At 63.8% G+C, this 115,343-nt stretch carries 98 protein-coding genes, 2 tRNA genes and 1 pseudogene (2 of these 101 only partly in view); 51 read left to right on the top strand and 50 right to left on the bottom strand.

The features are described from left to right. From OF829_RS13115 to terL, 4 genes are all read left to right on the top strand, one after another. A protein-coding gene (locus OF829_RS13115; RefSeq protein WP_264940514.1) for an acetoacetate--CoA ligase crosses the window boundary here: on the top strand, nt 1-1,728 show its 3' portion. It extends 333 nt beyond the left edge of the window; the window shows 1,728 of its 2,061 coding nt (coding positions 334-2,061); its start codon lies beyond the left edge, outside the window; its stop codon occupies nt 1,726-1,728. 14 nt (nt 1,729-1,742) lie between these two features. After that, complete coding sequence (locus OF829_RS13110; RefSeq protein WP_264940513.1) at nt 1,743-3,068, top strand: spinster family MFS transporter; 1,326 nt, start codon at nt 1,743-1,745, stop codon at nt 3,066-3,068. An 85-nt stretch (nt 3,069-3,153) separates the two neighbouring features. After that, a complete protein-coding gene (locus tag OF829_RS13105) occupies nt 3,154-4,791 on the top strand; it encodes a tannase/feruloyl esterase family alpha/beta hydrolase (RefSeq protein WP_264940512.1) in 1,638 nt (545 codons plus the stop codon). A 27-nt stretch (nt 4,792-4,818) separates the two neighbouring features. Continuing rightward, entirely contained in the window at nt 4,819-5,391 is a 573-nt protein-coding gene (gene terL, locus OF829_RS20615; RefSeq protein WP_406701430.1) for a phage terminase large subunit, read from the top strand. A gap of 127 nt (nt 5,392-5,518) precedes the next feature. On the opposite strand, the gene OF829_RS13100 is transcribed toward terL, so the two are convergent. The 10 genes from OF829_RS13100 to OF829_RS13055 form a co-directional block, all read right to left on the bottom strand. Next, a complete protein-coding gene (locus tag OF829_RS13100; protein WP_264940511.1) occupies nt 5,519-6,616 on the bottom strand; it encodes a site-specific integrase in 1,098 nt (365 codons plus the stop codon). Between the two features lie 12 nt (nt 6,617-6,628). Continuing rightward, a complete protein-coding gene (locus OF829_RS13095) occupies nt 6,629-7,099 on the bottom strand; it encodes a helix-turn-helix domain-containing protein (RefSeq protein WP_264940510.1) in 471 nt (156 codons plus the stop codon). A gap of 5 nt (nt 7,100-7,104) precedes the next feature. Next, nucleotides 7,105-7,272 carry a helix-turn-helix domain-containing protein gene (locus OF829_RS13090; RefSeq protein WP_264940509.1) on the bottom strand — a complete coding sequence of 56 codons (168 nt, stop codon included), beginning with the start codon at nt 7,270-7,272 and terminating at the stop codon, nt 7,105-7,107. 105 nt (nt 7,273-7,377) lie between these two features. Then, the gene (locus OF829_RS13085) at nt 7,378-8,598 is read right to left on the bottom strand and encodes a hypothetical protein (RefSeq protein ID WP_264940508.1); all 1,221 of its coding nucleotides are present in this window, start codon (nt 8,596-8,598) and stop codon (nt 7,378-7,380) included. A gap of 255 nt (nt 8,599-8,853) precedes the next feature. Beyond that, on the bottom strand, nt 8,854-9,090 hold the full coding sequence (locus OF829_RS13080) for a hypothetical protein (RefSeq protein WP_264940507.1): 237 nt from the start codon (nt 9,088-9,090) through the stop codon (nt 8,854-8,856). Between the two features lie 38 nt (nt 9,091-9,128). Further along, nucleotides 9,129-11,645, bottom strand: coding sequence for an RHS repeat-associated core domain-containing protein (locus tag OF829_RS13075; RefSeq protein WP_264940506.1), 2,517 nt, complete (start codon nt 11,643-11,645; stop codon nt 9,129-9,131). A 26-nt stretch (nt 11,646-11,671) separates the two neighbouring features. Then, nucleotides 11,672-13,474 carry a hypothetical protein gene (locus OF829_RS13070; RefSeq protein ID WP_264940505.1) on the bottom strand — a complete coding sequence of 601 codons (1,803 nt, stop codon included), beginning with the start codon at nt 13,472-13,474 and terminating at the stop codon, nt 11,672-11,674. 411 nt (nt 13,475-13,885) lie between these two features. Continuing rightward, nucleotides 13,886-14,275: a TrbC/VirB2 family protein gene (locus tag OF829_RS13065; RefSeq protein WP_319951555.1), complete on the bottom strand. Its 390-nt coding sequence runs from the start codon at nt 14,273-14,275 to the stop codon at nt 13,886-13,888. A 306-nt stretch (nt 14,276-14,581) separates the two neighbouring features. Further along, nucleotides 14,582-15,835, bottom strand: a complete 1,254-nt coding sequence (locus tag OF829_RS13060) for a tyrosine-type recombinase/integrase (RefSeq protein WP_264940504.1) — start codon at nt 15,833-15,835, stop codon at nt 14,582-14,584. 197 nt (nt 15,836-16,032) lie between these two features. Further along, nucleotides 16,033-16,108: transfer RNA gene (locus OF829_RS13055), tRNA-Thr, on the bottom strand. Nucleotides 16,109-16,305: 197 nt separating this feature from the next. Here OF829_RS13055 and OF829_RS13050 point away from each other — a divergent pair. The 3 genes from OF829_RS13050 to OF829_RS13040 all read left to right on the top strand — a co-directional run bounded on the left by OF829_RS13050 (nt 16,306) and on the right by OF829_RS13040 (nt 23,013). Next, on the top strand, nt 16,306-17,580 hold the full coding sequence (locus tag OF829_RS13050; protein WP_264940503.1) for a PAS domain-containing protein: 1,275 nt from the start codon (nt 16,306-16,308) through the stop codon (nt 17,578-17,580). A 108-nt stretch (nt 17,581-17,688) separates the two neighbouring features. Continuing rightward, nucleotides 17,689-22,293 (top strand): NAD-glutamate dehydrogenase, encoded by a 4,605-nt coding sequence (locus OF829_RS13045; protein WP_264940502.1) that lies wholly within the window; start codon nt 17,689-17,691, stop codon nt 22,291-22,293. A gap of 171 nt (nt 22,294-22,464) precedes the next feature. Beyond that, nucleotides 22,465-23,013: an FABP family protein gene (locus tag OF829_RS13040; protein WP_264940501.1), complete on the top strand. Its 549-nt coding sequence runs from the start codon at nt 22,465-22,467 to the stop codon at nt 23,011-23,013. 9 nt (nt 23,014-23,022) lie between these two features. Here the strand turns inward: OF829_RS13040 and OF829_RS13035 are convergent, their stop codons facing one another. The 9 genes from OF829_RS13035 to cobS form a co-directional block, all read right to left on the bottom strand. After that, nucleotides 23,023-23,517, bottom strand: a complete 495-nt coding sequence (locus OF829_RS13035; protein WP_264940500.1) for a hypothetical protein — start codon at nt 23,515-23,517, stop codon at nt 23,023-23,025. Between the two features lie 82 nt (nt 23,518-23,599). After that, nucleotides 23,600-24,727: a PepSY-associated TM helix domain-containing protein gene (locus OF829_RS13030; RefSeq protein ID WP_264940499.1), complete on the bottom strand. Its 1,128-nt coding sequence runs from the start codon at nt 24,725-24,727 to the stop codon at nt 23,600-23,602. A 62-nt stretch (nt 24,728-24,789) separates the two neighbouring features. After that, nucleotides 24,790-25,473, bottom strand: coding sequence for a Fe2+-dependent dioxygenase (locus OF829_RS13025; protein ID WP_264940498.1), 684 nt, complete (start codon nt 25,471-25,473; stop codon nt 24,790-24,792). Further along, on the bottom strand, nt 25,473-26,180 hold the full coding sequence (locus tag OF829_RS13020) for a tetratricopeptide repeat protein (protein ID WP_264940497.1): 708 nt from the start codon (nt 26,178-26,180) through the stop codon (nt 25,473-25,475). The genes OF829_RS13025 and OF829_RS13020 overlap by 1 nt, the downstream gene beginning before the upstream one ends. Before the next feature lie 10 nt (nt 26,181-26,190). Then, nucleotides 26,191-28,740, bottom strand: a complete 2,550-nt coding sequence (locus tag OF829_RS13015) for a TonB-dependent receptor (protein ID WP_264940496.1) — start codon at nt 28,738-28,740, stop codon at nt 26,191-26,193. A 186-nt stretch (nt 28,741-28,926) separates the two neighbouring features. Next, nucleotides 28,927-29,235, bottom strand: a complete 309-nt coding sequence (locus OF829_RS13010; protein ID WP_264940495.1) for a ribbon-helix-helix domain-containing protein — start codon at nt 29,233-29,235, stop codon at nt 28,927-28,929. After that, nucleotides 29,228-31,060 (bottom strand): cobaltochelatase subunit CobT, encoded by a 1,833-nt coding sequence (gene cobT, locus OF829_RS13005; RefSeq protein WP_264940494.1) that lies wholly within the window; start codon nt 31,058-31,060, stop codon nt 29,228-29,230. The genes OF829_RS13010 and cobT overlap by 8 nt, the downstream gene beginning before the upstream one ends. A 107-nt stretch (nt 31,061-31,167) precedes the next feature. Further along, nucleotides 31,168-32,055, bottom strand: coding sequence for a hypothetical protein (locus OF829_RS13000; protein WP_264940493.1), 888 nt, complete (start codon nt 32,053-32,055; stop codon nt 31,168-31,170). Between the two features lie 89 nt (nt 32,056-32,144). Then, the gene (gene cobS, locus OF829_RS12995; protein WP_264940492.1) at nt 32,145-33,149 is read right to left on the bottom strand and encodes a cobaltochelatase subunit CobS; all 1,005 of its coding nucleotides are present in this window, start codon (nt 33,147-33,149) and stop codon (nt 32,145-32,147) included. Nucleotides 33,150-33,285: 136 nt separating this feature from the next. Between cobS and OF829_RS12990 the strand changes: the two genes are divergently transcribed. Beyond that, nucleotides 33,286-33,966, top strand: coding sequence for a lysozyme inhibitor LprI family protein (locus OF829_RS12990; protein WP_264940491.1), 681 nt, complete (start codon nt 33,286-33,288; stop codon nt 33,964-33,966). A gap of 22 nt (nt 33,967-33,988) precedes the next feature. Here the strand turns inward: OF829_RS12990 and OF829_RS12985 are convergent, their stop codons facing one another. Then, nucleotides 33,989-34,690, bottom strand: coding sequence for a winged helix-turn-helix transcriptional regulator (locus OF829_RS12985; protein WP_264940490.1), 702 nt, complete (start codon nt 34,688-34,690; stop codon nt 33,989-33,991). Nucleotides 34,691-34,769: 79 nt separating this feature from the next. Here OF829_RS12985 and OF829_RS12980 point away from each other — a divergent pair, with 79 nt between their 5' ends. From OF829_RS12980 to OF829_RS12945, 7 genes are all read left to right on the top strand, one after another. After that, nucleotides 34,770-35,462: a DUF899 family protein gene (locus tag OF829_RS12980; RefSeq protein WP_264940489.1), complete on the top strand. Its 693-nt coding sequence runs from the start codon at nt 34,770-34,772 to the stop codon at nt 35,460-35,462. A 25-nt stretch (nt 35,463-35,487) separates the two neighbouring features. Next, nucleotides 35,488-35,901, top strand: a complete 414-nt coding sequence (locus OF829_RS12975) for a VOC family protein (RefSeq protein ID WP_264940488.1) — start codon at nt 35,488-35,490, stop codon at nt 35,899-35,901. Between the two features lie 129 nt (nt 35,902-36,030). Continuing rightward, a complete protein-coding gene (locus tag OF829_RS12970) occupies nt 36,031-36,471 on the top strand; it encodes a VOC family protein (protein WP_264940487.1) in 441 nt (146 codons plus the stop codon). A 23-nt stretch (nt 36,472-36,494) separates the two neighbouring features. After that, on the top strand, nt 36,495-36,989 hold the full coding sequence (locus tag OF829_RS12965; RefSeq protein WP_264940486.1) for a VOC family protein: 495 nt from the start codon (nt 36,495-36,497) through the stop codon (nt 36,987-36,989). Nucleotides 36,990-37,005: 16 nt separating this feature from the next. Beyond that, nucleotides 37,006-37,731 carry a DUF1428 domain-containing protein gene (locus OF829_RS20600; protein ID WP_319951554.1) on the top strand — a complete coding sequence of 242 codons (726 nt, stop codon included), beginning with the start codon at nt 37,006-37,008 and terminating at the stop codon, nt 37,729-37,731. 166 nt (nt 37,732-37,897) lie between these two features. Next, nucleotides 37,898-38,686, top strand: coding sequence for a VOC family protein (locus tag OF829_RS12950; protein WP_264940485.1), 789 nt, complete (start codon nt 37,898-37,900; stop codon nt 38,684-38,686). A 12-nt stretch (nt 38,687-38,698) separates the two neighbouring features. Then, a complete protein-coding gene (locus tag OF829_RS12945; RefSeq protein WP_264940484.1) occupies nt 38,699-39,361 on the top strand; it encodes a dihydrofolate reductase family protein in 663 nt (220 codons plus the stop codon). Between the two features lie 132 nt (nt 39,362-39,493). Here the strand turns inward: OF829_RS12945 and OF829_RS12940 are convergent, their stop codons facing one another. Then, on the bottom strand, nt 39,494-40,051 hold the full coding sequence (locus tag OF829_RS12940; RefSeq protein WP_264940483.1) for a J domain-containing protein: 558 nt from the start codon (nt 40,049-40,051) through the stop codon (nt 39,494-39,496). Nucleotides 40,052-40,156: 105 nt separating this feature from the next. On the opposite strand from OF829_RS12940, the gene OF829_RS12935 reads away from it, so the two are divergent. The 3 genes and pseudogenes from OF829_RS12935 to OF829_RS12925 all read left to right on the top strand — a co-directional run bounded on the left by OF829_RS12935 (nt 40,157) and on the right by OF829_RS12925 (nt 41,852). Continuing rightward, entirely contained in the window at nt 40,157-40,444 is a 288-nt protein-coding gene (locus tag OF829_RS12935) for a BolA family protein (protein ID WP_264940482.1), read from the top strand. Beyond that, nucleotides 40,441-40,886: pseudogene (locus tag OF829_RS12930) on the top strand (NUDIX hydrolase). The gene OF829_RS12935 and the pseudogene OF829_RS12930 overlap by 4 nt, the downstream one beginning before the upstream one ends. A gap of 66 nt (nt 40,887-40,952) precedes the next feature. Next, nucleotides 40,953-41,852 carry a pirin family protein gene (locus tag OF829_RS12925; RefSeq protein ID WP_264940481.1) on the top strand — a complete coding sequence of 300 codons (900 nt, stop codon included), beginning with the start codon at nt 40,953-40,955 and terminating at the stop codon, nt 41,850-41,852. A 6-nt stretch (nt 41,853-41,858) separates the two neighbouring features. On the opposite strand, the gene OF829_RS12920 is transcribed toward OF829_RS12925, so the two are convergent. Then, on the bottom strand, nt 41,859-42,716 hold the full coding sequence (locus OF829_RS12920) for an aldo/keto reductase (protein ID WP_264940480.1): 858 nt from the start codon (nt 42,714-42,716) through the stop codon (nt 41,859-41,861). Between the two features lie 199 nt (nt 42,717-42,915). Between OF829_RS12920 and OF829_RS12915 the strand changes: the two genes are divergently transcribed. Further along, entirely contained in the window at nt 42,916-43,809 is an 894-nt protein-coding gene (locus tag OF829_RS12915) for an alpha/beta fold hydrolase (protein ID WP_264940479.1), read from the top strand. 34 nt (nt 43,810-43,843) lie between these two features. On the opposite strand, the gene OF829_RS12910 is transcribed toward OF829_RS12915, so the two are convergent. Next, nucleotides 43,844-44,929, bottom strand: coding sequence for a DUF2332 domain-containing protein (locus OF829_RS12910; RefSeq protein WP_264940478.1), 1,086 nt, complete (start codon nt 44,927-44,929; stop codon nt 43,844-43,846). 64 nt (nt 44,930-44,993) lie between these two features. Here OF829_RS12910 and hisG point away from each other — a divergent pair, with 64 nt between their 5' ends. The 10 genes from hisG to OF829_RS12860 all read left to right on the top strand — a co-directional run bounded on the left by hisG (nt 44,994) and on the right by OF829_RS12860 (nt 54,754). Next, complete coding sequence (gene hisG, locus OF829_RS12905; protein ID WP_264940477.1) at nt 44,994-45,644, top strand: ATP phosphoribosyltransferase; 651 nt, start codon at nt 44,994-44,996, stop codon at nt 45,642-45,644. After that, a complete protein-coding gene (gene hisD, locus OF829_RS12900; RefSeq protein WP_264940476.1) occupies nt 45,641-46,930 on the top strand; it encodes a histidinol dehydrogenase in 1,290 nt (429 codons plus the stop codon). The genes hisG and hisD overlap by 4 nt, the downstream gene beginning before the upstream one ends. Before the next feature lie 171 nt (nt 46,931-47,101). After that, entirely contained in the window at nt 47,102-47,563 is a 462-nt protein-coding gene (gene nusB, locus OF829_RS12895; protein WP_264940475.1) for a transcription antitermination factor NusB, read from the top strand. Nucleotides 47,564-47,579: 16 nt separating this feature from the next. Then, nucleotides 47,580-47,774, top strand: coding sequence for a hypothetical protein (locus OF829_RS12890; protein ID WP_264940474.1), 195 nt, complete (start codon nt 47,580-47,582; stop codon nt 47,772-47,774). 458 nt (nt 47,775-48,232) lie between these two features. Then, nucleotides 48,233-49,120 carry a thiamine-phosphate kinase gene (thiL, locus tag OF829_RS12885; RefSeq protein WP_264940473.1) on the top strand — a complete coding sequence of 296 codons (888 nt, stop codon included), beginning with the start codon at nt 48,233-48,235 and terminating at the stop codon, nt 49,118-49,120. Nucleotides 49,121-49,240: 120 nt separating this feature from the next. Next, complete coding sequence (locus OF829_RS12880) at nt 49,241-51,433, top strand: sodium-translocating pyrophosphatase (protein WP_264940472.1); 2,193 nt, start codon at nt 49,241-49,243, stop codon at nt 51,431-51,433. A gap of 368 nt (nt 51,434-51,801) precedes the next feature. Next, nucleotides 51,802-52,557, top strand: a complete 756-nt coding sequence (locus OF829_RS12875) for a LuxR family transcriptional regulator (RefSeq protein WP_264940471.1) — start codon at nt 51,802-51,804, stop codon at nt 52,555-52,557. Between the two features lie 175 nt (nt 52,558-52,732). Then, complete coding sequence (locus OF829_RS12870; RefSeq protein WP_264940470.1) at nt 52,733-53,350, top strand: acyl-homoserine-lactone synthase; 618 nt, start codon at nt 52,733-52,735, stop codon at nt 53,348-53,350. Between the two features lie 26 nt (nt 53,351-53,376). Then, nucleotides 53,377-54,276: a phytanoyl-CoA dioxygenase family protein gene (locus tag OF829_RS12865; RefSeq protein ID WP_264940469.1), complete on the top strand. Its 900-nt coding sequence runs from the start codon at nt 53,377-53,379 to the stop codon at nt 54,274-54,276. Further along, a complete protein-coding gene (locus OF829_RS12860) occupies nt 54,254-54,754 on the top strand; it encodes a helix-turn-helix domain-containing protein (RefSeq protein WP_264940468.1) in 501 nt (166 codons plus the stop codon). The genes OF829_RS12865 and OF829_RS12860 overlap by 23 nt, the downstream gene beginning before the upstream one ends. On the opposite strand, the gene OF829_RS12855 is transcribed toward OF829_RS12860, so the two are convergent. Next, complete coding sequence (locus OF829_RS12855; protein ID WP_264940467.1) at nt 54,705-54,890, bottom strand: hypothetical protein; 186 nt, start codon at nt 54,888-54,890, stop codon at nt 54,705-54,707. The genes OF829_RS12860 and OF829_RS12855 overlap by 50 nt on opposite strands. 229 nt (nt 54,891-55,119) lie before the next feature. Here OF829_RS12855 and infA point away from each other — a divergent pair, with 229 nt between their 5' ends. The 5 genes from infA (at nt 55,120) to OF829_RS12830 (ending at nt 57,150) form a co-directional block, all read left to right on the top strand. Next, entirely contained in the window at nt 55,120-55,338 is a 219-nt protein-coding gene (gene infA / locus OF829_RS12850; RefSeq protein ID WP_003049127.1) for a translation initiation factor IF-1, read from the top strand. A 10-nt stretch (nt 55,339-55,348) separates the two neighbouring features. Further along, entirely contained in the window at nt 55,349-55,918 is a 570-nt protein-coding gene (locus OF829_RS12845; RefSeq protein WP_264940534.1) for a Maf family protein, read from the top strand. Continuing rightward, the gene (locus OF829_RS12840) at nt 55,911-56,840 is read left to right on the top strand and encodes a ribonuclease E/G (protein WP_264940461.1); all 930 of its coding nucleotides are present in this window, start codon (nt 55,911-55,913) and stop codon (nt 56,838-56,840) included. The genes OF829_RS12845 and OF829_RS12840 overlap by 8 nt, the downstream gene beginning before the upstream one ends. Next, complete coding sequence (locus OF829_RS12835; protein WP_264940460.1) at nt 56,837-57,022, top strand: DNA gyrase inhibitor YacG; 186 nt, start codon at nt 56,837-56,839, stop codon at nt 57,020-57,022. The genes OF829_RS12840 and OF829_RS12835 overlap by 4 nt, the downstream gene beginning before the upstream one ends. Nucleotides 57,023-57,074: 52 nt before the next feature. Beyond that, nucleotides 57,075-57,150 (top strand) — tRNA-Phe (locus OF829_RS12830). Between the two features lie 102 nt (nt 57,151-57,252). On the opposite strand, the gene OF829_RS12825 is transcribed toward OF829_RS12830, so the two are convergent. Together OF829_RS12825 and OF829_RS12820 are read right to left on the bottom strand one after the other, a co-directional pair. Continuing rightward, nucleotides 57,253-57,591 carry a hypothetical protein gene (locus OF829_RS12825; RefSeq protein WP_264940459.1) on the bottom strand — a complete coding sequence of 113 codons (339 nt, stop codon included), beginning with the start codon at nt 57,589-57,591 and terminating at the stop codon, nt 57,253-57,255. Then, nucleotides 57,591-57,851: a hypothetical protein gene (locus OF829_RS12820; protein WP_319951553.1), complete on the bottom strand. Its 261-nt coding sequence runs from the start codon at nt 57,849-57,851 to the stop codon at nt 57,591-57,593. Before OF829_RS12820 ends, OF829_RS12825 begins: the two co-directional genes overlap by 1 nt. A gap of 92 nt (nt 57,852-57,943) precedes the next feature. Here OF829_RS12820 and OF829_RS12815 point away from each other — a divergent pair, with 92 nt between their 5' ends. Continuing rightward, nucleotides 57,944-58,570: an SOS response-associated peptidase family protein gene (locus OF829_RS12815; RefSeq protein ID WP_264940458.1), complete on the top strand. Its 627-nt coding sequence runs from the start codon at nt 57,944-57,946 to the stop codon at nt 58,568-58,570. A 611-nt stretch (nt 58,571-59,181) separates the two neighbouring features. Here OF829_RS12815 and OF829_RS12810 read toward each other — a convergent pair. Both OF829_RS12810 and plsY read right to left on the bottom strand, forming a co-directional pair. Beyond that, nucleotides 59,182-59,583 (bottom strand): hypothetical protein, encoded by a 402-nt coding sequence (locus OF829_RS12810; protein WP_264940457.1) that lies wholly within the window; start codon nt 59,581-59,583, stop codon nt 59,182-59,184. 343 nt (nt 59,584-59,926) lie between these two features. Continuing rightward, nucleotides 59,927-60,589 carry a glycerol-3-phosphate 1-O-acyltransferase PlsY gene (gene plsY / locus OF829_RS12805; protein WP_264940456.1) on the bottom strand — a complete coding sequence of 221 codons (663 nt, stop codon included), beginning with the start codon at nt 60,587-60,589 and terminating at the stop codon, nt 59,927-59,929. 167 nt (nt 60,590-60,756) lie between these two features. Between plsY and OF829_RS12800 the strand changes: the two genes are divergently transcribed. Then, entirely contained in the window at nt 60,757-61,401 is a 645-nt protein-coding gene (locus OF829_RS12800) for an SOS response-associated peptidase (RefSeq protein ID WP_264940455.1), read from the top strand. 21 nt (nt 61,402-61,422) lie between these two features. Here OF829_RS12800 and OF829_RS12795 read toward each other — a convergent pair whose 3' ends face one another. Next, complete coding sequence (locus OF829_RS12795) at nt 61,423-62,571, bottom strand: tyrosine-type recombinase/integrase (RefSeq protein WP_264940454.1); 1,149 nt, start codon at nt 62,569-62,571, stop codon at nt 61,423-61,425. 10 nt (nt 62,572-62,581) lie between these two features. Beyond that, nucleotides 62,582-63,172 carry a hypothetical protein gene (locus OF829_RS12790; RefSeq protein WP_264940453.1) on the bottom strand — a complete coding sequence of 197 codons (591 nt, stop codon included), beginning with the start codon at nt 63,170-63,172 and terminating at the stop codon, nt 62,582-62,584. Between the two features lie 153 nt (nt 63,173-63,325). Between OF829_RS12790 and OF829_RS12785 the strand changes: the two genes are divergently transcribed. The 7 genes from OF829_RS12785 (at nt 63,326) to OF829_RS12755 (ending at nt 71,729) form a co-directional block, all read left to right on the top strand. Then, a complete protein-coding gene (locus tag OF829_RS12785; protein ID WP_264940452.1) occupies nt 63,326-63,523 on the top strand; it encodes a helix-turn-helix transcriptional regulator in 198 nt (65 codons plus the stop codon). Between the two features lie 4 nt (nt 63,524-63,527). Continuing rightward, nucleotides 63,528-64,007, top strand: coding sequence for a helix-turn-helix domain-containing protein (locus OF829_RS12780; protein WP_264940450.1), 480 nt, complete (start codon nt 63,528-63,530; stop codon nt 64,005-64,007). A 2-nt stretch (nt 64,008-64,009) separates the two neighbouring features. Then, a complete protein-coding gene (locus OF829_RS12775) occupies nt 64,010-65,119 on the top strand; it encodes a tyrosine-type recombinase/integrase (RefSeq protein WP_264940449.1) in 1,110 nt (369 codons plus the stop codon). A gap of 116 nt (nt 65,120-65,235) precedes the next feature. Further along, the gene (locus OF829_RS12770) at nt 65,236-66,735 is read left to right on the top strand and encodes a type I restriction-modification system subunit M (RefSeq protein ID WP_264940448.1); all 1,500 of its coding nucleotides are present in this window, start codon (nt 65,236-65,238) and stop codon (nt 66,733-66,735) included. Further along, a complete protein-coding gene (locus OF829_RS12765; protein WP_264940447.1) occupies nt 66,725-67,930 on the top strand; it encodes a restriction endonuclease subunit S in 1,206 nt (401 codons plus the stop codon). Before OF829_RS12770 ends, OF829_RS12765 begins: the two co-directional genes overlap by 11 nt. Then, complete coding sequence (locus OF829_RS12760) at nt 67,927-70,971, top strand: type I restriction endonuclease subunit R (protein ID WP_264940446.1); 3,045 nt, start codon at nt 67,927-67,929, stop codon at nt 70,969-70,971. The genes OF829_RS12765 and OF829_RS12760 overlap by 4 nt, the downstream gene beginning before the upstream one ends. Next, the gene (locus OF829_RS12755; RefSeq protein WP_264940444.1) at nt 70,968-71,729 is read left to right on the top strand and encodes a M48 family metallopeptidase; all 762 of its coding nucleotides are present in this window, start codon (nt 70,968-70,970) and stop codon (nt 71,727-71,729) included. The genes OF829_RS12760 and OF829_RS12755 overlap by 4 nt, the downstream gene beginning before the upstream one ends. Nucleotides 71,730-72,209: 480 nt before the next feature. On the opposite strand, the gene OF829_RS12750 is transcribed toward OF829_RS12755, so the two are convergent. The 9 genes from OF829_RS12750 to OF829_RS12710 form a co-directional block, all read right to left on the bottom strand. Beyond that, nucleotides 72,210-74,078 (bottom strand): UvrD-helicase domain-containing protein, encoded by a 1,869-nt coding sequence (locus OF829_RS12750; protein ID WP_264940443.1) that lies wholly within the window; start codon nt 74,076-74,078, stop codon nt 72,210-72,212. Then, nucleotides 74,075-76,447, bottom strand: a complete 2,373-nt coding sequence (locus OF829_RS12745) for an ATP-dependent nuclease (protein ID WP_264940442.1) — start codon at nt 76,445-76,447, stop codon at nt 74,075-74,077. The genes OF829_RS12750 and OF829_RS12745 overlap by 4 nt, the downstream gene beginning before the upstream one ends. Before the next feature lie 348 nt (nt 76,448-76,795). Next, nucleotides 76,796-77,392, bottom strand: coding sequence for a hypothetical protein (locus OF829_RS12740; protein WP_264940441.1), 597 nt, complete (start codon nt 77,390-77,392; stop codon nt 76,796-76,798). A gap of 159 nt (nt 77,393-77,551) precedes the next feature. Continuing rightward, complete coding sequence (locus OF829_RS12735; RefSeq protein ID WP_264940440.1) at nt 77,552-77,761, bottom strand: hypothetical protein; 210 nt, start codon at nt 77,759-77,761, stop codon at nt 77,552-77,554. A gap of 87 nt (nt 77,762-77,848) precedes the next feature. Beyond that, entirely contained in the window at nt 77,849-79,510 is a 1,662-nt protein-coding gene (locus tag OF829_RS12730; RefSeq protein WP_264940439.1) for a recombinase family protein, read from the bottom strand. Continuing rightward, nucleotides 79,503-79,946, bottom strand: a complete 444-nt coding sequence (locus OF829_RS12725; RefSeq protein ID WP_264940438.1) for a DUF2924 domain-containing protein — start codon at nt 79,944-79,946, stop codon at nt 79,503-79,505. The genes OF829_RS12730 and OF829_RS12725 overlap by 8 nt, the downstream gene beginning before the upstream one ends. Then, nucleotides 79,946-80,449, bottom strand: coding sequence for a DUF3489 domain-containing protein (locus tag OF829_RS12720; protein WP_264940437.1), 504 nt, complete (start codon nt 80,447-80,449; stop codon nt 79,946-79,948). The genes OF829_RS12725 and OF829_RS12720 overlap by 1 nt, the downstream gene beginning before the upstream one ends. Nucleotides 80,450-80,788: 339 nt before the next feature. Continuing rightward, nucleotides 80,789-81,904: a GIY-YIG nuclease family protein gene (locus OF829_RS12715; RefSeq protein WP_264940436.1), complete on the bottom strand. Its 1,116-nt coding sequence runs from the start codon at nt 81,902-81,904 to the stop codon at nt 80,789-80,791. Between the two features lie 92 nt (nt 81,905-81,996). Further along, nucleotides 81,997-82,971, bottom strand: coding sequence for a DUF3800 domain-containing protein (locus OF829_RS12710; RefSeq protein ID WP_264940435.1), 975 nt, complete (start codon nt 82,969-82,971; stop codon nt 81,997-81,999). A gap of 102 nt (nt 82,972-83,073) precedes the next feature. Between OF829_RS12710 and OF829_RS12705 the strand changes: the two genes are divergently transcribed. The 3 genes from OF829_RS12705 to OF829_RS12695 all read left to right on the top strand — a co-directional run bounded on the left by OF829_RS12705 (nt 83,074) and on the right by OF829_RS12695 (nt 86,942). Beyond that, nucleotides 83,074-84,483, top strand: a complete 1,410-nt coding sequence (locus OF829_RS12705; protein ID WP_264940434.1) for a DUF6035 family protein — start codon at nt 83,074-83,076, stop codon at nt 84,481-84,483. 42 nt (nt 84,484-84,525) lie between these two features. Then, nucleotides 84,526-85,020 carry a hypothetical protein gene (locus tag OF829_RS12700; RefSeq protein ID WP_264940433.1) on the top strand — a complete coding sequence of 165 codons (495 nt, stop codon included), beginning with the start codon at nt 84,526-84,528 and terminating at the stop codon, nt 85,018-85,020. A gap of 344 nt (nt 85,021-85,364) precedes the next feature. Then, nucleotides 85,365-86,942, top strand: a complete 1,578-nt coding sequence (locus OF829_RS12695; protein ID WP_264940432.1) for a hypothetical protein — start codon at nt 85,365-85,367, stop codon at nt 86,940-86,942. Nucleotides 86,943-87,152: 210 nt separating this feature from the next. Here OF829_RS12695 and OF829_RS12690 read toward each other — a convergent pair whose 3' ends face one another. Both OF829_RS12690 and OF829_RS12685 read right to left on the bottom strand, forming a co-directional pair. After that, nucleotides 87,153-90,596 (bottom strand): ATP-binding protein, encoded by a 3,444-nt coding sequence (locus OF829_RS12690; RefSeq protein WP_264940431.1) that lies wholly within the window; start codon nt 90,594-90,596, stop codon nt 87,153-87,155. After that, nucleotides 90,596-91,855: a metallophosphoesterase family protein gene (locus OF829_RS12685; protein ID WP_264940430.1), complete on the bottom strand. Its 1,260-nt coding sequence runs from the start codon at nt 91,853-91,855 to the stop codon at nt 90,596-90,598. The genes OF829_RS12690 and OF829_RS12685 overlap by 1 nt, the downstream gene beginning before the upstream one ends. 59 nt (nt 91,856-91,914) lie before the next feature. Between OF829_RS12685 and OF829_RS12680 the strand changes: the two genes are divergently transcribed. The 3 genes from OF829_RS12680 to OF829_RS12670 all read left to right on the top strand — a co-directional run bounded on the left by OF829_RS12680 (nt 91,915) and on the right by OF829_RS12670 (nt 101,739). After that, entirely contained in the window at nt 91,915-97,797 is a 5,883-nt protein-coding gene (locus OF829_RS12680) for a DUF3320 domain-containing protein (RefSeq protein ID WP_264940429.1), read from the top strand. A gap of 498 nt (nt 97,798-98,295) precedes the next feature. Beyond that, the gene (locus tag OF829_RS12675) at nt 98,296-100,557 is read left to right on the top strand and encodes a pentapeptide repeat-containing protein (protein WP_264940428.1); all 2,262 of its coding nucleotides are present in this window, start codon (nt 98,296-98,298) and stop codon (nt 100,555-100,557) included. 261 nt (nt 100,558-100,818) lie between these two features. After that, on the top strand, nt 100,819-101,739 hold the full coding sequence (locus OF829_RS12670; RefSeq protein ID WP_264940427.1) for a hypothetical protein: 921 nt from the start codon (nt 100,819-100,821) through the stop codon (nt 101,737-101,739). Here OF829_RS12670 and OF829_RS12665 read toward each other — a convergent pair. Further along, nucleotides 101,693-102,436, bottom strand: a complete 744-nt coding sequence (locus OF829_RS12665) for a class I SAM-dependent methyltransferase (protein ID WP_264940426.1) — start codon at nt 102,434-102,436, stop codon at nt 101,693-101,695. The two genes, OF829_RS12670 and OF829_RS12665, sit on opposite strands and share 47 nt — an antisense overlap. Nucleotides 102,437-102,569: 133 nt before the next feature. On the opposite strand from OF829_RS12665, the gene OF829_RS12660 reads away from it, so the two are divergent. Further along, on the top strand, nt 102,570-103,472 hold the full coding sequence (locus OF829_RS12660; RefSeq protein ID WP_264940425.1) for a tyrosine-type recombinase/integrase: 903 nt from the start codon (nt 102,570-102,572) through the stop codon (nt 103,470-103,472). Nucleotides 103,473-103,716: 244 nt separating this feature from the next. Here the strand turns inward: OF829_RS12660 and OF829_RS12655 are convergent, their stop codons facing one another. The 4 genes from OF829_RS12655 to OF829_RS12640 all read right to left on the bottom strand — a co-directional run bounded on the left by OF829_RS12655 (nt 103,717) and on the right by OF829_RS12640 (nt 109,931). Beyond that, nucleotides 103,717-104,826 (bottom strand): glycosyltransferase family 4 protein, encoded by a 1,110-nt coding sequence (locus OF829_RS12655; RefSeq protein WP_406701429.1) that lies wholly within the window; start codon nt 104,824-104,826, stop codon nt 103,717-103,719. A gap of 2,252 nt (nt 104,827-107,078) precedes the next feature. After that, on the bottom strand, nt 107,079-108,155 hold the full coding sequence (locus OF829_RS12650; RefSeq protein ID WP_264940424.1) for an AAA family ATPase: 1,077 nt from the start codon (nt 108,153-108,155) through the stop codon (nt 107,079-107,081). Beyond that, nucleotides 108,139-109,605: a S1 family peptidase gene (locus OF829_RS12645; protein WP_264940423.1), complete on the bottom strand. Its 1,467-nt coding sequence runs from the start codon at nt 109,603-109,605 to the stop codon at nt 108,139-108,141. The genes OF829_RS12650 and OF829_RS12645 overlap by 17 nt, the downstream gene beginning before the upstream one ends. Next, a complete protein-coding gene (locus tag OF829_RS12640; RefSeq protein ID WP_264940422.1) occupies nt 109,602-109,931 on the bottom strand; it encodes a trypco2 family protein in 330 nt (109 codons plus the stop codon). The genes OF829_RS12645 and OF829_RS12640 overlap by 4 nt, the downstream gene beginning before the upstream one ends. Before the next feature lie 536 nt (nt 109,932-110,467). Here OF829_RS12640 and OF829_RS12635 point away from each other — a divergent pair. Continuing rightward, entirely contained in the window at nt 110,468-111,043 is a 576-nt protein-coding gene (locus tag OF829_RS12635) for a CDP-alcohol phosphatidyltransferase family protein (RefSeq protein ID WP_264940421.1), read from the top strand. Here OF829_RS12635 and OF829_RS12630 read toward each other — a convergent pair. From OF829_RS12630 to OF829_RS12615, 4 genes are all read right to left on the bottom strand, one after another. Continuing rightward, nucleotides 111,015-112,007: a hypothetical protein gene (locus tag OF829_RS12630; RefSeq protein WP_264940420.1), complete on the bottom strand. Its 993-nt coding sequence runs from the start codon at nt 112,005-112,007 to the stop codon at nt 111,015-111,017. The two genes, OF829_RS12635 and OF829_RS12630, sit on opposite strands and share 29 nt — an antisense overlap. 225 nt (nt 112,008-112,232) lie before the next feature. After that, a complete protein-coding gene (locus tag OF829_RS12625) occupies nt 112,233-113,129 on the bottom strand; it encodes a plasmid partitioning protein RepB C-terminal domain-containing protein (protein WP_264940419.1) in 897 nt (298 codons plus the stop codon). Continuing rightward, nucleotides 113,129-114,010 (bottom strand): plasmid partitioning protein RepB C-terminal domain-containing protein, encoded by an 882-nt coding sequence (locus OF829_RS12620; protein ID WP_264940418.1) that lies wholly within the window; start codon nt 114,008-114,010, stop codon nt 113,129-113,131. Before OF829_RS12620 ends, OF829_RS12625 begins: the two co-directional genes overlap by 1 nt. Further along, nucleotides 114,007-115,343: the 3' portion of a recombinase family protein gene (locus tag OF829_RS12615; protein WP_264940417.1), read on the bottom strand. 235 nt of this gene lie beyond the right edge of the window; the window shows 1,337 of its 1,572 coding nt (coding positions 236-1,572); its start codon lies beyond the right edge, outside the window — the gene reads right to left on this strand; its stop codon occupies nt 114,007-114,009. The genes OF829_RS12620 and OF829_RS12615 overlap by 4 nt, the downstream gene beginning before the upstream one ends.

Below are 115,343 nucleotides of genomic sequence, written 5' to 3'. Positions count from 1 at the left end.
CGCGGCAGCAGCGTGACGCTCAGCTGGGCGGAGCTGAGGCGTCAGGCCGCGTCGCTGGCGCTTACGCTACGCGCGAAGGGAATCGAACCGGGCGACCGCGTCGCCGCCTATCTTCCGAATATCCCGGCGGCGGTGGTCGGCCTGCTCGCCTGCGCCAGCCTGGGGGCGATCTGGACGCTATGCTCGCCCGACATGGGCATCACCGCGGTACTCGACCGCTGGCGGCAGACCGAGCCCAAGGCGCTGATCGCCGTCGATGGCGTGTTCTACGCCGGCAAGGCGATGGACCGGAGCGCGGCCGTCGCCGAGCTTCGCGAGAAGCTGCCCTCCGTCGAAGCCCTGTTCCTCATCGCCAGCGGTTGCGGCGCGGGGCAGGTGCCCGGCGCGATCGATTTCGCGGCGTCCGTCGCCCGCGATGACGAGGGGGTCGCGGCGTTCGAGCCCGAATGGCTTCCCTTCGATCATCCGCTGTGGATCCTCTATTCCAGCGGCACGACCGGCCTGCCCAAGGCGATCGTGCATGGCCATGGCGGCGTCATCCTGGCGACCGCCGCGGGCCGCATGCATTTCGATCTGGGGCCGAGCTACGCCCTGAACACCCTCGGCGACCGCTTCCACTGGTACAGCGCCAGCGGCTGGGTGATGTGGAACATTCAGGTCGGCGGGCTGCTCAGCGGCACGACCATCTGCCTGTTCGACGGATCTCCAAGCGGAACCAGGGCCGATCCCGACTGGTCGCGCCTGTGGGATTTCGCGGCACGCGCCGGCGTCACCTGGTTCGGCGCGGGCGCGGCTTTTTTCGCCAGTTGCCGCAAGTCGGGAATCGACATCAAGACGACCCCCGGGGCCGAGCGCATCCGCGCGGTCGGCAGCACCGGATCGCCGCTGCCGCCGGACGTCCAGCGCTGGGGCACGGCGCAATTCGCCGGAATCGGCCGGCCCGATATCTGGTGGTGCAACGTCAGCGGCGGGACGGAGATTGCCGCCGCTTTCATGGCTGGCAACCCCGAACTGCCCGACACGCCCGGCCGGCTGCAGTGCCGCCATCTGGGCGCCGCGATCGAGGCGTGGGACGAACGCGGCCAGCCGGTGATCGGCGAAGTCGGAGAGCTGGTCTGCACCCGGCCCTTCCCCAGCATGCCGCTCTCTTTCTGGGGCGATGCGGACGGCGCCCGTTATCGGGAATCCTATTTCGGCCATTGGCCCGGCGTGTGGCGGCACGGCGACTGGCTGACCATCGGCGAGGACGGCAGTTGCACGATCTCCGGCCGCAGCGACGCGACGATCAACCGGCACGGCGTGCGCATGGGCACCGCCGAAATTTACGCGGCGGTCGAACAGCTGCCCCGGATTGTCGATACGATGATGATCGATGTCGAGACCGAGGATGGCGGCAGCAAGCTGATCATGTTCGTCGTTCTCACCGACGGTGATCGCGTCGATGCGGCTCTTGAAGCGGAGGTCGCGTCCGCGATCCGTACCAACCTGTCGCCGCGCTTCGTACCTGACCGGCTGATCGCCGCGCCGGCCATTCCCCTCACGCTCTCCGGAAAGAAGCAGGAATTGCCGATAAAGCGGCTGTTCGCGGGCTGGCCTGTCGCCAAGGTCGTCAGCGCGGGCGCCACCGCGACGCCCGAGGTTTTGCCCTGGTACATCGATCAGTCCCAGCGCTGGCGGAGCGAAACGGAAACGGCCGCGGGCCGGATCGAAACAGAGCAAACCGGATAGGAAGGGATCGGACGATGGCGATCAACGAAGCGCCGCGCGCCGAAGGGCATGCGGCGATCCACCCGACGGGCAAGCGCGGTTTCGTGCTTGGCATGCTCTGCTTCGTCTACGTCCTGAACTTTCTCGATCGCCAGCTGGTCTCGATTCTCGGCAAGCCAATCCAGGACGGCCTGCGGATCACCGACAGCCAGCTTGGCTACGTCACCGGCTTCTATTTCGCGCTGTTCTATTGCTTCATCGCGATCCCGATCGGCTGGCTGGCGGACCGGACCAACCGCGTGAGGATCCTGTCGCTGGCCTGTGGGCTGTGGAGCGGGGCGACCGTCGCTTGCGGCATGGCGGGAGGCTACGGACAGCTTGTGGCGGCGCGCATGGCCGTGGGCGTGGGCGAGGCCGGGGGCGTGCCGCCTTCCTACGCGATCATCTCCGACACGTTCCCACGCGAGCAGCGCGGCACCGCCATGGGCATCTTCAATCTTGGCCCACCGTTCGGCTCCGCGCTCGGGGTAGCCTTCGGCGCATCGTTGGCCGCCGCGTATGACTGGCGGGTGCCCTTCTATGCCGTCGGCGCGATCGGGGTAGTGACGGCCGTGCTCGTCTATTTGCTGGTGCCCGAGCCGGTGCGGGGCTCCTTCGACCCTGAGCCCGCCTTTGGCGCCACGCCCGCGCCGGTGCAAAGCTTCGCGCAGGCGATCATCGGTTTCTTCGGCAACAAGGTGCTGGCGCTGACGGCGATCGCGAGCGGCGCCGCCAATTTCATCACCTATGGGCTCAGCAATTTCGCCACGCTGTTCCTGATGCGCGAAAAGGGGATGACGCTGGACGAGGTCGCGATCTGGTATGCGCTGGCCGTCGGCGTCGGGATGGGCACCGGCATTTTCGTGTCGGGCAAGCTGATCGATCACTTCGCGGTTCGCAACAAGGCCGCCTATGCCAGCATCCCGGCATTCTCGCTGGTGCTGGCCCTGCCATTCTTCCTGGGCTTCGCGGCGGCGGACCGCTGGGAAGTCGCGCTCGCGCTGCTGTTCGTGCCGCTCTTCCTCAATTCCTTCTTCCTGCCCGCGACGGTCACCTTTGTTCAGAGCGAGGTGGCCCCAGCTGCCCGGGTAATCTCCGGCGCGCTCCTCTTGCTCGTCATGAACCTGGTCGGGCTCGGCCTGGGTCCCACCTTCATCGGCATGGCCAGCGACTATTTCCGCCCGGACTATGGCCAGCATTCGCTGCGGATGGCCTTTTACGCTCTGGCTCCGATGTATCTGATCGCGGCATTGTTGTTCCTGTGGCTGGCCAGAATGATCAAGGCATCGCCGGCAGCGGCAAGCGCCGCCCCGCAGCGGTAGGAGGGCTGGGCATGACCGGCATCGTCTTGCCATCGCGCCAGCGGCCCCAGGCCGTGGCGACCTCGGCACAAGGTTGGAGAGGATAATGAAGCGTAGCTACCGGGCCGCCCTTCTCGCGGCGGCGACGATTGCCCTGACGGCGCCGGGCGCGGCGCTGGCGCAAGGTCCCAAGCCGGCGCCGGACGCCGCCGCGCGCTGCTCGGCCTTGGCCGGCTTGAAGCTTCCCGACACGACCGTCACCAGCGCCACGCTGGTGCCGGGCAAGCAGGCGGAGTCGACGATCGCGGGCGACAGCCCCGGCTATCCCAGCTTCTGCCGCGTCGTCGCCCGTGTCCGGTCGGAACCCGGTTCCGATGTCGGGCTGGAGTTGTGGCTGCCCGTCGAGGGGTGGACCGGCGTCTTCCACGGCAATGGCAGTGGCGGCTTCGCCGGAATCTTCGCGCTCGGCTATCCCGCCATGGCCGAAGGCTTGCGCCGGGGCTTTGCCACCGCGGTGACCGATGCCGGAACCGCCCCCGCCTCGCCGCTCGAAGGCGATGCCCTGATCGGCCAGCCGCGCAAATGGCGTGACTGGGGCCGCCTCTCGACCCATGTGATGACGGTCACCGGCAAGGCGATCACCAAGGCATTCTACGGCCAGCGCGCCCGAAAATCCTTTTATACCGGCTGTTCGACCGGCGGTCAGATGGGTCTGGTCGAGGCGCTCTATTATCCGGCCGATTATGACGGCATCCTGGTCGGCGCCCCGGTCATCAACCGCACCTGGGGGCATGCCGCCGTGCTGTGGGATTATCGCGCGGCGAACCGTACGCCCGGCAGCATGCTGTCGGACGCTAAGCTGAAGCTGCTCAACAATGCCGCCATCGCGACCTGCTGGCGGCAGGGGCACGCGTTGGCGGGCGACCGGTTCATCTCGGAGCCGATGCAGTGCTCGTTCGACCCCAAGGTCCTCCAGTGCACGGGCGCGGCCTCGGATTCGTGCCTGACCGAGAGCGAGGTCACGACCGCGCGCGCTTTCTATTCGGGGCCCACCGACCGGAACGGCAAGCCGACCTATTATGGCTGGCTGCCGGGCAGCGAGATGCCCGACACCTTCGGCTGGTCGTTCCTGCAAAAGCCGGTCGGGGGCCAGCCGGCATTCGGCTCCCTGTTTAAATGGGTGTTCGGGGCCGGCTGGAACTGGAACGGGTTCGATTTCGATCGCGACATGCCCATCGTCAATGCGCAGCTGGATGCCATCGTCAATGATGCGACCCGCGGCAGCCTGGCGGCCTTTGCGGCACGCGGCGGCAAGCTGATCGTCTTTCATGGGCTTGCCGATACCCTTGTCGCACCAGGGCAGTCGGTCGCCTTCTTCGATCGCCAGGCTGCCGGGATGGGCGGCTCCGGCAACCTGGGGGACAGCGCGCGCCTCTTCCTCGCTCCCGGCATGATGCATTGCGGCGGCGGCACCGGCCCGGACGCGTTCAACACAACGCTGGGGATTCCGCCCCGGCCACCATCCGACGATGCGCAGCACGATCTGTTCTCGGCACTGATCGCCTGGTCCGACAAGGGGACGGCGCCCGACCGCATCGTCGCGACCCGATTCTCGAGCGAGGACGCGGGCAGGATCGACATGCAGCGCCCGCTCTGCCCCTATCCGCAGCGGGCCGTGTATCGCGGGTTCGGATCGACGCGCGCGGCAAGCAATTTCCGTTGTGAGGCGCCGTCCAATCGTTGACCTCGTAGTGCTAAACATACTGGATGTATTCCGCCGCTAGCTGGGTTTCCCGGATCTCAAGCGGAACGCGTTGCGGTTGGCGCGATAGCGGCGTCTGGCTTTCAGCTGATTCAAACGTTTCGCGCAGAGCAGCCGCAAGGAGTCCCGCTTCCAATTCCGCGCAAGCCGGAAGGCGACAAGCAATCACGGATGCCAGGCGTCAGCGCTCAGATCGAAGCGGGGCATTTGATGCTGCCAACCGACGCGGCCTGGCTCGCTGAATTCAAAGCCGAGAATCTCGGCTTCCCCAATGCGCGGCACGATGATCAGGCCGACGCGCTGACTCAGCTCATGAGCTCACGCCCGTCGGCGCGCCATTCACACGTCCAAATCGTCTCCGTTTGCACAGTCCGAAACTCGAGAGCCCCAAGCCACCGAAATTGCGCGCAGAAATTGCGGCATAACTGGGCTTCCGGGATAACCGCGCAATCGGGAGAAGAATGGTGCGCCTACAGGACTCGAATGTGTCTATTAACTCGCAGTGAAATAAGAATAAATATCCTATCGATCGCAGAACGACCCCCAATTGAACCCCCAGCGCTTAAAATTAGTTGCCACTAGCGGTCGAAATTTTCGGCCGCTCGCGGTCCATTCGCTGAACAGGACAACCGCCGCCTGATGGTCGATAGGCTTACCCCCTGTCCCTCGGGCGGGCACCTAACAGCAATAGTCCGCCAGCCGACAGGCGCTAAATCCCCGCTTGATACTTTCGCACAGTTTCCGCGACCATCGCCGCCAGCCGTTCAGCGCCTTCAGCGGGTGAGCGCTTCCCCATTCCCCGAATCAATTCGGCCTGCCGCTGGGGAGACATCCGCCCATAGCTGGTGAAGGTGGTCAAGACCCCCTCGTGCCCGAGATTCAGTGACCACGCCCTGAAATCCTCGGGCGTCGTGCAAATGCGCTGGCCAAGGTGAACCAGCGTGTCGCGGAAGCTGTGGGGGTTGAAATAGGGGAGTTCAGCCGCCGTGAAAGCATCCTTGAAGATCGCGCGGATCGGACCCGCATCGCGCCACCCCTCCCGGCTCAGCCCGATGGCGGCAAAGCCACCGGACTCACCCAATCCAACCTGCGCCTTTGGAAACAGGGGATCTTCTTCGCCCCAGAGCAACTCCGTTCGCAAAAACTGGCACCAGTCCGTCACGATATGCAGCGCTTCGCCACCAACGGGGAAAAACCAGGTGGTGAAGCTCTTCGAGGCCTTCGTGCGGACGTCCCGCGCGTCCTGAAACACCTCGTCTTCGGCCAGATTGACATGGCGCAGTTTGAACGAGGCCAGCGCACCATCGCGCGCGCCCGTCAAGATTGCGAACGCGATCAGCGCCCGGTTGCGCCGCTCGATATCGGTCGCGGCGGGCATGGTGGCCAGCACATGGTGGATTTGCTCCAGCGTCGGCACGGGCTTGGGGCGGCTGGCGCGGGCGACTCGAACATCCTTTTCCGACAAATTGAAAAACTCGGCATCCCAATATGTCAGTCGCGATTTGTAACCCGGCTGGCCGGCTAGCCAGTGGAAGAAGGCGCGCAAGTTCGACAGAGTTGAGTGCACGGTAGCGCGCGACAGGGGTTTGCCTGTGCGCAGATTGGTTTCAACCTCGAACTTGCGTTTGAATGCCTTCGCCTGTTCGCGGTGGAAATGTTTGAAGTCCTTCCAGCCGGTTGCTGCCTCGAACCTCGCCAGTGCCTTGGCTACCGCGTCGATCGAGGCCTCGTCGCGCCGGTTCGCCTCTTTCAAATAGTCGAAATATATCCGCTTGATCCGGGTGTTCGCCGCGTTGTGCCTAGCCATGATTCAACCTGCCTATGGATTGTTAGTGTTTAGGGAGGGGCCCGCTCGCCCAGTTAGGCGTGGCGGTGCCTGTCTGCGCTGGACCTCCAATCCCGGCATGATCGTGCCGATCGAGCCCAGCCGGGCGCGCCGGTGCATCAACGTGCCGCAGGTCTCGCAAAGAGCCTTCAGGTTGCCCGTCGCGCCGTTCGGCGTGGCATATTCCACCATACCAAGCGCGGGCGCCCTGGGTGCACGGCATTTGAGGCAATAGAGTTGGCCCGGTTGCAGCGGGCGCTTTGCCTGCCGGCGCCGCGTGGCCCACCAGTCCTGAAACTCGCTGCCGTGGATCAGTACGGGGCGCGTATGGTCCACCGTGGGGAGGCCTGCCTTGATCCAGCCGCGCACGGTATGTTTGTGCACGCCCAGCAAGGTCGCCAGCTCTGGGACGCTATAGGCGCGGTGCAGCTTGGCGAGTCGCGGATTGATGCGGCGGGCGGGCACGGCGGCTACGCCCGCTCCGCGACCAACCGCTTGATCGATTCGGCGCGGATCAGCGTGCGCCGCCCCACCTTGAAGGCCTCAAGCCGCCCGTCGGCGATCATGGCATAAATTGACGTGCGCCCCATGCTCAGGGCGCGGGCGGTTTCGTTGATCGAGTAAGCGAGGCGATCCATTGGCGTTGCTCCGTGGCGCTGGCGGGTGTCAGCGGACGGGGCAAAGATCAGCGGCTCAAAATCGATCGAATAGGGGATGCGAAAACATCGCGAATCGATTCGCGGTCACGATTTCTTCTTAGCACCCGCGCCGTCGCGCCCATGCTCACGAGCTAGGTCTGGCCAAACCCTCAAATTGAAGCCCCTTTCGCTCACCCGCCCGTGAAAAGCTGCCATCGCCGCACGACGAAAATCCCCTTTCGATCGCCGTTTCTCGGGGTCCGAAGCAAACTGCTCTGCAAGCCATTCCCGGCAACCGCTCTCGCCAGCCGCTGTCGATTGTTCGATCGAGGGCGCTGGGCCCTGTTCAGCAGGCCGGGCGGGCCAGCGGTCCAAAATATCCCGGCGGAGAAATCGAATTTCGTCTGCGCCGTCAGGCCAAGTCATGGACAACCAACCTTCTTGGAGGCCGAACACCAGTTCCGGAGTATCAGGCGACAGGCCTCCCCTGAAGCGAACTAGATCCTCCCATGCGATGGAAATGCACGTACAGTGCTTGAAAGCCTCCCAGCCAAATTCCCGCAGAGCACCACAGTTGCAGTGGCAATATGTTATCGCTGTATGTAGCCAACCCAGCGCCTGAGTATTGTATTTACAGACGCCATCCGTTGCGACGGCTTCTTCGTCGCCTTCTTCTTCCGGTCGCCGAAAATATCCCGTCCTAGCCAGAGCCAGGTAATCGCGAGTCGCGATCCATGCCATCGCCTTTGGAAAAGACCATATGGGCTCTTGCTTGGCTTCGGGCAGGGACATGTCTCGCCAATGCCATTCAAGCGTGACCGCGTTGTAGAGTACATCGGACATGCGAATCCGCAGTCCATCATATGGGCCTAGCCAGTCGTAAAGTTCGCTGACGAAATCATCCCAGCCTTCAAACCGCTCATCACTGCGGAGCTTCAGTAGGGAATAAAGCGCGCGGAACCATTGGTTAGAACCAAGATCAAATTCTTCTAAGAGATCATGATTTGGCGGGAGCTGGGCCATGACATAGTTCAAGCCGGACTCTTCGCGGTCGTACTGGTCGGATATGGTCTGACATATGCGCGCTATTGGCGGAGCCCATTCATACGGCTCAAGTTGCAGCCGATATATCTCAAACGCGTTCCAGCCGCCTATCCATTCGGGTTGAGAAAGCCAATAGGGTTCATTCGGATCGGGAGTGAAAAGCGGGACCGGCCAAGGTGCAACGCCATTCTTAGTCCAGTAATCCCGCAGTTCACGTAACGATGCTTGCAGCTTCGCCCGATTTGCGGATGAGGTATTTGACTGCCCAACTAAATTGCCCATTCCGCCTCCCGAGCGGCTTCCCTTGATACGATGGGGAAGCACGTGGGAAGCGCGCTTGTCGGCTGGCCAGCCTATCCCCTCAACTATCTTGGGAACAGATCATGAATCTTCAAGAGGCCAGCGACCATTCGGATGAAGGCTCCTGCGGCAGACGCGACGGCTCGCGAGTTCGTTGAGAAGGACGAAGAGAGGCTCGTCCGCGTCAAGCACACTTAAAATTCGTGGCATCGACAGCTAGGACCCGGTATGCTGGCGCTATAAGAAAATTTCTTCATCCCATCTTCTCACCCAATCTTCGTTTCCTTGATTGACGAGACCAATGAGTCCAGATCTTGCGATATTATATCTTTTGTAGACAGCAATAAGCTCGTGGAAGTCCTCATCAGATGCTCCATTGTTCTCAAATACCAGCACTATGCTGTCGGACTCGCCGTATACATCTTTGATAGATACTATCTTTTTTAGCCATTCAAACAGAGCGTCTTCGTCCATCGGCGAATAAAAGAATACACGTGATGCCCGAACTTCAATCATCGCCGGTGGCCCCCGGGATACACATTTACGTGCCCCCTGCCTTTCCTATCCTGAACGTCCCAGTGAGGCCCCCCATGGGCGCGTCCTCCGGAGCCCGTGGGCACCCAAATATTGCCGTCAGCGTCCACCCAACCTGACTTCCCTCTCGAGGGACCTTCTTCCACCGTTCCCCAGTCTGCCCCATTTGGCGGGTCGCTGAAACCCTCGTCTTCACCGGGCTTTCCCGGGGCCTTAGCTCCGTTCGGATCGCTCGCATCTGCCGGAGCCTTGTTGCAGAACACACCAGTCCAAGTGCAAATGTTCCGCCGCCCGTTTTCTAGTGTGGGCCAAGTGAAGGGGAGCGTTGGTAGTTCTTGTGGGACCGGCATCGGCATTGCGCCGGGGGGGACAAAAACGAGCTCTCCTTTCGAATTGTAACACAGCGGCGGGCAATCATGTCCTTTGTCACCCGTAACTACAATTTCTTCCTCATCGAATTCGCGTTCTCCGCTGGGATCGCGACCGTTAACAGGGTCATTTCCCACATATCCATACAGATTGGCCTGATCCTGATACCCAATCGGATCGGTCTGCATGAATCTACCGAGTGTCGGCGAATACATCCGCGCCTTGTAGTAATACATCCCGATCTGACCGATGTAGAGCTGTCCTGTATACTGAAATCGACCGAAGTTGGTTGCGCCTGGGATGCCATACTCATCGTAAGTGTTGATGACCGTTGGGCTCCCGCTCGCGTCGGCCTGCGATACGATCGACCCTTGATAGTCGGCTTGCAGACTGCGCCGATCGCTTAGACTCGTCCCGTTGTACCAAATTAAAGGATCATCAGCGTTACTTCCGTGGATGTAGCGGGCCGTCGTCGCGCCGTTATACTCAAGCACCACCGCGTCGCCATCGTGGACAAACTCGATTGTCTTGCTTGCGAGTACGATGCGCCACAGGCGTCCCCGCGGATCATATTGGAGCGTAGCGTTGGTGCCAGCCCCTGTCTTTGTGACAAGCCTGTTTTCGACATCGTAAGTGTAAACGGCCGAACCATCGCCTGTGAGGTTCCCGTTCGCGTCGTAGGTGAAAGAGGCGGGGCCCGCAGCGCTGTATTGGTTGAGGCCGTTGGTCGTGTAGTTTCGACTCACATTGACGTAACCGCTGAAGGCATAGCCATCGTTAGTCCGCATCCGACTGGTGACCTGGTTTGCGGGATTATATCCAAAGCTCGTCGTAACATCATAGGTGGAACCACTGAAATCGTCGCTCAGGCCGGTAAGTCGCGAGAGACCGTCATAGGTGTACGTGGTCGTCACAGCGCCGCGAGTTTCGCTAACACGGCGACCCAGGACATCGTAGGTTATGGCCACAATCGTTGTGCTGCCATTTTCCTTCATAGTCGTCGGTCGGTTGAGGCCGTCGTAGTCAGTCGTGAAATAGACGCCATCGGGGTAGGTGATCCGAGTGCGGTTGCCATTCGCATCCCATTGATAGCCGAGCGTTCTAGCCGTCCCGCTCATGTCATTGGTGGTGCTAGTGAGGCGCCCAAAGCCGTCATAGCCATTGATGATGCCAAGCCCCGACGTTGACGCGAACCGCTCGTAGAGCTGAAGCCCGCGCAGGTCGTAGCCGAAATAGACATCCGCCGAGGTGCCGCCGGGGATGTCCTTCACCGTCATCCGGTTAAGCGCGTCATAGGTGTAGTTTATGACGCTCCCATCGCGCTTTCTGAGCGATGTACGATTCCCATTCGCGTCGTAGGTATAGTCCTCATGATCCCCCGTATTGACCGTCCCGGGTGTGGTCGATGACGGAAAATTCCATCGGATGCGGCGGGTATACGCATCGTAAGCAAAGCTAGCTTTGTTGCCATTGGCATCGAAGACGCTCGTCTGACTGCCGTTGGCATCATAGGTATAAGTGACGTAATCCTGCTGGAGCGTTGTCGGAAAGCCATTGGCGGTAGTGACGCCGTACGCCCTCTGGACCTTCAGGAGCTGTCCGGCTGGATCGTAGACATTCTTGGTGATCCGGTCTGGGCCATAGTTTCCCGTGGTGCCGAGCACGCAAGGATCGGGTTGCTGGCTGCTATAGGTGGCCGGATTCATCCGTTGCGCGGTGCAGACAACGCGGTCGTGGGAATCATAGCTGTATTGCGTGATTGACTGGATGCCGCCGCTATAAGCCTGCTCGGCATATTTGCGGCCGATCGGATCAAAGCCTCGCAGCACGGCCTGCGACACGCTGAAGCCTGTCCAGTTCGCCGGCGCGACCGCTTCGGACTGCCAGCTGGTCAATTCACCTGTATCGACTTGGATCAGGTTCCCCGCATCGTCATAGGTATAGCGGACTGCGGGATAATGAAGCGGCCCCGCGCCGTCGGGGTCGGGAGAAATCACGCCGGCCACACGACCCTGGAGGTCGTAGCGAAAGCCGGTCGTGAAATCCGACGGAGAGGATTGTGCCGCTGCCGAACCGCTGAGGATCGCTCCGATGAGCAGTCCTGCGGCTCCGATTGCGGCGCGCATCGTCTTTGCCCTCATGCGCTCCCCCTTCAATAGCAACTGGTAAGACCGGCGCGGGCCGCGGTCTCCCAGATCTTGTTGCCGTTGACGTCATAGCCGTAGCAGGTCCGGAGCGTCTGGCCGTCCGCGGTTACCGCCACCCCGCGCAGGAGGAGATTGTTAGGTCCCGAATCGGGCCCATAATCATAAGCGGTTACAACCTCGTCTGAAGTGCCGCCGCCGCAGGCGCCGCTAACGGTGGCGGTGGTCCGGCAGAACCGCATCTCGCTCACAACCCAGATCGGTGTGGCCTCCTGCACATAGGCGCCCGCGGAATTCTTCACCCAGGCATAACGCTGGATATAGCTATAGCGCTTCACTGGTTGGATGCCGCCTACCGCCGGGCCGGTCTCGGTAAGTACGCCACCATGCACGGAATTGTAGGTGAATGAAGTGGTGTTATTATTGCGGTCGGTTATCGTGAGCGGCCGGTTACAGATACGGGGATTCAGACACTCGCTGGCGTATGTCGTCTGCGTCTCAAGCACGGGCTGGCCGCTGCCGCTTGCCGGCTTGATCTTCCGCTTAGTAATGTTGCCGCGGGCATCGACTTCATAATCGAGGCCGGAGCCGTCGGGCCGGGTTTCCGCCACCAGTTCGCCGCGCGCCCATCCGTAGCCGAACGAATTGTAGTTCTCATCCATCTCGCCGCGGATGGAGTCGTCGATGAAGCTGCCTGACATCACGATCTGGTGTCCGTCGGGATCCTCCCGGACTCCGTGAGAGCCGGTTGGCCCTACGCCACCGCCCTGATCTGGATCCAGCGTCGTAAGGTAATTCCAAGTTCCGTGAATATCGGTGACTTGCGTCACGACCTGCACCTGGCCGGTGTCGCTGTCATACCCGTAGCTATAATGCTTCTCCGAGCCGGTCGAACCGACCCTCCCAGTAGTCACGATGCCCGCGGCGCCAAAAACGATCCGGTATCCTTGGGTATCTCCCGGCCGATTGATCGTCAGCGCTCTGTTGGTATCGTCGTACGTGAAGGTAACAGCGGTTGGCAAAGCCGTCACGCTAGCGCAATCGACAAGTGCAGCTTCGTTGCAATAGACACTGGAGCGATTGTAAAATGTGATCCGCGTCGGCGCGTACAAGGAGCCAAAATTGGGATCGGTTGAGCCGCCACTTACGGCTGTATTTCTTACGTAGCTATACTGCAGGCCATACCCGCGATTAGAGACAATGAATTTCAGTCGGGCAAATTGATCATAGTATAGCTTCCACACTTCCCCATCAGGAAATTCAAAGCGATCAAAGGTATTACTTCCGCTGGAAAAGACACCCCGAGTGCCGTCCATAGTATAGACCCCATCCCGGCTTGGGTCGCTAAAATTCATATAAGTTGCCGGATTTTGTCCAAAGTACGTCATGTAATATGAACCATCGGACTGATAATTCCTGCCACCGGCTATTGCCTTATATTCTCCATTACCACCAGGCATTTGAACGCGATACACCGTGCCGTGAACGGTATACAGATTGACAGCGAAGTAATTGGTGCTCAAACCTTCCTTAAAGGCAAAGCCGAGCACACTTGCCATAGGCCAATCGAGCGGAGCCGAGGTCGACCCGTTCGGACTGGCAAGGCTGAGACTGACCCCAAGCGGGCGGGCGGAGGAGCCGTATGAAATAAGCGGGATCTGCAACCGTACGCCGCCATCAAAGACTTCAACACCATTGGCATCAACCACCGCCAGCGGCGGCCTGGGATCAGCGTCGCCACCCTGGGCCATCGAAGCCTGCGGAGCGAGCAGCGCAGTGGCCAGCAATGCCGATGCGGCAATTTTCTTCATGGATTACCCTCTTGGAGGCGGCGGCAAGAGATTGGGTGATTGCGGAGCGCTCTTGCCCGTCAGGGCGTTGGAGTCGGCGTGGGGCAAATCGAGGGCGCCGATGTCGCGACGTCGTAGCGCGCCCGATTACCCGCTCGGTCGAAGCAGGTGCCCGTCGTCCGGGTGTTATTTGGCCCACCGGTCGTCGTGCTTCCGGTCAGGCGACCCAGCGCATCATAGCTGTAGTTGACGGTTTCATTGCCGAGCCCCGCGTCTGAACTAGATGCAGCGGATACCCCAATCGCCGCCGCACCAACGGCGACAACAAACACCAACCTCTTCATGGTCCCCCCGACTCATGCGTTGAAATGTCAATAAGAAGGTTGATGTCCAACATTGCAAGCGCTTTGCGCTACGCCGTCGCAACCAATCTTACCGACGCCGCCTTGGCGCGGCTCCTGCATAGGGGTCCTCGGTAGACGGCGTCGCGATCACGACCGGCGGTGAAGCCTCGACCAGAATTGGCGGGGGCAGTTCCATCGCTCCACTTCCAAGCGTGGTGGCCTTGATGCCGCCCACGATCCTTGGCGCCCCGAAGAGCACAAAACAGCCGGCAACAACGGTCAAGCCGTATCGGACATTCACCCTCCCCGTCAGCATCATGAGGCCCACCCAGGCCACAGCCAGAACTGTCAGAGTGAGCGCGATCGTGCCTAGGAGGGTACCCTGCAGCCATTCAACGGCGACAACGAGGGGACTCGACCCGACGGGATCGGGGAGCGAAAGCGATATGAACGCGCATGGAAACGGTAATTGCAACACGACCGGTATCTCGAATCTGCCGCGGCATATTCACATGATTAATGCGCGTGGTCCATTTGCCAGGCGCGCTCTTCTGGACGCCCGACGCAGGGTGGACCTCTACGGACATGGAACCGAGGGCGGTTCACCCAAATATTTGCGGCGGCAATCACGGATATGGGCGGGTCTACGTTTTTTCGCCGTGGCAGCGATTGGAGGTGACAAATAGTTGGGTGCTGCCCGTTAGGCCCTGCTTTGATGCGCATGCAGCTCGCTTTCGACGCAGCCGGTCGCTTTTGGGCCGCCGTTTCCCGACCATCCTTTAGGTCAGGCGCTGACGACCGCCGAATCGATTTGGATGATGTCAGCGCCCCTCCGCAAAACGTCTAAGTGATCGCTCCACCATTGCGCCATCGCGACCCGCTCAGCCCAGTGCGCGCCCCGATGATACGCCGCGCGCACTTGATCGCGATCCTTGTGCGCCAACGCACGTTCGATCGCATCCGGCTGCCATTTGCCACTTTCGTTCAACAGCGTGCTGGCCATTGCGCGAAAGCCATGCGCGGTCATTTCATCGCCGGTGAAACCCAGCCGACGCAGCGCGCCATTGACGGTGTTTTCCGACATTGGCCGTTGCGCGGTTCTGATGGACGGAAAAACATATGTGCCATCGCCGGTCAGCTCGCGCGCCGATTGTAGCAGAGCAAGTGCTTGCCGCGACAGCGGAACCGAATGTTCCTGCCGCCCCTTCATCTTCGAAGCATCGATCCGCCAGACCGCCGCGTCGAAATCAATTTCTCGCAATTCTGCCTTGCGCAGTTCTCCAGGGCGCACAAACACCAAAGGCGACAGCTTCAACGCAATCTGCGTCAGCGGCTGGCCTTCATACCCGTCGATTGCGCGCAACAATTCGCCGACGCGCTTCGGCTCAAGGATAGCGGCCAGATGCCTGGGTTTCCGACTGGCCAGCGCGCCGCGCAAATCACGGGTCGGGTCGGCTGGCGCAAGTTGATTGGCAACGGCGAAGCGAAACACCGCGCCGACAAATTCCAGCGCGCGCCGCGCCTTCTCGTGGTTCTTCGCCGCTTCGAATGGGCGCACCGCGTTCAGGATCGCGATCGGTTCAATCTCAGCAATCGGGCGAGTCCCGATGGCGCGTTCAACCAGTCCAAGGCTCCACTGCCGCTTGCGAATGGTCGTTTCCGCCAGTCCTTCACGGCGGCACTTCTCAATGAAGGCCGTGGCGACGGCGTGAAAGGTATTCGCCGCGCCGATCTTCCCCGCCGCCTTGTCACGCTGCTTCTTCTCCGCCGGATCGATACCCGTGGAGTGCTGCTCACGCGCAGTGTCCCGACGCTCGCGTGCCAGCTTCAAGCTGACGTCGGGATAGGTGCCAAGAGCAAGAAGTTTCTCGATCCGCTTGGGCTCACCATCCTGTCCCACGCCATTGACCCGATATTTCCACCGCCAGAGCATCCCGCCCGATGGAGAAACGATCACGAACAGGCCCTTCTCATCGGCCAATTTGTAGGGTTTCGCCTTGGGTTTGGCGTTCTTGAGTGCGGTTGCCGTCAGCGCCATTGGGGGTATCTCCCAAACGATCGCCAGCCCGATTTGGGGGTATATTGAAGAGCCTTCCGGCAAATACCCCCACACGTACCCCCAAAAAGGGGCGGTTACTGGCGAACAACCGGGAACAGCCCCGGCCAATTCGGCTTAGTTTTTGGCAGATTTCCGTGGTTTTTGCAATCAATCGCAGACGCTGGCACTCAGGGAAATGGTGCCGCCTACAGGACTCGAACCTGTGACCCCCGCATTACGAATGCGATGCTCTACCAGCTGAGCTAAGGCGGCCCGCCGAAACGCCATGCGCCCGGAGGAGGCGCGCGCTTACCAGCATGGCACCTAGCTGACAAGCGTTGCGATATTCTTGTGGGCCCGCGCGAAAAGTTGCGCCAGCCCCGCGCAACTTTACGCCCCGTTTACCACGGACGGTGCACAAGCCTCGTCACGGGTTAACGGGGGCCAGGGGCCCGAGTGGAGCATCATTCATGGACATGTCGCGGGGCATCAACGATCCGGTTCAGGCGCAGATCGACCAGGATCAGAACCTCGATCAGGACGAAGCCGTTTCCGATCGTCCGCTCGATATCGGCACGGACGAGCGGCGGATGCATGTCCGCGCCTATAATCACTGGGTCACATTGCTCCAGGGCCGCGCCTATCCCTCGATCGAGGATCTGGACCCCGAGAATATCGCCGATTTCGGCCCGCATTCGGTGCTGCTCGACTTCAGCGAGGGCGTGGACAATCCCGCGATCCGCTATCTCGGCCGCGCGCTGCGCGAGGAAACAGATGTCGATCCGGTGATCACCCATGTCGCCGAAGTGCCCAGCCGCTCGCTGCTGTCGCGCCTGACCGACCATTATCTCCAGATCATCGCCAACCGCGCGCCGATCGGCTTCGAAGCCGAGTTCGTCAGCACGCGCGGGCACAACACGCTCTATCGCGGCATATTGATGCCCTTCTCCTCGGACGAGGACACGATCGACTTCATCTATGGCGTGATCAACTGGAAGGAGCTGGTCGATGCCGAGACGCAGGCCCAGCTCAATGCCGAGATCGAGGAATCGCGCCGCGCGGTGCCGAGCTCGCCGCTGAGCGCCGCGATATGGGCCGATGGCCCCAGCGCGGGCCTCGAAGCGCATGAGGAGACCGTGGAGGTCCCCGCCGATTCCTCGCTGGGCGACCGGCTGATGCTTGCGCGCGAATCGGCCGCCGCCGCGCGCGCCTCGGATACGCGCAGCCGTTCGGCGCTGTATCGCGCACTGGCGCGGGCCTATGATTTCGCGCTCGCCGCGGAGGAGGAGCCCGAGACCTATTCGGCGCTGCTCGATCAGGCCGGCCTCACCGTCCAGGCGCGCGCGCCGATGACCCCCGCCGCCAAGCTCGTCTTCGGCGTCGATTACGACAAGACGAGGCTGACCGAATTCGCCGCGGTGATGACGCATGCGCGCCGGTGCGACGTGCCCCAGGGCGGGCTCGACGCGTTCCTCGAGGTGGCCGAGGGCGGCATCAAGGGCGTGGTCAAGGCCGAGCGCGAATATCGCAGGCCCTTGGGCCGCCCCGACCCCAAGCTCGATGTCTATGCCCGCGCCGCCGAGGCGCTCCGCAACCGCCCCGTGCTCGCGCATGTCGATCTGCAGGCGACCGGCGAGTTCGTCGTCCTGCTCGCCCGCGCGAGCGACACTGGGCTCGACATCGTCGCCACGGTCGAGGACGATGCCGCGCTCACCGAACGCGCGGTGCGCAAAGCCGCCGCGTAACGACCCAAAATTAGCGCCCGGCCGGGGTGCGCGCATGATAGTATCAATTGCTACTTTGCTGCGCCCCGAGACTTGAGAAGGTCATTCGGCAGGCGCATAGGGGCGCGCATGCCGAAGATGACAAAGACGCTGCAACAAGCGTTCGAGGCGAAGCTGCTCGAAGGGGCGCTTCCGGGAGAGCTCGAGGGATTCGAGGAGAGCGAGCGGCGGGAGGCGGCCGAGTTCGTCGCCCAGGCCGCGGCGACGCGCCCGCCCGCGACGCCGAAGATCGCGCTCGAAACCTATGCCGACGAGGCACAGCGGCGGATGCGGCTCGCGGTCATCAACGACGACATGCCCTTTCTGCTCGATTCGATCGCGGGCGCGGTCGCCGCGCACGATGTCGCGATCCACCGCATCCTCCACCCCATCATCGCCGCCCGGCGCGACGCCAAGGGCGACCTCGAAGCGATCGGTGAGGGCCGGCCGGAATCGATGGTCTATATCGAGATGGACCGCGGAGATGCCAGGACGCGGCGCGCGCTGATCGCCGAGCTGGAACGCACGCTCGAGCAGGTCCGCGCGGCGGTCGAGGACTGGCGCGCGCTGCAATCGGCGATGGCGGTCGATGCGGTCCATCTGCCGACGCCCGAGGGCACCGAGCTGCTGCGCTGGTTCCTGGGCGGCGCGATGACGTTGCTCGGCCACGAGCAGTGGCGCATCGACGGGACGGTCAGCGGCCAGCTCGGCATCGCGCGCTATTCGCAGGAGGCGCCGATCCTGGCCGAACCGTCGCGCCAGGCGGCGGTCGAATGGTTCCAGCAGGGCGGCGAGGGTCCGCTGCTGCTCAAGTCGAACTGCATCGCGACCGTCCACCGCCGCGTGCCGCTCGACATCGTCGTGGTGCCGATCCTGACCGGCGCCGAAGTGACCGGCCTGTCGATCCATGCGGGCCTGTGGACCAGCGCCGCTTTGTTCGCCTCGCCCGACGAAGTGCCTTTACTGCGCGCGCGGCTGAAGGGTCTCGAAGAGAAGTTCGGCTTCAATCCCAAGGGCCATACCGGCAAGGCGATGGCACATGCGCTGACCGCGCTGCCGCACGACCTGACCACCGCGTTCGACGCCGCGTCGCTCGAAGCGCTCGTCCTCACCTCGATGTCGGTCGCGGACCGGCCGCGGCCCAAGCTGGTGCTGGTGCGCTCGGCGCTGGGGCGGCATCTGTTCGCGTTCGTCTGGCTGCCGCGCGACGAGGTTTCGACCGGCCGCCGCGTCGCGATCGGCGAGATGCTCGCCGAAGCCTCGAGCGCGAAACTCATCAACTGGTCGATCGCGCTCGAAGACGGCGTGGTTGCGCTGCTGCGCTACACGCTCGATCTGCGCGGCGGCGGCACGTTGCCCGACGCGGCGGCGCTCGACGAGCGGCTCGAGCGGATGATGCGCGGCTGGATGCCCGCGGTCGAAGCGGCGCTTGGCGAAGAGGCCGGGCATGGCGCGACGCGGCTGGCGCTGCGCTTCGCCAACGCCTTCCCGATCGCCTATCGCAGCACCGAGACCCCCGAAGAGGCGGCGCGCGATATCCTGCGCATCGCGACGCTCAAGTCCGACGACGACCGTTCGGTGCGCATCTGCCCCGGCAAGCCCGGCGAGTATCGCATCAAGCTCTACCGGATGGGCGGCGCGCTCGCGCTGTCGGACGCGGTGCCGGTGTTCGAGAATTTCGGCTTCCGCGTGATCGACGAGGTGCCGACCACGCTGACCAACGGCAGCGTGATCCATGATTTCGAGGTCGTCCCCGCGGGCGGCAATTCGCGCACGCTGACCGAGGCGCCCGGGCTGGTCGAGGACGCGATCGCCGCGGTGCTCGAAGGCAATGCCGAGAATGACGCGTTCAACCGGCTCATCGTCGAGGCGGCGATGAAGCCCGAATCGGTCGTCCTGTTTCGCGCATGGTTCCGCTATCTGCGCCAGACCGGCATGAACTATGGGCTGGTCACCGTGGTCGATGCGCTGCGCCGCGCGCCCGCGGTCGCGACCGCTTTGATCGAGCGCTTCGCCGCCGCGCACGATCCCGCGCGCGCCGATGCCAAGGCGGCCGAGGCCGCGGCCAAGGCGATCGATGCCGGGCTCGACCAGGTCTCGGCGATCGACGACGACACCATCCTGCGGCGCATCCGCGGCGTCGTGCTCGCGACGCTGCGCACCAACGCCTTCGCGCCCGCCGCGAAGGAAGCGCTGGCGTTCAAGCTCGACAGCGCCAAGGTCCCCGGCCTGCCCGCTCCGCTCCCCTGGCGCGAGATCTGGGTGTACAGCCCGCGCGTCGAGGGTATCCATCTGCGCGCCGGCCCGGTCGCGCGCGGGGGCTTGCGCTGGTCCGACCGGCGCGACGATTTCCGCAGCGAAATCCTCGACCTGATGAAGGCGCAGCGCGTCAAGAACGCCGTCATCGTGCCCACCGGCGCCAAGGGCGGCTTCTATCCCAAGCTGCTCCCCTCGCCCGCCACCGACCGCGACGCCTGGCTCGCCGAGGGCACCGAGAGCTATCGCGTCTTCATCCGCACCCTGCTGTCGGTCACCGACAATATCGTCGCGGGCAAGGTCGTGCACCCGGAGGGCGTCGCGATCCTCGACGGCGACGATCCCTATTTCGTCGTCGCCGCCGACAAGGGGACCGCGACCTTCTCAGACGTCGCCAATGCGATCGCGATCGACAAGGGCTTCTGGCTGGGCGACGCCTTCGCCTCGGGCGGCTCGCATGGTTACGACCACAAGGCGATGGGGATCACCGCCAAGGGCGGCTGGGTCTCGGTCCAGCGCCACTTCCTCGAAATGGGGGTCGACGTTCAGACCCAGCCGGTGCGCGTCGCCGGCTGCGGCGACATGTCGGGCGACGTGTTCGGCAACGGCATGCTGCTCAGCAAGGCGATCAAGCTGGTCGCGGCGTTCGACCATCGCCACATCTTCCTCGATCCCGATCCCGATCCCGCAAAGAGCTGGGTCGAACGCGACCGCATGTTCGCGCTGCCGCGGTCGAGCTGGGCCGATTACAACCCGGCGCTGATCTCGAAGGGCGGCGGCGTGTTCGCGCGGACCGAGAAATCGATCCCGCTCAGCCCCGAGGTCCAGGCGATGCTCGGCACCGACGCGGCCGAGTTCGATCCCACCTCGCTGATCAACCTGATCCTCAAGTCGCAGGTCGACCTGATCTGGTTCGGCGGCATCGGCACCTATGTGAAGGCCGCCGCGCAGAGCCATCTCGACGCGCGCGATCCGGCAAACGACCGCCTGCGCGTCAACGCCGAGGAGATCCGCGCCAAGGCGATCGGCGAAGGCGCGAACCTCGGTGTCACCCAGGCCGCGCGCATCGCCTTCGCGTCGCACGGGGGCCGGATCAACACCGACTTCATCGACAATTCGGCGGGCGTCGATTGCTCGGATAACGAGGTCAACATCAAGATCGCGCTCAACCGCGAGATGATCGAGGGCCGGCTCAAGTTCGAGGACCGCAACACGCTGCTCGCGGCGATGACCGACGATGTGTCGCATCTGGTGCTCGAGGATAACCGCCTCCAGACGCTCGCGCTCTCCTTCCTCGAGAATGACGGCGCGGTGGCGCTTCCCTCTTATGTCCGCGTGATCGAGATCCTCGAGGCGGCGGGCCGGCTCGACCGCAAGGTCGAAGGGCTGGCGGGCAATGAGGAACTGCTCCGCCGGGCGCAGGAGGGCCGCGGGCTCACCCGGCCCGAACTCGCGGTGCTGCTCGCGACCGCCAAGCTCGCGCTGCAGGACGCGATCGAGAATGGCGGGCTCGGTCACGATCCCGAGCTCAAGTCCGACCTGCTCGCCGCCTTCCCGGCCGCGATGCAGAAGAAGTTCGCCAAGGCGATCGAGGAGCATCGCCTGCGCAACGAGATCGTCGCGACCAAGCTCGCCAACCGCGTGATCAACCGGCTGGGCGTGCTCCACCCGTTCGAGCTGGGCGAGGAGGAAGGCGCGTCGATGCGCGACATCGCGGCGATGTTCGTCGTGGTCGAGCGGCTGCTGGGCCTGCCCGAGATCTGGGAGGCGATCGAGACCGGCGACATGAGCGAGGGCGCGCGCATCGCGCTGCTCGACGAGGTCGCGATCGCGGTGCGCGGGCAGATCGCCGACCTGCTGCGCGTCTGCCGCCCCGGCGCGAGCCCGGCGGAGGTGATCCAGCGGCTCAAGCCCGGGATCGACAATCTCGACAAGCAGACCAAGGCGCTGCTGCTCGACGAGGTCAAGACGCAGAGCGGGCGCATCTCCGCCAAGCTCGAGGCCGAGGGGGCGCCCAAGGCGTTGGTCGCCAAGGTCGTCCGCCTGTTCGAACTCGACGGCGCGGTCGGCCTTGCCGATCTGGGCGAGAAGCGGGGGATCGACGAAGCGGTGCTGACGCGCGCCTTCACCCATCTGGGGCAGGCGCTGGGACTCGACTGGGCGCAATCGACCGCCGCGCGGATCACCACCGGCGATCCCTGGGAACGGCTGCTGATCGCGGGCCTGGCGCGCGACTTCCAGCAGCTCCGGCTCGAGTTCCTCGCACGCACCAAGGACAAGGACCCGCAAGCCGGGGTCGAGGCCTGGCTGGCGGCGAACCAGGCCCGGGTCGCGCAGTTCGCGGGGCTGGTCCAGCGCGCGCGGCAATCGGCGGTGCCCAATGCCGCGATGCTGGCGCAGATCGCAGGTCAGGCGCGGGTGCTGCTCGGGCGCGAATAGCGGGAATAATCCTCCCCGGGGGGGAGGTGGCAGCATAGCTGACGGAGGGGTAATCTCCACGAGCAGCGCCGCTTGTGGAGACTACCCCTCCACCGCCTTCGGCGGTCCCCCTCCCCCTCCGGGGGAGGATTTGATAGGATCGGTCGTCGGCATCTTCCCTGGAGACTCGCCATGCTGCTGCGCCGCCGGACCCTGCTCTCCACCGGTGTATCGGTGCCGTTGCTCGCCTTCGCCGGATCGGCCCGCGCCGCCGACCTCCAGCCAGCGCTCGGCGGGCTCGAGCGCTTCATCGGCAAATGGCGCGGTGAGGGCGATGGGCAACCGGGGCATTCGACCGTCGAGCGAAGCTACGAGCCCGATCTGGGCGGCCTGTTCCTCGTCGGGCGCAACCGATCGACCTATGCCCCGCAGGAGAAGAACCCCAAGGGCGAGGTCCATCGCGACCTGGGCTATTATGGCTGGGACAAGGCCCGCAAGTGCGCGGTGCTCCGCCAGTTCCACAGCGAGGGGTTCGTGGTGCAATATGTCTGCTCGACCCCCGAGCTGGGCGCGACCGAGCTGGTGTTCGACAGCGAGAGCATCGAGAATATCCCCGCCGGCTTCCGCTCGCGCGAAACCTGTCGCTTCACCGGCTGGGACGCGTTCGAGGAGCTGTTCGAGATCGCCGAGCCGGGCAAGGACTTCGAACTCTATTCGCACAACCGGCTGGAGCGGGTCTGACCCGCTCCCTCACTCCCCGGTCAGGATGACGACGTCACCGCCTTCGGCGCGATAGGTCGTTCCGGGTTCGCTCGCCTCGCCCGCGCAGTCCCCCACCATATCCCAGTCGACCACCCGGGTTTCCTCGTCGGTCCACCTGGCCACGCAGCCGCGGATCCTCGCGCGGACCCTGCGATTGGGCGCGGCCTCGAGGAACATGTCATAGTCGCGTTTCCCGTCCGCTACGGCGATCGCGCAAAAGGCCGTCATGCCCCAGTCGATCTTGCCGTTGCTCGTCCATTCGGTCACGCAGGCCCGAAAGGCTGGCGCCAACAGCGTGCCGCCGCGCGCCGCGAGCAGGACGAAGCGCCGATAATCGACGTGATGATCATCGACGCACGCTTCGATCGAATCATAGACGTCCTTATACTCGCCTTCGACCTTCACCCGGCAGATCTCGCGGGTATCGTCGGCGTTGAAGGCCGGATAGCCCTCCGCCAGCAGCGCCATCGCCAACAGCATCATCGTCGCTCTCCCCGCCCCCAGGGAGCGCCAGCATAGGGCAAGCGGCGACGCTCCGCCACTTTTCCCCGCCCTTTGGTCGAGACTAGCCGGCCGCGCGCGCCGCCGCCGCCCGCTTCCGCTCGGCCAGAGCGCCGCGCCACGTGCGCGCGCGCCACCACATGATGATGCCGGTGACCGCGAGGATCGCGGGGAGCAGCCCGCCGAGGAACAGGATCAGCTGCCAGACGAAGGGCAGGTCGCTGCCGTCATGGATCTGGCGCATCGTCCGCGCGAGCGTTTGCCGCGGGGGCCCGGCCGGAGCCGGGGCGACCTTGGCGGTGCCATCCTTGTCGGCCACGGTCACGCTCGCCGGCCGGCCCTTTTCGGGCGCGACCGAGACTGTCCATTCGGGGTTGAGGTCGGTAGGCCAGCCGATCAAGACGGGTTTGCCGGGCGCGGCCGCAACGGCACGCGCCACCGCCACCTCCAGCGAAATCGCGGGCGTCGCGAGCGGCTGGGCGCGCATCAGCGCGGCCCGGTCTGGTCCCGGCCCACGCGGCGGCTGAGGTCCGTCGAAACCAGCAAAGACCGGAGGGAAGGAAATCCAGACCCCTGTCAGCGACAGCACGAACAGCGGCACCGAAATCCAGAAGCCGAGCTGATGGTGGAGATTGGTGTCGAAATTGGGATGCCGCTTCCAGCGAAAGCCCCGCCGCACGCTGCTCGTCACCGGCCACCACAGCCACAGGCCGGTGAGCGACGAGAGCAACATCGCCACGCCCACCCAGCCGACGATCAGGCGCCCCGCGCCCGGCCACATCAGCGAGCCATGGAGGACATGTATCACCGGGAACAATCCCTCGCCGCCGTTCACCTTCTCGATGACATGCGCGTCCGAAGGATCGAGATAGAGCGACAGCCGCACCGGGCGGCCCCTGCCTGGCCGGTTCGCGGTGGCGATCACGGGTTCGCCGGGCTTGGCGGGGATGTCGAGCCTCGAAAGCCGCTCGCCCCCGGCCAGCGCGCCGCGCGCCGCATCGGCATAGGCGGCGGGCGCCAGCACCGCCGGCCCATGGCCGCCATGCCGCGCCGGATGCATCCATTCGTCGATCTGGTCGTGCCAGATGAGCGCCGAGCCGGTGACCGAGATCGGGATGATCAGCACCGCGAGGATCAGCCCGATCCATTTGTGAACCTGGAACCACGCGTTCCTCAGGCCGATCCTGGTCATGCGGCGAGCTCCCTTTCGGGAGTCCGGATTGCAGTAACGCTATTGCAAGTCAATTGCAGAAATCAGGCATCGGCCCATTTCCGCAGCAGGTTGTGGTACACGCCCGTGAGCTCGATCACCGAGCGGTCGTCATTGCCGAGCTGCCCCACCAGCCGCTGCACCGCGCCGTCCATCTCGAACAGGATGCGCCGCGCGCCATCGTCGCGGACCATCGACTGGATCCAGAAGAAGCTCGCGACGCGCCTGCCCCGCGTCACCGGCTCGACCCGGTGGAGGCTCGACGAGGGATAGAGGATCGCATCACCCGCTGGCAGCTTGACGGTCTGCGCGCCGAACTGGCCCTCGATGGTCAGCTCGCCGCCGTCATAAGCGGCAGGATCCTCCAGAAAGACCGTCATCGACAGGTCGGAGCGTATGCGGAAATCGCTGCCGCGCTGGATGCGAACCGCATTGTCGACATGCGTGCCGAATTGCTGCCCGCCGGCATAGCGGTTGAACAAGGGCGGGAAGACCTTGAGCGGCAATGCCGCCGCCACGAACAAGGGCGAGCGCGAGAGCGCGTCGAGGATCGCCGCCCCGGCCTCGCGGTGCGCGGGGGTGCCCTCCGGCAATTGCTCGTTCTTCTTCGCCAGCGCCGATTGCGCGCCCGAGGTGACGTTGCCGTCCACCCATTCGGCGCCGTCGATCAGCGCGCGGACCCGCGCCACCTCGTCGCCGCTCAGCAGGTCCGGGATCGCGATCAGCATCAGATGGCCTTGCTAAGTTCGGGGGCAAGTTCGGGCCAGCGCGAGGCGGCGAGCCAGGCGCGGGCCTTTTCGACGAATGCCGGGGTGCCGGTTTCGGCGGCCTCGCGCAACCAGCGCCGCGCCTCGCCGGTCCGCCCGGCATCGAGCAGCATCCGCGCATGGTTGAAGGCGCCGCGGAAATCGCCGCCCGCCGCCGCGCGCGCATAATATTCCGCCGCCTTGGCCATGTCGCGCGCGACCACCCAGCCATCCTCATGGAAGCTGCCCAGATGGTTGATCGCCTTGGCATTGCCCAGCGCCGCCGCCTTGCCGAACCAGGCAAAGGCGGCGGGCTTGTCCTCGGTCACGCCGTCGCCCAGCGCGAGCGCGGTCGCGTAATTGTACATCGCCCACTCGAGCCCGCGCTCGGCGGCGATGCGGAAGCATTCGCCCGCGCGGCGCTTGTCCACCGCGACGCCCCAGCCGAGATCGTAGCAGCGCCCGACCATGTTGAGCGCCATCAGATGCCCCTGCGCCGCCGCCTTGTTGAACCAGGCAAAGCCCACCGCGGCATCGCCGCGATCGAGCAGCATCTGGCCATAGACCGCCTGCGCCTCGGCCACGCCGGCTTCGGCGCCCTCGCGAATCAACCCCGCCCGCGCCTCCGGCGATCCGGAGAGGCGGGCGGCGATGGCTTCGCGGGAGAGGGAGTCGAGCGGTTCGGTCATCCCCTGAGGCTTAGAACTTCACCGCGACCGTGGCGAACGCCGAGCGGCCCGGCGCGATCGCCGCATAGTGCGAGGTATAGGCCTGGGTGAAATAGGCCTTGTCGGTGACGTTCTGGACGTTGACGCTGATCTCGACAGTGTCGGTGAGCTTGTAGCCCGCGCGCAGATCGAAGCGCCAATAGCCGGGAATGGTGCGCAAGAGCACCTTGGTCGCGGGGACCACGGTGATCACGCCTGCGCTGGTCTGGCTCGCCGAGCGGTTGTCGGCATAGCCGCCGAAGATACGGCTCGTGTAGAAGGCGCCGCCACCGAAGCTCAGCCGGCTGGTCGGGCGGAAATCGGTCCACAAGGTGAAGCTGTGCTTCGCGGTCTGGGTCGCCTGGCGGCCATTGTTGACCGAAGGTACCTGCACCGTCGTCGCCGCGGCCGGGCCGTTCGCCGCCACCGCCAGCGCGGTATAGCCGCCATCGACGATCACCGGATCGAGCCAGGTATAGCCGCCGAACACGCTCCACCATTGGGTGACATTGCCGTTGAAGCTCAGCTCGAGCCCGCGGATGCGGCGTTTGCCGATGAACTCGACGGTGTTGTTCGGGCCCGTCGCGCGGGCATTGTCGGTGTCGGTCTGAAAGGCGGCGAAGGTCAGCGCGAGCTGGCCGTCGAACAGGTTCGCCTTGGCGCCGACCTCGTAGGACCGCGTCTGCTCGACCTTGAGCGAGTCGAGCAACGCTAGCGCGGCGGGCGTGTTGGTCGTGCCGAGGCTGTTCGGCTCCTGCCCCTCGCCGAGCAGGCTGTTCGGCGGGGTCGCCGCGGTGGCATAGCTTGCATAGAGGGTGGTGTTGCGCGTCGGCTTGAACACCAGGCCGGCCTGCCAGTTGAACAGATTGTCCGAGCGGCCGAGGCTGAAGCTCTGCGTCGCGTTTGCGGCTTGGCCCGGGGTCACCTTCGATGTGAAGCGGTCGTAGCGCATGCCGAGGTTGAGGATCAGCGAAGGCGTGAGGCTGATCGAATCGAAGCCGTAGAGCGAGACGGTGTTGGCCTGGTTCTGGGTCTCCTCGATCGGCAGCATGTGCACGATCGGCGAGCGCACCGTCGAGGTGTCGCTCGCGTAGTTGACCCAATTGTCGTTCGGGTTCGGATTGAACAGGCTGGTGCAATAGAAGCGCGCGATCGTCGCGCTGTTGCAGCGCGGGGTGACGGTCGAGCCGGTCGAGAGGATCTCGACGCCGCTGGAATTGGTGAAGCCGCGCGTCACGAGCGCGCCGCGCCGGGCCTTTTCCCAGCTCAGTTCGGCGCCGACCGCGAAGCTGTGCTTCACGCTGCCGGTGTCGAACGTCCCGTAGAGATCGGTCTGGTTGGTCAGCCCCTCGGTATAGCCGTAGCGCGTATTGGCGCGGCGCCACACGAGCCCGCCGGTCAGCTGGTCGCCGCGTGCGCCCGCGGCGCCGGTGGTCGGGTTGGCCGCGGCGGTGCCATAGACATTGCCGGTCGAATCGTCGGGCAGCAGGAAGCTGTATTCCTGGTCGTTGTGCGTGAAGCGCGAGGTGTTGCGGATCGTTACCCCGCCGAAATCATGCTCGACACGCATCGTCGCCTGGTGCGTGGTCGCATCGCGGAAGTCGCGGCTGACGAGACCGTAGAAATTGGTGCGCTTGACCGTGCCGGTGACGCCGCCTGCGGTTGTGACGGTACCGAGCGCGGGCTCGGTCCAGATCTCGCCGGTGCCGGGCGCGTTGCCGATCGTGTAGAGATAGGGGATGCCGCTGTCGGGGAGTTCGTGGCTTTCGAGATAATAATAGGATGCGGTCAGCCGCGTGCCGGTGCCCAGCCCGATCGTGATCGAAGGCGCCACGCCCCAGCGCCGCGCCCAGATCGCGTCGCGGCCGGCGACCTCCTGGTCGTGCCACATTGCCGCGAGGCGCACGCCGATCGTGCTGCCGAGGCCGGTGTTGGCGTCGAGCGTCGCGCGCTTGTAGTCGGCGGTGCCGAGGCTGCCGGTCAGGCGGACGAAATCGCCCTGGACCGGCAGCTTCGAGATGATGTTGATCGATCCGCCCGCGCTGCCGCGGCCGCCGAGCGTCGAGTCCGAACCGCGGACGATCTGGACCTGATCGGTCGCGAACACTTCGCGGGTCTGCGCGGCGGAATCGCGGACGCCGTCGACAAAGGTCGAGCCCTGCCCGTCAAAGCCGCGGATGAAGGGACGGTCGCCGATCGGGTTGCCGCCTTCCGCGGCGCCGAAGGTGATGCCGGGAACGGTGCGCAGCGCGTCGGCGAGGCTGGCCGAGCCGCTCTCCTCGATCACCTGCGCGGGAAGCACCACCACCGAGCGCGGGGTGTTGACGAGCGTCGCGGTCGCCTTGGGCCCGGCCTGCTCGGTGCGGCTGCCGGTGACGGTGATCTCCTGCCGGTCCTGTTCGTCGCCATTGTCGGCATTGTCGGCCGGGACGGGATCGGGATCGGTGGCATGCGCCGCCGGCGCGCTCGCGATGAACCCGACACAGGCGAGCGCCAGAAAGGCGGGCGTGGCGGCGCGGGCGGCGGCGGAAGACTGACTCACTGGGAACCCCTTTTAGGTATTGTTCCGGAGTCGCTATTGCGAATCGTTCTCACAGTCAATGCTAATGCGAGTGGTTCGCAAATTTGGGAATGGCATAATTCCTCCCCGACACGGGGAGGGGGACCGCGCCCGAAGGGCGTGGTGGAGGGGCCGCCGCGAAGACGGCGGATAGCCTGCGGGGAGCAGTCACCGCGCCTTCGGCGCGGCCCCTCCACCATCCTTCGGATAGTCCCCCTCCCCGAGCGAGCTCGGGGAGGAATTATTGGCCATCAACCAGGTCCGGATCGCGCTCGCGAGGTTCGGCGGATCGCTGGCCCCGATGCGCGCATGATCGATCGCCGCCGCCAGTGCGCTCAGCGGCAGTCCCCGCGCCACCGCGGCTTCCTCCAGCGCCGCCCAGAACACCGGCTCGAGACTGATCGAAGTCTGGTGCCCCGCGATCGTGATCGAGCGCTTGACCGGCCCGGTGAAACCGCCGGGGGGCGGATCAATCATCGCTATCGAAGAGGGACGCGAGCTGCTCGATCATCGTCCCCGCGAGCTGCTCGACATCCATGATCGTCACCGCACGCTGGTAATAGCGCGTCACGTCGTGCCCGATCCCGATCGCGACCAGCTCGACCGGCGAGCGCGCTTCGATCCAGCCGATCACCTGGCGCAGATGCCGCTCCAGATAAGAACCCGAATTCACCGACAAAGTGGAATCGTCGACCGGCGCGCCGTCGGAGATCACCATGAGGATCTTGCGGTCCTCGGGCCGCGCGATCAGCCGGCCATGCGCCCAGAGCAAAGCCTCGCCGTCGATATTCTCCTTGAGCAGCCCCTCACGCATCATCAGCCCGAGCGACTTCTTCGCGCGGCGCCAGGGCTCGTCGGCCTGCTTGTAGAGGATGTGGCGGATATCGTTGAGCCGTCCCGGCTGCGGCGGACGCCCGTCGGCGAGCCATTTCTCTCGCGACTGCCCGCCCTTCCAGGCGCGCGTGGTGAAGCCCAGGATCTCGGTCTTGACCCCGACCCTTTCCAAAGTCCGCGCCAGGATGTCCGCGCTGATCGCCGCGATCGAGATCGGCCGCCCGCGCATCGATCCCGAATTGTCGATCAGGATGGTGACGATCGTGTCCTTGAACTCGGTGTCGCGCTCGACCTTGTAGCTCAGGGACAGCATCGGATTGACCACCACCCGCGCCAGCCGCGCCGCGTCGAGGATACCCTCCTCCTGGTCGAAGTCCCAGCTGCGGTTCTGCTGCGCCATCAGCCGGCGCTGGAGCCGGTTGGCGAGCTTGGTCACCACACCCTGGAGATGGACGAGCTGCTGGTCGAGATAGGAGCGCAGCCGGTCGAGCTCCTCGGGGTCGCACAGCTCGGTCGCCGCGATCTCCTCGTCATATTGGCGCGTGAAGGGCTTGTATTCGAATTGCGGCGGCAGGTCGGACCAGGGGCGGTTGGGGCGGACGGGCAGGATGCCATCCTCGCCCTGATCGCCTTCCTGGCCCTCGCCATCGTCCATCGCGTCGGACTGCTGCTCCTCGCCCTGCTGGTCGCTGTCCTCGCCGTCGCGCTGTTCGCCGCGCGCCTCGACATCGCCTTCGCCCGACTGGGCCTCGCTCTCGCCCTGCTCGTCGCCGGCATCCTCGCGGTCGTCGGTGCCCTCGTCGTCGCCCCCGCCCTCGTCGCTGTCGTCGGGGAGCATGTCGCCTTCGGTCAGCTCGAGATCGTGAAGCAGCTTGCTCGTCAGCGTCGCGAAGGCGGCCTGATCGTCGATCGCGAGGCTGAGCGCATCGAGATCGCCGCCCGCCTTCTCCTCGATCCAGTCGCGCACCAGCGCCATGCCCAGCGCCGCGGTGGCGGGGGCCTCGCGGCCCGTCAGCCGCTCGCGCACCATCAGCGCGATCGCGGTCGAGAGCGGCACCTCGTCCTTGTTGCGCGCCCGGCTGATCGGGTCGGAGCGCAATTTCATTTCGAGGCTGTGCGCCAGATTCTCGGCGATCCCGGCATAGCCGCGCGATCCGAGCGCCTCGATCCGCGCGGTCTCGACCGCGTCGAACACCGCGCGCGCCACCGGCTCGCGCGGCGCGCTTTTGTTGTGGAGGCCCGTATCGTGGAGCCGCATCCGCAGCGCGAAGCCGTCCGCGAACCCGCGCGCCTCGGCCACCTGCTCGGGCGGCAAGGTGCGGCTGGGCATCGGCACCTTGATGCTCTTGCCCGATTGCGCGGGCGCCTCGGCGGTGAAGGCGAGTTCGACCTCGGCTTCATTGGCGAGCGCACGCGCGGTGCCGCCCAGCACGTTGCGCAGTCGTTCGAGAGGAGAGTCGGCGGGCATTTCCCGAGCCCCTTAGCGGCTAAGCCGCGCGCGCCGCAATCGCCTCGGCGGGAACCGGCGGCCAAACCGGGATTTGTCCGGCCATCCCGGCCCGCCGCTCCGGCCGCCTAGATATAGATGTAGACGTAGTTCACCTGGATCGAGATCGGCCGGAACAGGGTCCTGCGGAAGTTGCGGTTGATCGCGAAGGTCGCGGTGCCGTCCGGCGTCACGTCCTTGACCGCGATCGCGGCGCCCAGCACGTCGCTGAACACCACCGGATAGGGGAGCTTCGCCGGATTGGTGGTCAGCCGCGGCACTTCGCGCGCCAACGATTCCGTCCCCGGCTTCGACCAGAGGATATAGTCGAACGGCGCCTTGCGCCCGTCGCGCATCACCTCGAGCTCGAGCTCGACCTTGCGGTTCTTCGGGTTGAACTTGCGGTAGCGGATCTGGACCAGGTCGCCGGGGTGGAGCTGGTCGAGCCAGGTCGAGTGATAGCGGATCGGCACCGGGATCGCGATCGGCGCCTGCATCGCCTTGTCCTTGGCGCCGGCGAGGAAATAGCGCTCGAATTTGCGGTCGCCATCGGCGTCGATGAAGCAGAAACGTACGATCGCCTCGAACTTGGCGCCGATCCCGCCGAGCAGCAGCGAGCGCAACGCCGAACGGCCGCGCTGGTTCTCGCCGCAATAATATTTGCCGTTGCCGCCCATCACCGCGTCGGTGCTCTCGGGCGCGATCACCGGGGTCAGCTCTCCGCCCACGGGAATCGAATCGGTGAAGCGATCGGCCTTCACCTCGGCGGGATCGTCGAGAAAGGCGCGCTCGGTCGCGGTGATCCTGGCGCGCATCAATATGTCGCCGGGCCGGGCGGTGAAGGCCTCGCGCAGCTTGACGTCCTGGTTGGGCACCAAAGTCTCGGGCATCGGATAGATGCTGATCCGCGGCGCGGCGGATGCGACCAGCAGCGGCAGGGCAAGCAGGCCCAGCCAGCGGAACGCTTTGAAACGCATGGAAACTCCCCCAACGCGCGCGCCGCCCCTCACGGCACGATCCCCTTGAGGAGCCTATAGGTTCGAACCTGAACGGGAGACAACAGCCTTCAGGCTTTGCTCATCACGCTCTCGGGCAGGTCCTTGCCGAACACGCGCTGATAATATTCCGCCACCTGCGCGCGCTCGGCCTCGTCGCACTTGTTGAGGAAGCTCAGCCGGAACGCGAAGCCGACATCCTTGAAGATCAGCGCGTTCTGGGCCCAGGTGATCACGGTGCGGGGGCTCATCACGGTCGAGATGTCGCCGTTGATGAAGCCCTTGCGGGTCAGGTCCGCCACGCGGACCATGTTCTCGACCGTCTCCTTGCCGCCCGGGCTGTCATACTCGCCCGACTTGGCGAGCACGATCTGCGCCTCGACCGCGGCGGGGAGATAGTTGAGCGTCACCACCACGTTCCAGCGGTCCATCTGGCCCTGGTTGATCTGCTGGGTGCCGTGATAGAGACCGCTGGTATCGCCCAGGCCGACGGTATTGGCAGTCGAGAAGAGCCGGAACCAGGGGTTGGGACGGATCACGCGGTTCTGGTCGAGCAGGGTCAGCTTGCCCTCGGTCTCGAGCACGCGCTGGATCACGAACATCACGTCGGGGCGGCCCGCGTCATATTCGTCGAAGACGAGCGCGGTCGGGGTCTGGAGCGCCCAGGGGAGCAGCCCCTCGCGGAATTCGGTGACCTGCTGGCCGTCGCGCAGCACGATCGCATCGCGGCCGATCAGGTCGATGCGCGAGATGTGCGCGTCGAGATTGATGCGGATGCACGGCCAGTTGAGCCGCGCCGCGACCTGTTCGATATGGGTCGACTTGCCGGTGCCGTGATAGCCCTGGATCATCACCCGGCGATTGAACGCGAAGCCCGCGAGGATCGCGAGCGTGGTGTCGCCGTCGAAGACATAGGCCGGATCGAGATCGGGCACGCGCTCGTCGGCCTCGCTGAAGGCGGGGCATTCCATGTCGGTATCGATCCCGAACAGCTCGCGGACCGAGATGGTCTTGTCGGGCGCCTCGAGGATCGTCGTGTCCCGGCTGTCGGGCTGCGTGTTGGGAATGTCGGCCATGAGTCCAGTCCTGCTTGCGAGGGTGCGACTAGAGGCTCGCGCAGTGCGCCGCAACATCCGAGTGCCCGTTAACACTTTCCCTGCGTAACGATTCGTGAAAAGGTGACGTCAAGACGCCGCACCACGGGAGGTAACCATGCGCAGGGCAATTCTGGCAGTGGGGATGTTCGTGATGCTGGGGGGCTGCCCGTCGGGGCCGGCGACCAACAACACCGTGCAGCCGACTCCCACACCCACTTCGACGCCGCAGCCGACGCCGTGGCTGACCGCCGATCCGGTCTGCTCGGGCCAGATCACCCGCGCCGAATGGCTGGTGTGCGACAACAAGCAGCTCAACGATCTCCACCGCAAGCTCGCCTGGCAGTGGCAGACCGAGCGCCAGAACGCGACGCCCGAGCGGATGCAGGTGCTCGAGGACCAGCTCTATGCGCTGCTGAGCGAGCGCGACAATTGCCAGGACGCGGCCTGTATCGCGACGGCCTATCGCCGCTATCTGGCCGGCCCCGCGCCGCTGCCCAATCCGCGGCCGACCACCAAGCCGAAGCCCAAGCCGCGGCCCAAGCCCAAGCCGCATCGCGGCCCGCACCAGCCGCGCGGCGACAATGACGATGGCGATTGGGGTCCGAGCGCGGGCGAGCGGAGCTGCACCGCCGAGATCGGGCCGGCGGCGGCCGCGCGGCTGTCGCAGCAATGCGACATCGTCACGCAGGGCAATGACCGGCTGTGCAGCACGCGGCGCAGCTGCGACGCGATCCGCGAACAGACCGAGCATGGCTGCCGCGAGACGTACCGCAAACCGGGGTTCTGTCGGCTGTAAGTCGGGCCGAAAGTTACGAAGGTTAGGGGGTCGGCGCGGTCTTCGGCGGCAGGACAAACAGCCGCACGAAGCGCTCCGCAAGCGCCCGGTCGCCCTCGACCTTCATCGATCCGTCGGACTCGGGATCGGCGATCGGGCGGCCGCCATAGACGACCGAACCAAGCGTCATCGGATCGGTGGTGAACACCACATCGGCGCCCGAAGGATCGTCGCGGCGGATGGGAATCTGGCTGCCGGTCACATGGGCGACGAAGGTCTCGGCCCCCATGCGGAAGCCGATCGTCGCATCGAGCCCGGCCGAGAGTTCGGCCGAGAGCATCGTCCGGAACGAGAGCATGATCGACGCGGCCGATAGCGGCAGCGTGGTGTCATGGTCGGGCGAGCGCGCCGCCCAGCGGCCCAGTTCCTTGATCGCGGTCTCGCTCTCATAGCCCCAGGGGGTCAGCTCGTAGATCTGGACCGAGGCAGGCGGGGGCAGCTTGCGCCGCACCAGGATGCCGGTCTCCTCCATCCCCTCGAGCCGCTGGGTAAGGATATTGGCGCTGATCCCGGGCAGGCTGGCCTTCAGTTCGCTGAAGCGGCGCCCGCCGAACATCAGCTCGCGCACGATCAGCAGCGACCAGCGTTCGCCCACCAGTTCGAGCGCGAGCGCGGTGCCGCAGGCATCGTCATACCAGCGCATTTTCGAGGATTTCGCTTCCTGAGTCACTTTTTTTAACTTCATGGTTGCTTTTTGTAACTCACGCCGGCATCAAGGTCAAGGAAAGCGATTCGAGTCGCTCACCAAGCAGAGGTTTCAAGCCATGACACTGGTACCCGCCGCCGAACTGGCCGCCCGCGAGACCGCGCGCTGGCCGAACGAGAGTGCCGACTATCGCGACGCGCGCACCGCGCTGCTGGCCGCGGAGATCGACCTGCGCCGCCAGATCGAGGCGGTCGCCGAACAGCGCCGCGCGCTGCCCCCGGGCCCCGAGGTGCGCGGCGACTATCAATTCGTCGGCGAGCATGGCCCGGTCACCCTCGCCGGGCTGTTCGGCGACAAGGATACGCTCATCCTCTACACGTGGATGTTCGGCCCCCAGCGCGAGCGCCCCTGCCCGATGTGCAGCGCGCTGCTGGCGGCATGGGATGGCGAGGCGCTCGACATCCAGCAGCGTGTCGCGCTCGCGATCACCGCACGCTCGCCGATCGAGAAGATGCTCGCCTTCAAGGCCGAACGCGGCTGGCAACATCTGCCGCTCTATTCGGACCCGTCGCAGGATTTCAGCCGCGACTATCACGCGATCGCGCCCGATGGCGGCGACATCCCGCAGTTCATGGCGCTCACCCGCCGCGACGGCACGATCCGCCTCTTCTGGGCGGGCGAGATGGGCGAGGCGAGCAAGGATCCCGGCCAGGATCCGCGCGGCGCGCCCGATCTGATGCCGCTCTGGACCATCCTCGATTCGACCCCCGAGGGCCGCGGGACCGATTGGTACCCCAAGCTCAATTACTGATCCGATCTCGAAGGGAGATTTCGCCATGACCAAGAAGCTCTTCATCAGCCTGCCCGTCTCCAACGTCGCCGCATCGGTGGCGTTCTACGAAGCGATCGGCATGACCCGGGACCCGGCCTTTCCGAGCGGCGAGAATGGCGCTGCGATGAACTGGTCGGACTCGGTCTGCTTCATGCTGTCCAGCCACGCCGCGTTCGGCGCGCTGACCAGCAAGCCGATCGCCGACACCCATGCGACCGTCGCCAACCTGTTCGCGCTGTCGATGGACAGCCGCGAGGCGGTCGACGCCGTCTTCAAGGCCGCGCTCGCCGCCGGCGGGCGGGAGGTTCACGGCGTGGAGGATGAGGGCTTCATGTACAGCGTCGGGTTCGAAGACCCCGACGGCTATGGCTTCGGCCCCTTCCATATGGACATGGAGGCCGTCCCCGCGGAGGCCTGACCGGCGCCGCATGCCGCGCGTCCGATCTCATGCCCCTTTGGACGCTTCTCGACTCGACTCATCCCGGCCGCGGGGCCGATGACGTCCCCCGGCTCGACTAGTGAAACCGAACGCATAGGAGAGACCCAGATGACCCAGATGATCTTCGTCAACCTGCCCGTGACAGACGTTGCCAGGTCCACCGCCTTTTACGAGGCAATCGGCTGCACCAAGGACGCGCGCTTCAGCAACGAAGCCGCTTCGGCGATGCAGCTCAGCGACACGATCGTGTTCATGCTGCTCGGCCACGACTTCTTCCAGACCTTCACCGGCAAGGCGATCGCCGACTCGCACGCCACCACCGAGGTGCTGCTCTGCATCTCGCGCGACAGCCGCGATGCGGTCGACGCGATCGTCGAGGCCGCGGGCGCGGCGGGCGGCAAGGCCGATATCCGCGAGAAGCAGGATATGGGCTTCATGTACGGCCGCAGCTTCGAGGACCCCGACGGGCATATCTTCGAGCCGATGTTCATGGACGTGGAAGCCATGATCGCCGCCTTCCCCGAAGGCCCGGCGCACGAGCCGGCCTGAGTAGAGCGTAAAGGAGAGACACGATGACCCAGAAAATCACGCCGGTGCTGTGGTTCAACCATGTCGCCGAGGAAGCCGCCGCTTTCTACACCAGCCTGCTGCCCGACAGCCGGATCGACCGCGTCGTCGCCTCGCCCGCCGACAGTCCGGGCGGCAAGGCCGGCTATCCGGTGGTGGTCGAGTTCACCCTTGCCGGGCAGAGCTATGTGGGCCTCAACGGCGGCCCGCTGTTCACCCCGAACGAGAGCGTCTCGTTCCAGATCGTCACCGAGGATCAGGAAGAGACCGATCGCCTCTGGAACGCCATCGTCAACAATGGCGGCGAGGAGAGCGCGTGCGGCTGGTGCAAGGACAAATATGGCTTCAGCTGGCAGATCACGCCGCGCATGCTGCTCGATCTGATGACCGACGCCGATGCCGGACGCGCCAAGCGCGGCTTCGAGGCGATGCTCAAGATGCGCAAGATCGACATCGCCACGATCGAGGCCGCCGCCGACGGCGCGCTGGCCGACGCCTGAACCCGGGAGAGATATCATGACCTATGTCGAAGGATTCCTCGTGCCGGTCCCCACCGCCAACCGCGAGGCCTATGAAAAGCATGCGGAATCGTGCCAGCCCTATTTCCAGAAGCACGGCGTCAAGCGCGTCGTCGAGGCCTGGGGCGACGATGTCCCCGACGGAAAGCTCAACGACCTGAAAAAGGCCGTCGCGCTCGAAGAGGACGAAACGGTGGTGATCGCCTGGTTCGAATATCCCGACCGCGCGGCGCGCGACGCCGCCAATGCCGGGATGCGGAGCGATACCGAGATGGCGGAGGTGGGGGGCAAGAATGCGCCCTTCGACGGCAAGCGGATGATCATCGGCGGGTTCGATTCGATCGTCGAGGTGGGATCGCCCGCGCCCGGCAGCTATATCGACGGCTTCGTCGTGCCGGTGCCCGAGGCGAACAAGGAGGCCTATCGCGCGATGGCCGCCAAGGCCGCGCCGATCTTCCAGGAATATGGCGCGAACCGCGTGGTCGAGGCCTGGGGCGACGATACCCAGGACGGCCAGGTGACCGACTATCACCGCGCGACGCTCAAGGAGCCGGGCGAGAAGGTGGTCTATTCATGGGTCGAATGGCCCGACAAGGCGACCCGCGACGAAGCCTGGGCGAAGATCATGCAGGACGAACGCATGAAGCCCGACGGCGACATGCCCATGGACGGCAAGCGCATGATGTGGGGCGGCTTCGCACCGCTCGTCGACGAGACGCTGTGACCGATTCCTCCCCCGCTGCGCAGACAGCGGGGGAGGGGGACCACGAAGTGGTGGAGGGGCTCCGCCACTGGCCGCAGACGATGCCGATGAGGGCGAGCCCCCTCCGTCAGCTTCGCTGCCACCTCCCCCGCTGCGCGAGGGAGGACTAAAATGAGGGAGACATACGATGACCAACGCGCATGGCAGCTTCATCTGGTACGAATTGATGACCGCCGATCCCAAGGCGGCCAAGACCTTCTACGACGATGTGATCGGCTGGGACATCGGCGAGCCGATGCCGGGCGGCAAGGACTATCGCGGGATCAACGCGCCCGACGGCATGGCCGGCGGGGTGATGGGGCTCGATGCCGACATGCTGGCGCACGGCGCCAAGCCGGTGTGGCTGCCCTATTTCGGAGTCGGTGACGTCGATGCGACCGTCGCCGGGATCGTCGCGGATGGCGGGCAGGTCCATCTGCCGGCGTTCGACGTGCCCGAGGTCGGCCGCATCGCGATGGTCACCGATCCGCAGGGCGTGCCCTTCTATGTGATGCGCGGCGCGAGCGACCAGGCGAGCACCGCCTATCAGCGCAGGGGCCTGGGCCATGTCAGCTGGAACGAGCTGATGACGCCCGACGACCAGGCCGCGATCGCCTTTTACGGCAAGCATTTCGGCCTGAGCACCGCGGGTTCGATGCCGATGGGCGAGATGGGCGACTACACCTTCCTCGCCAATGGCGACAGCAAGGGCGAGGCGGTCGGCGCGGTGATGCGCACCCCGCCGGGAAGACCCTCGGGCTGGGGCTTCTATTTTCGCGTGCCCGAGATCCAGGCGGCGAAGGCCAAGGTCGAAGCCGGCGGCGGCACCGTGCGGGAGGATCCGATGCAGGTGCCCGGCGGCGAATGGGTGATCAACTGCACCGATCCGGAGGGCGTGAGCTTCGGGCTCGTCTCCCCCGAAAATGCCGCAGCCTGAGGGGCGCGCGACATGGCACGTAAGATCATCGGTGGCGCCTTCCAGTCGCTCGACGGGGTGATGCAGGCGCCGGGCGGCCCGACCGAGGACTGGACCGGCGGCTTCCCCTATGGCGGCTGGTCCTTCAGCTTCTGGGACGAGGCGATGGGCAATGCGATGGGCGGGTTGTTCGGCGGACCGTTCGACCTGCTGCTCGGCCGCAAGACCTATGAGATCTTCGCGGCGCACTGGCCCTATGTCGGCGAGGACGAGCCCATAGGCGCGGCGTTCGACGCGGCGAACAAGTACGTCGTCACCCATAGCGACGCCCCGCTCGAATGGCAGAACAGCCACCATGTCCCGACGATCGACGCGGTCGCGGCGATCAAGGCGGGCGATGGGCCGGACATCCTCATCCAGGGCAGCACCACGCTCTACCCGCAGCTCTTCGCGGCGGGACTGATCGACCGGCTGTTCGTGATGACCTTCCCGGTCGTGCTCGGCACCGGCAAGCGCCTGTTCGGTCCCGCCACGCCCGGCTTCGCGATGAAGCTGGTGAGCCACGAGGTCTCGACCACCGGCGTCACCATGACGACCTACGAACCCGCAGGCGAGGTGCCGATCGGGAGCTTCCAGCAGAAGGAACCGAGCGAACGCGAAGTGGCCCGGCAGGCGCGGATGAAGGCGGAGGGGTAGATAATCCTCCCCGGCACGGGGAGGGGAACCACCAAGGGCGGTGGAGGGGGCTTTCCACGAGCGTTATCGCCCGTTGAAAGCCCCCTCCGTCATGCTGCGCATGCCACCTCCCCGTTCCGGGGAGGAATGAGTTCAAGCAAATGCCGGCGAACCCTTGAGCTGCTGGTACGCCGCGATCACCTTCGCCAGCGCGGTTTCGTAGCTGCGGTCGCCGCCGTTGCGGTCGGGATGGAATTTGCGCACCAGTTCCGAATAGCGCCGCCTCAGCGCCATCCGGTCGGCATCGACCTCCAGTTCGAGCGTGCGCAGCGCCTCGCGGTCCGCGCCCGACAAGGGCCGCCCGTCCTTGCGCTCGACCGGCATGCGGTCGCGGAAGCGCGCCTGGATCGCATCGAGCGGATCGGAGAAGTCCGCCCAGCGCGGCGGGCGGTCCGCGCCGCCGCTGGCGTTGAACGCCCGCGTCTCGCGCTCCCATCCCGCGAAGGGGCGTTGCGCGTCGTGGATCTCCTCGGTGCTCATGCCCTTGAAGAAATTATAGCCCGCATTGAATTCGCGGACATGATCGAGGCACAGCCAGCGATAGGGAGCGGGGCCGTCGCCCACGCCTCGCGCGCCCTCCAGCGGCGGCGCACGGAACTCGCCGGGCTGGTCGCAGCCGGGTTCGGCGCACAGCCGCCCTTTCGCCTCCACGCGGCCGTGGAAGCGGGCATGGGGTCGATCCTTTGGGGCCCGGTCTTTTCTGGATTGGCTGTCCGCCACGCTACCTCTCTCGAACAATCGCCCTATATAGGCGCAATGACCTTGCCTGCCACCGCGCCGCTATCCGAAATCATCGCCGCCCGCCTCGCATCGGCACTCGGCCCGACGCGTCTGGAAGTCATCAACGACAGCCATCACCATGCCGGCCATAGCGGCGACGACGGCACCGGCGAATCGCACTGGACGGTGGTGGTCGAGGCCCCGGCATTCGCGGGGCTGAACCGCGTCCAGCGCCAGCGGCTGATCAACACCGCGCTCGCCGACCTGCTCGCGACGCGCATCCACGCGCTGGCGATCAAGGCCCGCGCACCGGGAGAGGCATGACCGTCGCCGAGCGCCCCGCCGCGCGCATCCTGCTGCTCGACGATGCGGGGCGCGTGCTGCTGTTCCGCTTCGACGCGGGCGACCGCCCCGCCTTCTGGGCGACGCCGGGCGGGGCGATCGACCCGGGCGAGAGCTATGCCCAGGCGGCCCGGCGCGAACTGCGCGAGGAAACCGGGCTCGATCTCGATTGCGGCGAGGAGATGCTGCGCAGGGTGGTCGAGTTCGTCACGCTGGAAGATGTCCCCGTCATCGCCGACGAGCGCTATTTCCTCGTCCGCGCGGGCGATTGCGCGATCGACACGGCGAACCATACCGAGCTGGAACGGCGGGTGATGCAGGAGCATCGCTGGTTCGCCCGCGGCGAGATCGCACCTGGCCCGAGACGATCTTTCCCGAAGATTTGGTTGGGATGCTTGCACAAGTCGGTGAACCGAAAAGCTGACTTTCCAATCCGTAGCTGTTCGGCGACCGCCGGGCGCGATATCTCCGCGATGAACGGAGCGACACCATGACCGACGACATGTTCATCCAAACCATCGAGCCCACCACCCATGATCTGGGCGGGTTCAAGGTCCACCGTACCTTGCCCTCGCGCCCGCGGACGATGGTGGGGCCGTTCGTGTTCTTCGATCAGATGGGGCCGGCGCATCTGGCGACCGGCACGGGGATCGATGTGCGGCCGCACCCGCATATCAACCTCGCCACCGTCACCTATCTCTATGCGGGCGCGATCGACCATCGCGATTCGCTGGGCACCTTCGCGACGATCGAGCCGGGCGCGGTCAACCTGATGACCGCGGGGCACGGCATCGTCCATTCGGAGCGCTCGCCCGCCGGGGAGCGCGCCGGGGGGCCCGAACTGTCGGGCATCCAGACCTGGATCGCGCTGCCCGAACGCTTCGAGGAAATCGATCCCGCCTTCGAGCATGTCCCCGCCACCGATCTTCCCGTGATCGAGGCCGGCGGCGCCACCGCGCGGGTGATCATGGGCGATCTGTGGGGCGCCTCCGCCCCCACCACCACCTATGCCGGCACCATCTATGCCGATATCGCGCTGGCGCCCGGCGCGAGCATGCCCATCGACCCCGGCGCGGACGAGCGCGCGCTCTATGTCGCGGTGGGCGAGGCGAGCCTCGATGGGCTGCCGCTTGCCCCCACCACGCTCTATGTGCTGCGCCCCGGCATCGCCGCGACGCTGCGTTCGGAGACCGGCGGCCGGGTGATCCTGTGCGGCGGCGAGGCCTTCGCGACCCCGCGCCATGTCTGGTGGAATTTCGTCTCGTCGAGCCGCGACCGCATCGAGCAGGCCAAGGCCGATTGGAAGGCAGGGCTTTTCCCCAAGGTGCCCGGCGACGACAAGGAATTCATCCCGATCCCCGAAGTCCCGCTGACCGTGAGCTATCCCTGACGCGCGCTAGAGGGTGCGCGTTCCAAGCCACTTCACTTTTTCCGGATCGCGGTGATCGAAGAAGCTGCTCGCCTTCTGGTCGAGCGTCGAGATCGCGGCCATGTCCGCCTCGCCGAGCTCAAAATCGAAGATCGCGAAATTCTCCGCCATCCGCTCCTTGCGGACCGATTTGGGGATGGCAACGATGCCGCGCTGGAACAGCCAGCGCAGGACGATCTGGGCGACGGTCTTGCCATGCCTCCTGCCGATCGCCTCCAGCATGTCGTTGGTGAAGAGCCCGTTCCTGCCCTCCGCGAACGGCCCCCAGGCTTCGGCCTGGACCTTGTATTCGCCCAGGACGCCCAGCGCGTCGTGCTGCTGGTGGAAGGGATGGATCTCGATCTGGTTCACCGCCGGGGCGACCTTGTTGTGAAGGACGAAGTCCACCAGCCGGTCGGGATAGAAGTTGCTGACGCCGATCGCGCGAATGCGGCCGCCGCGGTGCAGTTCCTCCATCGCCCGCCATGCGCCGTAGACGTCGCCGTAAGGCTGGTGAATCAGATACAGGTCGAGATAGTCGAGCTGGAGCTTGTCGAGCGATCGTTCGAACGCGGCCTTGGCCTTCTCATAGCTTGCGTCCTGCACCCACAGCTTGGTCGTGACGAACAATTCGCGACGGTCGATGCCATGGGTCCTGATCGCTTCGCCGACAGCCGCTTCGTTGCCGTAGGAGGCGGCGGTGTCGAGGAGCCGGTACCCGGCATCGATTGCGTCGCGGACGCTGCGCTCGCACTCGGCCGGGTCGGGCACCTGGAAGACGCCGAAGCCGAGCATCGGCATTTCCACGCCATTGTTCAGGGTTACTGCGGGAATCTTGCCGGTCATCGCCGTCCTTCACTGTGCTCGATGAGTCTGCGAACTGCGCGTCAACGGTTGCGCCGCCCCGCACGATCCGCTCTTTCGTGCGCCGCCGCCCGGCTGTCGAGTATCCGTTCGCCGCGACATTCCAAATTCCGCGCCCAAGCCCTAAACCCGGTTGCAATCGGCAACCCGCCGCGGCCACAGGGCAAGGGGAGAAGAACAGATGACCGGCCTCCAGCGCATCCCCCTCTCCACCGGCGTCACGCTCGACGTCGCCATCGCGGGCGATCCCGCCAACCCCGCCTTGCTCTTCCTCCACGGCTTCCCCGAATCGCACCGCACCTGGCGCCACCAGATCGCCGAGTTCGCGCGCGACCATTATGTGATCGCGCCCGATCAGCGCGGCTTCGCGCGCTCGTCCAAGCCCGAGGGCGTGGGGAACTATTCCCCCGACAAACCCGTCGGCGACATGATCGCGCTCGCCGATCATCTCGGCCTCGGCAACTTCACCCTGATCGGCCATGACTGGGGCGGCGCGATCGCCTGGATGGGGGCGCTGCAGAATCCCGGCCGGGTCGCGCGGCTGATCATCCTCAACGCGCCGCACCCGCTCGTCTTCCAGCGCAGCATGTTCGACGGATCGGGCCAGCGCGAGGCGAGCCAGTATATCCGCGCCTTCCGCAATCCGGAGATCGACACCTTCATCGAACGGATTGGGATCGAAGGCTTTTTCGATACCACCTTCGTCCGCCACGCCGATCCCGCGCTGCTGGCGCCCGAAAAGGCGAACTATATCGACGAGTGGAGCCAGCCGGGCGCGATGACCGCGATGCTCAACTGGTACCGCGGCAGCAGCATCGTGGTGCCCGAAACCGGCGAGGAAACCGAAGCGCCCGCATGGGTGAACGGCCCCTTCCCGCCGGTGACGCAGCCCACGCTGGTGATCTGGGGCATGGGCGACAAGGCGCTGCTGCCGGTCCAGCTCGAGGGGCTCGACGCGCTCGTCCCCGATCTCACCGTGGTGAAGATCGAGGATGCCGGCCATTTCGTGCCGTGGGAGAAGCCCGACGCCGTCAACGCGGCGATGCGGGCTTGGCTTTCAGTCCGCGAAACCTAGTTGTTCCCCTGCGAGGGCAGGGGAACTGAAACGGTCAGACGGTCACGCGCGCCGCCGCGTCGAGGTATACGCCCTCCTCCCCCTCGCTCCGCCCGCCGGGCTGGACCCAGGCGGCGTGCGCATGCGCCGTCGCGACCACGTCCCATTCGCCATGCCCCGGCCAGCTCTTCACGCTGATCACCTGCTCGCCCAGCGCCCGGTCGGGCTCCATCGTCACCCAGGCGAGCGGGCGTTCGGCAGTGGCGCGTTCGCCCGCTTCGGCCATCGCGGCGCGGATGCGCTGCTGCGACTCGTCGGGCAGATATTGCCAGACGACCGAATGCATCAGCACCCGCGTCACCCCGGCCTCCTGCGGCTCGGCGAGGCGGGCCTCGACCCAGGGCGCGGCGTCCGACGCGACGAGATCGATGCCGCGCTCGCGGATCATCCCGATCGCGTTTTCGAGCCGCGCCAGCCGCTCGGGCTTTTCCGCCCAGACATAGGCCGCCAGCCGCGCCTCCACCGCGGGATCGGTGACGTCGAGCGGCTGGATGTCGCAGCCGCGCGCGGAGACGATCTCGATGGTCGGGATCGCAGGCGTATTGCCGCGCCATTCGGGCGCGATCTTCACCGGCGACTCCTCCGGCCCCAGCATCGCCCCGCCCAGATCGAAGCGGTAGCGGCCGATCAGCAGGTTGAGCCCGCCGCTCGATCCGATCTCGATGATCTCGATCCTGGGCCCGTGCCGCCGCGCGATTTCGAGCAGCCCGACGATCAGCGCGCCCGAACGGCCCGGCTCGTTGGTCTGGGGCGGCCCGACGAGCCAGGGCAGCAAAGCCGCGTCGTGGCGGACCAGCACCCGGTTGAGCGCCTCCGCCGAAACATTGCCCGCAAAGACCGAGGCCAGCTCGGTATCCGCCCCGGCTCGCACGAGCGCGTGCAGCCCGCCGATCAGCCGCAGCGGCAGCGCATCGCGCGTCGGCTCGCCGTCCCAGTCGAGCACCCGCGCGCCCGTCCGGCTCTCGCGGGTCAGCCCGTCGGCGATCGCGGCGCAGATGTCGGCATAGATCGGCGCGTCCATCTTGCGGCAGTAGAATTCCTGGATGCGAAACGCCCCGCGATTATTTTCCTCACTGGCCATACAGAATAACCTCCGCGCCGGTCTGTTGCGCCCGAGGCACCCCCCAAGTAAAGCCCCGCTCGCCATGCCGGAGCCGCTGATCCTCGCCGTGCCAAAGGGGCGCATTCTCGAAGAATGCCTGCCCGTGCTCGCGCATGTGGGAATCATCCCCGAACCGGCCTTCGCCGACGAGGGCAGCCGCGCGCTCCGCTTCAGGACCAACAGCCCCGCGATCGACCTGATCCGCGTCCGCGCGTTCGACGTCGCCACCTTCGTCGCGCATGGCGCCGCGCAGCTCGGCATCGTCGGATCCGACGTGCTCGCCGAGTTCGCCTATTCGGAGCTCTACGCCCCCGTCGATCTCGGCATCGGCCATTGCCGCCTGTCGGTCGCCGAGCCCGCCGACATGGCCGAGAAGGACGATCCGCGCGGCTGGAGCCATGTCCGCATCGCCACCAAATATCCGCACGTCACCCGCGCCCATTTCGAGCGGCGCGGGGTGCAGGCGGAGTGCATCAAGCTCAACGGCGCGATGGAGCTGGCGCCGGTGCTGGGGCTGGCGCCGCGGATCGTCGACCTCGTCTCCTCGGGCCGGACGCTCAAGGAAAATGGGCTGGTCGAGGTCGAGGTGATCGCCGAGGTCACCTCGCGCCTGATCGTCAACCGCGCGGCGTTCAAGACGCGCGCGGCCGAGGTCGTCCCGCTGGTCGACGCCTTCCGCAAGGCCGTCGCATGATCCGCCTTTCGACGACGGACGCGGATTTCGACGCCGCCTTCACCGCCTTGGTCAACGCCCGGCGCGAGGCCGATGACGATGTGGCGAAGAATGTCACCCACATCATCAAGCGCGTCCGCGACGAAGGCGACACCGCGATCCGCGAGCTGACCAAGCTTTTCGACAAGCACGACCTCGACGCGACCGGCTGGCGGATCGACCGCGCCGATTGCCTCGCGGCATGGGAAGGGCTCGAACCGCGCCTTCGCGACGCGCTCGAACTCGCCGCCGAACGCATCGCCGCCTATCATATCAAGCAGAAGCCCGAGGACAGCGACAGCATCGACGCCCAGGGCATCCGCCTCGGCGCGCGCTGGCGCCCGGTCGATGCGGCGGGAATTTATGTCCCCGGCGGCCGCGCGGCCTATCCCAGTTCGGTGCTCATGAACGCGCTCCCCGCCAGGGCCGCGGGGGTGGGCCGGCTGGTGATGGTCACGCCGACCCCCAATGGCGAAGTCAACCCGCTCGTCCTCGCCGCGGCGCATATCGCGGGGGTGGACGAGGTGTGGCGGATCGGCGGCGCGCAGGCGATCGCCGCGCTCGCCTATGGCACCGCGAGCATCGTGCCCGTCGATGTCGTCACCGGCCCCGGCAATGCCTGGGTCGCCGAAGCCAAGCGCCAGCTTTATGGCGTGGTGGGCATCGACATGGTCGCGGGGCCGAGCGAGATCGTCGTGGTGGCGGACGCGAACAACGACCCCGAATGGATCGCCGCCGACCTGCTCAGCCAGGCCGAGCACGACCCGACCAGCCAGTCGATCCTGTTCACCGACGATGCGGCCTTCGCGGACCGAGTGGCGGCGGTGGTCGACCGCCAGATCGGCGAACTCGCGACCGAAGCCACCGCCCGCGCCAGCTGGGACGCCAATGGCGCGATCATCGTCGTGGAGACGCTTGCCGAGGCACTTCCCCTCATCGACCGCCTCGCACCCGAGCATCTCGAGCTGGCCTGCGACGACGCCGAATCGCTGTTCGAGCGCGTCCACCATGCCGGCTCGGTGTTCCTCGGCCGCCATACCCCCGAGGCGATCGGCGACTATGTCGCGGGCCCCAACCACGTCCTCCCCACCGGCCGCCGCGCGCGTTTCGCCTCGGGCCTGTCGGTGCTCGACTATATGAAACGCACCTCGTTTCTCGGCATGGACGCCGCCGGCCTCGCCGCGATCGGCCCTGCCGCGGTCGCGCTCGCCGAGGCCGAGGGGCTGCCGGCGCATGCCAGGTCGGTCGCGATCCGTTTGAACACCTGACCCGGCGCCATCAAACTCAAATGCCGTCATGCTGAACGTGTTTCAGCATCCACCCCTCCACCGGCGACGTCTTCGCCCGCTTTGCCGTGGATCCTGAAACAAGTTCAGGATGACGGAACAGAAACGCCGGCGATGTACTCCGCGCCCGAACGGAGTAAGGGACACCGAATCATGCCCAGCCCCAAAGCCAAGACCCGTTCCAAGGCCCGCTCCGCCGCGCGGCTTGCCGCCGTGCAGGCGCTCTATCAGCGCGAGATGGAGGGGACGCCGATCCCGCAATTGCTCCACGAATTCCACCAGCACCGGCTGGGCGCGACGATCGAGGGTGTCGAATATACGCAAGCCGACGCCGATTTCTTCGACGATATCGTCAAGGGCGTCGATGCGCGCCGCGGCGAGATCGACCGGATCATCGCCTCGAAGCTATCGTCCGACTGGAGCATGGATCGGCTCGACAAGCCGATGCGCCAGATCTTGCGCGCGGGCACCTATGAGCTGCTCGCGCGCGCCGATATTCCCACGGGTGCCGCGATCAGCGAATATCTCGACGTCGCCGACGCCTTTTACGACCGCCGCGAAAAAGGCTTCGTCAACGGGCTGCTCGATGCGGTAGCGAAGGAAGTACGCGCCTGATTGGAAAGGGGAAAGGATGCGCTTGCTGATCACCGGACTGGCCGTCCTCACGCTCGCCGGATGCCAGGCCCCTCCCCCCGAACCCGCCGCCAACGACGCGCAGCCCAATGAGAGCGTGGTCGAGGACCAGCTCGAGAATGAGCAGGCGGATCAGGCGAAAGCGATCGAGAACGAAGCGGTCGGCGACAATGCCGATGTCGATAATGATTAGGGCCTGTACCCATAAGCCGCGTATGCCGGGACGGAGCGTATTTTGGCGCACAGGTAGGAGCAAGGAGAGAGCGATGGGTATCCATCGTGATCGACGCGCGACGCCGCTGTGCGCCAAAAGACGCCCGCCCCGAAGGGGTCGCCCGGAGAGGGGCGCTGGACTGCGTCAGGCCGCTTGCGCCTGGCACCGGCAGGCGACTGCGCGACCTTCCTTGCCAGCGCCCCTCTCCGGGCGATCACGGCACACGCGGCTTATGGGTACAGGCCCTAAGTGAACGAGGCGGCTCCTTTCTTATTCCTCCCCCGCTCGCAGAGCGGGGGAGGTGGCGCCCGCCGAAGGCGGGTGACGGAGGGGGCTCACCGTCACCGGCACGCCCCAAGGCAAATGGTGAAACCCCCTCCACCACCGCTTCGCGGCGGTCCCCCTCCCCCGCAGGTGCCCTGCGAGGGAGGAATATCATGAACGAGGCCGAATTCATCGCGGCGCTCCGCGCGCTCCCGCTCCATCTGGGCGCGCGGGGCCTGCTCGACGATGCGGCGGTGCTGCCGTTCGGGGACGAATGCCTGATCCTCACGCATGACATGATCGCGGAGGATGTGCATTTCCGCGGGGGCGACGACCGCGCCGATGTCGCGTGGAAGCTGGTCGCGGTGAACCTCTCCGATCTCGCCGCCAAGGGGGCCGAGCCGGTGGGGGTGCTGATCGGGGCGAGCCTGGCGCGATCGGCCAAGGCCTTCGTGACCGGGCTGCATGTCGCGCTTTCGCATTTCGATACCCCGCTGCTCGGCGGGGACACGATCGCGCCGCTCGACGGGGCGGGCGAGGTTTTCTCGTGCACCGCGCTCGGCCGCGCCACCCATGTGCCGGTGCCGTCGCGGTCCGGCGCGGAGCCGGGCGACGCGCTGTGGGTGACCGGTACGATCGGCGATGCGGGCGCGGGGCTCGCGATCGCGCGGGGGGCCGAGGGGCCGGCCATCCTGCTCGAACGCTATCTGCGCCCCACCCCGCGCCTTGCCGAGGGCCGCGCGCTCGCGCCTCATGTCCATGCGATGATGGACGTGTCCGACGGACTGCTGATCGATGCCTCGCGGATGGCGCAGGCGAGCGGGCTGGCGGTGGAGATCGACCTCGCTTTGGTTCCGCTCTCGCCGCATCTGAGCGATCCGCTCGCGGCCGCGACCGCCGGCGACGATTACGAACTGCTCTTCGCCGCACCCGCGGATTTCGAGCCGCCGGTGCCCGCGACGCGGATCGGCGGCTTCATGCCCGGCAGCGGGCTCAGCCTCACCGACAAGGGCCTACCGGTGCCGCTTCCGGCCCGGCTCGGCTATCTCCACGCACGATAGTCGCGGTTTCGCCGCAGCTTGCGCTCAGCGGTCGCGTCTTTATAGGGTCCCCCTTGATCGGGAATCCGCCTGTCCTGGCGTGAGGCCCGCAATAAGGTTCAGGGGAAGGACTTCAACCAGATGGAAATCGTCTACATCGCCCTTGCGTGCGGCGTGATCGCCGTACTCTATGGCATCTTCACCTCGATGCAGGTGCTCAAGGCACCCGCCGGCAACGAAAAGATGCAGGACATCGCCGCCGCCATCCAGGAAGGCGCGATGGCCTATCTCGCCCGGCAATACCGCACCATCGCCATTGTCGGCGCGATCGTCGCGGTCATCCTGTTCTTCACGCTCGGGACCGCGTCGACGATCTGCTTCCTGATCGGCGCCGTGCTTTCGGGCGTCGCCGGTTTCGTCGGCATGCACATTTCGGTGCGCGCAAATGTCCGCACCGCGGAGGCCGCACGCACCTCGCTGCAGGGCGGCCTGACGCTCGCCTTCCGCTCGGGCGCGATCACCGGCATGCTCGTCGCGGGCCTCGGCCTGCTCTCGATCGCCGGCATCTTCTGGTATCTGCTCTCGGTCAGCGGGCTCGATCTCGCCGATGAGGAAGGCCGCCGGCAGATCATCGCCGCGCTCACCGCGCTCGCCTTCGGCGCCTCGCTGATCTCGATCTTCGCGCGTCTGGGCGGCGGCATCTTCACCAAGGCCGCCGATGTCGGCGCCGATCTGGTCGGCAAGGTCGAAGCCGGCATCCCCGAGGACGATCCCCGCAACCCCGCCGTGATCGCCGACAATGTCGGCGACAATGTCGGCGACTGCGCGGGCATGGCCGCCGATCTGTTCGAGACCTATGTCGTCACGCTCGGCCTCACCATGGTCTCGATCGCGCTGCTGCTCAACGGCGTGGGCGGCGAGATGCTGCTCAAGCTGATGTCGCTCCCGCTGATCGTCGGCGGCGTGTGCATCATCACCTCGATCATCGGCACCTATATGGTCCGTCTCGGCTCCAGCCAGTCGATCATGGGGGCGCTCTACAAGGGCTTCTGGACCACCGCGATCCTCTCGGTCCCGGCCATCTATGTCGCCACCAGCTACGTGCTCACCGGCCAGTTCTTCGGCGATCTCGGTGCGGTGAAGATCGGCGAGATCGCGACCGACGCCGAGTTCGTCGCGGGTACCGCCGACGCGCTCACCGCCGGCTATACCGCCATGAGCCTGTTCTACTGCATGCTGATCGGCCTCGCGGTGACCGGCCTGCTGGTGTGGATCACCGAATATTACACCGGCACCAACTATCGCCCGGTCAGGTCGATCGCCAAGGCTTCGGAGACCGGCCATGGCACCAACGTCATCCAGGGCCTCGCGATCAGCCTCGAATCGACCGCGCTGCCGACCCTCGTGATCGTCGTCGCGGTGATCGCGACCTATCAGCTCGCCGGGATCATCGGCGTGGCGTTCGCCGCCACCTCGCTGCTCGCGCTCGCGGGCATGGTGGTGGCGCTCGACGCCTATGGCCCGGTCACCGACAATGCCGGCGGCATTGCCGAAATGGCCGGCCTTGACGACGAGGTCCGCCACCGCACCGACGCGCTCGACGCGGTCGGCAACACCACCAAGGCGGTGACCAAGGGCTATGCGATCGGCTCGGCCGCGCTCGCCGCGCTGGTGCTGTTCGGCGCCTACACCACCGATCTCGAGCACTATCAGACCCAGCTCGGGCTGACCGGCCCGGTCAACTTCTCGCTCAGCAATCCGTACATCATCGTCGGGCTGCTGCTGGGCGCGCTGCTGCCCTATCTGTTCGGCGCGTTCGGCATGACCGCGGTGGGCCGTGCGGCGGGTTCGGTCGTCGAGGACGTCCGCACCCAGTTCAAGGAGAATCCGGGCATCATGGCGGGCACCAGCCGCCCCAACTATGCCCGTACCGTGGACATCGTCACCAAGGCGGCGATCAAGGAGATGATCATACCCTCGCTGCTCCCGGTCGTCAGCCCGGTCGCAGTCTATTTCCTGATCGCCGCCGTCGCCGGCAAATCGGAAGGCTTCGCGGCGCTCGGCGCGATGCTGCTCGGCGTGATCGTCTCCGGCCTGTTCGTCGCCATCTCGATGACCTCGGGCGGCGGCGCGTGGGACAATGCCAAGAAATATATCGAGGACGGCAATTACGGCGGCAAGGGCAGCGAAGCCCATAAGGCCGCCGTGACCGGCGATACGGTGGGCGATCCCTACAAGGACACCGCGGGCCCGGCCGTGAACCCGATGATCAAGATCACCAATATCGTGGCGCTGCTGCTGCTCGCCGCGCTGGCGGCGCAAGCCGTGGGCTGATCCCCGAGTCGGTCTTGGGCGACGCAAGCGCCGCCGTTCCGCACCCGCGGGACGGCGGCGTTTTCGTTTCTTGATCGAATCGAATTGAGGAAATCCATGTAAAAGGGCCAGGCTACCGAAATAGCCTGGCCCGCGACCCGCAGGGTTTTCCCGCTGGGGATTTGGAGTCTTATTAAAGAATCATCCAAAATGGCGGAAGAGGGAAAAATACCCAAAATGGGGCAATCCACGCCTTCACCCAAGATACGGAAAACAGGGTAGTTTCGGATCGGGACAGCAAAAGCTGCAGCAAATGTTGGTTCCGCTTGATCAATAGCAACACTATCGCCTATTCTTGGCCACGGGATCGCAACAGGGGAACTGCGCACGTGCCCCGTTTGGAAGACGTCCACGCCTTCATCGAACAGGCGCGCGCCAGTGCGACGGCCGATGACCTGCGTCGCCTGATGGAGGCGGTGACGGTGGAAATGGGCTTCGAGACCTATTCGCTGTTCCAACACGTCCGCGACTGGGACTGGCAAAAGGCCCAGGCGCTGGCGATCTCCAACTATCCGATGGGCTGGCTCGAGGTTTTCTTCGCCGAGAATTTCAACCGCTTCGATCCGGTGATCCGCGCCGCCCGCCGCACCGCGCTCGGCTTTCAGTGGAGCGAGATTCCCCGGATGGTGCCGCTCACGCGCGCGCAGCTGCGCGTGCTCGAATGCGGCCGGCGCGAGGGCATCGCCGACGGCTTCACCGTCCCCGCCAACATCCCGGGCGAAGCCACCGGCTCGTGCAATTTCGCGGTGGGGCCGAACACGCCGCTTCCCATCCACAATCTGCCCATGGCGCATATGGTGGGCAGCTTCGCCTATGAGGCCGCGCGCCAGCTATGGCTGCGCCAGATCGGCATCGTCCGCCGCGCCGAGCCGGTCAAGCTCAGCCCGCGCCAGCGCGACTGCCTGGTGCTGGTCGCCCAGGGCAAGACCGATTGGGAGATCGCCACCGTGCTCGGGCTCAAGGAGAGCACGGTCAATGGCTATATCGACGAAGCCAAGGTATCGCTCGGCGTCACGCGGCGCTCGCAGATGGTAACCCGCGCGCTGTTCGACGGGCATCTTTGCCTCGCGGAAACGATGCAATAGGCTTTCGACCAACGCGCGCCGATGAAAGGGTGCCGCGAGCGCCGCCACACCCTTTTTCGCGCTGCTAAAACCCGAAAACATCCCGATTTTCCCAAAATCCCCCCTGTAATGGCGGGGTGCCAGGACTCGCCCCCGCGCGCATGGTGAAACCCGACCCAGCAAGAGGGAGGGACGCATGCTCCACGCGGTGCAAGGCCTTGATCATCCAGCCCATGAGCGGCTGATCGCGTCGATGTTCGCGGACCGCAAGCGCGTGTTCGTCGATCTGCTCAAATGGGATGTGCCGCACGACGCGGTTTCGGAGCGCGACGAGTTCGACGGCGCCCAGGCCGAATATCTGATCTTCGCGCAAGGCGACGATCATATCGCCTCGCTGCGCCTGCTGCGCACCGATCGGCCGCACCTGCTGGGCGCGGTCTTCTCCGATCTGGTCGAGGGCGACGTGCCCTCGGGCGAGGATATCCGCGAGATTTCGCGCTTCTGCATTTCGCCCCGCCACCGCGGCGAGATCCGCCTCCGGGCGCGGCGGCTGCTCGCGACCGCGCTCACCGAATATGCGCTGGTGAGCGGGCTCACCGCCTATACCGCGGTCGCGCATGTCAGCCGGATGAGCAATCTCTTCGCGACCGGCTGGCGGGTGAAGCCGCTCGGCCTGCCCGATCTCGGCGCCCAGCATCCCGCCGGCGCGCTGATGATCGAGATCGACACCGCCACCCCGCAGCTGCTGCGCCGTTCGGGCCGCTACGAGCACGAGACGCTGCACTTCGCCAACCCGATTCCGATCGCCGCATAACTCCGGTCGCCAAGGAGAGAAGAACGATGCTCGCATTCCCCAAACTCCAGCCCGAGGCGCCCAGCGCCGACGTGGCTGCGGCCTGCGCCGAGATGGCGAGGGAGGGCTATGTCATCCTGCGCGGCGTGGCCGATCGCGCGGTGATCGAGGCGCTCGATGCCGATTTCGCCGCGCCCTTCGCCGAGACGCCCTTCAGCCAGGGCGCCTTTTTCGGATCGCACACCAAGCGCTTCGGCCGGGCGCTGATCCGCTCGCAGCACAGCGCCACGCTGATCCAGAACCCCACCGTGCTCGGCATCGCCGAACAGATATTGGGGCCGCATGGCAACGGCATCCAGCTCAACCTGACCCAGGGCATCGCCGTCCATCCCGGCGCGCCGGCGCAGCTGCCGCACCGCGACGAGGATATGTGGCCGGGCCCCAAGGGCCAGATCGAATATATGGTCAACGTCATCTGGCCGTTCACGCGCTTCACGACGCAGACCGGCGCGACCCGGATCTGGCGCGGCAGCCATCTCGGCGACCGCGAGGCCTGGGTGCCCAACGAACGGTGCATCTCGGCCGAGATGGAGCCCGGCGACTGCGTCGTCTGGCTGGGCGCGACGCTGCACGGCCAGGGCGAGAATTCGAGCGACGAGATCCGCCGCGGCATGGCGGTCGCCTACTCCCAGGCCTGGCTCAAGCAGTATGAGAACCAGTATCTGGCCTATCCGCCCGAGATCGCGCGCACCTTCTCGAAGGAACTCGCCGAGCTGGTCGGTTACCGCCAGCTCCCGCCCAATCTCAATAATTTCGAAGCACGCTCGCCGATGACGCTGCTCGAAGACGGGGACGCAAACGCCACCGGCGCGGTCGACGCGCTTGTCGAATTCCAGGAGGTAGCTAGCCGCTATTATGCAGAACATGGCCACACACGCACCCGCTAAGCTGCGCCGCGTGCGCCGCGCCGGCCTTCAGGCCCCCTCGACCGCGCTCGAGATCGTCCGCAGCTTCCTCGCGGCGCCCGCCGCGGAGAATGACCCGCAGATGGTGTCCTCGACCCCGCTCGATCTCGGCAGCTTCGCGCGGCACCTCTATGACGAGCGGCGGATTCGCGACGGGGCGCTGGGCGCCGAGCTGTTCGCCGATCCGATGTGGGATCTGATGCTCGAACTCTATGCCTCGGCCGCGGACGGCGAGAAGGTGAGCGTCAGCCGCGCCTGCGCGGCTTCGCGCGCGCCCTCGTCGAGCGCGCTGCGCTACATCAAGGAGATGACTGCCAAGGGGCTGGTGGTGCGCGACGAATGCCGGAGCGATGCGCGCCGCGTCTATGTGCGGCTGTCGGACAAGGCCCGCAACGCCATGACCGACCTGCTCAACCGAATGATGCGGGATCGTCTGATGTTTGGTCTAGCCGGTCGATAGCCATGCAGACCAGGGCCGCGGGGTGATGCAGCTCCAGCCGGTCGAGATCGCGCACGCATTCGTGCAGCCGTGCCTTGAGGGCCTTCAGCGGTTCGCCGCCGGAGGCCCCGGTGCGCGCCTTGGTGTCTTCCTTCATTGCACGGCCTTTTCGGGAACGGGTATTTCAATGCGGTAACAGGATGCCGTCTTTCCCACGTCTTCGCCAACGAAACAATTTAGGCGTTTTCCGGATCGTTCCGGCAAGAGACAGTTAGCGATATTCCGGCCGCGAACCCGGGCTTGGCCATAGCCTGCGGCCCCACCTTCCCTTTTGCGTGATTGCGGAGTAAGGCACCGCGACTTTTTGCGAGCCTATGGGGTGTTTTTTGGCGAAAGAAGAGCTGCTTGAAATGCGCGGACAGGTTGTGGAGCTCCTCCCCAACGCCATGTTCCGCGTCCGGCTGGAGAATGATCACGAGATCCTCGGCCATACCGCCGGCAAGATGCGCAAGAACCGCATCCGCGTGCTGGTCGGCGACGAAGTGCTCGTCGAGCTGACGCCCTACGACCTGACCAAGGGCCGTATCACCTACCGCTTCAAATAAGGCGCGGGCCATCAGGCTCGTCCTCGCCTCCACCTCACCCCGCCGGCGCGACCTTCTCGCGCGGATCGGCGTCGTCCCTGCGCGAATCGACGCGCCGGACATCGACGAAGACCCGCTGCGGGGCGAACTCCCGCGCCCCTATGTGCTGCGCATCGCCACCGGCAAGGCGCATGCCGTGCCCCGCGCCGCGGACGAGATCGTGCTTGCGGGCGACACCACCATCGCGGTCGGCCGCCGCATCCTGGGCAAGCCCGAGGACGAGGCCGATCTGCGCCGGATGCTCGCGCTGCTGTCGGGGCGGCGACATCATTGCCTCTCTGCGGTCTGCCTGATCGGGCTGGACGGCAAGGCGCGAACGCGGCTCTCGGATACGGTCGTGACCTTCAAGCGGCTGACGCCCCAGGAAATCGACGCCTATGTCGCCAGCGGCGAGGGCATGGGCAAGGCCGGCGGCTATGCCATCCAGGGGCGCGCCGAAGGGTTCGTGCGCTTCCTTGCGGGCAGTCATTCGGGCGTGGTGGGGCTGCCGGTGTTCGAGACCCGGGCGATGCTGATGTCCGCAGGCTATCCGTTTGGCTGAGTGGCGCTACGAGGCCGGCATCGGCGAGGCCCGCGCGGCGCTTGTCGAAGACGGCGTCATCCTGAAGGCGCGGATCGAGCTTGAGGGGCTGCGCGTCGGCACCGTTGCCGAGGGCCGCCTCCGCGCGGACAAGCGCGTCGAACTGGGCGACGGCGATGTGCTGCTCGGCATGGTCCCAAGCGGGGTGAGCGAAGGCGCGCGGCTAAGCGTCGAGATCGTCCGCGAGGCGATCCCCGAGCCGGGCCGCACCAAGCTGCCCAAGGCCGTCGCCACCGACAAGCCGCTTGCGCAGGGCCCCGGCCTGCACGCCCGAATCACCGCGACCGGCCTGCCGGTCCGCATCGTCCGCGCGCATGAAGCCGACGCGCTCGAAGCCGCGGGCTGGTCCGAAACGCTGGAGGAGGCGGTGACCGGCGAAATCGCCTTCGCCGGCGGCATGCTGCTGATGTCGGTCACTCCCGCCATGACCCTGTTCGATGTCGATGGCGGCGGCACCCCCGAGGCGCTGGCGCTCGCCGCCGCGCCCGCGGTTGCCGCGGCAATCCTCCGCCACGGGATCGGCGGGTCGATCGGGGTGGACTTCCCGACCCTCGCCAATCGCGACGCGCGGCTCAAGGTCGCCGAGGCGATCGACGCCGCGCTGCCCCAGCCGTTCGAGCGGACCGCGGTCAATGGCTTCGGCTTCCTCCAGATCGTCCGCCGCCGTGCGCGCGCCTCGCTCCCCGAGCTGCTCCGCGCCGATCCGGCGGGGGCGGAAGCACGCGCTGCACTGAGGCGGATCGAGCGCCTTCCCCCGCCGCTCCCGGCTTCCCATATGCTGAGCGGACGGGTGCTCCGCGCGATCGCGGCGCATCCCGAATGGACCGAGGAGCTGGCGCGCCGGATGGGCGGGCCGGTGACGCTGAAGGAGCAGGCGAGGTGAACAAGCGAGCCGATTGTCCGGTGTGCGGCAAACCGACCGATCCGGCGCACAAGCCGTTTTGCGGCCGCGGCTGCAAGGATCGCGACTTGCTGCAATGGCTGGGCGAGGGCTATCGCGTCCCCGGCGAAAGCGTCGATCCCGAGGCGCAAAGCGGGCTGGACAGCGCCGGGGACCGCGACTAAGAGCCCCCTTCCGGCGCTCGCCGGAGCCATCCTCACCGGCCTTGCCGGTAGGGCCCGGGTAGCTCAGTTGGTAGAGCATGCGACTGAAAATCGCAGTGTCGGCGGTTCGACTCCGTCCCCGGGCACCATTCTTTTCAATCACTTAGTGAAATACGCACCCAGCGACTGAAACTGCTGGTGTAATTCCTGTGTAATCAGGGCTGAATTTTGCCGATTCTGGCGGGACCGGGTTAGCTCCGATATCGGGCAATGAGCTTCTTCCAATCATAGTCACTGGGGTCGGGCAGCTTAGGTCCCGTCGGCGTGTCGTGCGTCTTGTCGATCTGCGGCCTGATCTTCACGCGCCGGTTACAGCGGCAGAGCGAGCAATAGAAGCGCTTGCGCGCGCTCGGGATGTCGTCGGGCCAACGCTTGCGGTCGAAGAGATACCACATGCCTGCGCCGCTCATTACGCGCACATGTTTGCAGTCTGGGCAGGTCAGCCGGACGTGCCATTTGCGCAGGGCCAGGTCTGTGATGGTGCGCAGGGGCGGCCACTCGTCGGCAAGATTGTCGCCGCGCCTGTCCATCAGAACAGCGTCGGCTGCTCCACATGCCCGGCCAAAAACAGGGGCCGTGCCGTCTGCGCCGCCTCGACCGCGCGGCGGTAATGCTCAGTCCCGTATTTCTCGGCGTCCTCGAATTCCACCGGGGTCCATTCCTCGCTGGGATAGACGGCGTCGTATATGGCGCGCGCGGCGGCGCGCAGGCAGGGGTCATGCTGCATGTCAGTTTGTCCGTGATGCGACTCGAAGGACAGGATTGATAAATCCAACACGGTGTCCGCCACAAGATATTTGTTCTCTTTTCGTTCGCAAGGTACAAGCCGCCCATTACCCGAGTCGCACAGGTCGCAAATCGATGTCCCGGCTTCACTGTTTCATGGCTTCGCCCCGAGAACTCGCGCTGCCCTTCGCCGCTAACTGGCCGCAGGACATAGTAGTGCCAGAGCAGACCGTTGAAGGGCTCAAGGGCGCGGTCATTCTCAACACTGAACGCGGGCGATCATTGCGCGTCATGCGCTGGGGCTTCCCCCGGCCCGTGCGATCCAGAGATGACGGCCCGGACAAGATCGGCCTCGTTGCGGACCTGACCAATCCTATGTGGAGTGAGATGGTGGTCGAGCCGCGCTATCGCTGCATCATCCCCATCACGCATTTTGCGAACCCGGACGGGCCGTCCGGCGCGAAGACGCGGACATGGTTTTCTGTGAAGGGTCAGCCCGTCATGGCGTGGGCCGGATTCTGCCGGAACATGCCTGATCTCGGCCCGGTCTATGCTGGAATGACGATGGACGCGAACAGCGCCGTCATGCCGACCAATGACCGCATGCCCGTGCTGCTCGAACCCCAGGAGGTCGAACGTTGGTTCATGGGCTCGATCGAGGATGTGATTGAGTTTCAATTCCGTGCGCCGTTCGCGGCCAGCCGCATGATCATTGATGAAACCATTGACCGCTGGCGTGGCGAAGGTCTGCCGACCAACGCCCGCCAACAGGCCCTGCTCTAGGACCGGAACGACCGGAAATGGGTGGATTGCGGAAAGGCGGCCTTCAGATCAGAACCGTCGCTTGTGAAGCGATTGCAGGGTGACTTGCGACGGGGCCCAGGATACCTTCCCGATCATGAAGGCGAGAGGGCCATATGCCATATAAGTGCGGAAATTGCGGGATGGTCAACAGCAGTGCAAATTACAGCTGTAGCCGCGTTAACGCTTGCGGTTTCAAGACAGGTCGATTTAAATATCAAGTTGATGACTCAGAAGCTTACACGAAGAAGGACGAGGAGATTGCCAATGGTGCGATCACCGGCATCGTACTCTTCATCAGTTTCCTTGTTGCCTTATGTTTTAAGGGCTGGGTACAGGCGCCAATAATGTTTATCCCGCCGATTCTCGTTGCGATAATCCTTGCGAAACGATCGCGGTTTTGAGCTGAGATTGTTCACGTCCCTTAGCCAAGTGACGGCGGACGATGCCTAACGAACCGTCCGCTTCCGAGTAAGGCGATGGCTGTTTAGACGGCTGTTATCGGGTCGTTTCCGGTCGGGTTGCTTTTGGTGCGGCGCGATCGGCGAGCGAACGACCAAGATTGGGTGGGAAGCGGACGAAACCACGCCGCGTTACTGGGGACCCCAACCCCATGCGAACGAGCCGTGCTCGCCACTGCGGATTTCATCCGACAGCAACCGTGCAAAAGCATTGCCAATCTCGATCACACCCAGCTTTGCAGTAAGTTGCAATGGCGCGAGGCTCAGCGGCGACATATCCTCGCATCGCAGTGTATCGGGAAAGGCCTCGAAGTAGTCACCCTTATGGGCGAGCAGCCGCTCGACTGTCCGGATCACGAAGCTGCGGAGAACGCTCGCTCTCTCACTGTTTGGGACGTGCTCTTCCAGACCGGTATAGACGCAGCCCGCGCCTTGAGCGCCGTCATTCCATTCGGCTCGCAGGGTCTTGAGCCATTGCGGAGCATCTTCCGTTTCGTCAATCATTTGCCCCAGCGCCGCGAGCCAAATTTCCAACGGTCCATCCTTGACCCAGAATCCATAGGTTATTCCCAACCATGGAGACTGTTGGTCCTCTGGGATTTCCTGCCCTCGCCCAACCCACGAGCTTCCCACTACGTCTCTCCGGCGGATGCATGCGTCTCCGACTTGTGGGTATCGCTTCGCTGAAACGACCGCAACTGGGTCGGTAGCGGCCCGACCGCATTTGGCGCGATGCGATCAGGCGCGAGCGTCCGCAATTGGGTGGATAGGCGACAGGTCGCTTCCGGGAACAAGCGGGCTGAAAGCGGCCGTTGGTAACCGAACTGGCCTGTTAGAACGCAGCTTTTGAACTGGCAGGTGCCGACCTGACTTCCGCTCACGGACCCATTTCCGGCTGCCCAATTTGTGGCTCGGTGCCCGCGAACAGCCGACGGACATTCGCTAGATGACGCACCACGACGTAGGCCGCACCGATTATCGTCATCATTGAGAAGGCGATCGGCTGGTGAAGCGCCAGCATGAGCACGACCGCAACTATCGCAGCCACAATTGAGCTCAGCGAGACTATCCGCGACACCGCTAGAACGACGAGAAAGCAGATCGCTGTCCCTAGCCCGACTTGCCACGATACTGCCAGCAGCACGCCCAATCCGGTCGCTGCCGATTTCCCGCCGCTGAACCCGATGAAAATCGACCGGCTATGGCCCAGGATGGCCAGCAGCGCTGCGCCAAGGATGGCCCAAGGCAACCAGATGCTGATGTCGATGATCGCCGGCTTGGTGGCGGTTACCGCCGGTAGCGAGAGAAGGGAGCGAGCAAGGACGACAGAAGCAATGCCCTTGAGCAGATCGATCGACAGTGTAGCCAAGGCAGGCGCTGCTCCGAGCGTTCGCAGGACGTTCGTAGCGCCAATCGACTTGGAGCCGTGCTCCCGTATGTCGATCCCGTGGAGCTTACCCATCCAGTACCCCGTCGGGATCGAGCCAATCAAATATGCGATCACGCCGGCCAAGACGTTGCAGGCGATCCAAGCTGCCATCCGTAGTCCCCTTCTCGGCAATTGGCCTAGCACCAGGTCGGCTTTGAGTAGCAACATTCCAACCTCCGGACGACCGGCTCTGGGTCGAAAGCCGAACGACCGCTCTTTTCGCTGCGGCTCGTCCGGGCGATCTAGGGCTGGGCGGCGATCCGCGCTACGATACCCTGATGTGCAACCTCTACACGACCCGCAAAAGCCGCGAGGAAGTGGCGGCTTTTTTCCGCGCGAAGGATGACAGCTTCGGATCGAACGCGCCGGAAGAAGTCTATCCCGGCACGCCGGGCATGGTGGTGCGCGAGGCCGAAGGCGAGCGCATCCTTCAATCGATGGTCTGGGGCTTCCCGCTACGGCTCAAGACAATGAGTCCCACGGCCAAACCCAAGCCTGTCAACAACATCGCGGACCTGAACAAGGGCATGTGGATCGGTCTTGCCCGCAAGCCGGAATGGCGCTGCCTGATCCCGCTGACTCACTTCGCCGAGGCGGAAGGCGAAAAGGGCAGCAAGACCCGCACTTGGTTCAACGTGAAGGATCAGCCGATTTTCGCGTGGGCGGGCCTGTGGCGCGACAGCGCCGAATGGGGCCCGGTCTATTCAGGCGTGATGACCGATTGCAACGAGGCGATCCGCCCTGTGCATGACCGCATGCCCGTCCTGCTCCACCCGCACGAATACGATCAGTGGCTGCGTGGCAGCTTTGATGACATTATCGGGTTTCAGTCGCGCTGCTTCCCTGACGAGCTGATCGAAATGACCCGCACGAACGAGCCTTGGGTAAAGCGCCGCACCCCTGAGCAGCCTGCCCTTCTCTAGGGCTACTCCCGCCCGCCCGGCTTAGGCAGCAATTTCACCAATCCCCAAGCCAATGCGGCCTTCCAGCTTGTCCATCGCCGCATCGATATGTGCGCCGTTGGCGTGGGCGTAGCGCCCGACCATCGCGAGCGTCTTGTGGCCGCTAATCTTCTGCACGGTCGGCAGGTCAACGCCCGCCTGGACTAGGTGCGTGATCGCGGTGTGCCGGAAGGTGTGGCGAACGACCACATCGGGATCGAGCCCAGCCGCCTTCACAACGCGCCGATGCGCCTTGCGGATCGTGGCCAGCCGCCCGCTTTTGCTTGCGATCGAGGGGAAGAGCCATTCGGAGCCTTTGGGCAGCGCCTCAATATGGGCAGCGAGGAAGGTTGCCAGCTCGGTTGTGATCGGCTGGTCGCGTGCGCCCGCCTTGGCGTCCGGAATGAAGATGCGCTTGCGCTGCACGTCCACATGCTCGCGGGTCATGCTCAGGATTTCACTCATGCGCATCGACGTGGAGAGAGCTATCACCGTGAAGGGATAGATGTGCGGGCTCAGGTCGTGCCGCGCCTCTTCGATTACCCGCTGGCATTGCTCAGGGGTCAGATAGACGATCCGGCCCTTGTCCTCTTTGAAGCGCTCGATCTTTGGGCGATGCATGGTCCAGCCCCACTCGTTCGCCTTGCCGTACAGGTGCGACACGACCGCGAGTTCGCGGTTGATCGTCGCCTCGGCGGCACCGGCCGCAATGCGATGCTTCCGGTAGCGAGCGATATCGAAGCTGGAGACTTTGTTGAGTGGCGACGATCCAAAGAATGGGTTCAGGTGGATCGCTAACTGGCGTTCCTTCCGGTCTATGCACCTACCACCGGACTCGCGCAGCTTCGTGATGTAACGCGCGCCCGCATCCGCGAAGGACAGCGCGACTTTGCGCCCCTTAGGCAGCGCCAGCCGATCCTCGCGCGCGGCGGTGCGCGTCGTTTCGATGAATATCTCTGCCTGCGTCCGCGTGGTGCCGTCGCTTTCGCGCCCGATGACGCGGTGGATGCGCTGGCGATCGACCATGATGTTGATCGAATAGACGCCGTCGCCATTGCCCAGACGCTCGAACGTGATGCCCTGCTCGCTGATCTTGTGACCGGGCTTGAGCGCCTTAACATTGGCGCGGGTCAGCTTTTGGAACGTCGCCACGGGTCAACTCCTAGAAGGGGACGTCATCGCTGAGGTCGTCACCAAAGCCGCCGGAGCCGAAGCCCGGCCTGACGCGCTGCCATGTTGGAAGATCGTCCTTTGAACGCTGGCCCAAGGCGACACCCTTGAGCACATCCCAATGTTCGCGGAGTCGATCGGGGATCAGACTCGTCGGCAGCGTGTGCCATTTCCACGTGCCGTCTTTCGCATCGTAATGCCCGCGCCAAAGCGCTCCGTTCGACGTCACGAGTTTCCAGATCAATTGTTCGTCGTGGGTCATCAAATACCGCGCGCCAAACGCCAGCGCCGCGACACGATCCGCCTCGTCAACGTCCCACAAATCCCCGCTGAGGGAATCGATGTTGCGGAGGCCGTTGAAATCCTCTGTTCCCGGCACTTCCACGCTCTTGAGCGCATTTTCGATCGCCCATTCGATAAAGCTGCTCTTGGTGCGGCGCTGGGCGCGTGCCGCCAACTCGCAGAGATAGTTAAGCTTAGGGTCGAGCCGAACAGTTACGGTTTCCGACCGAGACAGCTTGCCACCGCCTTTTTGGCGAGCGCCGGTGATCGGGTCTTGGTCCGCCGATGCAATGATGGCCATGCGCGCATATCCCCGTGCCGTCAGTTCTATCGCGTTCTGTCTAAGCCACTTTGTGTTGTAATGCAATACAGGTGCTGATTAAGGGTTTGCCTCTTGAACAAAGAGGGTACTGCCATGCTGTCCGTTGAAGTCCGCACGTTCCCCGATGGGCGCATGGATCGGCCCAATGCCGCGCTTTACACCGGCTTCGCGGTCAAGACGCTGGCCATGCACGCGAGCCACGGGACCGGTCCCAAATTCCAGAAGATTGGCGGCCGCGTCTTCTACCGGCGTGAAGACCTTGACGCGTGGCTGAGCAGCTTCCCGGTGGTGTCCTCGACTGCTCAGGCGAACTCCCCCAAGAACGGCTAGGCGAGTGGCAGCGAAGCGCCTTAACTCGCGGCTTATCAAGCTGCATCACAGCTACGCGATCGAGGAAATCAGCCGGGCGCTGGGAGTCCACAAGAACACCGTTCGCGGATGGCGCACGCGGGGTCTGTTGCCGATCGACAGCTCCCGCCCGATCCTGTTTCAAGGTCGCGTCCTGCGCGAGTTTCTCGAACGCGAACGCAACGCCGCCAAGCGCCCCTGCCCTCCCGGTCATTTCTATTGCTTGCGGTGCCGCACGCCCCGGCCGCCCGCGTTCGGCATGGTGGATTACTCCGCCAGAAACGCGACCAGCGGCAATCTGAGCGCGCTTTGCGGCACCTGTGGCACCCTCATGCACCGACGCGCTTCGCTGGCCTCGCTCCCGGCGATTATGCCCGGAATCGACGTTCAGGTGACGCAGGCTCCGTCACGCATAGGTGAGTGCGCAGAAGCCCCCTCAAACTGTGACAAAGGCAGGAGCCGGTAGCCATGGCGAAACACTGTGCCGCGAACGAGCGGGTCAAGCGCCAATATTTCGAGTATCTGCGGGAGGCCCAGCGCCGCAACACTGCCTCTGTCGATCAGGCGGCGGCCGCGCTGAGCGGGTTCGAGGAATCGACCGGGCACAAGGATTTTAAGACATTCCATCGTGCCCAGGCCATCGCGTTCAAGAACCGGCTCAACAAGCAGGTATCGGCGCGCACCGGCCAGCCGCTGAGCCGCGCGACGGTTCATTCGACCCTGAGCGCGCTACGGTCTTTCTTCATCTGGCTGGCCGACAAGCCGGGATACAAATCGCGCTTCGGCTATTCGGAGGCTGATTTCTTCAACCTGCCCGAAAAGGATGTCCGCATTGCCCACGCGCGCCGCGAACGCCCAGCGCCGACACTTGAACAAATGCAACATGTCATTTCCGTCATGCCCGCCTCGACCGACTTGGAAATGCGCGACCGGGCTCTGGTTGCTTTCGCGCTTCTGACTGGTGCTCGCGATGGCGCGCTGGTTTCGCTGAAACTCAAGCATGTCGATCTCGCGGCCGGGCGCTTGGATCAGGACGCCCGCGATGTGAATACGAAATTCTCCAAGACCTTCTCCACTTGGTTCCTCCCCGTGGGCGGCAACGCGCTGGCGATCGTGACAGAGTGGATCAAGTATCTGCGTGTCACCTTGCTTTGGGGCGACAGCGATCCGCTGTTCCCGGCCACAAAGATCGGATTGGGACCGGAAGGCGGGTTCACCGCGATCGGACTGGAACGAGCAAATTGGAGCACATCCGAGCCGGTGCGTCGCATTTTCAGATCGGCATTTGAGGCGGCCGGGCTACCCTATTTCAATCCCCACACGGTGCGGACAACCCTCGCTCGGCTGGGGCAGCAGCTCTGCCGGACGCCCGAGGAATACAAGGCGTGGTCACAGAATCTCGGCCATGACGACGTGCTCACCACCTTCACAAGCTACGGAAGCGTACCCGGTTATCGCCAGGCGGAGTTGATCCGATCAATTAGCGCGGAGACGCCGGGTGTCTCTCTCGACGAACGCATCCGGCGGCTGGAACAACTCGTGCCAGCGCAGGCGGGACGGCCCCATTCGCTAGGCTGATCGCGTGTTCATCCGCCGCAATCGGATTGATCGCCCTTCGAGCGCTCCCTAGGGCTACCTGATCCACCGCCTCCCGCCCTGTCTTACGCGGATTGCGGTGTGTTAGGGGGGGAATTATGGCGAGGCTGACGCAGCAGGCACTGGAACGGCATCTGTGGGGTGCGGCGGACATCCTTCGCGGCACGGTCGATGCCGGGGACTACAAGCAATATATCTTTGGGCTGCTATTCTATAAGCGGCTCTGCGATGTCTGGGATGAGGAGTTCGAGAAGCTCCTTGCCGAGACCGGCGACCGCGATGAGGCGGCTGATCCCGATGAGCATCGCTTCCACATCCCGCGCGAACATCGCTGGGATGAAGTTCGCAAGCATGCGACGCAGATCGGGCAGCGGCTCAACAACGCGTTGGCGGCTATCGAAGACGCGAACCTCCGCCTGCGCGGTGTGTTCGGCGACGTCGATTTCGCCAATCAGGATCGCTTCTCCGATGCGCTGCTGGAGAAGCTCCTCGCGCATTTCGAGACCCATCGGCTGCGCAACAGCGATGTGCCCGCCGACATGCTCGGCGACGCCTATCTCTATCTCATCAAGATGTTCGCTGAGGGTGCGGGTAAGAAGGGCGGCGAGTTCTACACGCCGCGCTCCATCGTGCGGCTGATGGTCGAAATCCTCGAACCGCGTCCCGGCATGTCGATCTACGATCCGACCTGCGGATCGGCGGGCATGTTGCTGGAGGCGGTTCAGTATCTGAAGAATCGCGGCGAGGATGCCCGGAGCCTGTCGCTCTACGGGCAGGAGAAGAACTTCGCGACATGGGGCATCGCGGAGATCAACCTGTTCCTCCACAATGTCGATGACGCCTTCATCGCCAAGGGCGACACGATCCTCTCGCCCAAGCGATACGATCCCAAGGCGCGCGAGTTCGTCGAGGGTATCGGGGCCTATGATAGGGTGCTCGCCAACCCGCCCTTCTCGGAGAAGGTATGGGGCTATGAGGTGTGGCAGAACGGCGATCCGTTCGGACGCGATGTCTACGGCTGCCCGCCCAAGGGCTATGGCGACCTCGCCTTCGTCCAGCACATGCTGGTAAGCCTGAAGGATGATGGGATGCTCGCGGTGGTGGTGCCGCATGGCGTGTTGTTCCGGGGCGGGGCCGAGGGGCGCATCCGGGAGGGCATGCTGGCCGCCGATGTGATCGAGGCGGTCGTCGGCCTCGCGCCCAACCTGTTCTACGGAGCGGGCATCCCTGCGGCGATCTTGGTATGCCGCAAGAAGAAGCCGCAGGAGCGGCGGGGCAAGGTGTTGATCGTCAACGGCGATGCGACCTATCAGCCGGGCAAGGCGCAGAACTTCCTGACCGACGATCATATCCATACGCTGGCCGAGGCCGTCCACGGCTTTGCCGACATCGACAAGCTGGCCCGCGTGGTGCCGGTGGAGGAGATCGCCGCCAATGGCCACAACCTTAACATCAGCCGCTATGTTCAGACCGGAGCCGACGCCGAGCCGGTCGATGTCGTGGCGGAGGTTGCCAAACTGCAAGACCTGATCGCCAAACGCAACGAGGCGGAGACGGTGATGTTCGACCACCTACGAAGGCTCGGCTATGTTGAGTGAGGTGTCGCACGGTTGGCCGCTTGTTACACTCGCCTCTCTTGCGAGAGTGAAGCGCGGCGCATCGCCCCGCCCCATCCAAGACCCCAAGTGGTTTTCAGACCAAGGGCATGGCTGGGTCCGCATCAGCGACGTCACAGCATCAGATCGCGTGCTTCTGAGGACCACCCAATACCTCTCCGACATCGGTCGGGCTGCATCGGTAGAGATTGTTCCCGGTGATCTCATCATGAGCATCTGTGCGACTATCGGACGTCCGCTTTTTTCGGGCATCCATGCTTGCATTCACGACGGCTTCGTTGCGTTCAAGGAAATCGACAGGTCGCGGTTAGACCCTGATTATCTCTACTTCTTTCTGCAAGGGCAAACCCAACATTTTGAAGCACAAAGCCAGCCCGGCACACAGCGCAACCTCAACTCCTCGCTGGTCGCGACAACTGAAATACCGCTCCCACCTATCGACGAGCAGCGGCGGATCGCCGAGGTGCTGCGGTCGGTGGATGAGGCGATAGAAGCCGCAGACGCCTTAGCTCAGCAAGCGCAGACCCTGTGGCACAGCCTAACAGAGAGCTTAATCTGGCAACTCCAAACGGACAGCCCGGCGAGCGTCCGACCGCTAGGTAATGCCGTCTGGGCTTCGGATTATGGCGTCAATGCTCCGCTCGGCAACGAACCAATCGGATACGCGGTGCTGCGGATGGGCAACTTGCAAGACGGCTGGATTGACCGAACCGATCTCAAATGGGGCGAGATCGCCGACCGAGAGGCGCACGCCCTTGCGCTTGAGGTGGGAGACATCCTCTTTAATCGCACCAACAGCCGGGACTTAGTGGGCAAGGTTGCGTTGGTTCGCGAACCAACCAACGACCTCTATGCAAGTTACATTGTCCGGCTGCGCATCAACCGGGACGTTGCTGATCCGCACTACCTATTCGCCGTTATGCATTCCCGCCGCGCACAGGCGCAGTTCAAGTCTATCGCTACACCCGGCGTAAGCCAATCGAACATCAACCCGACCAACCTCAAAAAGCAACTGATCCCTTTGCCATCATTGTCCGAACAGCAGGAAATCTCAGCGCAGTTACAGGCGGTAGAAGGCGCACGCCGATCCGCGCTTAAGGAACTCGCAGCCGTGCGGCGTATCAAAGCCGACCTCATTTCCGACCTCCTCTCCGGTCGCGTGCGAGTCCCAGCGTGAGCGAATACCGCCTCGCCGAGAAGCCAGCGCTCGATGTGCTGGAGGCGCTAGGATATCAGCCGCTCCGCCCTGACGCGGCCTTGGCGATGCGGATGGAAGAGAACCGCGTCATCCTCAAGCCCGTGCTGGTCGAGGCCCTGCGCGCACTCAACGGCATCGACGCGGAGGACGCCGAGGCAGTCTACAATGACCTTGCCACGCTTTCCGACAACGAGGAGTGGCAGCGTAAGCTGCGCGGCGGCTATTCGCGCCGGATCACGGGCGAGAAGCAGGATCGCTCCATCGCGCTGATCGACTTCAAGCACCCAGCCAACAACCACCTTCACGTCGTTCGCCAATTCCGGGTCGCCGCCCAACGTCCGCGCATCGCCGACATCGTGCTGTTCGTGAACGGCATTCCGCTGGTGGTGATCGAAGCGAAGTCGCCGCTGAAGGCTACTGCCAAGGCCGAGGAGGCGTTCGAGCAGATCAAGCAGTATGAGCGCGACGTGCCACGCCTGTTCGCGTCCAACGCTCTCAACATCGTCACTGATGGTATCACCACGCTCTACGGCGCGACGGGCGCGCCCTCGCAATTCTATGCGCCGTGGCCTGACGCATGGCCGCGCAAGCGCGCCGACTTCGCCGACGATCTCGCCAAGGATTTGTGGTGCCTGTGCGAGCCGTCCCGGCTGCTCGACCTGCTCGCGCACTTCATCGTGTTCGAAACCGACCCGGAGACGGGGCAGAAGATCAAGAAGGTCTGCCGCTATCAGCAGTTCCGCGCGGTCAACAAGGCGGTGCAGCGCGTTGCGGAGGGCGCGCACCGCAAGGGCCTGATCTGGCACACGCAGGGCTCAGGCAAGAGCCTGACGATGGTGTTCCTCGCGCTCAAGCTGAAGACCCATTTGACTCTCGACGCGCCGACGCTCGCCAATCCGAACATCCTCGTGCTGACCGACCGGATCGACCTCGACGATCAGATCAGCAGGACGTTCGTCGCCTGTGGACTTCCCAACCCCGTCCAATGCGGTTCGGTCGCCGCCTTGCGTGGCGCGGTGAAGCGGGGCGGCAACGGTCAAATCCTGCTCTCGACGATCTTCAAGTTCTCCGGATCGAGGGAGCCGATCCCCAATTCAGAGAATTGGATCGTGCTAGTGGACGAGTGCCATCGGACTCAGGAGAAAGACCTCGGAGCCTATCTTCAGGCAACCCTGCCCGACGCGCATTTCTATGGCTTCACGGGTACGCCGATCAAATCGACTGACAAGGACACCTACGCCCGGTTCAGCGTCGAGGGCGAAGGGTATCTCGACAAATACGGGATCGACGACGCGGTGCGCGACGGCACGACCGTTCCGATCCTCTATGAGGGCCGGAAAGCCGATTGGGCGATCAATGAGGCGGAGATCGACATCCTGTTCGACCGCTGGTTCGTCGATCTGCCAGACGAGAAGCGTGAGGAACTGAAGCGCAAAGGCCTGACCGTCGCCACGCTGGCGAAGCACCCGGAGCGCATCCGGCTGATCGCCTTGGATATCTGGGAGCACTTCAAGCAGGTCTGTCAGCCTGACGGCTTCAAGGCGCAGATCGTGGTCGTGGATCGTGAAGCGGTGATCCGATACCGCGCCGCATTGGCGCATGTCATCGCCGCCGATTTGGAGCAAGGCGGGCTGGACGCCGACACCGCCCGCACGAACGCCGACGCGATGATCGCGTGCGTCTATTCCAAGAGCCAAGAGGACAATAAGCCCTCGGAGGACCCGGACATCGCCGCGATACGTGCCGAACTGGAGAAGCACTATCTCGACGGCGACGCCGAGAAGAAGACGAAGGCAGCGTTCAAGCTGTTCGGCCATCAGCCGAGCTTCTTGATCGTGTGCGACAAGCTGCTGACCGGGTTCGACGCGCCCATCGAGCATGTAATGTATCTCGACAAGCCACTCAGGGAGCACGGCCTGTTGCAAGCCATCGCGCGGACCAACCGCACCTGCGTGATCAAGCGGCCGGACGGCGGCGAAGTCACCAAGCCGCATGGCCGCATCGTCGATTACATCGGCGTCACCAGCCACCTGGACGAGGCGCTACATTCCTATCGCTCCGAGGACGTCGAGAACGCGCTGCGCGACATAGCCATCCTGAGGAACGACCTCAAGGAAGCCCATGCCCGCTACCGCGCGCAGAAGCGGGCGATGAAGTTGGAGGGACTGGACGAAAAGACGGCCGCCTATGCGCTGCGCGAGATCGTCGGCAACGACCGCGAGGACGACTGGTTCGACCTCCAGCGGCTCGCGCGCATTTTCATCAAGGTCTATGGCGACCTGTCGCCCGATCCCGCGATCCTCGACTTCACGACGGAAGCGAAATGGGCCGCCGCGTTCCTCCGGCTCGCAACGCAGGTGATCGCCAAGGATGAAAGCCTCGATCACCGCAGCTATTCCGGCAAGATCAGGGACATGCTGGAGCAGCACGTCCATGTGACCGGGCTTTCCACCACGATCCGGCTGCGCAGCATCACCGATCCCGAGTTCGCCGACGACTTCGACACGGAGGAAAAATCTGAAGCCGAGTTGCAGGAAGCGTTCGTGCGCAAATCCGCCGAGCTTCGCCGCGTCACGCGCGAACTGGTGGACCGGAACCCGGCGCAATATGGCCGCTTCTCCGAGCGCGTGCTGGAGATCATCCGCCGCTTCGAGGCCGGACAGATCGCCGCCGCCGAAGGGTTGCGCGAGTTCGAGGGGCTGACCGGCGACATAGAAACCGAGCAAGGCGCGCACGCCGAACTTGGCATGGACGAGAACGCCTTTTCGATCCTGCGCATCATGGAAACCATCGTGTCCGAGAACGATCACGCGGCGTTGCAGGGCGCGGCCATCGCCATCGGCGCGGTCTATGCGCAGGCGAAGGGAAGCCAGCCCGCGTTCACCCACATGCCGGAATATCTGCGCAGCCTTCGCCAGCAGGTCCGGCGCATCCTCGCGGAGCACGACATCGGCGAGACCAAGGCTATCCGGGATGCCGTCGAGGAGTTCGCCATCAGCGCCTACGGGGACCGGCAGTGACGCACGCGCTGCGCATTGGGCGGACGGCGATCCCCTACGAGCTGCGCCGCTCGGCAACCGCATCCGAGCGCCGGATTACCGTTACGCCCGGCCACGTCGAAGTGCTGGCGCTCACCACCGACAACGAAGGCGACATCGCGGGCTTTTTGGATCGCAAGCGCCAGTGGCTGTTCGACACCGTGCGCGAGATGCAGCGGATTACGGCGACGCGCCACGCTGTTCCCCGGTTCATGACCGGCTCGAAGATACCCTATCGGGGCCGCAACATGCCGCTCACCGTTCGACGCAGCGACGCCGAACGGGTTGAGATTGCCTATCGCAACGGCTTCATCGTCGATCTGCCCGCATGGGCGGGCCGGGACACGGACCGGCTTGTTGCGAGCGAACTCAAGCTGTGGCTGAAGCAGCGCGCCCGGCGCGACGTGAAAGAAATCGCCGAAACCTACAGTAGCCGCTTCGATCTGATACCTCGCTCCGTCCGAGTTGCCGACTTCGCCACCGGCTGGGGCTCATGCGGCCCCGAGGGCACCATATTGATCAACTGGCACCTGATCTTTGCGCCGAGAAAGGTGCTTGAGTACGTTGTGCTGCACGAACTTGCACACCTCCGGCACCGCTCCCACGATCGGCAATTTTGGCGGCTCGTTGCCGAGCTGGTACCCGACTACGAGTCCGCGAAATCGTGGTTGGACAGGCATCAGTCGATGTTGTCGGGGGATTTTCTCAAGGGAACAAAGTGCGACCGCACGCCGGTGTAATTCCTGTGTAAAACTGTCCGGATTACACCGGCTTTCCCGAGAACAATTGCGAACCGCAGCCGCGATCGGGCCGCCCTATCGTCTTGAAAACAGAGCTTGATAGAATGACCCGGAACGCGCCAGATTTGCCGCAAAGGAAACTGAAAATCGCAGTGTCGGCGGTTCGACTCCGTCCCCGGGCACCACTTTCCCCACATCGACCGAGACGCCCCAGACCTTGCCATTCCGTGCGAGAATAACGCCGACTTCTCCGAGACTTATCTTAGGGCCAGATCTTCGGTTGGGGCGCAGAGACCGATTTCGCTAAGATTTGGGGCGCTCGGTAGGCCCTTATCTCAGGGCGGTACAAAAGTGGCCCCGATATTCTCCTGCCCAACGGCAGTACTTGGGCCGTTAGCGGACTGGCAGATTTCGTGTTCACACAGTCGCAAGCGGATGTCGGACAATGCGGGTCTACTAGGCGCCGATCGTTGGCCCACATCAATTCAGCTGGTGCACCTCGCGGATAGCAACTTCGGGAAACAGCTGCGCTGCGGTCACGGCAGCCCGCGCGGCGGCGACATCGGGCACGAACAGGACGACCGCAAGGTCCTTTACGGCGCGCGAACAGCAGACGTAGAATAGTCGCCGCGTGCGATCGAGCACCGACTCCTCGCCCGCCGCGATCCGCGCGTCGTCATTATCGGACAGCGGCGTAAACCCGAGATATTTGCCGTAGGAATAGAGATTGTAGGCGGCTTCCTCATCGTCGAGCACCACGAGCACGCGCTCGAACTGCGCGCCCTTCACGCCGTGATGCGTGGCGAAGGGCGACTCTTCCAGCATGTAGCGGCGATGCGCCCAAAGCTCGCCGACGCCGCAGGCGAGGAACGCGGCGACATTGGCATAGCCCGATGACCCGTCATCGGCAGGCTCGGCCACGAAGTGCGCGGCGAAGCGATCGTCGAGCCTAATAAGTTCGGTATCGCGGACATGCTGCAAAACCTGCCGGACCGTCGATTGCGAACCGTCGGCAAGCATGTTGCGTAAGGTAAGGACCGCCTGCTGGAGAGCCGCGAGCACCGGCGCGACCGGCTGGCCGCGCAGCCGATCGACTTGAAGACGCGGACTCTCGGCGCGCAGGATCGACATGATCGTGAACTGGTCGTCGTAGCGGGCGGCAATGGCCATCGGCAGCAGATGCTGGGCAAATGGGCGCAGCGGCCAAGCCGTCCCGTCGGCAATGCCGTCGCTCATGCTCTGCGGTGCGCTATCGTTGAGGGCCGCGTAGAGATTGGCAAATCCGAGCCGCCTCGCCGCCATGCGGTGGACCAGCACGAGCAGGCGCACATCACCGTCGCGCAAGTCGCTCAGCCAGGCTTGGTCATCGGTCTGTTCGGCAAGCCATGCGCGGACCGCGGCTAGCCGCTCGGAGCGCTGGTTATCTGCGGGCAGAATGAAAATGTTGGCGGTGCCTTCAACCGCCTGTTCGACATCGTCGATGACGACGGTTCGGCCCCGGATCTGCGCCAGCCCATCGCCGGGCGCGCGGATAGCATTGATCACGCCAAGCACCGAGGTCGGACAGCGAAAATTTTCGGGCTTGGTGATGTCGGCCCAACCTTCGTTCAGCGCGATCGCCCCAGCCCCGGCACCATAGATCTTCTGCATCGGATCGCCGAAGAACCCGACGCACAGCGGCTCCTCACCGGCGATCTGGCGCAGCGCCTCGATAACCGCCGGCTGGGTATCCTGGCTCTCGTCGACGAAGATGTAGGGAAAGCGGCGGGCCACGATCCGGCGCAGCAGCGGGCAAGCGGCGACGCAAGCCGGCGTCAGCCGCAAAATGTCGTCATGCCCGAGAATGCCTTCGGCATAGCGACTGCCGGTCTCATAGGTGAAGTTCTCGACGTGTCCGATCGCCTCGCGCTCGACTTCGAGATCGGCAATCTCCTGCTCGAGGCGGACCCTAGTCGCGGCCCGCGTGCCGGGCCGCGCATGCCGCTCCTGCCGCTCGCCGATCTTCTCGTCGATCCGCGCGACGACCCACGCCGCAATGTCGGTCTGGAACGGGCGGATGATCGACCACAGGAAGCTGTGGATCGTCGAGACATGGAACAGCGGGGATACGCCGACATCGTGCGAGATTTCGGCGACCGCGACTTCGGTGAATGTGATGCAGGCGATCTGTTGCCCGGCGCGCCGCAGCGCTGGCCCGCGCGTTTCGCCGAGATGCGCCAGCGCCTTGATCAGCGACGTCGTCTTGCCCGAGCCGGCACCCGCAACCATCACGAACGAGCGCGCTTCCCCCAGACAGTCACGGACCTCGAGGTCGGCTGGCGTGTCAGGGCTGCCAATACGACTGGTCATGCGGCGATCACGGGGTTGGTCGCATTGCCAAGGCCCGCGTCCCCGCCGCCACCTCCGTCTCCGTCTCCACCCTCTCCGTTCGCGAGCTCATTCTCAAGCCAGCGCAGACCATTGGCGATATACGCCGGGACCGTCCACTGCGCCGGATTCTCGGCAAGCAATGCCAGCGCGAAGTCGGTCTTCTTAAAGCTCTTGGCCTGTACCCGTCTGTGAATGCGCCGCGCCAGTTCGGCCAGATCCTTGTCGCCCGACTTCGGAATTCGCAGTTGCAGAGATTTGCGTGAGACATCCTGGCACCAGACGAGGTTCTCGAGGGCAAAGGCTTCTTCGAGCGTCCGCCCGGCGAGCGCCAAGGTTTCCTCGCCCCAGGTCACATTGGTACGGCCCTGATAGGCGACGCGCACCAGCGCCTCTTTGTCATTCGACCTAGGCTGTGTGCAGTCGTCGTCGGTCGCGGCCCATAGCGCATCGACGGTGCCGCACCGGGGCAGCCATTGTAGCAGGGTCTGGTTGGACGTCGTCGCGCCCGGATGGCCTGCGATGCACACTTTGCCGGGTTTCCCGGCAGCACCAGGCGCCGGCTCGGCTTCGTCTTCTTCCTCGTCGTCGTCTTCTTCTTCCGCCTCTTCCTCGGCATCGGCTTCGACCGGAACATCGCCTTCATCCAGAGCGGGCGCCGCCATTGGCTCGTCCCCGCCAGCTCCGACGGCCTCACCGATTTCGGCCTCCTCCCCAGGGTCAGGCAATGGCGCGGGAAAGACGCTATCGAGATCGGTGATGACCAGCGCCGTCAGCCCCAGAAACTCGATCAGCGCCTTGAAGCGATAGCCAAAGGCACCGCCGATCTCGAGCACGGTCAGATAGGTCGATTGCAGCCGCGGCGCGGCGTTCGCGATCATCTGCGGCAACAGCAGCCGCTCGACATTGCCTTCCACCAGCACCGTCGCGTCGGCGAAGAACAGGTCGCAATGGGTCAGCCGGAGATAGCGTTCTAGAAACGTCCGAATGTTCGGGTCGGTGTCGTCATAGAAGTTCGACAGGTTGAGCACATCGGAAGTCGATACGGCTTCGGATCGGCTGCGCCGGAAATAGCGGATGGGCCGGAAACCGCGTTCGTAGAGGATATGGGTGGAGTGGGTCGTGACGACCACCTGGCTAGTGTAGTGGACCCGATCCTCCTCGCCGAGCTTGAGGATATCCATCACCTTGCGGATAAATGCCTGCTGGAGCTGGGCATGGAGATGCGCTTCGGGCTCCTCGATGAAGATGAGATGTACCGGCGGGCGATTGTCCTCGATACCCAGCCACTGCGCTTGGATGTCGAGCAGCTCAACGACCATAAAGATGAGATTCTTGAACCCAAGCCCGTTGTAATTGTCGGGCAGCGTCGGCGGTTCGGCCGCTCCATCGTCGGGACCGAGCGCATAATGGACGCGCGCGCCGTCGCGGCTGCTCATAATCGATTCTGGGTCGAGCGCGGAGCGGATCATCAGCCGCGGATTGGCGAGGCCGGGATAGCCAAGCTGGGCGAGGCTGAGCAGCGTAGGCGCGAAGACGCGTTCGAGATGCTCGTTGAGCAGCACTTCGGACTCTGCCAGTGCGCGAAGCGCAGCAAGATCCTCGCCGCGTTGCTCGAGGTTGCGATCATAGAAGCGGCTGAGCACCCGTGACAGATTTTCGGCGCGTGCGCTGCCGGGCAGGTCGGACAAATGCCGCTGGGCATGGAGAAAGTCTATGCGCAGCAGGCCTTCGAGTATCTTGGCGCCGGTCCGGTCGCGCCCGGTCAGCTGTTTGGCCTGATAGCCTTCCTCGGCAACCATGGCGGCATCGAACCGCCTCGGATCGAGCACAAAGTGGCTGAGCGCGTATTCGTCGTTGAGCTTGTCGCGCAGATACTCCTGCAGGTTGCGCGGCGAGGGATCGAAGGCGAGCTCTTCGCCTGCCGGCGGCGCCATGGCATCGAGCGCACGCTGGCGCGCCTCGGCATAGCGCGCCCGCGTCGCTTCGGGGTCGACGGGTGCAAAGACGACGCGCATACCGACCAGAGCACCTTCCCAGGCAAGGCTCGGTAGCAGATCGACGACGCGGTGAATGTCGTCGGCGCCGATTTCCAGCCAGATATCGATCTCGATCGACGGCAGTGCGGTGCCTGCCTCGCCCTCGCCAAAGGCTACGATCTGCGGCCATTGGTCGGCGCTAAAATCATGGACGCTGAACTTGCCCCGGCCGGTGAACAGCTGAAGCGCATGGCCGACGGAAGTCTTGCCGCTGTTGTTGGCACCTACAAAAATCGAAATGTCGGACGCGAGGTCGATCACGACATTGCTCAGTCGCCGAAAATTTCGGATAGACAGCTTCTTTAGGTGCATCTTGCCTCCCCGTGCAGATCGAAGCCAAGCGCTCCTCCGCGGCGACGATCAAGAGGGAGGGACTAACCCGAATTTACGAAACAAACGAGTGTTCAGTGCAGCCACCGGCCGCCGAACGAACGGCTTCCTTTGAATGTCTCTTGATCGGGTGGACCGACCGAATTAAGGGCACGTTGCGGACGCCACAGCCATTAGGCGATCATCTTACCCCTCCCGTCGCGCAGCGTGATCGCTGCTATCCCCGAGCAAAACAATTCTTATCGAACGAAGTAACGCCGCCCGGATTCGGCTCCGCCAAGTCGCGATTGCTATGATCGCGGTGACGACCACACTGAGTTGCGTCTCGTGTCAGGGCAGCTTCACCTCGTTCAGAAAGGTTCGCATCGCCTTCCTGAACTGGAATAGGCAGGCAAACCCGATTTCCAGGCGATCCCCTACGTTGGGGGGCGAGCTAACGAAACCGCTGACCAGATCAATGGACCGTTGATTCCATTTTCCGCCGGCGTGACACAACACGTTGCGTGCAGCGATGAGCTCGAAGCAGCCATGTTTCGCCCAGTTGTACTTTGGGTCGAGATGGGTCGCCAGCTTCTGGACCTTGGAAGTGGGAAAGTCCCCCGCAGCCTCCCCGCGAACAGCTAGAATGTCGTCCATCATGCCATCCATGATCACAACCAGATCCTGAATCAGCATTTGAATGACCTGGCGCACAATGAACTCGAAATGCTTATTAGGATCGCGTCGGGCCTTGACCCTCTTGGTGCCCATGGGCTGCGTAGCGAGGCTGGAGCTGTACGACCAACCTGCGGGAAGCCAGCTATCGGCCTCCTTGATACGAGTGGGGAGACTCTCGAGATCGCCGAATTGCTGTTCCTTGGCCAAGCTCAACGATTGGATCAGGGCGTAGAGCGTACTCGTCCACACGTTCACTCGGTCCCAGTTCATATCGACCCTCCACCATTGGTGTCGCGAAAACCACGATTGATATCCGGCCCTGCGGGTGCCGCGCCGGCTGGAGCCGAGGGCGACGCAAAACGTCAACTAACGTCCGCTTTCAGGATCTGCCTACAACAGACGGGACGACCGAATTGGGGCGAATAGCAGTCATCCAAAGCGGTCAGCGCCCCGATGGTCGAGCGCGACATTCGCAGCGACAGCCAATTTCGCGATCGCCTCGCCGGCTTCGAGAACAAGCTGGATACGGTGTGCCGCACCTCGTGAAGAGTTTGAAATCAGAGCCACTGGCGCAGCGTCCTCCATGATTGAACCGGCGAGCGTAAGCAGGCGCTCAACAATGTCATCCTGGTCGTCCATGCCCACACGAAGGACGACCTGGCGTGGGAAGTCGATACGCAGCTTTGGGCCAAGTGCGGAATTGGTCAGTGCGGCGAAACAGCTAGATTAGAACTCCATCACTCTCCGCTGCTCACCCCACGCCAATGGCAGCGTAGCCCATCGCATAAGCTTCGTCCGGGTAAGGCCCTCAGGCTGTCGGCCCTCGACGATCGCGGCGACAATATCGGGCGCGAGAAACCCGATCCTGAGCAAATCAGCAGCGTGCTCGCGACTATAACCGATCTCCGCTGCCAGCGTCTCAAACTCGGTCGCGTTGTTTGACGCCAGCATGTCGCGGGCCGCCATTGCCTGTGCGACCAGCTTGATCAACGCAGGATTGCGGCGGGTCGCAGCACCAGTGTCGACTGGTGGAATAACGAGCCGGAGCTGCTTCCCCGAGCGAACACACGCGATCGGAATCGAGATCTCGTACACTTCGTCGCCGAACAATTCATCAATCGCACCAAATTTGCAGCGCACGGACATGGAGTCGGTTCCAAGCTCAATCCGCTCAGTGCAGTCCACGAGAAGCTGCCGCTGCTCACGCGGCGTACCGGTACGGAGACGTTCGATGGCCACGCGTGCAGCAATCCCCACCCGCTCAATGTCTGTCGCTGCGGGGGTGGCGGACGCGAGGATATTCCGCTCGGCCCTAGCCAGCTCATTGGCAAACGAAGCGCTTATTCGCTGCTCGATATCAGAAGCACTGACCCGCCATGGTGGCTCATCATCCCTGATCTGGGATGTATAATAGCGATAGCGGCGCCCCTGCTTGTTGGTGTGGCGGGGCGACATCCGGCGACCGTGCCCATCCCAAAGAAGTCCCGCGAGCAAGCTCGGGTCTGGCGCTCCCTGCCCCAAGACTCGCTCCACCCTTCCCTTTGCCAGTTGCTCAGCGGCGGATGCAAAGATTTCGGTTTCAACGATCCCATCATGCTGTCCGGGATAGACGCGGCCTTTGTGCGCTACTTCACCGATATAGGTTCGGTTCTGCAGCATCTGATATAGCGCCCCGCGGCCGATGAGCTTCCCGCCGCGCGTAATGCCGTTGCGGCCGGTCCAGCGTTTGCTGGTCACGCCATTGGCATCGAGATCAATGATGAGAGCAGCCCCTGATCCCAGCTCGACATATCGCTGGAAGATGTAGCGGACGGTTTCCGCCTCGGCCTCATTCACGACCAGCCGGCGCTCGACGATATCGTAGCCAAGCGGCGGGTTGCCGCCCATCCACATGCCCTTGGCCTTTGATGCCGCGACCTTGTCGCGGATACGTTCGCTGGTCACTTCCCGCTCGAACTGCGCGAACGACAACAACACATTGAGCGTGAGCCGCCCCATGCTCGTGGTAGTGTTGAACGCCTGCGTGACCGACACGAAGCTGGCCTTCTTTTCGTCGAGGATCTCCACGATCTTTGCGAAATCCGCGAGGCTGCGGGTGAGCCGATCGACCTTGTAGACGACAATCACATCGACCTGCCCCGCCGCAATATCGGCGAGGAGGCGCCTCAATCCGGGGCGCTCCATATTGCCGCCGGAAAACCCTCCATCTTCATAGATGCCGGGCACCTGAATCCAGCCCTCGTGCCGCTGGCTCAAAATATAGGCGGCGCATGCCTCACGCTGCGCATCGAGGCTGTTGAAATCCTGGTCCAGCCCCTCCTCGGTTGATTTGCGAGTGTAGATGGCGCAGCGGGTCGGCCCGCTGGCAGCCTCGCGCGGATCACGCATCAGCCGATCCACGCTTCAGGCCGAAGAAGCGCGGGCCGGACCAGTGCGCGCCCGTTATATCTCGCGCGATCTGCGACAGCGATAAATAGCGACGGTCCCGATATTGGTAGCCGCTCTCGAGGACCAAGACATGATGGCTGGCCCCGCCCCACTCCCGCACCAGGCGCGTGCCTGGTTTGATGCGCCCGTCATGGACATTGATGCTGACCGTGCCACTGCGCTCATACTGACGCTTTAACCGCCGAAGCTCGCGCGCGACGGATGTCGGCAGCCCGCCATGCACCCGTTCCTGAAGACGCCAGGCAATGCCGCGGCGGAGAAGATCGCCGGTCAAGGGGGGTGCGGGAGCGCGATATACGCGCTCCCATTCGGCTCGGAGTTCCGCGGCTCGCATCGTCGCCAGCGCGGCGAGCCGGTTCCCAAGGTTTGCGGACATTACGCCTGCGTCCCAATCTGGTAGCAGGTGACGTCGCCGCGCTTGGACTTGGCGATCGTATGGCCCTTCTTCCGTAGGCCAGTCAGCGCGGCGCGCGTGGTGTGCGGCAGCCAGCCGGTGGCCTCAATCAGGTCGCCGAGTGTCGCGCCGTGCTCGCGGCGGAGAAGCTCGAGGACCAGCGCCGCCTTGGTAAGGCGAGCCGGTTGCTGCTGCGTCGGCACGACAGGCGTATTGGACTCCGGCCCCGGCTCACCAATGCCGATCGCCGAGAGTCCCGCGGGCGTCACGAATATGCCGTAGTGGATATCACCGTCGGCCCGCCATGCACAGATGGCGGTCGTCTCCCTCTCTTCGACCATCCCCTGCTTCAGTAGCGACAAGACGGATTTCGCAATCGCCGATGCCGGCGCAGTCAGGGTGTTTGGATAGGGATAGACACTGCCGCCATCGCGCTTCGATGCGTTGGAGAGCAGGACGGTCTGGGTATCGCTCAGCTGAGTCATGGCGGGTTCCTTCGTGCGAGCAGCTCAATTGCTGCTCCCACCACCCACAGCCCGGTCAGTTCGCCTGCCGGGCGGCGGCCTCGTCACGGCCCCGACTCACACGAACACCAATGCTCCGTTCGGGAACGAAGTCGAGTTCGATCACTCACCTAACGTCATTAGAGCGGCTGTCGCCGAACACGGGCGCCTTCTTCCGCGACCATGCGCCAAAAATGCACTCTACCGAATCCGGAACGCAAGTTCCGATTTTCGGAACCTGGGTTCCGGATTCGGCGGGTTCTGGGCCCGTCGCGGATTGGCGGGCTTTAAGGCACCGTCCGCGAAAGCGGACGTTACAAGCTAGGGCACTTCACGCGCCTCGCACAGCATCGCCCGAACCTTGTACAGCCGCTCTTCGAGCTCGAGCCAGGAGCGCCCCGGCACCCGAGGTCCGGCCAGAAACTCTTCGAGCAGCGCCACCTCGCGGACGAGGTCATGATGTTGGCGGCACAGCCGCGCGGCGAGTATCCAGTCCCACGGCGCACGGTCACGCCGCGCCTTTTCGAGCAACCCCGCCAGCTCCGCCTCGGGCACAGTTCCTTTCTTGCGAGCGCGGGGCGGCGCCACCGGACGCCGTGGCACAGGCCGCTCGCCCGCCACGATCGCAGCGGCCTCAGCGCGACGCTTCAGGACCGCGTGGTTGAGCGTTACGCTGTCGGGATAGCGCGCAAACCAAGCATCGACCGCATCGACGAGTTCGGGGAAGCGGCCAAGTTTTCGCAAGACTAGCGTCAGGCGATCGAGAGGCGCAATCTCGCCAAATTGCGGCCGGCCGACTTCGCGCTGGAGATCGGCGACAAGCCCGCTCTCATATTCCATGCCGGTGTATTCGTGAACGCGCTCGATCGCCTCGCGGTAGCGCGTCACCGCGCCTTCCGGATCGCTTTGCTCGAGCGGTCGAGTCTCAGAGACGAAACTCCTTGTCGCGTCGCGCGTCGCGTGAAAGCGGTCGAGCGCGGCATAGTCGAACTGGCGGCCCGGATTGATCCAGTTGACCAGCTGCTCGCCGTGCCTCGCAATCAGCTCCCCTTCGATTTCCAGCGCTTCCTCTTCATCGAGGTCCTCGGCGAGGATCGCGATCTCATAGCTGTCACCGCAGCGGGTCCGCACGAAATGCCGCCACAGATCGTCGCGATCGAGCGACCAGGCGCGGCGCCCCGTGCCCTTGCCGATATAGAAGGGCGTGCCATCCGCGCTGCGATGCGCGTAGACGTAACAGCGTGCCGGCACCCGGCGCTCGCCGAGTTGCCGGAATTGACCCTGCGCTTCGCCGTTGTTCGACATCGCTCCCCCTGCCACCAGCGTCGCCAATTGCCTGCCGGAGTCAACCTCGGTGCGGCGGGAGTCGGTCCGGCGCCCTTGCCTGGAGCCGAACCTGCGGCGACAATCGGGAATGGAACCGATCGGCCGCGCCATCGAATTCGAATTGAAACCCGGCGCCGCCTACGTCGGAGTTGCCTGCAAGAGCTGTGGCGCACCCGTCGCGATCGCGATCCTCGAAGGCGGGGTCAAGCTGTCGTCGCCTCTCCTAGGCACCTGTTTTCAAATCGCTTGTGGAGATGCGGCCTGTCTAGCTGAGCACAATTACGGACAAGCAGATATTTGCCCGTTCCGATGGCCGGGAAGGAAATAAGCGCGACCGGCTGCAGCGGTCGAGCCCCGGCGATTAAGTGCAGATTAGCGACGGTGGCCATCCGGTCGAACTGCTCGCCGATGCGATCCGCCTCATAAGGGAAGACCGTCTTCATCCGCCGTACCGTGCCGGTCGCGATCCGAGCGAGATTGGTGAGCGTCGCTTCGGAGAACACGTCGTGCTTGCCCGGCAGCGACGCAATGGCAGGGCCCGCACTCGATGCCCCGGCGAGCGCGCCCGGGCCGTCCCGCCATGATCGCCGGACGTGCCACGCAACCAGATCGGCGGCCTGGAGCGCGACCTCATCCCTGTCGTCGGCGTGACGGGGGTTCTCCGGCAGGAAAGCGGCGAGCGCGGGTTCCATCCCTTTCCTGAAGGCGGGATAGGACTCGGCCAGCGACTTCTCATTGTCGAGGTCGCGGTCGAACACGAATTCAGCGCTCTCGCCCAGATCCTGCTCGCGGCAGAGCTTGAAGGCTGTAGCGATCGCGAAATGGAACATCATCTGGTACGGACGATCCATCCACCGCATCATCTTGCCTGCATAGACGCGGGCATAGTCTTCGTGTCGCACGACCACCGCCAGCGTTGCGGTGGCATGGGTGCGGAGCACCTCGCCTAGCGCCGCGACCTTCGTATCGCGTTCCGCAGGAGGCACCCCCTGAAAGGCGCCGCGACGGGCGTTGGCTTCCGCCATCTTGAAATATGGGATCGCCGGAGCCTCCGCGAGCACCGCATTCCAGGCCTGCTCGAACGCCACCACGCGGTCCGTGGCAATGCCCATTCCGCCGAGCACGAAGACCGGCGGGTCATTCCTCCCGCTATCGTCGATGTAGAACCGCAGCGTCATCGGCAGGCATTGACTCCAGCAGGCCCTCTGTAGAACAAATATTGAACAGAATGCGAGTCGCTTGTTCATCGAAGGTAACGGCGCGGGCTGAGGGGCCTTGGCATGCAACGCACGATCGAAATTGCCGATTTTGAGCTGCCGCGCGGCGCAGTCACGATTCACACGCTCATGGCCATGGACCAGGCGGCATGGGAGCATCTGCGCGGCGAGATCAATTTCCGGCGCGCACGCCAGCCGGATCGACCGCTGGCCAGGTGCCGCTTGTGTGGCGGCGCGGTCTATATCAGGGCGCAGACGACGCGCAGCGGCAACGTACCGATGTTCGCGCATTATACCGATGCCACAGCCGGCGATTGCCCTTGGTACCAAGGAGCCAACCTCGTGCCCGACAATGCGCGCGCCGCGCAATATCAGGGCCATCAGGAATGCGCACTGCACCGCTGGATGTGCGACACGATCGCCAACCTTCTTGAGCAGGATCCGCGCTGCGCTAAGGTGACCGTCGATCGCTATCTGAAGCCGGCGATCGAGGATCGCGGGCGCTATCCCGATGTCTATGCCGAGATTGAAGGCGTCGGCCGCTTTGCATTCGAGGTTCAGCTTTCGAAGCCGTTCGCCTTCGAGATCGCCGCGCGGCACCAGCATTATCAGGCTGAGGGCGTATCGCTGATTTGGGTGTTTCGCGGACTCGACGCGGAGCTGCCGCAGGGCTTTCGCGACGTGATCTCTTTCCAACGCGGCAACGCGTTTTTGTTCGATGAGGCTGCGTTTAATGCCTCGATCCAAGCGGGAGGCCTGACGCTATCGGCATGGCTGGAAGGCGCGAACGGCTGGCTCAAACCGCGGTTCGCCCGGCTTGACGATCTCGACCGCGGCACCGGCCGCTCGGTATTTCTCGAGGACCGACGCACGCCAGGGCTGATCGAACATTGCCGCGCGGCGCGTGAGATATGGCGGCCATTGCTCAGGACCGGAGCGCCGTTCGACTTCGCGAACCCCGCAACCCTGGAGAAATTCGCGCCCGCCTGGGCCTCGATCCGTTCGCATGTCCCGGCGCTCAGTGCGTGGAAGGATGCCTATTGGTACGAGACCGAGATGCGTGGCGTCCCGCATTTCCTCGAAATCGCCGCGATCCTGTTCTCAATCGCTCGCACGGCCATCGATGGCGAGGACCGGGTCTATGTCAGCCGGTACAACAAGGAGGGGGCCCTGGTCGCGATGCTCAACGCGCGGCTCTCCGGCTTTACTTTCATGCCCTATGCCGCGTTGTTCGAAGCCATGCTCACGGGCACACGCGCGCACGATTATCTGGAACGCACATCGCTTCGGACGGCGCTCCGCAAGGCGCGAGGCAAGGTGAAGCAGGTTGGGCCGGAGCATGCGATCTGGACGGCAGCGGCGCGGCTATTCCCCGAAGTCTACAACGGCATGCTGCGCGCCGAGCTTGCCGACCTTCGCGCGCTGCCAACTTGGGCCGCACCCGGCACGGCCATCAATCGAGAAGCGGCCTGAGCCATGACAAGCCTCTTGCGCGCGCGTGGTTCGACATCGGAAATGGCGCGCCCAGCCGCCCGTCTCAAAATCGCGAGGTTTCCCGTGCGAAAACGCAAGCCCCTTCTTTCGGATGAACGCATGGCGGAGGTGTGGGATATTCGCTCGCTGGAGCATGCCGAAGGCGAGCTGCGCGATTTCGACAAACTGGTCTCGTCGGCGGTTAGCCGCTGCCTGGCAGAGGACAAGGGCAATCGGGTCGAGATCGCCAACCGGCTGTCCGTAATCCTCGGCGAGCGTATAACGGTGATGATGCTCGACTCCTATTCGAGCGAAGCGCGACGTGAACACCACATCTCCGCATCGCGCTTTCTCGCGCTGCTCGCCGTCACGCGGCGCTTCGATATTCTGGACGCGGTGCTCCGCGAAGTAGGCGGAAAAGCGCTCGACCGCGCCGACGCTCGTATATTCAAGCTCGGGCAGCGTTACATCGCCAGCATCAATGCCGAGCGGGACCTGCGCGATACGGTTGATGGGATTTTGCAGGAGCCAACCTGAGCCAGCGCGACCATTCCAGCTGAGGTGCCGCTCCACGAAGGTGCGCGGATCTAGAGGGTCGCCCTGATGGAGCGCCATCAAAGCTCTATTCGGTGCTTGGGAAGAATGGAGTGCCGTTCACTGAAACGCGCGAGCTGCTTGTACCGGACTGGTCTGTCTCAGGGCTCAGACTGGACAATTTCCGTCACTATGGTGGGACACCAAGCTCTAAATCACCTAATTGCGATAGCACGTAAGTATTTGATTATAAACGAAACATTTTCTAATTTTCTTAACGCTCAAAAACGAGAGGGCGAGATAGAGAAGGCTTTATAAATAGAGTAGTGTGACAGGAGGAGGCGCCCATGCCGGAAACTGTTGCACAGGCACTGAAACGGGTCGGCCCCTGCCTCACTTCCGATCTCATTCGGGAGTTCGTCGCGGCGGGAATGGCAGAGCCTGCAGCGCGGAAAAAGATTGCCCGCGCCCAATCGGAATATACGCGACTGGCCGGGCTGCGCTTCGCTAAGAATGCGCGCTTCATCTATCTAGACTCGCAATTCGGTGGCCCCAAATTTTGGGAAGCGCTCGAACGCGCATTTTATTCCGCGGGGAAATCATACTGGACCGCGATTATCGGGATGAAGGCGCGGGGCGGTCTTTGCCTCAAAGAAAATTTCCCGATTGTGAGCGGCGCGCCGCAAGCACGGAAAGGCCAGATGTCGCCGGAACGGATTCTCGAACGCCTGACGAGCATACAGTTTCTCAAGGTGGCCCCGAACGACGAAGGCAAACCTCCGCTGGTTGCGATAGTCCCCTATGGCTACCACACTAAAACAGAAGCCGAATTCAACGCCGTGATGTTGGCCGAATTCGTTACTCTTCAAGCCGTCAAAGAATGGGCTCGGCGCTTTGGGCTGGGCAGTTTCAACAAATTCGCGATGCGTGGCGACGACGAACTGCCGTTGGTATCGGGCATTGCCTGGGACATGGCTGCCCCGTCCTACGTTCGCCCGTTAATGCGGGTAATCGGCGGTAAAGCCAAGCCAGGCTTCTTCGTGTGCGACATTAATTTGGTCGATGTGATCACCAAAGATTACGTCGAAGCCTTCGTGCGGAAGCACGACATGGCTTCCGCCCCGATGAACGTCGCTCCGATCATGCCCGCCCTCGTCGGGCAGGTATTTGCGGAGGATGCGTTCTCGCTCGCCAAGCAAAAGGGAATTCTCGCCCTCACGACAGAGAATATGTTCGGGTCCGATGTCGCCCGCGCCTTGCGGGAGCTGATCGCTCTACTGTGCGATTTAGGTGCGCGCGCGGCCGTTGATCCGTCCAAGATTGAAACCGTGATCAACGCCCTGACCAAGATCGAGGGTTCGGCGGGTAACGTGCGCGGCGCGCTATTCGAGGTGGTGATCGGCAGCCTCGTGAAGGATGTCGACGACGGCTATCTGAAGATCGGGGAAAAGCGCTTCGATGCTGAAACGGGCCGCAAAGCCGAAATCGATGTTCAGCTCGACCGAGGACAGGAACACGGTGTGCTGGTGGTCGAATGTAAGGCCAAGATTCCTGGCGCGCGCGTCAGCTTAGAGGAGGTACAGAAATGGCATGGCGACCGCGTGCCGCTCATTTACAAAATTCTGTCGAGTGACGGGGCTTACACCGATAAGCATTTCCGGTTCGAAATATGGTCGAATGGCCCTTTCAATGATGATGCAGTGGCCTGGCTTAGCGGGCAGACGTTGGATTTCGGGGTTTTCTCCATGGGCTGGCGGGACGGCGAGGCTGTTAAAGAATACGCCGACAAAGCGAAGCAGCCGGCGTTGCGAAAGATATTGCGCGAGCATTATTTCCAGCACCCGCTCTCACGGGTAGCGCGGCAATTACGCGAGGAATCGAAAAAGCCAGAGTCAAAGCTGCTGGAGCAAGGGAATTTGCTTTAGCGACTTCCGCGCCGCGTTAGCGAATAATCCGCATGCACTGGATGATTTTGGGAATGTTCAGCAGATCGCGGAATGGCCGGAAATAGGGCGCCAAGCTGCCGTTCGGCGGCCGGGACGATAACGGAGGTTATGTTTGACGCGTCAATGGCCGCTTTTTTTGGCCGATTACTGACCGTCCGGTTTTAAGTTCGATCGCAAATACCACGCGGCTCACAACAACACGCATTCCGACAAGAGACCGTCAGTGAGCACACGACGCCCGATTTCCTGCAAGTGCATGTGATGAGTGAAGAATAGGACCTGGGTGGAGTTGGCGAGTTCGGTCAACACCCGCAGGCCCGCTTCGGCGCGTTCGTCGTCGAAATTGACGAATAGATCGTCGGCCAGGAACGGCATACGGACCCCCGACGCAATCGATTGCTCCACAGCCGCGAGCCGAAGCGCGAGGAAAAGTTGATCGGTGGTACCTTCGCTCATCCCGTCGATCGGCACCAGCGCTTCACGATCCGCGCGCAGACCGAGTAGCCGGGGCGTCGCCGTTTCGTAATCAACCTTGAGCTCGACAAAGCGCCCCAGCGTCAGGGTGCTGAACAGCGCGCTGGCGCGGGCAAGCAGGGGATCCTGCCGGCGTTCGCGGTAGCGGTCCATCGTCCAGCGCAGCATCAGCGATTGCGCGCGCTTCAGAATGTAGATTTCGACCTGGGCGGCCATCTCCGCGCGCGCGGCCTCGGCATCGGCAAGCGCGTCAGCCGCTCCCTGCGGGCGATCGTCGAGCTCGGCGAAAATGCGGCGCGCCTCTCCCAGGCTGTTGGCAGCGGTGGTAATCTGGTCGGTAAGCGTAGCGAGCTCCTGATCGATCGCCTGGGCACGATTCGCGTTCTCGTCCGGATCACAGGCTTCCCAGGCCGTGACCAGATCGGCCAGGGCGTAGGCGTCGCCCTCGGCGACAATCTCGCGTTCGGCGCCCTCGATTCCTGCGCGCATATCGCGCCTTTCGCGGGAATTATCGAGCAATGCGGAGAGACCAGCGGCCGCATCCAGTCCGACGCGCTCCAGAAACGGCGCGAGCGTGGCGGTCGCGGTGTCGCATGCGTGATTGGCGGTATCGACATCGGCCCCGCGCCGATCCAGCTCGACGGCGAGATCGGCCATGGTCTGCGCGACGGAGCGCGCTGCATCAAGGCGCGTGCGGAGCTTGTCGAGCGTCCGCGATGGGTCGGCTTCGGGCGTAATCCCGGCCTGGCCCGCAAGCGCGATCAGGTCCGCATCGAATCGCTCCTGATCGGCGACGATACCCGCTATGCGCTGGGTGTGGGCGCGTATCGCATCGAGGTCGGCGCGCAATTCGTCGATCAGCGCCAGCCGCCCTTCGATATCGTCGATGGCAAGTACCAGGTCGAGTGCGGTCTGTTGTACGTCCCATTCGGACCGCGCACCTTCGACCGCGCGTCGGTCCTGCACGAACTGGCGTTCGAGGCGCGCGATCTCTTCGTCATAGCCCGCAAGCCGGGTGCGCTTCTCAGTGAACGCCCGTTCGAGAGTTTCGCCCTTCGCTCGCTCGACTTCGGCGACAGCGAGCGCCGCGGCGAGACCATCCACGTTGGCGGAGGCAATACCGACAGCCGTCGCCAGTGCCGCCATCGCGTCGGCGCGACGTTCCCGGTTGCGAGCCGCCAGCAGCCGCGCGTCCGTTGCGGCGGCGTGCAGATCCAGCGCAGTCTTGCGATAAGCGAACCAGCCGCGCAGCTGCATCGGATCGAGCGCCGGCAAGGCTATGGCCTCGAGGCGGGCGCGCCATTCCTCGTGCAGTGTTTCGAGGGCGGCGCGCATATCCCCTGCTCGCTTGGCGGCCTGATCGCGTTGCAGCGCGAGCGCCGCGACGTGCTCGTCGAGCGCTGCGAGCCGGGCGGAGGCCTGAGCAGTGCCATAGCGACGGTCCGCCACCTGGTCGGCGGCGGCAAGGGCCGCTTCAAAGTGTCCGGCGGCCGATGCCGGATCGGGCAGGCGCTCCCGATCCCGCAGATGGGCGTCGATATCCTGCCAAAGCGCGCCCCGCACCGTCCGGGCCTCGGTGACCTCCTCGGCCGACACGGCTTCGCCGGTTGCGGCGAGGCGGGCACGCTCGGCTTCCGATCTCGCGAGCTCCTCGTCCAGCCGTCCCTGTTCTGTGATCTCCTTTTCCAGGGAATTGGCGAGCCGTAACCGGGCCTCGTGCGCCACCTGGATCTCCGGCTCATCGATCTGATAGAGCCGCGCCAACGCGTCGGCATCACCGGCCCAGGGTGCGAGCTGAGCCATCGCGGTCGCCGCTTCGGCTTCGGCGCGATCGGCCGCGGTGTCGCCGGCGGCACAGCGCTCGTCGAAATCGTCGCCCAGGCTCCGCGCCACGGCGATCGCCGCGCGCAACGCGTCGAGCCCCTCGGCAAGGACCGCGTCTGCCAGCTCCTCCCGCAAGGGGGTCGCGCGAGCGGTGACGTCGGCCAGCGCCTGCTCGCGCGTGCGAAGACCTGTCGTCGCTTCGGCGTGGCGCGACGCGATCCCGCGCAAGCTGGTCACCACCAGCCGGGACGGGATGTTCTCGCCGGCGCCAAGCTCGACGCGAAGTATGGCGGCGCGTTCCTCCTTGCCTTGCAGTTCGATCTCTAGCCGAGTGCGGTCGATGGTCGCTTTGGTCATCTCCCCGCGACGCTCGATCAATGCCTCGATCTGCTCCGAGAGCTCGGTGATCGCGTCCGCGCTGAGCGCCGCGAGCCGCTCGGCTGCCTCCTTGTGAAGCCTTTCGGCGGTGGCGCGTTCCGAGGTCGCCGTGGCGAGGGCCGTGAGCGCGGCTTCGGCCTGCGCTTCCTCGCGTTGCAGGAACTCGATCACCTCGCCCCGTTCGGCGAGCGCAGCCAGCAGCGATGCGCGCTGCCGCATTGCCGCGCTGATCCGGCGCAGCCGTTCCACGATACGGCGCTCGGCGGTGAGCGTGGCCTGGCGCTGAGTCAGGACGCCCAGCTCATCCTCTCGCCGGGCCACGTTGGCGCGTGCGTCCGCCCATTCCTTGGGTCGAAGTTGCGTATCGCGCTGCGTCTTCATGCTCTCATCGAACTGGCGTTCGGCGATCGTGAAGCTTCGCCGCGCCGCGGCGCGCCTGCCCCAGATCGCATCGGCCTCCTCATCGATCGCGGCCTGGACCCTAGCGATCCCGGTCAGGCCCGAGCCCGCGGCGAACAATGCCTGGCCGAGATCGTCGTTCGCCTTGACCATCGCCTCTCCGCCGCGGCGCAGGCCGGCCTGATCGAGGCTGAAGCCCGAAGCGAAGGTATCGCGGTTGAGGCCGTGGAGCATCGCGCTCAGCAGGCCTTCGTCGATCGGCTGATCCTGCGCATCGATCAGGCTTAGCTCGCGCGTTTTGCGCCGTCGGAAGGCGAGCCGCTGCCCTCCCTCCTCGATAACGGCGCCGATCCGCATCAGCGGATATTCGAAGCGGAAATTATACGGGCTCCGCGCATGGATGCCGAAGAGAAGATCGGACACCGCCGCGAGCGTCGTGGATTTGCCGGCTTCGTTCGGGCCGTAGATGATGTGAAAATCGGGCGGTCCCGCGCGCAGCGACAGGCGCGAATCCTCGAAACGGCCATAGCGCTCCAGGCTAAGTTCGGCGAAGCGCATCAGTCCGTGGCTCCCGAGAGGCGCGCGCCGAGCGCGGCACCCGCAGTCGCGAGCAACGCAGGCCAGTCGCCCTGCGCCACCACTCGGGCAAGATCCCGATCGCCGGGTTCGCCGGCCTTGGCGGCAGCGATGAGGAACGCGTCGAATTCCTCTTTGAGCAGCTGGGCAAGATCGGGCGCGGTCGCGGCTTCGGCGAAGAGCGCCAGAAAGTCTTCCGGTGCGCCGGTCAGGCTAGTTCGATTGTCGAGGGCGGTCACCTCGAGCTGGACCTTCTCGATCCAAAGCTCCGGACTTATCGCGGCAGCGAGCGCCCGGGCCTCGTCGCGGCGGCTCGCCTGGCTATCGTGCAATATACCGGCGAGCACCGTCTGGCCGGTAAGCACCACTCGCGCGATCATCGGCCTGCCGTCGGCCAGCTCAGCGTGATGCCGCCCGAGCGTGGTACGGATCGCGGCATTTACTTCATCGAGCGAGGTTGCGCCGCCGCAATCGACCTCGACACGGGACCAGCGCATCACGTCGAGCGGGACATGGTTCAGCGCCGTCACGGCACCGTCCTCCACATCGACGAGCACGGCGCCCTTGGGGCCCGTCTCGCGGATATGGCGGCCCTGCAGATTGCCCGGGAAAACGATGTGCGGCTGCTCGGAATGGACGGCATGGTCATGGACATGCCCCAGCGCCCAATAGTCGTAGCGCTTGGCCAGCAGATCATCGATGCTGCAAGGCGCGTACGGATAATGGTTTGCGTGGCCGACAAGGGCGGTGTGGAGCAGGCCGATATTGAAATGATGCGGCACCGCTTCGGGATAGGTCGCGGCAAGATTTTCGGTCACCACGGCGTTGGCGAAACTCTGGCCATGGATCGCGACGCCGAGGGCCTCGATCAAATGCGTTTCGGCGCGGCGGCTGCCGAACTGGTGGACGTTCGGAGGCCAGGGCAATTGCCTGGTCAGCACCGAGGCCGCGTCGTGATTGCCCGCGAGGAGGTAGACGGGGATGTCGGCGGCGGCGAGTTTGCCCATGGCACGCGCGAAATAGAGGCCGGTGCCCATATCCTTCCAGTCGCCATCGAACAGGTCGCCGGCGATCACGACAAAGTCGACGGCCTGATCGCATGCGAAACGGATCAAATTGTCGAAGGCCGCACGGGTAGCCCTTCGCACATCATCAGCCGGCACGCCCTCATACCGCGCAAGCCCATGCAATGGACTGTCGAGGTGGATATCGGCAGCGTGAAGGAAACGGAAAGTAGCCATGGGATTTCATCTTTGCCCAGATTATGCTGCCAGTGAAGCGACTTTTGGTTCGGGGGATCATGAACATGGCGGCTGTTGAGTCCATCTTGGGCGATAATGATCCGGCGCCAGTGAGTGGCGCGTGCCTGCTCGCAATTGACGCGGTGATCGTGCCCAAGCTCAGCTTCGCGTCGCATCAGAATGCGGTGCCGGTGCTGCGCGACCTCAAAATCCTCAATCTCGGCCAGGCTCCGGCCGAGAATATCGTCGTCGAAATCTCCGCCGACCCGCAGGTGTTCGAGTCGATGCAATGGCGGGTCGATCGCATCGCCGCCGGCGGCGAAGCGCACATCACCAAGCGCGACCTGAAGCTCAACGCAGGGCTCTTGCTGCAACTAAGCGAAGCGGTGCTGGCAACGGTAACGCTACGCGCGCATGTCGAGGGTGAGGACGCCGGTGCCAGCCCGCAGCGCGACTTCCCTGTCGAGCTGCTGGCACGCAACGAATGGGGCGGAGCCGCGGCGATGCCCGAATTGCTCGCCGCATTTGTGTTGCCGAATGATTCCGCCATCAGCCGACTGGTCAAAGCCGCGAGCGAAGTGCTGCGCCGAAGCGGTCGCCCCGACGGAATCGAGGGCTATCAATCCAAGAGCCGCACGCGCGTCCATGAGCTGGCCTCGGCGGTCTGGTCGGCGGTTTCGGGGCTGCGGCTGACCTATGCCGAGCCGCCTGCCAGCTTCGAGTTACAGGGTCAGAAGGTCCGCACCCCGTCACAGGTGCTGGAGGGGGGCTTGGCGACCTGCCTCGACACGGCCTTGCTGTTCGCGGCGGTGCTTGAACAGGCCGGGCTCTATCCGGTGGTCGTACTGACCAAGGGGCATGCGTTTGCCGGTGCGTGGCTGCAACCGCAGGAATTCGCGACGCTGCTCGTTGAAGACGCGGCGAGCCTGCGCAAGCGCGTGGCGCTTCAGGAACTGGTGCTATTTGAGACGACGCTCGCCACTGGCGCGCATCCCGCCGCCTTCTCGCGAGGAATCGCCCAGGCCAACCGGCAGATCGATGAGGAGCAGGAGGCGGATTTCGTCTTCGCGCTTGACCTGCGACGGGCGCGAATGCAACGGCTCCGTCCGCTGGCGATGGCGGATGCGGGCGGGGCAGCAACCTCGCTCGTGGATTTAGACGAAAGCGACAATGCAGGCGATGCACTGGAGGCGGCACCCGCGCTTCCAGATTTTGACCTGGCAGAACCCGAAGCGGCGCCGACGACCGCCGAAGGGCGGTTGGAACGGTGGCAGCGCAAGTTGCTCGACCTCACCACGCGCAACCGGTTACTCAACGTGAAACCGGGCGCGACCGCGATCCGCCTGCTCTGCCCCGACCCGGCGGGTCTCGAGGATCGCTTGGCAGATGGCGCAAGTTTCCGGATCGTGGCGGCGCCGCAAATGGAGGGCGGTGCGGGTCGTGATGTTGCACTGCATCTCCAGCGCACCGGCGAGGTCCTCGACGAGGCCTATGCTCGCGACGCGCTCGATCGAGGCGAAATATTGTCGCTGGCGCCGCCCGAGAAGCTCGATGCACTGCTGGTCGATCTCTATCGCAAGGCCCGGCTCGACATGGCCGAGGGTGGCGCGAACACTTTGTTCCTGGCGGTCGGCGTCCTAGTCTGGCGCAAGTCGGAGACAGATGCGCGCACCTATCGCGCCCCCCTCATCTTGCTGCCGGTGAAGCTTGAACGGCGCAGCGTGCGATCGGGTGTGAAGCTGTCGATTCATGAGGAGGAGCCGCGCTTCAACCTCACGCTGTTGCAGATGCTGCGCCAAGATTTCGATCTCGAAATTCCGGAGCTGGGGGGTGCGTTGCCGATCGACGAGTCGGGCATCGATGTGCCGCGAATCTGGAACCTGGTCCGGCGTGCGGTACGCGATACACCTGGTTTCGAAGTGGTCGAGGAGGTGGTGCTCGGCGCCTTTTCCTTCGCAAAATATCTGATGTGGAAGGACCTGGTCGACCGCACGGACACTCTGAAGCGCAACCCGGTGGTACGCCACCTACTCGAGACGCCGCGCGAGCCCTATGATGGTTGCGAGGAGCCGCCTCACCCACGCGAACTCGACGTGACGATCGCCCCCGAAGACCTGTTCACGCCGCTCCCGGCCGACTCCTCGCAACTTTCCGCGGTGGTTGGCTCGGCGCGTGGGTGCGACTTCGTGCTGGATGGCCCGCCAGGCACGGGCAAGTCGCAGACCATCGCCAACATGATCGCGCATAACCTGGCGCTCGGCCGCAAGGTGCTGTTCGTCGCCGAAAAACGCGCCGCGCTCGAAGTCGTCCATCGCCGGCTCGTCGCGCACGGGCTCGGGCCGTTCTGCCTCGAGCTGCACAGCAACAAGGCATCCAAGCTCGACGTGCTGCGCCAACTCGACACCGCCTGGACCACGGCAGAGGAATCGCCGGCCGACGTCTGGCAGCGGCGCGCAATCGAATTGAAAACGAGCCGCGATCACCTGAACAGCTTGGTCGAAGCCCTGCACCGCCGCCGCGCCAATGGGTTGACTCTGTTCGCGGCGATCGGACGGGTCGTGCGCGATGGCGCGGAACAGCCGTTCCGCCTAGCGTGGCCGAACGAGCTCAACCATGACGCGGCCCAGCTCGAACAGCTGCGTGAAACTGCGCGCAGGCTCGACTTGAACCGTCCCGTCGCTGTCGCCGACGACCTGGGCACCTTCAAGCATATCGGTCGCACCGAATGGTCCAACGCCTGGCAAGCCGAACTGCTGACCCGCGCGGCCGCGCTGGCGCACTCGGCGTCGGCGATCGCCGAGCACCGCGAGCGCCTGCTCGAGCTGTTGAGTGTAGAAGCCGATGGCGATCGGCGCGGGCTCGCCGCCCTGTCCGCTCTGGCCAGCGCGCTACAGCAGGCGAACGGGCTCGACCTGGGCTTCGCCTTCGGTGTCGAGGCAGCGCAGACGCTCGATCAGGGCAGCCGCGCAGCGCCGATCATCCGTGCCTATCGCGAGGAAGCCGCAGCGCTTTCGGTCGCGCAGGAGCCTGCCGCTGTACAGGGGCTGCCGCTGGCCGAGCTTGACACCGCCTGGGCTGCCGCCGGCAAGGCCTTCTGGCCCTTTTCGATTTTCCGGAAAAGGGCCGTTGCCAAGCGTCTTGACCCTGCCGGCACCGCGGACCCGCAAGCCGACTTGCCTCGCCTCCACCGGATGCAGGGCCTGCTTGCCCAGCTCGACGCATTGCGCCTCGCGAGCACCCTGCCCAGCTGGGCCGGCGTTTCCACCGATCTCGATCGCCTCGACCGTTTATTGAAGGCCGCCGAGGCGCTGCGCGCGGCGATGGTCGGCGCGGCGCAGACCCCAGACCAGTTGATCGGTCTGCGCGGCGCGATGCGCCGCCTGTGCGTCGACGCGAACGACCTGCTGGCCGAGGACGGCACGATCGGCAATGCTGGGCAGCAATATCGCGATGCGTATGCCGCCTTTGCCGATGCCAAGGCGGGTTTCGAAACGGCGGCGGCATCCCCGGCGCCGATCGACGGCCTTGCGCTACTGAGCGACATCCAGGCAATCGCCGCGACGATCGCCGCCCGCGCAACCCAGCTCAATGCCTGGACGGCGTGGCGCCGGGCGCGTCAGGCAGCGCTCGATAGCGAGCTGCATGCATTGGTCGACGCGGTCGAAGCGGGGGCAGTTCCGTCAGGTGCGGTGGTCGAGGCGTTCGACATCGCCTATGCGCGCTGGTGGGCCGAAGGGGCGATCGACGCCGAGCCGATCGTGCGCGACTTTAACATCGCCGAACATGCCGACTTGATCGAGCGGTTCCGCACGCTCGACGATGCGTTCGCGAAGCTCACCCAACTCTATATCCGCGCGCTGATCGCCGGCGAGATTCCGTCCAAGGATGCCAAGGTGCAGCCTCCCGGCTTCGGTGCGCTCGCCCACCAGCTCAAGCTCCAGAAGCGGCACAAGCCGGTGCGCCAGCTTGTCGCGGAAATGGGCCCGGCACTGACCACGCTCGCGCCGTGCCTGCTGATGAGTCCCTTGTCGGTGGCGCAATATCTGCCACCGGATTCGGAGCCCTTTGATCTGGTGATCTTCGACGAAGCTTCGCAGATCACCCCCTGGGATGCGGTGGGTGCGATCGCGCGAGGTCGGCAGGTCGTCGTCGCGGGCGATCCCAAGCAGATGCCGCCGACCAATAATTTCAATCGGGGGACCGACGCGGAGGATGACGACAGCGAGATCGAGACCGACCAGGAAAGTATCCTGGAGGAGTGCCTGGGCGCGCGGCTGCCGCAGCGGCGCCTGACCTGGCACTACCGCAGCCGGCATGAGAGCCTGATCGCCTTCTCAAATCATCGCTATTATGATGGCGATCTCATCACTTTCCCCGCGCCGGTGACGCGCGATTCGATGGTGAGCCTGCGTCAGGTGGCCGGCGCCTGGTCGCGCGGGAAGAGTCGCACCAACCAAATCGAGGCCGAGGCGATCGTGGCGGAGGTGGTGCGCCGGCTGCTCGATCCTGGCTTCGTCGATGAGAAGGGCAATCGTCTGACGCTGGCGGTGATCACCCTCAATGCCGAGCAGCAGAAGCTGATTGATGACCTGCTCGACAAAGCACGGCAGCGTTTTCCCCAGCTGGAGCCCTATTTCGCTGAGGACGCAGCTGAGCCGACGATGGTCAGAAATCTGGAGACCGTGCAAGGCGACGAACGAGACGTTATCCTGCTGGGCATCGCGTTCGGGCCGGAGACACCAAACGCGCCAGTGATGGCGATGAATTTCGGTCCGCTCAATCGCGCCGGCGGGTGGCGGCGCCTTAACGTGGCGATCACGCGCGCACGGCGCGAAATGATTGTGTTCACGTCCTTCCCGCCGCATCTGATCGACCTCAACCGTACCAGCGCAGAGGCCGTGCGCGACCTGAAGCACTTCCTCGAGTATGCCGAAAGAGGGCCGCGTGCCTTGGGCGAGGCGGTGGCGGGATCGGTCGGCGGGTTCGAATCGCCGTTCGAGCAGGCGGTGGCGCGGGGGCTACGCGACCGCGGCTGGACGGTGGTGCCGCAGATCGGCGTATCGCGCTTCCGCATCGACCTTGGCGTGGTCCATCCCGACAGACCGGGCGACTTCCTGGTCGGCGTTGAGTGCGATGGCGCCTCCTATCATAGCGCGGCGACCGCGCGCGACCGCGACAAGGTGCGCGAGGCGGTGCTCAGGAGCCTGGGCTGGGATCTTCTCCGCGTCTGGTCGACCGACTGGTGGATCGACGCGCAGGGCGCGCTCGACCGGCTGGACATCGCACTCAACGCGGCGCTTGAGCGGTCCCGGGCGCTGGCAGTCGAAGCGGTGGTGCCGGAAGAAACGGGGCCCGTCGTCTTCCTCGAGTCGTTGAATCCGGAGGAGACGGGTGCGGAGGAAGGGGAATCTGATCCGGTCGTCGTCGAGCTGCTGGGCGGTGACTATCAGGTGACCGATTTCGGCACCATGCTTGGGATTGATCCCAGCCGGTTCCAGGAGCCGGACTACGCGCCGGTGCTACGCGACATGATCCTGCGGATCGTCGCCGCCGAAGCGCCGATCCGTGACACGCTGCTGGTGGAGCGCATCGCCCGCGCCCACGGCTTTAAGCGCTCCGGTCGGCTGATCCGTGAGCGCGTCATGGCAGTCGCGCGCGGGCTTGCGCATGTCGAGATCGAACCTTCGGGCGTGAGCTTCGTCTGGCCGGACGCGATGGCTCCCGGGGGTTGGGACCGCGCACGCTTTCCCAATGCGAGCACCGATATCCGCCTTATCGAAGATATCGCCTTGCCGGAGCTCGCAGCCGCGATCCGCAGTTGTGTCGGCGCCGAGGACTCGCTGACTGACGCGGCGCGGCGCTTCGGCGTTCGGCGCGTGAGCGCGAGCGCGCGGAACCGGCTGGTCGCTGCGCGGCCGGTGACAGGGCATATTCGGGACTAGCTGACCTGCGCCAGCAGCGCATAATAGTCGCAGGTGCGCGGCACGCGTATCCGACCAGCTGATAAGCGCGGATCCGCCGTTCCGCTGGAGGTCGTACTTTTGGTTCACTCGCGGACCAGAGCCCTCCGCGCGACGAGAACTTAGCGGCTTCATTTGTCGCGGGAAAGCTGCTTCCGCGCGATCGCGGTTCTCGACCTTGGGTCTGACGAACGTCGGGCCCGGTTGTAAGAAAATTCGGCATTTCCCGAGCGTGTGAGCGATAATTCGGGATTAAGTGATCGGTGCGCAGCGCGGACCGCTTCGCGCCCTAATCTAGGTCGTTCAGAAAGGCTGGCCGTCACCCCGAAAGCGGCCGTCTATTCAGTTCGTCAAAGAACATCGGCTATTAGGTGGATAGCATTCCCTTTCGTCGCAATATTGCCGCTCCCTCGACGCCACGTCAGGCTATCATACGGTATTTCACATCGTTATTAGTGCAGCCACGTGCAGGAGGATCCATTGTCGGCTATCCAAGATTCTTCAAACGATGAGAAGGTCGCTGCAGCTTGGGAGGCCTACGGACAACGTTACAGACAGATACCCTATGCGGACCTCTGTCAGATGTGGGAAACGCTTTGGGCTACCTGTGATTTTTCATGGGCCGGCCTCGCAGACGCGGGCTGGGAGCGCGGCGATGAAGCTAACGAAGCCCAAAAACTAAAGAGATGGCTAGCACCGGCAGATTTTCCAGGCGAAGGTCGCGTCCATGGCGAAGGCGAACTCGCTTGGCGCGAGGCAACCCTTCAAGATTACTGGCGATGGGTCCCTTTGCGACGTTCCGCCTCGAAGCCTTCAACAACGCTTGGTCGCTGGGCAGGCAAGCTGCTATCCGACGCGGAGCTAATCAAGTTGGGCGCGCTAACCGAAATCGACGGGTCGCTATGGCATTCTATTCACTGCGCGGATTTTGACTTAGATGCCGATACCAAAATTTTTGACGGGCTAAGACTTAGGATCGAAAATTCTGCAGAGTCTTCCCTTGATTTTTACCTCGATGAGTCAGGACCGGATAACAGGCTCCAATTGACAGGATGCAAGGCACAGCACCTTGATTCTTGCCTCCGAAAACTTCTGAAAAGAGAGTCTGAGCCATCCCTCAGCGTTTTCATCAAAGCAAGTTTGTCTCGCCATCACAGCTCTATGTACGCGAACCTCAGTTTTGGAAATGACGCGTCATTCTCACTCAGTCTTTTTTCAAAGAATGCGAATTTCTTTGAGTGTCATTTCGGAAACAACGTCAAATTCGATTCTGCGATATTTGACGAAAGGGCAGTGTTTCAAAAGGTAAATTTTTCGGGGGAAATTGACTTTAGCAAAACGGTATTCGGGGAGCATACATCTTTTGGCTATTGCACCGTAGGCGGCCGTGCTGGATTCACCAGCGCGAGGTTCGGCAGAAGCGCCTTCTTCGGACTTACAAAATTCCAATCGTCCGTTAACTTTGTGACAGCTAAATTTTCCCCAGGAGCAGACTTTCAAAGTGTTTCAGTCGGACATCAGAGCAGGTTTTCATCGGCTTGGTTTGGAGATGGCGCAAGATTTATAAATTCCTCATTTGGTGAGGATTGCACCTTTAGTGAAGCCCAATTTGGCTCAGACATTGACTTTGAGAATGGCGCTTTCGGCAAGGGGTTATCCTTCTTCAAGGCTAAATTTGGCAAAAAAGCAAAGTTCACCAGTTCGACGTTTGGAGCTTCTGCAAGTTTCAGCGAATGCCAATTCGAGGATATTGACTTCCAAGCCTGCAAATTCGAGGGAAACGCTGCTTTCTGGCGAACAAAATTTGCCGGTGAGGCGGATTTCTCTTCTGTGACGATATCCGGATTTGCAGGTTTCTCAGGGTGCACATTTTGCGACAGAGTGTTCTTTCTCGCGTCGGATATAAGCGGATATGCGAACTTTTCGCGTGTCACATGGCCAACCACATTTGAACATCTTCACCCTGTCTTCGAAGGGTGTCGGTTTAGGGATGTCGCAAATTTTAAGACGACCGACTTTTGCGCGTTCCCGATTTTTGACGGCGCTGAGTTCAAGGCCCGTTTCCTTCTATCCGAGCCAGTCCTGGGCGAGACTTCCCCGGATCAGTTGTTCGAAAAAATCCTCGCAGCGGCGAGGGATACGGTCATCGGGGATCGCAAGATTATAGCGGCCCCCGACTATGATCGCGAGCAGGACTACAAAAAAGAATTTCGGTTGGCAGATGCCCGCTATGGTTCCTTGGCTGGCGGGCTGCGGACATTGAAACTTGCCATGTCGGCACAAAGCGATGCGTTTCGGGAGCAGAGATTCTACAGGTATGAGCTCAAGTCGCGATCGCGTCAGCCTTCCGAACCGGTATCCGCGCGAATCGCATCAGCAATTTACGGCACGGTGTCAGATTATGGCGCATCAATCGGACGGCCGTTTGTGTGCCTATCTATTCTCATCTCATTGTTTTCCTTGATTTTTTGGCTGATTGGCTTGTCCCTTGGATTGGTCAAGTGGAGTGATCTTGGGCAAGTCGCCCAAGCGATGGACATTTCGTGGAGTAACTCGTTCAAGCCCTTTTCTGCTTTCTCCGTTGAAGGGATGCCGCAGGGCTCATTGGGTACGAAGCTACTCAGCTATAACGAATGGGTCCTGCTCCTCGTGAAGCTGCTTGCGACGATGCAGTCGATTTTATCGATCGTACTGGGATTTCTTTTTGCGCTCGCCGTGAAGCGACGCTTTCAAATTAGCTAGGCTGTCTGGAACTCCGGCGTTTCCGTTGGGGTGGCGCCGAGCGGCGCCGCTGCGCCCGCGAGCGAACAGTCGACGCTGGGTCGGCAGACGAACGGCCGATTTCCGCGTTCAGTTATGGCAAACTGGACAGTCTCCTTTCGGCCCAAATCCGGTCATTGTCCCGAGCGGCGCATCTTCACGGCTAATGCCAACCGCCACTGCGCCCGCTGCGGATAACTGAGGATTATGGTTCGGCGAATCCGAAGCTCTTTCGAGCTCGAAGTGTTCGATCAGAGCGCGGCTTCCACCCGTCGGCTCGAGGATTTTCTCGACGTCTATGTGAAGCACCTGTCGCCGAAGCACCGCACCGATACCAACGAACTCATTCACTATCTTCGCGAACCGCTCGAGGGCAGGCGCATCATCTATTTCGGGATGACGTTCCGCGGTGAGCCCTGCGGCTATTGCGCACTGATGTACTACGCGTCTGAGCGGATCGGCGTTTTCGACTTCATCGTCATTGCGCCGACCGCGCGCGGCCACGGTGCCTATTTCGCATTCGCCGACCTGATCGCGGAGTATCTTGAGCGCAGGCGAATCTTTGCCGACTATCTCGTCGCGGAGGTGATATCGGACGATGGCCTGTCCGATCCGCTGACCAGCCCTATTGCGATCGTGCGACTGCTGCGTCTGCAAGGGTTTCGCCGCGCCAGGATCAAATATCACGCGCCCGATCCGTCGATGGTCCGATCGCTGGGAACGTGTAGCGCCTCTTTGATGATCGCTGCCAATCAGAAGCGAGAGACGATTGCTGCCGCCGAGCTGATGAAGATCGCCGACCTCGTTTATTTCAATCATTATTTCCGTTGGTACGGCCCTCTGATGGAGGCAACTGCGCGCGAAAAATACGAGCAGGCGCTCAAGGAAGAGCATGCGCGCCTGGGGCAGCGCGCCAGCTCGCACGATCCCATTATCCTGAACGGGATGAAGGACACCGATGTAAAACTTCAGCCGGTTTCCGAGCGCCACCAGACGGTGCTCACCATCTTCCTCACGGCCTCCGCCGCAGTCGGCCTGATCGCGGCTGTCTCTCCAGGGGCGACGACCGGGTGGATTGTCCTCGGCGTGGCCGCGCTGATCCTTGTGGGTGCCTTGTTCAGTCGGAAACTTCGCCGGCTCTTTCTTCGGACTTTCGGCCAATAAGGATCGCGTCGTCGGCGAAGAATGAGAAAGGTCTCAGGAACCGATCCAGCTTCGCGGCGGGCGCGGCCGCCTGCTGTGAAACGCCCAGCCGCAACAGACCTGCCGAGCCAATATGGAAGCCCTGTTCGCGCTCGATCGTAATTCCGTTGCGCGTGACTGCGCGGCGCACGAAAGCGCGCGAATAGACCCAGACCATGTCGGGCTGACCGTTATTGATGGTCCTGAGCGGCGCCACGTCACGGCCCCAAAGGCTCGTGCCGATATGTTCGGCGCTGTTGCTCGATTCATAGTGGAGGATCAGCATCCCGCCGGGCTTCAGCACCCGCACCAGTTCCGAGATCGCCTCAAGCGCGGACGCGTAGTTCAAGACCGACCCGACACAGACGACCACATCGAACGCTTCGTCGTCGAATGGAAGCATCTCTAGTTCGCCGACCACCGGGTTTGGGAGGTGCATCACTTGCGCTGCAAACCGGTCGAGGTTCACTGCGTGATCGGGCATCCAGTCATAGCGATGCGAACCCGCACCAGCGTTGAGGATCGTGGCATGTTCGGAAACGGCCTGAAGCGCTTCCCGGCAGAACCGCTCGATGCCGCTCTTTTTGTTTGCATTCCACTTGTCCGACGACGACCAGATCTCATCGCCCGTCGCGTAGCGCGCGCTGGCGGAGCGCCGGATCTCTTCGCCATCGCTCACGATAATCCTCAGTTATCCGCCCCGGTTGGTTGCCCCGTGTACCCGAATGGGGCCAGTCTCGGATAGGTGCACTGTTCCGAAAGGCTTTCCACGGCAGATCATCTCCAAATCGGATCAAAGTTGGGGGGCGTGGATGTTGGTAACTTTCGAGGTCACCAGTGCGTACATTGAGCGCCTTCGCATCGCGCGTAACCCCTCGGAGCACACGCTCCAGGCATATACCGCGGACCTCAAGCATTACCGCCGGTTTGTGGACAGCCAGGACACCGACCCTTCGAGCGCGGCATCTATCCTCAACTATATCGGCCATCTCGCGAGATCGGGCGCAGCAGCTCGAACGATTCGCCGGCGCATAGCTTGCCTACGAGGCTTCTACCGAGATCTCGCCCGGGAGAAGATCATCCAGGCATCACCATTCGTCGGGCTCGAGTTGCAGTTGCCACGTACGCGCTCCCTGCCTCGAGGAATTTCGCGCAAGGATACCCAATTGCTTGCCGCAGCCGCCTGGCGAGAATGCCGCAGGCATCGGAACGTGCAGACCGTTCCGCCGATCGCCATCGCAGCATTGGTGCTTATTTGCACCGGGATCCGCGTCGGTGAACTCGTCAAGCTCCGCAGCGATGACTTCCACGCCGACAATGGCGCACTCCGCGTGCACGGAAAGGGCCAGCGGGAGCGCTTCGTATTTCTGGTCGACAAAGAGCTGAGAGTTGTCATCGGCAAGCTCGCCGCCCGCAGGCGCGGAATCACCTTGTTCGGGCACGGCGACAAGGCCTGGTCAACCGACTGGGTACGGCGTTCGCTCCGACAGTTCGCGAACGGTGCCGGGATTGCCTGCAAGGTCACTCCACACATGCTTCGCCACACCTGTGCGACCTTGCTGCTCGAAGATGGCGTTGATCTGCGCTTCCTCCAGCGGCTGCTGGGCCATGAGAGCATTTCGACCACTGCGATTTATGCGCATGTTGGGGACGCTGGTCTCCAGCGGGCACTAGAAAGTGCAAAATTGTTAGTGAGGCTGAGGGAAGCGGCTTAGGGCGCCTTCCGTTGGACCGAAGCATCTATCGCGGATCAACTCAAAGCACTTCAAACCGCTGGGACAGTTGCTTCGTCTTCTCGCCGATACGCGTGGCCAAGCGGGCGGCCAATGCTTTGGCCGGGAGCGGGCCGGCAACTTCTGGGTGTGGATATCGATTAGCTGCCGTGCCATGCCGTGCCGCGGCGCTGAATGTCGGCTATTCGGCGCGGTCAGGTCCAAGCCGTCCACCGGATTGTTGCTATCAGCCTATGGGTACGAGGCCGTGCAGGAATTGCGCGGCGCTGTCCTCCCAGGTGAAGCTTCGGCCATAAGCGATGCACGCGGCGCGATCCCTGGTCAGGGCCTCACCGATTGCCCGGGTGAGGTCCCGGTCCATAGCCCCGGTCTCGGGGGTGACAAGATCAATCGGCCCGCTCACAGGGAAGGCCGCTACCGGAACCCCGCAGGCCAGGGCTTCGATCATCGCCAGCCCGAAGGTATCCGTCCTGCTGGGAAAGACAAATACATCGGCCGCGGCATAGGCCGAAGCAAGTTCCTCGCCGAACATTGCGCCGAGGAATTTCGCCGCCGGATAGCGCGCTTCAAGCTCGGCGCGCGCCGGCCCGTCGCCGACCACGACCTTGGTGCCCGGATGACGCGATTCGAGGAATGCCGGCAGGTCCTTCTCGACCGCAATGCGGCCGGCATAGAGCTGCACAGGGCCGGGAAGATTAGCGATACGAGGATGCGGAGCGACACCGGCGCGAAAGACGGCGTGATCGACGCCGCGGCCCCAGTGCCTCACGTGCCGTACCCCATGATCGATCAACGACTGGCGGACCGATGGGGTTGAAGCCAGAATTGCCTCGCTCGGCGCATGGAACCAGCGGATGTAGCGCCAAAGCCATTCCGCGGGGATGCCCGTGCGTGTCGCCACATAGTCGGGAAGGTGCGTATGGTATGCGGTCGTAAACGGAAATTGGTGCTGGAGGCACCAGCGGCGTGCCGCGACACCCAAGGGTCCTTCGGTCGCCAGATGAATATACATTGGCTCAAGCCCCTCAAGCATCGCCCCCACGCTCGCCACGCGCGTAATGGCGAGCCGAATTTCCGGATAGGTCGGACAGGGAAGCGAGTAGAACAGGTCGGACGAGATCACGTGCACCTGGTGGCCATTGCGTTCGAGCACCGCACGAACCGCCTGGAGGGTGCGCACCGCGCCATTGACTTGCGGCTCCCAAGCATCGGTGACGATCACAATGCCGCCACCGCTAGCCGGCGGATCGGCGTTGTCACGCGGTGCGGCTGCGCTGCGGGCGCTCGATCGCGGAGCAGGGCGCGGTTCGAACAGCGCCAGTTCTCCGCCCCGCATGCGCGGGGCATCGGCCTCAACGCGCGATGCCAAGCCGAGCCAGCTGTACAGGGAAATGCCGATTAGCACGGCTGCACCAAGCAGCAGTTCCGCCATTGCCAAGCCGGAGCCTCCCGCAAGCAATGCAATCACCACCGCTGCGCCGATGGCGAAGCCTTGCGAGTGCCGTGTGGCGAGGCGGTCAGCGAGCAATCGGCCCCTGCGTGACCGGCGGATCCGGAGCGCCCGCGGCGAGTTAGAGTTCAGCCAGCGGCGCAGCAACTCGATTCCGAGCGCCGCGCCGGCGAATGCCGTTGACAACAACGCGCCTGCGTCCCCCGCCATTTGCACGAATTGCCCGGCTTCGCGAAGCACGGTCCGGCCCCAGAGGATCCACGCCGCGCTCGTCGCGATCGTCGCGGCGATGATGCCAACGCTGCGGCGTTCGATCGCGATACCGATCCGGCGGCCGCCCATCCGACCCGGTGCTTCGACGGCCAAATCGGGTAGACGGCGCCCCGCCAAGAATGCGATCAGCAACCGTTCCAGGAAGACGGTACCGGGGCGCCGATGCAACGCGTACAGCAAGTGCCGGAGCTTCGAGCCTGAAATGCGCTGATCGGCAACGTCGAGCAAAAACGCTGGCGCAACCGACGGCTCTTCCCGGAGCAGTTCGACCCAAAGGGCGCGTACGCGCGCCGTCTCCGATGGCGGCATCGCCTCTATCAATGCTTTGCGCAGCCAGTCGGGCATCTTCGCCCGGCGCAGCCAAGGCAGGCGCGAGATGGCGACATAGCTTTGTTCGGTCATCGCCGGCAGACCATTGGCCAAGGTGAGCAGCACGCCCACACGCTCGGTAAGACGAGGACTGATCGTCGGAAAGACCGCGAGCGCGCATAGGTGCAGGAAAGCGCCCGGATCGAGGGCGTCGCGAAGCGCCTCGATAAGCTCGCCGATCTCGTGATCGGAAGGCCCGGTGTTGCTCAACCAGCGGTAGGAGGACCCGTCAAATCTGGCTTGCAGCCGTTCGAAAGCTTCGGAGCCGGAAACGATCTGTTCGGGCTCGAACGGTTCGCCGGGGCGCAGCCGTTGCGCGAGACGGGAGAGTCCCTTACTTGTCGCCGGCGTCAGCAGAAAGCCGCGCGCGATCAATTCGCGCTCGCGAAAGCCCCATTGGCTCTGCGGTACTGGCGTCAATACCGCTATCGTGCTGAACCGCTGAAGCGCCTCCACCCAGCCGCGCCATCGCCGCTGCACCGGATCCCAGAAATCGACGACATCGGCGATCATCATGAGCCGTGCATCAGGATATCGTGCGGCGAGTTCCTCGAGCCGCAATGTACGGCGCTGTCCGTCGGAACGAAGCTCGTGCAGATGACGCGGGTCGCCAGAATATACTGCGCGTACCACCTTGCATTGCTCGGTATGCAGGCGAGCGGCGAGGACGTCGCCGAGTTCCCCGACGTGGTCGCTCACCGACGCGCGATCGATCAGCAGGATGTACTCGGGAAGCACAAAACGGTGCCGGCGCAGGAATTGAGCGAAGCCGCCGCGCCTCGCAGTCGCGACTGCACTGCGGACAACATCGAGATCATCGGATTCGATCCGGCTATGGCGCCAAAGGTCCCGCAACGCGCCGTGCACGGCGCCGCGCGGAAAGAGCGGGGAATCGGACACTTTGATTCCGAGCGCCAATGTTGCTGCATCGCGCGGCGCATTTCCCCGCATGAGCACCGCGACCTTCCTCTCCGAGAGCAGGACGAACAGCCCAAACGACGGCAGCGCAAATGCAATGCCGAAATAGCTCGCCAGCTCCCACTGAAGCGCTTGCTGCCACTCGGCTATAGCCGGCGCCGCCAGATAGGCGCCCAGCGCAACGGCGCCAAGCGCCAGAACGAGACCGACATTCCGGGGGTTCATCGGAATGCGGCTCCACAAACGGCGTGCGCCGCTCGCCTGGCGCCGCGCAAGCTCGGTCACCGAGTCCGTCACGTCCGGCGCTGGCGCGGCTAAGGCGCCGGGCTGCCAGCGCCTGAGGATAGCTCCGAGCCGTTCCTGCTCATCCGGGTTTCGGCAGACGATCGGAGCGATCAGCCGCTCAAGCGCCAAGAGGTCGGCAACCCCGCCACCGCGCCGCAATACTTCCTGGCGCAACGCGTGCAATCTCAGTTCATCGTCGATGCCGAGCCTGAATTCATAGGCACGCAGATAAGCAGTCAGATCGGATAGGCGATCGAGCAGGTCGGGACGATCCTTTCCGGCCGCGGTTGCCATTACTCAAAGCCGAACTGCGCGGGATCGAGCTTCAGGATGCGGACCATCAGCGCAAGGTCCTCGGGCGTCTTGGCAAGCGTCTTCAGTGTCACACCGAGCGCGCCGGGATTTTCCCTGAGCGACTTGCTTCCCGACGGATAGATCGCTTCGATCGTGTCCAGCCAAGCGAGCATTTCCGCGGTCCCGGGACGCCGCCCGTCACGACCGATCTTGTCATGCAGCGAGTCCAGCGTCGCCATGGCGTCGTCGAACAGGTCTTGGCGCTCGAGCAATTTGGGCTCCTGCAGCGCCACGACCTCGCGTCGCCGTGCCTCGTCCGGAATCGGAATATGGTGATAAACGCAGCGGCGGAGCAGCGCTTCAGGAAGGTTCTTGTCCGCGTTGCTCGTGATCACGACGACCGGCCGATAGTTGGGGTCGCCTCGCACCACCACGCCGAGCTCGGGAATGCGGAACTCCATTCGTTCGATCTCGCTCAGCAGGTCGTTGGGCGTATCGCGCGGTGCCTTGTCGAGCTCGTCGATCAGGACGACCTGCCGCCGGGCTTTCGGGAACGCGCCGGGAAAGAGGTCCGAATGCCGCCGCGCTGCGCCTGCATCCGTTGCACGCGAGGCGCTCGTTCGCGACAGCGCGCCACCGGCGCCGGCCGAGAAGAGAATGGCCAATCCCAACGCGCTCAGCTCAAGATAGTCCTGCTGGGGACGTGCAGCCTTGGGCCCGCCTTGCGCATCGCGGAACCGTGCCAGCTCGTCGAAGGTGTACAGGAGATCGCGTCCCGTCGTGACCGACTTGACCACGTGTACCAGCGGCTCCTCCAGGCCCATTTGATAGGCCAACCAATATGCGAGACTCGTCTTGCCCGATCCAGGCTCACCGGTGAGAAGCAGCGGCTGCCCCAGCAGCAGTGCGACATTTACGGCGGACTTGAGCGCCGGGCCGGGATCGTAGCGTGTCGGGCGCCGATATCTCTCGAAGAAAGGCTCGGGCAGAGATATCTGGGCTCCAGGCCCGGCTGGCTGGGGGATCAGCCACCATTTCGGATCGGGTGGGGCACCACGTTCATTGGGTGTCGGCATTGTGCAGCATCCCTTCAACCGTGACAGTGAATTGGCTCAGCGACAGGCTGGGCGGCGCCCGCGAAATCTGCTCGTGCAGGTCGTGATGATCCTCGTCATCGAGCGGCACATACTGGCGCAACCGATCGAGCCAAGGACGAAGATCGTTTCCGATCTCGATTGGACCCAGCGGCGGCGACAGCACTGCCGTCCGCTGCGCGGCCGAGCAGAGCGCCATTACCCGCTCCACACCGGGGTCCGGCAAGTGGGGACGCAGGAAAGCGGGCAGGAACGTGCGCGACGGAGGCTCGACGACGAGCCAGCAAGCGAACCAGTATAGCCTGCCGGATTGCTGCACCTCCGCGCAGAAGTCGAGCCACAACCCGAGCAGCTCGGAATGGCCGGGTCCCATCCTGTTGGGTTCGATTTCCCACCAGATGGCGGCCGGGGTGCGCTGCTGCAACGCCTTGATAAAGGCTGCGGGACTCCAGGTAGCGGTAAGCGGTAGGCTCAGCAGGCTTGCGCATCGGCGCACAAGTTCAGCAAAGCTTGCGGACGAGTCAGTGATCGTGAAATCCTCGATCCAGTCCAGCTTGGCCACCGCACGCTCAGGCGCCAGGTCGCCGACAATTTCGCGAAACTCGGGCACGGCGGCCAGTCGCTGCATGAACAGTTCGGGCATGTCATCGCGCGTGCCACTGAAGATGAAGCCCTGGCTGGCGCCGGCACGAATGCAGGATTCGAACGAGGCGCGCTGGGGATTACGGTCGATGAAGCAATAATGGCGACGCAGCGACTCGAGCAGCGTGCGATAGAAGCGCTGATGGCGCAACTTGCGCATTTTGGGTTGGCCCAGGCCATGGTCGGACAGGGCCTTTCGAAAAGCTGCTTCCTCGAACAAGGGCTCGACTGCGACCGCCGTAAGGCTTTCGCCGCCCCAGGCTTCCGGGACGCTCACGATGAGGGCAAATAGCAGCTCCTGCCGGAAGACCGCGGCACCGGAAAATCCCGCCCAGTCTTCAACATCGACCGGACGGGCATTGGTGCTGAACACGTCGAATTTTCCGGAGCGGAACGCGTAGGTCGCCTGACCGACGACGTGCTTGTCGATCCGCTCATTCTGGCGGTTCCGGTTCGCTCGGGGAAACCCCACGGACGCGCAGTCGAACGTGCCGGCGCTTGCGTGGCCGCCGGACACGCGGCCGAATACAGGCGAGGCGCCCAGATCGACCGCCACCGGCGTGTCGAGCCGGATCAGCGCAGCGTCATGATATTGCGACCTCCAGAGCAAGGCCGCGTCGAGTTCTGCATCGACCCGTTTCCAACGGCGGATGATGCACGGATCGCCATGGGCCGAATTGTCGGCGACGTGGCCCGCAGTCAGGATCAGTCGGTCCGTCAGGAGATAGCCCGAGCCGAACCTGTTGCTGCCGTCCCTGAACCAGATATCGACAACGCGCTCCGGGTTCACCGGCCTAGGTCCACCTGCTCCTGTCGCTGCTCCCGGTCGGCGATTTCGAGGCTTCGACCGTTGCGCTTGGGAACGAGCGTGATCTTTACGCTTTGCGTCCGTGCATCGCCCAGCTTGCCGCCCACTTTGGCCTCGCTTCCCAAGCCGAAGATCTTGAAACCGAGCGTTGCCTCCGCGCTCGCTTCGCGCTCGACGACCGCCTGGAACTCAACCTCAACGGTCCCGACCTCGAAGCGAATCGCTTCATTCTGTCCGGCCGTCTGTGCTTCGGACAACTGAGTCCGCAGCGCGCCGATCGCTTCGGCGAGCGGGATCAAATCCTGCATTCGTCTACCCCCCTCGAATCATGAGACGCAATTGTCAGCTCAAGCCATGCTTCGGGCAACCGAATACTTTCCGCACAGGTTTTCGGGTAGCGAATATTTCGATGTCGATTCGACGAAGCGCGACTGCAATCCCAACTCCCCGCCGCTCGATAAGAGCAAGAGCAGCACAGCCCGGAACCTTCATAGTCGTTATCCCGCGGTTACAAGAAGAATGCCGTTGCTGAATTCACCGAGCCGGGAACTCCGCCGCGGCCCATTGCCGACTGCCCGGACTATTGGTGCCGAACTGCTGAAACCGGCGTATTTGTAAGCTCCGCACTGGCCAGCGAACGCATCATTCCGGGTAGGCACGCGGAGAGGTTGCTGCGGCTTTGTGGTGAGCAAACAATCGAACTGCGGCGAAGGGCCGCGCCCCATTAGCGGTCATCAAATTGGTCCATGGGCCAACCGCCCGCTTCCGGAATCAGCGCTGCTGGCTCGAACGGCGAAGATTGAGCACATAGCGGCCGCGGGACTATGCGCGATAACTACTGATTATGCGCACAGTGCGGGACATCATTCCCAACGCACTTTCGCTTTCACGCATTCCTTTGGGGATGGCGTTTCTGCTGCTCTACAGCACATCGGAAGCTTGGCGCTTCTGGTCCGCGCTCGCGGTGGCGATGCTAGCCCTGTTGACCGACATAGCCGATGGCCGTTTAGCACGTCGGTGGAAGGTAACGAGCGACGCTGGCGCGTTGATCGATGGACTGGGCGACAAGGCCTTCTATGTCGCCGTTTATCTCGTCATCGCGGCCAACCACGCGGCCGAAAGCCTCCTGTTGTGGGCTCTGATCTTCCGTGAGGTGGCGCTATACGCGCTCCGCACCATCGACGGGAATCGATCACAAAATACCAAACAATTGCGTTGGGCGTCACTCGCTTACGCCTTCGTTATCCGCATGTATTTTCTGTATTTCGTACTAGCCGGCTGGTTCAGCGTCACTCAACGTCCGGTGCCTTTCCCGATAGGTTACGGCTTTCTGTTCGGCTATGTTGCGGCCATCTTTGGCTACATCGGCCTCGTGAAACTCGCGCAGCAAATCACGGAAAGAAGTGGATTGCGAGGCTGACCACCGGAGGCGTCGCCCTCATGGCAAGGATGATAACCTTTGTCGTGTCCGAATAGGGCGATGCCTTTGCCGCGCTGAAAAAGAAGCGCCTGGCTGTGAATTGAAACAAATCTCTGTCGGAGGCCGGCGGGGGTTGCCGCGATGATTTCGCGAGATCGCGAAATTCTTTGTCCCTTGCCTGCCACAGCACCATCTGCGCCGGCCAAATCACAATGAAGCTGGTGACGAGAAAGACGGTCGACACGACGATCAGCGGAATGAGGATCGATTCATACATCATCTGATGTGTCACCAGCAGGGCGAACATCACGAAGAACGCCAGCAGGCACGGGACAAGGATTGCGATATTCAGCGTCCCAACATTCTTGAGCCCATAGCAGCCATCCGGATGCTCTACGCGCGGTTGGAGCAGCCCGTGTTTCTCCGCGCGACGCAGAATGCTGCGTGTAGCAATAATGATTGTGACGAGCTTAAACCCGACAATCGGATAGACGACGACCCACGAGAGGAACAGGCATGCCTTAAATGCGATGAAACTCCGCATGTGAAGGCCGGAATCGAAGACGTCGTGGTGGGCGAAGATGGGGTGGCGCAGGGCGCCAAGGGGGTCAATTGTCGAGGCGACGTTATACGTCCATGCGAACAGCCCGGTGATGAGGCATAGCGCGTAGAAGAGCGCGGCAGTCCCCTTACCCCTAACCCAAGGCAGGTACTCTCGGAGTGATCGGGTGATTGCCCGAGCTGCATCTCTATCGGCGCGCGCGGGTAGAGTCAGTATCGCAACGCAAAATTGCCTATCGAGAAAGCCGCTGGCGACAAGCAAGAGCGGATCGGTGAGGAGAATCGCCCACGCTCCATAATGCTGCAAGAAACCACGGCCGCCCTCGGTAAACTTGCCGCTAGCGCTGATGGTCCAAGAGTTATCCCACCAGCAGGCCAGCAGAACGGCGGTGAGCTGTGCCAACGATATCGCTAGTATCGGGCCTACAATGTGCCAGTTCACCCTTCCCCGTGAGCGGATCAGGCGTGAGGATAACGACAATGGTGCCGCAATGGCGGACGTTAGCATAATCAGTAGTTATCCGTTCAATGTAGCCCTTGCGTAACCTATCCAACGGATCGCCAAAAGATGCACGCTTTTGAAACCCGCGGTATAAAGCCATCACAATTCCCGATCTGGCTATCTCGCTTATGCCACAGCAGCCTGATCAAGCGACGCCGCCGCTATGATAGTCTGGAATTCCGTCAGCATGTCGGGATGTCGCCGCCCGAGGTAGGCTGCGATCTGCTGGTTGGCGACGAGTCGTGAAAGATACCGCGACGCAAGCACTAGCTGGAGAACGTCGTCGCCGAACGTGTCCTCGACCGCTTTGAAGTCGCGGTTGAGGCTTTCCATCTCGCGCTCCATACGCGCCATCTGCTCGGGCGTCATGCCGATGATCTGCTTCGGCTTGTCGGGCCTCATGAGATCGGCCTGACGCGTGGCGGCGAGGAGAGCCTTGGCGTAACTGGTCGAAAAATTGCCGGCGGAGACCATCAGTTCAGCTGCCTCAATCTGCCGTAGCGGTTTGAGCTTGCGCAGCACCTCGAAGGTCTGCGGGTTGACCGAACGGTCCTTCAGCAACTCGACCACTTCCTGGCATATGCCGTCGAGCAGGTTCTTCCGCCGCTGGATCAGCTTCGTATCGACCCCGAGCGCGCGCGCAATCTTCTCCTCCGAAACCCCGCGCTCGATCGCGCGAACGATCATGTAGTGCTCCTGGATAGTGGCGAGGCGATTGACGCGTTTGTTGTACGTAAAGGCTTCGTCATCATCCGCGACAATGCAGCGCACTTCCGTTTCTGCGCGCTCGAGGAGCGCAAAATACCGAAGATGCCCGTCCATAAGCAGATACGGTAACCCCGATTTCTGCCTCGCGATCACCAGTGGTTCGATGATGCCCACTTCCAGCACGGAGGTGGCGATCCGCTGGTATCGCTTCGACGCGGCGACATTCGCCGCCAGCTTCCGTAGAGGAAGAATGTCGGAAAGCGGAATAACGACGACCTCGCGCTCGAATGCGATTCTGACGCCGCCCGACATCATTAGGCCTCGGAAATGCCCAGCCGTTCGGCGAGGGGAAGAGGAAGTGTATTCATCGCTTCGGCCCGAAGGAGGGTGACGAAGTGCTCCTCAGCCAGCAGATTCTTTAGCGCATTGACGATGAACAACAGGCGCCCTTGTGTGAGGGTCGCCTTCTTCACCAGCAGCTTCTGGCGTTCGACCTCCTTCTGATAGGCGCGCACGAGCGCGGTCGCGGTCGGCTTGCTGGTCGCGCGATTGGGTTGCCCGACGCTGCGGACGCCCTTTCCGATTAGGTTGCGCTCATCGACGATGCGCCGGATCGCCAGCACCTGCGCGCCCGGCAGCGCCCGTTGTTCGTATGCCTCGGTCAGAGCGCGCTGAACGTCCTCGTCGCCGGCACGCGCAATTTCGATGGCGATGGTGTGCGGTACGACCCCGCGCTCAACAGCATCGAGCAGGCGCTCCTCACCATGATCGAGAAGGAAGCAGATTGCCCAGACATATTCGTGGCTGAACCCGACCTTTTCACCGATCTCTGAATGGCCGTATCCGCGGTCGCGCAGCGCCCCCACCTCGCGGATCAATTCGAGGGGAGTGTGATTGCGGCGTGCGATGTTCTCCACGAGGCTCATCACATAACAATCCTCGCTGGACGCCTCGATGACGACTGCGGGGATATGGGTCTGTTTGAGCGCTATGAACGCCTCCATGCGACCTTGACCGCAAACCAGCGCGAAGCCTGAACTATCGCCTTTGCGGCTGACTGTGATGGGCTTCTTCAAACCTAGCTGCGCAATGCTCTGGACGAGCTCTTCGAAGATCTTGCGATTGCGCGACCGGGGATTCAGGATCTCGACGTCGGCGATCGCAATCATCTGAATGTCCGGCACCGTCCCGCTCATGCGGCACGATCCAGGCGAAAACGGCGGGTCAGGTGATAGAGGGGGGCGAGGTCTTCGGTGCGATAGGCGTCGAGGTAGACCCCGTTGTATTCCGCCATGCGCAGGTACTCGTTCGATCCGACGTCGAGCCAGGGGAGCAGGTAGTAATCGCGGGCATGCCTATTCTCGGCATCCATGCGAACAGCGACCGTGATGTCGGGCCTCAAGCTGGTGTCGAGCCGCAGCTTCCATCGCAAGCCGCCGGCGGGCATGGGTGCGCAACGCAGGATGACGAGAGAGAGCGACAACTCCTGATTGATAAGGAGGAGGTCATTCGTTGGATTGACGCGTACGGATCCGCCGACGCGCTCAATCTCTGCGATGGTCTGCGCCACGATGTCGGGATGCATCAGCCGCAGGACACGGTTCGTTTCGACGTACCGGTAGTCGCGCTCGGGCACGTAGCCGATCAGCTGGTAGGCGCGGATCAGGCTGCCGAACCGGTTCCGATAGGTTGCGGTCGATGGCATTTCCTCCAGTTCGTCGATGATCAGGCCGGAGAGCGCTCCGCGCTTGGCAAGGAGGTCGGCGAGCATCTGGAGCAGTTCGTCGTTCGAGAATCTGCGGGCGCGTTCGGCGAAAATGCGCTGGGCTGCTTCAAAGAAGTCGGGCTCGACGATCGGCTGGAACGCCCCTTCCGCGCGGATCCACATATCGGGCGTGTTCATCACCCGCTTCTGCTTCAGCTTAAAGGAGACCCGGTTGTAGACATTGTTGCCGACGTATTTTTCGTTGCTGAGGATCTGGTGGACGATGCCGCGCGTCCACGGCTTTCCGAGATCCGTGCACCTCCCTTCCTCGTTCATGATCGTCGCGATCTCGCGCTCGGAGCGGCGCTGCACGACGAACAGTCGGTAGATTCGCTGAACGGTTTCAATCTCGTCGGCTGGTCCCGGGACGAGGATGACACGGTCGGTCTGGAGACTCTTGTGCTCACCGCGTGCCAGGGGCGCTTTCGGCTCGTTTCGCTCATCGACCAGGTGGCGCCGCAGCCCATAGCCGGCCGGGCCACCCTGCCGATATCCCATCGTGATTAGCCGGCACTGGCCGGTGAACACCTTGGCTGACAGCTCACGGCTATATTCGCCGGCCATCGCGCGCTTCATGTTCTTGATGATTGTGGCGCTGAGGCTGCCGTCATTCTCGAATTGCTCGGCGCAATAATGCACCGTCACGCCGGCCTCGCGGCAGATGAACTCGTAATAGGCGCTTTCGTCCGCATCCTGGAAACGGCCCCAGCGGCTCACATCATAAACGAGGATCGCTTCAAAATTGATTGAACGGGACCGTACGT

Origin of the sequence: Sphingomonas caeni (assembly GCF_026013415.1) — a bacterium.
Classification (GTDB): Bacteria; Pseudomonadota; Alphaproteobacteria; order Sphingomonadales; family Sphingomonadaceae; genus Sphingomonas; species Sphingomonas caeni.
This window is presented reverse-complemented; position numbering and strand designations above follow the sequence as displayed.

Coding starts and splice junctions, on each gene's coding strand:
- OF829_RS12680 (WP_264940429.1), top strand. CDS start 91,915: ATGAACATGGCGGCTGTTGAGTCCATCTTGGGCGATAATGATCCGGCG.
- OF829_RS12735 (WP_264940440.1), bottom strand. CDS start 77,761: ATGGACGACCAGGATGACATTGTTGAGCGCCTGCTTACGCTCGCCGGT.
- OF829_RS12860 (WP_264940468.1), top strand. CDS start 54,254: ATGGCCACACACGCACCCGCTAAGCTGCGCCGCGTGCGCCGCGCCGGC.
- OF829_RS12710 (WP_264940435.1), bottom strand. CDS start 82,971: ATGACGCTGCGGTTCTACATCGACGATAGCGGGAGGAATGACCCGCCG.
- OF829_RS12745 (WP_264940442.1), bottom strand. CDS start 76,447: ATGCACCTAAAGAAGCTGTCTATCCGAAATTTTCGGCGACTGAGCAAT.
- OF829_RS12640 (WP_264940422.1), bottom strand. CDS start 109,931: ATGCAGGATTTGATCCCGCTCGCCGAAGCGATCGGCGCGCTGCGGACT.
- OF829_RS20600 (WP_319951554.1), top strand. CDS start 37,006: ATGACCTATGTCGAAGGATTCCTCGTGCCGGTCCCCACCGCCAACCGC.
- OF829_RS13050 (WP_264940503.1), top strand. CDS start 16,306: ATGGACATGTCGCGGGGCATCAACGATCCGGTTCAGGCGCAGATCGAC.
- plsY (WP_264940456.1), bottom strand. CDS start 60,589: ATGGCAGCTTGGATCGCCTGCAACGTCTTGGCCGGCGTGATCGCATAT.
- OF829_RS12690 (WP_264940431.1), bottom strand. CDS start 90,596: ATGCGCTTCGCCGAACTTAGCCTGGAGCGCTATGGCCGTTTCGAGGAT.
- OF829_RS12750 (WP_264940443.1), bottom strand. CDS start 74,078: ATGACCAGTCGTATTGGCAGCCCTGACACGCCAGCCGACCTCGAGGTC.
- OF829_RS12740 (WP_264940441.1), bottom strand. CDS start 77,392: ATGAACTGGGACCGAGTGAACGTGTGGACGAGTACGCTCTACGCCCTG.
- cobS (WP_264940492.1), bottom strand. CDS start 33,149: ATGGCCGACATTCCCAACACGCAGCCCGACAGCCGGGACACGACGATC.
- OF829_RS13070 (WP_264940505.1), bottom strand. CDS start 13,474: ATGAAGAAAATTGCCGCATCGGCATTGCTGGCCACTGCGCTGCTCGCT.
- OF829_RS12935 (WP_264940482.1), top strand. CDS start 40,157: ATGACCTTGCCTGCCACCGCGCCGCTATCCGAAATCATCGCCGCCCGC.
- OF829_RS12650 (WP_264940424.1), bottom strand. CDS start 108,155: ATGCCGACACCCAATGAACGTGGTGCCCCACCCGATCCGAAATGGTGG.
- nusB (WP_264940475.1), top strand. CDS start 47,102: ATGCCCAGCCCCAAAGCCAAGACCCGTTCCAAGGCCCGCTCCGCCGCG.
- OF829_RS12865 (WP_264940469.1), top strand. CDS start 53,377: ATGCTCGCATTCCCCAAACTCCAGCCCGAGGCGCCCAGCGCCGACGTG.
- OF829_RS12695 (WP_264940432.1), top strand. CDS start 85,365: ATGCCGGAAACTGTTGCACAGGCACTGAAACGGGTCGGCCCCTGCCTC.
- OF829_RS12970 (WP_264940487.1), top strand. CDS start 36,031: ATGACCCAGATGATCTTCGTCAACCTGCCCGTGACAGACGTTGCCAGG.
- OF829_RS12620 (WP_264940418.1), bottom strand. CDS start 114,010: ATGAGCGGGACGGTGCCGGACATTCAGATGATTGCGATCGCCGACGTC.
- OF829_RS12775 (WP_264940449.1), top strand. CDS start 64,010: ATGGCGAAACACTGTGCCGCGAACGAGCGGGTCAAGCGCCAATATTTC.
- OF829_RS12870 (WP_264940470.1), top strand. CDS start 52,733: ATGCTCCACGCGGTGCAAGGCCTTGATCATCCAGCCCATGAGCGGCTG.
- OF829_RS12705 (WP_264940434.1), top strand. CDS start 83,074: ATGCAACGCACGATCGAAATTGCCGATTTTGAGCTGCCGCGCGGCGCA.
- OF829_RS13010 (WP_264940495.1), bottom strand. CDS start 29,235: ATGATTGATCCGCCCCCCGGCGGTTTCACCGGGCCGGTCAAGCGCTCG.
- OF829_RS13060 (WP_264940504.1), bottom strand. CDS start 15,835: ATGGCGCTGACGGCAACCGCACTCAAGAACGCCAAACCCAAGGCGAAA.
- OF829_RS12800 (WP_264940455.1), top strand. CDS start 60,757: ATGTGCAACCTCTACACGACCCGCAAAAGCCGCGAGGAAGTGGCGGCT.
- OF829_RS12985 (WP_264940490.1), bottom strand. CDS start 34,690: ATGAAGTTAAAAAAAGTGACTCAGGAAGCGAAATCCTCGAAAATGCGC.
- OF829_RS12770 (WP_264940448.1), top strand. CDS start 65,236: ATGGCGAGGCTGACGCAGCAGGCACTGGAACGGCATCTGTGGGGTGCG.
- OF829_RS13020 (WP_264940497.1), bottom strand. CDS start 26,180: ATGACCGAACCGCTCGACTCCCTCTCCCGCGAAGCCATCGCCGCCCGC.
- OF829_RS12715 (WP_264940436.1), bottom strand. CDS start 81,904: ATGGCGCGGCCGATCGGTTCCATTCCCGATTGTCGCCGCAGGTTCGGC.
- hisD (WP_264940476.1), top strand. CDS start 45,641: ATGATCCGCCTTTCGACGACGGACGCGGATTTCGACGCCGCCTTCACC.
- OF829_RS12855 (WP_264940467.1), bottom strand. CDS start 54,890: ATGAAGGAAGACACCAAGGCGCGCACCGGGGCCTCCGGCGGCGAACCG.
- OF829_RS12660 (WP_264940425.1), top strand. CDS start 102,570: ATGTTGGTAACTTTCGAGGTCACCAGTGCGTACATTGAGCGCCTTCGC.
- OF829_RS12725 (WP_264940438.1), bottom strand. CDS start 79,946: ATGTCCGCAAACCTTGGGAACCGGCTCGCCGCGCTGGCGACGATGCGA.
- OF829_RS13090 (WP_264940509.1), bottom strand. CDS start 7,272: ATGGATCGCCTCGCTTACTCGATCAACGAAACCGCCCGCGCCCTGAGC.
- OF829_RS13110 (WP_264940513.1), top strand. CDS start 1,743: ATGGCGATCAACGAAGCGCCGCGCGCCGAAGGGCATGCGGCGATCCAC.
- OF829_RS13100 (WP_264940511.1), bottom strand. CDS start 6,616: ATGGCTAGGCACAACGCGGCGAACACCCGGATCAAGCGGATATATTTC.
- OF829_RS12720 (WP_264940437.1), bottom strand. CDS start 80,449: ATGACTCAGCTGAGCGATACCCAGACCGTCCTGCTCTCCAACGCATCG.
- OF829_RS12700 (WP_264940433.1), top strand. CDS start 84,526: ATGGCGCGCCCAGCCGCCCGTCTCAAAATCGCGAGGTTTCCCGTGCGA.
- OF829_RS12880 (WP_264940472.1), top strand. CDS start 49,241: ATGGAAATCGTCTACATCGCCCTTGCGTGCGGCGTGATCGCCGTACTC.
- OF829_RS13085 (WP_264940508.1), bottom strand. CDS start 8,598: ATGGGCAATTTAGTTGGGCAGTCAAATACCTCATCCGCAAATCGGGCG.
- OF829_RS13025 (WP_264940498.1), bottom strand. CDS start 25,473: ATGCTGATCGCGATCCCGGACCTGCTGAGCGGCGACGAGGTGGCGCGG.
- OF829_RS12975 (WP_264940488.1), top strand. CDS start 35,488: ATGACCAAGAAGCTCTTCATCAGCCTGCCCGTCTCCAACGTCGCCGCA.
- OF829_RS12825 (WP_264940459.1), bottom strand. CDS start 57,591: ATGGACAGGCGCGGCGACAATCTTGCCGACGAGTGGCCGCCCCTGCGC.
- OF829_RS13040 (WP_264940501.1), top strand. CDS start 22,465: ATGCTGCTGCGCCGCCGGACCCTGCTCTCCACCGGTGTATCGGTGCCG.
- OF829_RS13035 (WP_264940500.1), bottom strand. CDS start 23,517: ATGATGCTGTTGGCGATGGCGCTGCTGGCGGAGGGCTATCCGGCCTTC.
- cobT (WP_264940494.1), bottom strand. CDS start 31,060: ATGCCCGCCGACTCTCCTCTCGAACGACTGCGCAACGTGCTGGGCGGC.
- OF829_RS12925 (WP_264940481.1), top strand. CDS start 40,953: ATGACCGACGACATGTTCATCCAAACCATCGAGCCCACCACCCATGAT.
- OF829_RS13075 (WP_264940506.1), bottom strand. CDS start 11,645: ATGCGCGCCGCAATCGGAGCCGCAGGACTGCTCATCGGAGCGATCCTC.
- OF829_RS13045 (WP_264940502.1), top strand. CDS start 17,689: ATGCCGAAGATGACAAAGACGCTGCAACAAGCGTTCGAGGCGAAGCTG.
- OF829_RS12655 (WP_406701429.1), bottom strand. CDS start 104,826: ATGCGGGGCGGAGAACTGGCGCTGTTCGAACCGCGCCCTGCTCCGCGA.
- OF829_RS12915 (WP_264940479.1), top strand. CDS start 42,916: ATGACCGGCCTCCAGCGCATCCCCCTCTCCACCGGCGTCACGCTCGAC.
- OF829_RS12990 (WP_264940491.1), top strand. CDS start 33,286: ATGCGCAGGGCAATTCTGGCAGTGGGGATGTTCGTGATGCTGGGGGGC.
- OF829_RS12890 (WP_264940474.1), top strand. CDS start 47,580: ATGCGCTTGCTGATCACCGGACTGGCCGTCCTCACGCTCGCCGGATGC.
- OF829_RS12815 (WP_264940458.1), top strand. CDS start 57,944: ATGGCTTCGCCCCGAGAACTCGCGCTGCCCTTCGCCGCTAACTGGCCG.
- OF829_RS12765 (WP_264940447.1), top strand. CDS start 66,725: ATGTTGAGTGAGGTGTCGCACGGTTGGCCGCTTGTTACACTCGCCTCT.
- OF829_RS12730 (WP_264940439.1), bottom strand. CDS start 79,510: ATGCGTGATCCGCGCGAGGCTGCCAGCGGGCCGACCCGCTGCGCCATC.
- OF829_RS12685 (WP_264940430.1), bottom strand. CDS start 91,855: ATGGCTACTTTCCGTTTCCTTCACGCTGCCGATATCCACCTCGACAGT.
- OF829_RS12945 (WP_264940484.1), top strand. CDS start 38,699: ATGGCACGTAAGATCATCGGTGGCGCCTTCCAGTCGCTCGACGGGGTG.
- OF829_RS13030 (WP_264940499.1), bottom strand. CDS start 24,727: ATGACCAGGATCGGCCTGAGGAACGCGTGGTTCCAGGTTCACAAATGG.
- OF829_RS12980 (WP_264940489.1), top strand. CDS start 34,770: ATGACACTGGTACCCGCCGCCGAACTGGCCGCCCGCGAGACCGCGCGC.
- OF829_RS12910 (WP_264940478.1), bottom strand. CDS start 44,929: ATGGCCAGTGAGGAAAATAATCGCGGGGCGTTTCGCATCCAGGAATTC.
- OF829_RS12790 (WP_264940453.1), bottom strand. CDS start 63,172: ATGGCCATCATTGCATCGGCGGACCAAGACCCGATCACCGGCGCTCGC.
- OF829_RS12635 (WP_264940421.1), top strand. CDS start 110,468: ATGCGCACAGTGCGGGACATCATTCCCAACGCACTTTCGCTTTCACGC.
- thiL (WP_264940473.1), top strand. CDS start 48,233: ATGAACGAGGCCGAATTCATCGCGGCGCTCCGCGCGCTCCCGCTCCAT.
- OF829_RS12950 (WP_264940485.1), top strand. CDS start 37,898: ATGACCAACGCGCATGGCAGCTTCATCTGGTACGAATTGATGACCGCC.
- OF829_RS12920 (WP_264940480.1), bottom strand. CDS start 42,716: ATGACCGGCAAGATTCCCGCAGTAACCCTGAACAATGGCGTGGAAATG.
- OF829_RS13000 (WP_264940493.1), bottom strand. CDS start 32,055: ATGCGTTTCAAAGCGTTCCGCTGGCTGGGCCTGCTTGCCCTGCCGCTG.
- OF829_RS13105 (WP_264940512.1), top strand. CDS start 3,154: ATGAAGCGTAGCTACCGGGCCGCCCTTCTCGCGGCGGCGACGATTGCC.
- OF829_RS13080 (WP_264940507.1), bottom strand. CDS start 9,090: ATGGACGAAGACGCTCTGTTTGAATGGCTAAAAAAGATAGTATCTATC.
- OF829_RS12625 (WP_264940419.1), bottom strand. CDS start 113,129: ATGATGTCGGGCGGCGTCAGAATCGCATTCGAGCGCGAGGTCGTCGTT.
- OF829_RS12965 (WP_264940486.1), top strand. CDS start 36,495: ATGACCCAGAAAATCACGCCGGTGCTGTGGTTCAACCATGTCGCCGAG.
- hisG (WP_264940477.1), top strand. CDS start 44,994: ATGCCGGAGCCGCTGATCCTCGCCGTGCCAAAGGGGCGCATTCTCGAA.
- OF829_RS12785 (WP_264940452.1), top strand. CDS start 63,326: ATGGATCGGCCCAATGCCGCGCTTTACACCGGCTTCGCGGTCAAGACG.